Raw genomic sequence first — 113,874 nt, forward strand, 5'->3', positions numbered from 1 at the left:
GCCGCCGCCGAACTCAACAGCCGCCCACGCAAGACGCTCGGCTGGGAAACCCCAGCCGAGCGTCTGTCTAAACTTCTCGCCACCACACGTCAGTGATCACGTGTTGCGACGATCCCTGGAATTCGCCGGAGCAGGGGAGGGGCCCGAAACCGTGATCCACACACCCTCAGGGAGCGAGTGGGGAGATCCGACGCAGAGGGATTCACCCTGTGCGCAGTCCGCAGCAAGCCATGAGCCAGATTGACGGTTCGCGGCGTGCGCCGATTCCTTGGGCCAAGGCGGCGATCTCCTGGAGGGATCGGCGACTGACGGGAGTCGACCGACCAAGGTTCAGCTCCGCTCCCCCCTGAAGGCGTCGAGGATGCGTTCCGCGGCTAGTGTGGCCGTTAGCTCACCGTTCCTGACCTGCTGTTCCAGGGCAGGGGCGAGGGACCGGACCGCCGGATCGGAGTGCAGGCGGCCCAGCAGTTCGTCGCGGACCATGGTCCAGGTCCAGTCGACCTGCTGGTCGCGGCGCCGGGCGGCGAGGCGGCCGGTGGAGTCCAGCAGAGTGCGGTGCTGCTCCAGCCGCTCCCAGACGGTGTCCAGGCCGGTCGACTCCCGTGCGCTGCAACTGAGCACGGGCGGCGTCCAGAAGGCGTCCTTGCCGTGCATCAGCCGCAGCGCACCTGTCAGTTCACGCGCCGCCGCGCGGGCGTCGCGTTCGTGTGGACCGTCCGCCTTGTTGACGGCGATCACGTCGGCCAGTTCCAGGACGCCCTTCTTGATGCCCTGCAACTGGTCTCCGGTGCGGGCCAGGGTGAGCAGAAGGAAGGAGTCGACCATGTTCGCGACGGCTGTCTCGGACTGGCCGACGCCGACCGTCTCCACCAGTACCACGTCGTAGCCGGCGGCTTCCATCACCACGATCGACTCGCGGGTGGCCTTGGCGACACCGCCGAGCGTGCCGGCGCTGGGGGAGGGCCGGACGAAGGCCGCCGGGTCGACGGCCAGGCGCTCCATCCGGGTCTTGTCGCCGAGGATCGAGCCGCCGGTCCGGGTGGAGGACGGGTCGACGGCGAGCACGGCCACCCGGTGCCCGAGCCCGGTCAGCAGTGTGCCGAAGGCGTCGATGAACGTCGACTTGCCCACGCCCGGTACTCCACTGATCCCGATCCGCCGGGAGTTCCCGCTGTGCGGCAGCAGCTCGGTCAGCAACTCCTGGGCAAGTGCCCGGTGCTGGGGGCGGGTGGACTCGACGAGGGTGATCGCGCGGGCGACGACCGCCCGCTTACCGTCGAGGACGCCCTTGACGTACGCGTCGAGGTCGATGGCCATGGACTCACGGCCTCACAGGTCGCCGTGTCCGAGATCGGCCGCCAGCCGCGAAACCAGGTCGTGGGCGGCGTCCGGGATCACCGTGCCGGGCGGGAACACGGCCGCCGCGCCCATCTCCAGCAGCGTCGGCACGTCCTGCGGCGGGATCACTCCGCCGACCACGATCATGATGTCCGCGCGCCCCTCCTCGGCGAGTTGTTCGCGCAGCGCCGGTACGAGGGTGAGGTGCCCGGCGGCCAGCGACGACACCCCGACGATGTGCACGTCCGCCTCGACGGCCTGGCGGGCCACCTCGGCCGGGGTCTGGAACAGCGGGCCGACGTCCACGTCGAAGCCGAGGTCGGCGAAGGCGGTGGCGATCACCTTCTGCCCGCGGTCGTGGCCGTCCTGGCCCATCTTGGCGACCAGGATGCGCGGTCGGCGGCCCTCGGCCTCGGCGAAGGCGTCGACGAGACCACGGGTGCGGTCCACGGACGGGGACTCACCTGCTTCGTTGCGGTACACACCCGAGATGGTACGGATCTGGCCCGCGTGCCGTCCGTACACCTTCTCCAGGGCGTATGAGATCTCCCCGACGGTCGCCTTCGCCCGGGCCGCGCGCACCGCCAGCTCCAGCAGGTTCCCCTCACCGCCCGCCGCCCGGGTCAGGGCGTCCAGCGCGTCCTGGCAGGCGGTCTCGTCCCGCTCCTCGCGCAGCCGCCGCAACTTGGCGATCTGCTGGGCGCGCACCGAGGAGTTGTCGACCTTGAGCACCTCGATCTGCTCGTCGGAGTCCACCCGGTACTTGTTCACGCCGATCACCGGCTGCCGCCCGGAGTCGATGCGGGCCTGGGTGCGGGCCGCGGCCTCCTCGACCCGCAGCTTGGGGATGCCCGCGTCGATGGCCTGCGCCATGCCGCCCGCCCGCTCGACCTCCTGGATGTGCTGCCAGGCCCGGCGGGCAAGGTCGTACGTCAGCCGTTCCACGTACGCGCTGCCGCCCCACGGGTCGATCACGCGCGTCGTGCCGGACTCCTGCTGGATCAGCAACTGGGTGTTGCGGGCGATGCGGGCGGAGAAGTCGGTGGGCAGCGCGAGCGCCTCGTCGAGGGCGTTGGTGTGCAGCGACTGGGTGTGGCCCTGGGTCGCCGCCATCGCCTCCACGCAGGTGCGCGTGACGTTGTTGAACACGTCCTGCGCGGTCAGCGACCAGCCCGAGGTCTGCGAATGAGTGCGCAGGGACAGCGACTTGGTGTTCTTCGGCTCGAACTGCTTGACCAGCTTGGCCCACAGCAGCCGGGCCGCGCGCAACTTGGCCACCTCCATGAAGAAGTTCATGCCGATCGCCCAGAAGAACGACAGCCGGGGCGCGAACGCGTCGACGTCCAGGCCCGCGTCCCGCCCGGCCCGGATGTACTCCACGCCGTCGGCGAGGGTGTAGGCCAGCTCCAGGTCGGCCGTGGCGCCCGCCTCCTGGATGTGGTAGCCGGAAATGGAGATGGAGTTGTAGCGGGGCATCCGCTGCGAGGTGAACGCGAAGATGTCGGAGATGATCCGCATCGACGGCTTCGGCGGATAGATGTAGGTGTTGCGGACCATGAACTCCTTGAGGATGTCGTTCTGGATGGTCCCGGCCAACTTCTCGGCTGGTACGCCCTGTTCCTCCGCCGCCACGATGTACAGCGCGAGCACCGGCAGCACCGCGCCGTTCATCGTCATCGACACCGTCATCCGGTCCAGCGGGATGCCGTCGAACAGCTGCCGCATGTCGTAGATCGAGTCGATCGCCACGCCCGCCATGCCGACGTCACCGGTCACCCGCGGGTGGTCGCTGTCGTAACCGCGGTGGGTGGGCAGGTCGAAGGCGACCGACAGGCCCTTCTGACCCGCCGCCAGGTTGCGCCGGTAGAAGGCGTTGGACTCCTCGGCGGTGGAGAAGCCCGCGTACTGGCGGATCGTCCAGGGCTGGTTGACGTACATCGTCGGGTACGGGCCGCGCAGGTAGGGCGCGATGCCCGGGTAGGTGCCCAGGAAGTCCAGCCCCTCCAGGTCCTGCCCGGTGTAGAGCGGCTTGACCGTGATGCCCTCGGGCGTCTCCCAGAGCAGGTCGGCGCCGTCGGCCGCCCTCTTCACGGACGTACGCCACTCGTCGGGACCGCCGTCGGCGGCCGGGGTCCCCAGCTCGATCGCCGAGAAGTCGGGGATGGACATCAGGACACTCCCATGCGGTCGAGCGTGGCGGAGAGTACGGCGATAGCGTCGCAGCCGGTGAAGACGTAGGTGTCGACCCCCGCGTACGTTGCGGGACGGCCCGCGAGGAACACGTGCCGCGCGCCCGCCGCCCGCAGCGTCTGTGCGGTGGCCTCGGCCTGTTCCTCGTACACCGCGTCACTGGAGCACAGGCAGACCTCCCGCGCCCCGCTCTCCTCCAACGTGCCCTCGGTGACGGGCTCGATGCCGCCCGCCTGGAAGAGGTTGGCGGCGAAGGCGAGCCGCGCGGTGTGCGCGGCGGCCGGGCCCAGAGCGGTCAGATGGACGCGGGGCCGGGCGCCGGTCGCGGCCAGATGGGCGTCGGAACGGGCGCGCAGCGCCTCGAACGCCTCGTCCCGCCGCACCCGGGGCAGGCCCCCGGACGGCGGCTCGGGCGCGGGCGTGCGGACGACCGGCTTCTCGGCCAGGTGCGGGAACTCGCTGACTCCGGTGACCGGTTCACGCCGTTTGGCGAGCTTCGCGCTGCGCACGGACCAGGTGTCGGCCAGCCGATCGCGCACCATGCCGGAGCGCAGGGCAGCCGCCTGCCCGCCCGTCCGCTCGATCTCCTGGAAGAACTCCCAAGCCGCGTGCGCGATTTCGTCCGTCAACTTCTCCACGTACCAGGAGCCGCCCGCCGGGTCTATCACCCGGGACAGGTGCGACTCCTCGATGAGGATGGTGGAGGTGTTGCGGGCGATGCGGCGCGCGAACGCGTCCGGCAGACCCAGCGCGTGGTCGAAGGGCAGCACCGTCACGGCGTCGGCGCCCCCCACCCCGGCGGCCAGTGTCGCGACCGTGGTGCGCAGCATGTTCACCCACGGGTCGCGGCGCGTCATCATCACCGGCGAGGTCACGGCGTGCTGGAGCTGCGCGCCCGCCTGCGGTGCCCCGCAAGCCTCGGCCACCCGAGCCCACAGCCGGCGCGCCGCGCGCAGTTTGGCGACGGTCAGGAACTGGTCGGCGGTCGCGGCGTACCGGAACTCCAGTTGGGCACAAGCCTGCTCGACGCTCAGCCCCGCCCCGGTCAGCCCGCGCAGATAGGCGACACCCGTCGCCAGAGAGCAGCCCAGCTCCTGCGCCGCCGAACCCCCTGCCTCGTGGTACGGCAGCACGTCCACGGTCAGCGCCCGCAGCCCCGGATACCGCGCGGCGCACAGCTGGGCCAGCTCGGCCACGGGCGCGAAGTCGTACGACCGCCCGGTGCGGGCCTCGTGGCCCAGCGGGTCGGCGCCCAGGTTGCCGCGCGCCGCGTCCGCCGCGACGCCCCGTTCCTCGTACAGCCGCAGCAACCGCCGCGCGGCCGGCTCGACTTCGACACCCGCGTCCAGGACGACGGGCGCCAGGTCGAGGTAGACGCCGTCGAGGGCGCGGTCGAGCGACGGGACGGGGATGGCAGCGGACTCGCCGACGGCCAGCCACAGGGAGGTGACGCCGTTCTCCAGGTCGGCCAGGACCGAGCCGGCGTCAGCGACCGTGTGCTGCTGGCGCACGTCCCAGCCGCCGGCCGTGTTGCCCTCGGCCCGGCCGCCGCGCACGAAGGGAGCGAAGCCGGGCAGGCCGGGGTCGGGCGCGGTGTCGCGCGCGGTGTACAGAGGCAGGGTGCGCAGCCCGTCCTCCAGCGCGGTGGACAGGGCGTGCTCCGCCTCGGCGTCCGAGACTTCCTTGCCCGACTTGCGTAGAACACCCGCTACCAGGTGCTGCCACTGCTCATGTGTCGCGTCAGGGAAATCGGCTGCCAGGGAGAGCCCGTCGTCAGGCAGGACCGTCATGCCCGGATGCTAGGGCAGGTCGACAGACGAGCGGCAGGGGGCGCGGTTGTGACCTTGTTCTCGTCTCAAGCGTGAGACGTGCACCGCGCACATGCCGGGATATGGCGCCCGGCCCTCACCACGGAGCGGCCGACGCGTCCGCGAGCGCTGGATGGCGCGGCGCGAGAAGGACGACCTGCGCACGCTCGTCGGAGGGATTGCCGGGAGACGGGAAGACGGTCTGACGCCAGCCCTGACAGCGGAAGAAGACCAGCGTGGCCCGGTCGCCCGGATCGGCGGCCACCCAGGCCCGGTCGTCCAGCGCGGGCAGCAGCAGGACGTCCAGCAGCCTCGTGCGGACACCCCTGCCCCGGGCCACGGGCGCAACCGTCAGGTCCGTGATCTGCATCGCGTCCGCCGGCCACTGGTGCGGGAGCCAGGCGTCCGGCGCGGGATGCGCAGGAACGGGGTCCGTCGACCGCACGGCCGTACCGAAGCCGCACAGCCGACTGCCGATGCGCGCCGTCACAGCCAGGAAGCCCGGTTTGCGGGCGTCCTGGGCGAGCCGGTCGCGCATGCCACCGATTTGCTGTTCGACGCGCTGCGGGGAGTGGCCCTGCGATGACAGACGCCGCAGATGCACGAACTCCTCGACGATCGTGAGCGCCGATTCACCGGGATAGACGGTGGTGGTGACGGCGTGGGTGACGTCCATGTTTCCTCCGGCGGGATGGTCGCCCATGGCGCTGTGCCGCGTCAATCGGACCCCATGTGTCCGCCTGGCGCGGCAGCGTGTCAACGAGGCGCGGGAACGGGCGTTCTTCCGGTGCACGCCGGGGAACTCGGGCGACGCGCGCTCCGGCGCCGTCCTCGCCGCCGACCTGGGCCTGCCCGACATCGGACTGACCACCTCCACCGAGATCGCCGCCCGCGCCCAGCAGACCACCCGCGTCACCGATCTGCCCGTCCTCATCGACGCCGACACCGGCTTCGGCGAGCCGATGAACGCCGCCCGTACCGTCCAGCTGATGGAGGACGCGGGCCTGGCCGGTCTCCACTTGGAGGACCAGGTCAACCCCAAGCGCTGCGGCCACCTCGACGACAAGTCGGTCGTACCCCGCGAGGAGATGGCCCGTCGTATCCGGGCCGCCGTCGACGCCCGCCGCGACCCGGACTTCCTGCTGATGGCCCGCACCGACACCCGCGCCGTCGAGGGCCTCGGCGCGGCGATCGACCGGGCGAAGGCTTACGTCGACACCGCGAGGAGGCCCTCGAAGTCACGTGCGGGCACGGCGACCATGCGCACGCCGTCCACCAAGACCTGCTGCGGTTCGTGCTTCACCGGCTGGCCGCCTTCGTGCCACTGTCGCGGCTGCACCGCTGGTAGACGGCGGGGGCCGGGACGCGCGAGGCGCCCCGGCCCTTCAGGGGCGTCCGGGTCAGGACGGGTGCAGCTCAGCGCGAACCGTGCGGGCCGCTGCGACCAGATTCTCCAAGGAGGCACGGGTCTCCGGCCAACCGCGGGTCTTCAGGCCGCAGTCGGGATTGACCCACAGGCGTTCGGCGGGGATGGCCTTCAGGCCGGTGCGCAGCAGATCGGCCGCCTCCACGGCGCTCGGCACGCGCGGTGAGTGGATGTCGTACACGCCGGGTCCGGCCTCACGCGGGTAGCCGTGGGCGGCCAGTTCGCAGGCCACCTGCATGTGGGAGCGGGCGGCTTCCATGCTGATGACGTCGGCGTCGAGGTCGTCGATGGCCTGGATGATGTCGCCGAACTCGACGTAGCACATGTGGGTGTGGATCTGGGTGTCCGGGCGCACCCCGCTGGTCGTGAGCCGGAACGCCTCCGTGGCCCAGGCCAGGTAGGCGGGGCGGTCGGCGGCGCGCAGCGGCAGGGTCTCGCGCAGCGCGGGCTCGTCCACCTGGATGACCGAAGTGCCGGCCGACTCAAGGCCGTTGACCTCGTCCCGCAGGGCGAGGGCGACCTGGCGGGCGGTCTCGGCCCGGGGCTGGTCGTCGCGGACGAAGGACCAGGCGAGCATGGTGACCGGACCGGTCAGCATGCCCTTGACGGGCCGGTCGGTGAGTGACTGGGCGTACGTCGTCCAGCGCACCGTCATCGGCTCCGGCCGTGAGATGTCGCCCGCGAGGATCGGCGGGCGGACGTAGCGGGTGCCGTAGGACTGCACCCAGCCGTGCTGGGTGGCGAGGTAGCCGGTGAGCCGCTCGGCGAAGTACTGCACCATGTCGTTGCGTTCGGCCTCGCCGTGCACCAACACGTCCAGGCCGGTCTTCTCCTGGAAGGAGACCACGTCCTGGATCTCGGCCCTGATGCGTTCCTCGTAGCCGGCCGTGTCGATCCGGCCCGCCCGCAAGTCGGCGCGCGCGGTGCGCAGTTCGCCCGTCTGCGGGAAGGAGCCGACCGTGGTGGTCGGCAGCAGTGGCAGGTTGAGGTGGGCGCGCTGTGCGGCGGACCGCTGCGGGTACGGCTGGGAGCGGCGGGCATCGGCGTCCGTGACGGCGGAGGCGCGGGCCCGTACGGCGGGATCGTGGGTGATGGGAGAGCTGCTGCGGGAGGCCAGGTCGGTCCGGTTGGCGGCGAGTTCTGCGGCGATGGCGTCGGTGCCGTGGGTGAGGCCCTTGGCGAGGGTGACGACCTCGGCGGCCTTCTGGCGGGCGAAAGCGAGCCAGTGCAGGATCTGCGGCTCGATGTCCCGCTCGGCGGTCGCGTCGAGCGGGACGTGCAGCAGCGAGCAGGAGGCGGCCACGTCGACCCGGTCGGCCAGACTCAGCAGGGTGCCGAGCGTGGCCAGGGACTTCCCCAGGTCGTTGACCCAGATGTTGCGGCCGCTGACCACGCCTGCGACCAGGCGTTTGCCGGGCAGTCCGCCGACGGAGGCGAGTGCCTCCAGGTTGGCGGCCGCGGTCTCCGTGAAGTCCAGGGCGAGCCCGTCGACCGGGGCCTTGGCCAGTATCGGCAGGGCATCGCCGAGCCGGTCGAAGTAGGAGGCGACCAGCAGCTTGGGCCGGTCGGCGAGCGTGCCGAGGGTGCGGTAGGCGCGCCGGGCGGCGTTCAGTTCGGCCGGGGTGCGGTCCTGGACCAGTGCGGGCTCATCGAGCTGCACCCACTGGGCGCCCGCGGCCCGCAGGTCGGCGAGGACCTCGGCGTACACCGGCAGCAGCCGGTCCAGGAGCGTCAGCGGGTCGAAGTCGGCGGCCACGCCGGGCGCGGGCTTGGCCAGCAGGAGATAGGTGACGGGTCCGACGAGGACGGGCCGGGGCGTCAGGCCCAGGGCGAGGGCCTCCTTGAACTCCGTGACCTGCTTGGCCGAGTCGGCGGTGAACACCGTGTCCGGGCCCAACTCCGGGACGAGATAGTGGTAGTTGGTGTCGAACCACTTGGTCATCTCCAGCGGCGCCACGTCCTGGGTGCCGCGGGCCATCGGGAAGTAGCCGTCCAGGGCGCCCGCTTCGACGGCGGCGCGATGGCGTTCGGGGATCGCACCGACCATGACGGTGGTGTCCAGGACGTGGTCGTAGTAGGAGAAGTCGCCGGTCGGTACCTCGTGGATGCCGGTTCCGGCCAGCTCCTGCCAGTTCGTCCGGCGTAGTTCGGCTGCGGTGGCGCGGAGGTCGGCGGCGGTGACGCGGCCCTTCCAGTAGCCCTCGATGGCCTTCTTCAGCTCCCGGCCCAGCCCCTGACGGGGGTAGCCGTACACGGTGGCCCGTGCTGCCGCGGCTGCGGACTTGGTGGTCACGGAGATCTCCTTCGCGAGATGAATCCCATGAGATCCCGGAGACGGGACGAGAACGCGAAGGGGAGACGAACCGGACGGCACGACCTCGCGCGGCACAGCGCGGTCTTCCGTCTGGTGTGTACGCCGACCCGCCCTCGAGGCCACCGGGATGTCCGCACGCGAGGGTTCGCGCGCGGGCAGCGGGCAGGTCTTCGGACTCGCGGGCACGTCTCGTACGAGACACCTACTGGCCGTCGCTTCCCAGGCCCGGCTGGGCCCAGTGCGTATGACGGCGGTCGTTCCCGCTCACCGCTGCGGGGCAGTCCCGGATTCCCACCGGGTTCCCTCTTACGACGCTCCCGCCTGGCGGACGGGGCGAACCAGCTGCTGAGGTCAGCGTAGAGGGCCGGGCGTCGTATCGGTGGGTTTCGTCCACCATTCGGATGGTGAGGTGGGACACGCGGTCCGTGACCGCTGGACGCACTCAGGGCGGGAAGCGCCGCGGCCCAGCGCGCCGCGCCACCCCTTGGTCGCGCCCAGCGGATCGACCAGAACGCCAGCACGTTCGTTCCGTACCCGGTGAATGGTCAGCTGGCTGACCGAACCCGAGGTGCGACGAGATCAACCCTCCCATCGTTTCCCGTTGCCGTGGCCTGACGCACTGGCGGAACCGGGGGCGGAGCGGGCTTCGTCAGGTGGGCGATGGCGCCGTGGCGGCTGGGGGAATGGCCTTGAGGAGACGCGCGATCTCGGGGTCGCGGAGGCTGTAGCGGACGATGCGGCCGTCCTTGTCGGCCTGGACTGCGCCGGAGGCGCGGAGTAGCCGCAGTGCTTGGGAGACCGCGGTGTCGCGGATGCCGGTGGCGAGTGCCAGGTCGGAGACCGCGATGGGGCCGGCCTTGTGCACGGCGAGGAGTAGTGAGAGGCGGCCGGGGTCGGCGAGCAGGGCGAAACGCTCGGCCCAGGTGCGCACGTGCTGGGGGTCGCCGATCCCCTCGATCGCATGGCACACGGTGTGTTCGTCAATGGCGCGTTGATGCGCGCGGTCCGCAGGAACCAAGTGCATGCGCCCCATTCTCACCGCATTTCACCTTGGTAACCAAGACACCTGCGTACCTTCGCAGACTTGTAGCCACAGTGGCCGGACCTCTACCGTGGTCCCGCCGTGGTGCTCGGGAAGACCGGTGACAGCCCCTGACAGGGGCTGAAGTCCGGAGCGGCCCTCGCCACTGTGATCGGGGAGTGGGCATACCTCCGCCACCAGGCGGTTGCCACTGGAGGCCTTCGGGTCGCCGGGAAGGTCGGGTACGTCGGCGTTTGACCCGTCAGCCAGGAGACCGGCCACGGCACCGCACAAGTCCCCGTCCACGAGGTGCTGGAGAGGCTCCCTGAGATGACCCTGTCTGAAAACTCCCCCACATCCGCCGCAGAAGTGGTGATTCCAGCCACGCCGCTGATCCGCTGGGAGCGCAAGGACTGGATACGCACCGGCGGACTGCTGGCCGCGATAGCCGCACTGCACGTCGTCGCCTTCGCGATCCTGGTGACGATGGTCGCCCCGCACCACTACGCCGTCGGCAAGCAGGTCTTCGGCCTCGGCCTGGGCGTCACCGCCTACACCCTGGGCATGCGGCACGCCTTCGACGCCGACCACATAGCCGCCATCGACAACACCACCCGCAAGCTGATGGCCGACGGCAAGCGTCCCATCTCGGTGGGCTTCTGGTTCGCCCTCGGCCACTCCACCATCGTGATCGTCCTCGCCGGGGGCATCGCTGCCGGAGCGCGTTTCGCCACCACCTTGACCAACGACAACTCTGGCACCCGCCAGACCCTCGGCGTGGTCGGCACCAGCGTCTCGGGGGGCTTCCTCTACCTGATCGCCGCCCTCAACCTGCTCTCCCTGGCCGGGATCTACCGGGTCTTCAAGGCCATGCGGGCAGGCCAGTTCGACGAGCACGAACTGGAAAAGCACCTGGACTCCCGCGGCTTCATGAACCGCATCCTGGGACGGCTGACCAAGTCCATCACCCGCCCCGGCCAGATGTACCCCGTCGGCCTGCTGTTCGGCATCGGCTTCGACACCGCCACCGAGGTCGCCTTGATGGTGATGGCGGGCTCGGGTGCGGCCGCCGGACTGCCCTGGTACGCGATCCTGTGCCTGCCGCTGCTGTTCGCCGCCGGAATGAGCCTGTTCGACACCCTGGACGGCACCTTCATGAACTTCGCCTACCACTGGGCGTTCTCCAACCCGGTGCGCAAGGTCTACTACAACCTCACCATCACCGGCCTGTCCATCGCGGTCGCCTTCCTCATCGGCACCATCGAACTGGTCGGCGTGCTGCACGACCAGCTCAACCTGAACGACGCCGTCACCAACTGGATCTCCGGCATCGACCTGAACAACGTGGGCTTCATCATCGTCGGCCTGTTCGTGGTGGTCTGGGCCTGCGCCCTGGGCTACTGGCGACTGGCCAAGGTCGAACACCGCTGGAAGCCAAAGGCCGCGGAACCCAACTGATCCTGCGGTCCGGTCGCTCAGCGGACTTGCTCCGATGACGGGTGAAGGCTCGGCGTTGAGCGGCACAAGGTGAACCGTCGCTTGGCGCCTGGGCCTTGGGAGCCCGGCGCCAAGCGGTGGTTCGGAGCTCACCGGTGGGAGAACTCCGGTTGCCGCTTCTCCACGAAGGCCGCCATGCCCTCTTTTTGATCGGCTGTCGCGAACAGGGCGTGGAACAGGCGCCGTTCGAAACGCACGCCTTCCGTGAGCGAGGTCTCGAAGGCGCGATTGACGGCTTCCTTCGCCATCATGGCGACCGGTGCGGACATGCCTGCCACGGTCTTGGCGACCGCGAGGGCCTCGGTGAGCAGAGCGTCGGCGGGGACGATCCGGGAGACCAGGCCCGCCCGTTCCGCTTCCTCTCCGTCCATGGTGCGGCCGGTCAGGCACAGCTCCATGGCCTTGGCTTCGCCCACGGCGTGGGTGAGGCGCTGGGAGCCGCCGATGCCGGGGATGACGCCGAGTTTGATCTCGGGCTGGCCGAAGACCGCGGTGTCGGCAGCGAGCAGGATGTCGCACAGCATGGCGAGTTCGCATCCGCCGCCGAGCGCGTAACCGGCGACGGCTGCGACCGTGGGGGTACGTAGCTGACCCAGCCGGTCCCAGGCGGTGAACCAGTCGCTGGGATACATGTCCATATAGCCCTGCGGCTTCATCTCTTCGATGTCCGCCCCGGCGGCGAAGGCCTTCTCCGAGCCGGTGATGACGATGCAGCCGACGTCGGGGTCGCGGTCGAGCGCCTCCGTCGCCGCCACGATCTCGTTCATGACCTGGAGATTGAGCGCGTTGAGCGCCGCGGGCCGGTTGAGAGTGACGAGCGCGGTACGACCCTTGCGGCTGTGCCCGATGTCAGGCGAACAGCGAACCCCAACAAGAAACGATCTTGCCGGGATTAAACGCCAAGCTTAGCTTCGTCAGGGCGGAGTTCCAGGCCTGAGGATGACGGAGGTGTAGTGGTTGGCGAAGAAATATGCGTAGGACAGGCCTTCGTCGATATTGCCGAACTGGTCGCTCATCATGGTCATCAGCGCCGTAGTGCGGGTGCCGTCGCCGGCGTAGGCGGTGAACTGCTGGTTGGGTGGCATGCCAGTGGCGCCGATGTCGACTTCGTCGATGCCGGGGAGTGCCCGGATCAGGGCCGTGCCCCGGCCGGAGCTACCGAGGACGCGCAGGGCGAGGTTCTGCGTGCGCATGCCCAGACCTTGCCGGCCCAGGTTGAGTGTGCTGGTGGCAGGAGTGCTGCGCGCCACGTACACCAGCCCCATCGGCGACTGGCCGATGCGGAGGGTCGTGATCACCGACATCCTTTGCGTGTCGATGACGTCGACCGCGTCGGAGTTCTGCAGGGCGACGTAGACCCTGGTGTTGTCCGGGCTCGGCCAGATGCCGTGGGAACCGTAGCCGTGGTTGTGAATGACCTTCACCAGCGTGGGCGGCGCACCGTTGGGCGACCGGCGGTACACCAAGGTCTCGTTCAGTCCGCCCACGGTCTGATAGGCGTAGTCGACGCCGCCGACCGTGACGAAGTTGGGGTGGTTGGTGCGCGGCCCCGTGCGCAGCACCGCCTCCACACGGTAGGTGCGTGCATTGAGCACAGCGGTGGTCCGGCCGTTGGTGGGCATGCCGAGCCAGATCTCCCGGCCGTCGGGTGAGACAGCCTCGTCGGAGGACCCACCCGCCTGCTCGGGGATCGGCACGCGCCTGATGATCCGGCGGGAGGCCACGTCGATCACGTCCAGCACCAAGGCGCGCAGGTGGTTGACGTAGGCGAGTTTGCCGTCTGGGCTGAAGACCACCTTCGACGGCCCGTCCTCGGTGTGGATCCGGTCGACCTCCCTGCCGGCCCGCCAGTCGATCACCGAGACGTAGTCCTGGCCGCGCACCGCCACCCACAGCCGCGTGCCGTCGGGCGAGAAGAATCCCTCGTGCGGCGCCCGCCCGACGTACACGGTGCGCACTACTCGGTTGGTCGCGGTGTCAATGACATGGACGGCGTTGGTGGTCACGTCGATCACGTCGAGCCACTTCCCGTCCCGGGAAAAGCCCAGGCCGTGCACGTCGATCTGCCCGTCGTACATCGCCCCCAGCACGTCCGCGCCGGGGCTCAACCGCGGCTTGCCCAGAGCGATCGTGCCCAGCACCGTGTTCGTCGCCGGATTGATGACACTGACCGTGTTGGAGTCCTGGTCGGCGGTGTACACCCGATCGTTCCCCGAGATCGGCTGCGCCCCGGGCAGCGCCGGGGGTTCGATCGGCGTGCCATGCACTGGTTCAGAGAGCGGAACCGCTCTGTCCGTCTGCGAGGGGCCGTCGATTGACCCCACCGTGGGTCTCGGCACCGGACCGAGGTGGGAGGCCCACGGTTGCTGCGTTCTGGTTGTCGTGCAACCGGCGATCGACGCGTACACGACCGCCGCCACGATCGCGAGGGCCAAGCTGGGTTTCGCAGGCATGGCCACTCCTTGTGGTCAGGTCGCCGACCGCGGATAACCCGCGTAGAAAGCTGCCACCGGGCTCTTGGCTTGTGGGGTCTGTGCCGCGTGGCGTGAGAGGTTGCGGCAGGGGCTGGCCGCTGCGTTCGTCAAAGGCCGCTGGCGAGAGCGGCGCCTGTCATCGCGGCGCCGAGGTCACCTCCTCCGAACGCGTTCACATATTCCCGAACGCGTTACCGGTGACGCCGGTAGCCCGAATCGTCGTCGAGTCATCATGGAATCTAACGGACACTTTCGACGTGTTCACCTCGGCCGGAGGTTTCCACTCGGACGGCCCGTCTCGAACGGCGGAAAAGTGCACGGTCGTGCAGACTTCGTGCGGTGTCCGCCGAACGGGTTCACGCCGGTTCACGTCGGTTCACGGCGGGTCGACCTTAACTTAAGACCGGCGCCTCAGCCGTCGGTCGGGGCGATTCCCGTGGGGCATGAGCCGCCCCGCTCGCCGTCGGATGGGTCACTCAGCCTTGACGTCCGTGCCGCCGAGGGTGTGCTGCTATGTGGCCTGAGTCGCTTAAGTCACCCGTTGCCAGGAAGGTCTTCGCTCTTTTCAAGGACGAGCACGGCGTTGGGTGGGAGAGTCATACCGATGACTGTGACGGCCGCTCACGTCGTGCTGCCACCAAAAGATTCAGCGTCTTTACAGCTGGGCGCGCACGAACGGGCGATGGGCGAAGTCCGCTGAGCGTGCCGATGGCCTCCCCCGGTGCGCGCTGTGGTGATGTTGAGGTCGCCCGTTTCCTTCAGCTTCCCGCAGGGGGTTCCGTGCGGCCCCAGCGAGGGGCGAACACACAGGTCCGAGCCACAGTCGGGCCAGTCAAGCCGATTGTCGCGAAGACATTCCCGCTCGAGTCCGCGGCGGAGGCCCTGCAGCACCTCGTGGAGGGCCGCCGTTCGTTCGGGTGCTCCTCGAGATCTTACGCGAAATCACGCCCGCCCTGCCGGCGCCGTCGCGGCCGGGCATGTCATCAGATGGGAGCGGAAACATGAAGCAGACTCAAAAGACTCCGAAGACGTTTCTCGGCGTCGGTTACACAAGAGACCGAGCTGGGCTGCCGCTGGAGGCGGTGCGTGTTCCCGTCCCGCAGCCGACGGCCGACCAGGTTCTGATCCGCGTCGCCGCCTCGTCGCTCAACCCGCTGGAGTACAAGCTGGCCGACCTCAATTTCATGGGACGGACGCCCCCCGTCGTTCTCGGTCTTGACCTCGCGGGCGTGGTGGTCGCCGTGGGCCATGGTGTGAGTGGCGTAGCCGTCGGCGACGCGGTGGCGGCCATGGCCGATTTGAACGGTGATGGCGGCTGGGCCGCAACGGGCGGGAGCGGAAGCGAAGGCGGCTATGCCGTCGCCCGCCAATTCCTCACCGCCCGCAAGCCGCCATCCCTGAGCTTCCGCGATGCGGCGGCGCTTCCGATGGCCTTCCTGTCCGCTTTCGCGAGTCTTTTCCGGGCCGTCCAGGACGGTGACACGGTCTATATCCCGGGCGGTGGCGGCGGCGTCGGGCATCTCGCCGTGCAGATGGCGGCGCGTGCCCTGGGGGCCGGACTGGTCATCAGCAGCGGCAGTACGCCGCAATCGATCGAACTGGCCCGGCATTCCGGAGCCCAACACGTTTTCGACTACAAGCGCGACGACATCCCGGCCGAAATCGCGAAGCTGACAAGCAGCCGGGGCGTTGACCTCGTCTTCGACGCCACCTACAGCGAGCAGGGCTTTGTCGAGACCGCGAAGACCGTCCGGCGGGGCGGCAGTTGGATCGTGCTCGGCGTCGGCCCCGGCAAGACGACACGCTTGGTCGATACGCACAGCCCGGTGGATGCCATCCTGGCCGAGCGCGGCGCCCAGCATGTCAACGTCAATTTGCTGCGCTACTTCTCTGAACCCGCCACGCTCGACAGCGAGGCGCTTGCCCTTCTCCAACGCGGGATGGCTCTGGCGATGGAGTGGGCGACGCAGGGACTTGTGGTCCCGCACGTCAGCCAGACCATCGACAGCACCGTTGAGGCGATCAATGCAGGACTGCAGTCGCTTAAGGCGGGCCGTGGCACACTAGGCAAGGTGGCGGTGATCGTGGATCGCGACCTGGCCGCAGCGAAGTGACGGGCAGACGCCTGTTCTCCCACGATGATGCGCGCAGGCGAGCGACGAGTTCGGTGGCGTGCGCACGCACACCATCCCCGAAGCCTTGGCGATATCGATCGCGGCGACCCGCTCGCCCCGCTCGGTGGCCTGCTCGCTCACCTCCGCCGTGCCCGCCTTGATGTCTTGCTGTCCAATGTGGGTCAACCTCCCGTAGCGCGCTTCTCGGAAACGGCCCGACGGATGACGACCGCCGGGCCGTTGTCGTGCCGGGCCTAGCGCAGCGTCTCCGCTACACGGTCACGCAGCCGCTCATCGCTGAGGCTCGGCGTCTCCCGCCACGCAGCGTCCGTGACCTCCTCCGTCTGCAACTCGGCCACATCCGCGTCCGTGCGGGACAGGAACCGAAAGTCGATGTGCTGGTGATCCGCCTCGCCCTTGGCCCGGTCGGCGGGGATCGGGTGCCCATCGATGTGCACGGGCCGACCACCCGCCGCGGAGACGAGCGGCGACGGGGATGCCGGTCTCCTCCGTCAACTCCCGCAGCGCCGCGCCCAGCAGCGTGGCGTCATCGGCCTCCAGGTGGCCGCCCGGCAGTAGCCACTTGTCCAGCAATAACGAGGGCCGTCACCCGGTCGCTGTAGTACTCCCGGCCGCGCACGGGTAATTCACCAGCCAGCCGCAGCGTGGCTTTCACCGATCGCTCCAACTCCAAGGCGACCGCCGCCGGCAGGCCAGTGAGCGTATCGAGGCCCTGGAGGCGGCCGGCTGCACGAAGATCTTCGCAGGAGAAGATCAGCACCCGGGTCAAGCACCGCCCCGAGATGGCGGCCGCGCTCAAGCTCGCGCACGACATCAAGGAGACCGCGCCGGACCAGGTGGTCATCCTGCCGTGCACGAGATGAAGCGCCTGGCCCGCAACGCGGCCGAGCTCATGCAGCTCTCCGCCGACCTGGGAGAAGACCGGCATCCTGCTCGAACTCCTCACCGCCCGCCGGGCCCCCAGGAAGGTATGGAAAGGACGGGCGGGACGACGCCCAGGGTCCGGCCGGACCGCCGCCGAGCGGCTGGACGTTCACCTACACGGATGCGCTCGGGAAGAGCGCGACGTGCAACTGCACGCCGGACAGTCCTGGTTCGGCCCACCACGGCTGCACACCGGGATCCAGCTCAGGGCCCTTGTCATCGCCTGCTCTGGGTGGTTTGGGCGCGGTGACGCTGCTGCTGTCGGCCGCGTACCGGCGGCTCGGCCCCCGTGTCGACTGATCTGCTGAGCTTGCCCCCGTCTGGCCTCACGGCCGGGCGGGGACGTTCTGCTGCGTCTATGTGGGCCGCACCCGCGTGTGGGTGACCTGCGGCCACGTTCGGGTGTGCGGCTGGTCGCCGTACGAGTGTGATCGCTCTTCGCTGGTGGCGTCGTGCCGCCGTTGCCGGTCTTCTACCGCAGCCGCCTGAAGTTGGCTCCGGTGGTGCTTGGCTGCATCCGGGGCGGCGCAATAGCTGATCAACGCGGCTGCGACCTGCGGGCGACGATAGCCGGTCGGCTTTCTGACGTGCTGCCGAGCTGTCGGCAGTTATCGGCCTTGGCCATTGGGTGCCCTTCCCCGTCGGCAGCTGGCCCGGGGAAGGGCACTCCTCGATACACCGGCCCTCGCGCCTGCTACGGAGCGGTCCCCGTGTCTGTTGGAGCAGCCCCGGACTGTGTTGAGGCAGCAGCCCCGGACTCACAGCCGCATGCGGCGGCCTGTTCGGGAGTAAGCCCTAGTACTCCCGCGGCTGCTGACGCGGCCCCAGGTGAGATGGTGGGCTGCGTGGTTTGCGGCGCACCGAACTCTGTCAGTGGAGACGCTAGAGGGCTTCCAGGAATCTTTCCGAGCGGAGACGCTAGAGGGTTTCCAGGAACGTTTGTCAGCTGTGAATAAGGTCCACTCTGCTGCGGCCTAGAAACACTTTCAGGCCCGGTCGCCGGCGGGGTGGTCGTTGCCGAGGGTGCGGTCGACTGTGCGCCGCCCTGCTGCGGAGCTGTCGCGGGCGCGGTAGTCGTTGCCGAGGGCGTGGTCGACTGTGTGCTGCCCTGCTGCGGAGCTGTCGCCGGCGCAGTAGTCGTTGCTGAGGGCCCGGAAGTAACTACGGCATGCGTTATTCCGTAGAGTCCGATATTTCCCAAAGATTTTGCTTCGTTGTAACCGAAACCGTACCCCTCGGCCTGACCACGGTACTTCCCAAGGTCGTATTGGGTCATATGCCCCGAGGGGGCTGGAACGGGCGTGTAGGACTTCCCGCTGTAATAGTCGGTCTTGCCTTGCTGTGCTCCAAGGTGGTAGCCATCAGCGAAGCCGCCGTTGTAGTCGTTGGGATTGGATTGGCCTCCTTGTCCGACGTAGTCGTGGATGGCCGGGGTTGCTACCAGTGCCTGCACTTGGGGCGGGGGAGCCTTTGCCAGCGCTGGGCTGACGCCGCCGAAGAGGGTGCCGGTCGCCAGCGCGGCGACTATGGCGGCACCGGCCGCTCGCTTGCGTTGCTTGGCGGACTTGCTGGACATTTCAACTTTTCCTTAACATTTCGACTCTCTTTTAATTGAGGCTACGGCGGGGTGTTGGTATCGCGAGGGGGTCGAACGGCCCATGGCGCGTGAGCCTGTCGGGCACCACATCTGCAGCGGGTTCACCCATGCCCTGTCCATCCGTGACAGCAGTACTAGATCGCCTGTGACGGCGCCCTGACGGGCTCCGCTATTCGATCGTTTGTACGATTACGGCATGGCTGAGGAGGGCATTTACGCGGGCGCCGGGCCGTGGGCGCGCGTGCAGCTGCCTCGCGGCCAGAACCTGCGGGTGGCCGTGACCGGGCGCCGCCGGGTGAAAGGCGGCTGATGGTACGAGTATCTCTACTTCGATCACCTTGTGAGGCACGTGAGTTGGTGCTGGCTTTCGGGCTGAACATGGCTGGTATCAGTGATGTCCGGGCGGCATTGGCGTCGTTGGCCAGCTCGTGAGATTTCATGCCGAGCGGGCGGTCTTCCCGCGGGATGGTGCTGTTTCGTGGGTCGTAGTTGATGAGGGCTTTCAACTGCATCCGGGAGCCACGGCATTCTTGGCTGCGGTGCAGGGACGGGGCGGGTCGGCGAACACGGAGCGCGTGTACGCGGGCCGGGTTGCTCTCTATCTGATGTGGTGTTCAGAGCGGGGGGTGGATTGGACCCGGTCGGGATTTGAGAACCTGCTCCGGTTTCGGGAGCGGCCAGTCAGAGAGCCGGTGGTGACGCGCGCCAGTCGGCCGCGTTTCCGCAAGCCGACTTTGCGCATCGAGCCGCCCTGCCCCAGACGACCCGCAAGGAGTACCTCGCCGCGAACCTAGAGACCTGGCGCGTCCTGAACGGCGACGCCCTGCCCTTCGACGAGCCCGCCGCCCGCCGCTTCCTCGAAGCCTCCTACAACCGAACCCGCGACCTCGCCGCCGCTGACCACCACGACGTGGCCGCACGACAGATGACCGACGACCGCCTGGCCCCGCTGTCCTCGATCAAGGCCCCAACCCTGGTCATCCACGGCACAGAAGACCCACTGCGCCCGCTGCCGCACGGCCAGGCGCTCGCTGAGCAGATCTCGCACGCCCGCCTGAAGGTGATTCCCGGCATGGGACACTCACTGCTCTCCCCTGGACTGCCCCGACGGATCGGGGAGATCATCCTCGAGCACACGGCGTCACCGTGAGCACCTCAGCGCCTCGCAAGAGCGTGTTACAAACTCTCAGGGGAGATGAAGCCCCTGGAGCGCACCACCGGTCTTCAAGCTTCAGCTCGAAGCGGCCTGGTACGCACCGAACTGCGCGGTGACCGCACGCTGCTGAGCGGGACAGCGCTCACCGTCATCGACGCCGAACTGCTCACTCCGGCGCCGTAAGTCAGCTGGTCCGGCTGACTGGTTACAACAAAACCGTTCCCGTGGCCCCCGGTGGCGGGCCGGTGGGCAAGGGGAATCCGAGGCGTCACCCCTGTCGGCTTGCTCTCTCCAGCCCGTCGAGGATCAGGTCGAGCCCGAATGCGAACTCGTCGCCGTAGTCGTAGCCGGGGTGCAGCACCTGCTCGGTCACCAGCTCGGCCATGTGCGGGTACTGGTCGGCGGGGGCCTGCGCCAGGATGGCCTGCGCCAGCTCCGTGGCCGAGCCGGGAGTGTCGAACGGCAGGCTGCGCTCCTGCAGGGCGAACCCGTAGATGTAGCTGTCGAGGACCGAGTACGCGTGCGCGGCCAGTGCAACGGAGAAACCCGCCTTGCGAAGGCACCCGAGGACGGCGTCGTGATGGCGCAGCGTCGCCGGACCGGGTGAGCTCCGCGACTCCATCAGGCCGATCGCCCATCGGTGGCGGGACAGGATCCGGCGAACCTCGACCGCCCGTTGCCGCATCGCTGTCTTCCAGTCGTCCTGAGGGGATGGCAGGTCGATCTCGCCGAAGATCAGGTCGACCATGCCGTCGAGGAGATCTTCCTTGTTGGCCACGTGCGTGTAGAGCGACATCGCCTCGACCCCGACCGCCTCGCCCAGCTTGCGCATGGTGAGCGCCTCGAGCCCGTTCTCGTCGGCCAGGGCGACAGCCGCGTGCAGCACTTTCTGGCGGCTGAGTGGGATGCGGGGCACTCGGTCGCGCGCGGGCCGCGGGGGCATCTGGGTCCTCCTGTCGTCGACCTTGACAACCTTACAGAGTAAGGATCAACCTTACGACGTAAGGACATCAGACTCTGGAGCGTCGCAATGCAGCGCAAGCAGTTCGACAGCCCAACCCAGTCGGCGACTCTGGCCGCCGCGGGGACGACGATGAAGTCGATCGTCCAGGACCGGTACGGGCCGGCGCCCGAGGACGTACTGCGGCTCGCGGAGATCGACACGCCCACGATTCGGCCAGACGAGGTCCTGGTCAGAGTGCACGCGGCCAGCGTGGACCGGGGTACATGGCATGTGATGGCCGGCCTGCCCTATCCCATCCGGATGGCAGGGTTCGGTCTGCGCAGACCCAAGAGCTCCAACCCGGGCCGCGCTCTCGCTGGAACGGTCCACACCGTCGGCGCCGGTGTGACCGGCTTCAAGCCGGGTGACAAGGTGTTCGGCATCGGCAGCGGCTCGTTCGCCGAGTACGCGCACGTGCGACCCGACAAGCTCTCCCTCAAGCCGGCAAACCTCTCCTTCGGCGAGGCGGCCGCCGTGCCCGTTTCCGGGATCACCGCCCTGCAGGCGGTGCGCGACCACGGGCGAGTCCGGGCCGGACAGAAGGTGCTGATCGTCGGCGCATCCGGGGGCGTGGGTACCTTCGCCGTACAGATCGCCAAGGCATACGGAGCCGAAGTGACTGCCGTGAGCAGTACCTCGAAGCTCGACCTGGTCCGCGCCCTCGGTGCCGACCATGTCATCGACTACACGCGAGCGGACATCGCTGAAGGTCAGGGCTGCTACGACGTCATCCTCGATATCGGGGGCAACCGCCGACTGTCACATCTCCGCCGGGCCCTGACCCCGACGGGGCGACTCGTCATCGTCGGAGGCGAGACCGACGGACGGTGGCTCGGCGGCATCGACCGTCAGCTCCGGGCTCATGCGCTGTCTCCGTTCGTCGGCCAGAACCTCGGCACCTTCGTCGCTTCGGAGAACTCCGCAGACCTGACGGCCATCCGCGAGCTCATCGAGTCCGGCAAGGTCACACCCGCGATCGACCGGACCTACCCGCTCATCGAAGTCGCCGCAGCCATCCGTCACCTGCTGGACGGACGGACCCGCGGCAAGGTCGTGATCACCATCTAGCTTGATCTTTAACCTCGAGTCTCGAACGATGCGTCGAACTTGATCACTCGCGTGGGTAACTGCCGTACACCCAGGCGGCCTTCGTCTGACCATGTGCTCCGACCAAGGAACGCACATCACCAGCACGAAGACCGTGGGATGAGTCTGCAGCCCACCGAGGTGGCACCTTCGCGTGCGCCCGTCCGGCGGCGGTCCACGATCGCCGCGGGGGTCGTCGCCGTCGGCATCGTCGGCATGGCGGGCGCCGTGGCCGCCGCAGTCATGGCATCCGGGCACGACGGCCAGAAGGGCACAACCGATTCCCCCGCCTCCCAACGGCCCACCTCGGAGTCGACCGCGCCCGCCACACCGTCGCCAACGAACGGAATCGACACCGGCGCCTGGTACGCGATCACCAACACCAACAGCGGCCAGTGCGTCGACGCCACCAACGCGGGCACCAGCAACGGCACCACCGTTCAGCAGTGGTCCTGCGGCAACGCCCAGGCCAACCAGGCGTGGAAGTTCATCCCTACCAGCGACGGCTACCACGCGGTCATCAACCGCAACGCACCCTCGCTCGCCTTGGACGTCGCCGGTGGGCCGAGCGCGACCGCGAACGGCACACCGATTCAACTCCGGACCTACGGTGGCGTCATCAACCAGCTGTGGAAGCCGGTGCCGCTCGGAGATGGGAAGTGCGAGTTCATCGCCAAGAACAGTGGCTCGTGTCCGGACGTGACCAACCAGTCCACATCCAATGGCACGCAACTCCAACAGTGGCAGTGCACAACCAACGACGGCGCCCAGACCTTCACGCTCAACCAGCGGTTCTGATCGCGTCCTTGGGCAGCGGTCCGCGTACCGCTGCCCATAGTGCGAGGTCAGCCGGAGCCCGTGTACTTCGTGCTGATCCGCTCCGCGAGTTCCTGGCTTTGCTGTAACGCGTCGTCGACGCTCATCCTTCCGGCGATTGCCGCGCTGATCCGTTGGGAAACCTCGTCACCCAGGCCGGAGAACTCCGGTATGTCGACGAATTGAACCCCGGTGGTCGGCCGCGGCTGAATGCCGGCGAAGTCGGGATTCACCGTGTTGATGGCGTTCAGGGTGGCGTTCGCGAATGCCGCGGCCACTTGGGCGTACTGAGAATTCCGATACGTGGAACCGCGTTTTCCTGCGGGGACCCTGGACCAACCCAGTGTGTTGCCAACGAGGTTCTCGTAGCCCTTGCTGGAGGCCCATGAGATGAACTTCCATGCGTCGTCCCGGCGTTGACTCGCCTTCTCCACGGCCCAGGCCCAGGTGTAGATCCATCCCGAGTCGGTCGTGTCCTCGACCGGAGCGGGTGCGTAGCCGATGTCTCCCTTGACTGGGGAATCCGACTGCTCCAGCGTTCCCGCGGCCGCGGTGGAGTCGTACCACATGGCCGTTCTGCCATGCTCCATGTCGTTCAGGCACTCGGAGTAGCCGGCCTGCGCGGCTTTGGCTTCGCCATGCTGGCGGACCAGGTCGACATAGAAGCGCGTTGCCTGTTTGAACGGGTCGCTGGTCAGCTCCGCATTCCAGTCCGCGGCGAACCAGGTGCCGCCAAAGGTGTTCACCACCGTCGTCAACGGTGCGATCACCTCGCCCCAACCCGGCTGCCCGCGCAGACAGATGCCCTTCATGCCAGGCGCCGCGCCGTCCAACCGGGCCGCCATGCTGGCGACTTGGGCCCATGTCGGATGGGCCGGCATCGCAAGGTTCTTGGCGGCCAGGAGGTCCTTGCGGTACATCAGGAAGGACGACTCACCGTAGAAGGGTTCCGCGTAGACCTGGCGGGAAACGGTCAGGGACTCTTCCATGGGCGCGAGGATGTCGTTCTGGTCGAAGGACCTGTCATCCGCGGCGTAGCCGGTGAGTGGAGCGAGCCAACCCGCCTTGGCGTAGATGGGTACTTCGTAGTTGCTGAGGGAGGCAACGTCGTAACGGCCGGACTGGCGGGAGAAGTCCTTGTTGCCTTCGTCTCGTAAGTGATCCTCGGGCAGCACCGTGAAGTTGACTTTGATACCGGTGGCCTTGGTGAAGTAGGTCGCGGTCAGTCTCTCCAGGTCGAGCATCTGCGGGTTGTCGACCATCAGGACGTTGACGGTGTGGGGAGGCCGGTGGCTGCGGTCGCCCTGCGCCCCACTGCACGCGGTGCTCGACAGGATGGTCGCGCATGCGACGGCAGTCGCGCTGACGGACATATGGTGGCCGGACGGACTGAACGACATTGTTCGTCTCCTGTGGGATGAGTGAACTGGCACGTTGCGGCCCTGCCGTGACGGGGAATACCCGCGCGCCGACCGGCTACGCCCAACCGCGGCCAGCTGAGCCACCGCAGGGGCGAGCGCCGACGTCTGCCATGCCCCAGCACCACCACAACCAGGGCCACTGCGACGAGGAGCGGTTCGCCACGGTGATGCTTCTCGATGACGAGGACATCGCCCGCAGAGGCATGACGCTGACGCTCGCGGCGTCCCAGAACATCCGAGTCGTGGCCGAATCCCGCGCGAGCCGGGCACCGCTGGTGCCGCAATCCGGGCGCCTCGCCCGAACTCACCCAGTCCGTCGCTGTGGAGGCGGTTCCGGTACCGGTGGACAAAGCGATGTGGTCACGCCGTATCACCGTGCAGACCTCCGAGAATCCAGGGTGGTGCGGCCCTGACAGGGGCACCTTCGACAGACCGCCCCGTGCCACGTTCCCCGCTATGGGGTTGACGAGGGACGGGGCGGCCTGCGCCGGTCTGCCCGCCCCAATCGGGCAGACCCTCACCGTCCCTCTGAGGGGGGAGAGACGGAGCTGTGCGGTCGGCCGTCCGCGCAGCGGGGCCGACGGTTGAGCAAGGTTCGGCGACGGGCTGTTGTCCTGTCTCCCGTCACGGATTGCGACGCAATGCGCTCGCGTCCTTGACGGCGGCCCGTAAGTTCCCTACGTCGGTGATGAGTTGACGGTCAGCGGGGGAGAACAGCCAGTGCGGTCCTGGCCGTCTGACACGGTGCGTCGACGGCACGACCAAGTGATGCGTCACACCGAGTGGACGGGTTTCGGGGACATCCCACGCGGTGGCCGCACCCTTGCTCACGAACCAATAGAGGGCGGACCCGCACGGGTCCTCGATGACGGCGCCGCTGTGTCTCCCGAGAATTCTCAGCACGTCCATGCCGATGGTGCGCGGCACGCGGATGGCGTCCCAGTCGACTCCGGCGGGCACCAACCGGCAGTCGGCCACGGTAGGCAGGGTCAACGATCTGGATCTGTGACAGTGCATGCGGCTCGGACTCCTCGTCGTCGTCCTCGGTGGACTCGTTCGACACGTCGAGCAGGCGTCTTGTCACAGCGTGAACGCTCGCGGGATCCGGCACAGCCTCAATGGGGGTGGCTTTCCGGGCAGTCGGCCCGCACGAAGGGGCTCCCGGGCGGTCGGCTGCCCCGTCACGAGGCCGGCACGACCTCGGTCACCCGATCGTGCGCACCAAGCCGTCCCAGGCGCCGCGCCGATAGCCATTCGCAACGCCGTCCGGCGCGCGGATTCTGTGGTGAGCGAGCTGCCCACGTGCTCAACGGCAGCGAGCACCAGGCACATCACAGCACATCTCTGAGAGGATCCCATGTTGGCCTCACGCACCTACGTCACCGCCGTCACCGCGGCTGTCCTGCTCACCGGGACCACCGGCACGGCGCTGGCCGCCCCGGCGCACGGCGGTGGCCGGGCGAGCCACCTTGCCGCCGCTCCCAGCGCTGCCGCCCCCTTCAGCGACGGCAGCTTCGAGAACCCCAGGCTGGCACCGAACTCGATGCGGACCTTCACGACGGGGCAGTCCATAGGCCCGTGGAAGGTCACCCAGGCGACGGTCGATCTGGTCGACGGGCACTGGCAGGCGGCTGACGGACAGCAGACCGTGGACCTCAACGGCACCGAGCAGGACCTCCCCAACACCCACCCGGGGGCCGTGTCGCAGACCTTCGCCACGACCCCGGGGGCCACGTACACGGTGACGTACGCGCTCGCCGGAAACCACGAACGAGGACCGGCCGTGAAAACGGGCAAGGTCCTCGTCGACGGGCAGGACTTCCAGGACTTCTCCTTCGACACCACCGGAAAGTCCGCCACGGACATGGGCTGGGTGAAGCGGCAGGTGACCTTCGAGGCCACCGGCAGTTCGACGACCCTGACGTTCGCCAGTACCACCGCCCACACCCCGAGCGGACCGGTCATCGACGACGTCACGGTCCACCGCTGCAAGCCCTCGTGCTGCTGCTGCGGCTGATGACGGCCAACGTGGCCGCTGCCTGACACCACCCCTTGCTCAGGCTCTCGACGTTGACAGTGGCCCGCCCGAGCGCGGGCCACTGTCAACGCAGTCGGCGGGGCTCGTCCAGCTCCACCGTCAACGGAGAAACAGATGGAACTACAGACCGCACCGGTATTGATCACTTTCGGGCTGTTCATGTTCGTGATGATCGGGATCGGTGTCCATCAGGAGACCGAGACTTTCGCCGACTTCGCCCTGGGCGGCCGTCGGCTCAACCCAGTGGTGGCGGCCCTGTCCGCGGAAGCAAGTGACATGTCCGGCTGGCTGTTCCTGGGCCTGCCCGGAGCCGTGTACGCCGGGGGGATCGGCGCTACCTGGATCGCGGTCGGCCTTGCCATCGGAACGTACCTGAACTGGCGGCTGGTCGCCCCCCGTCTGCGCACCTACACGGAACTGGCGAACAACGCGGTGACGCTCTCCGCGTACCTGGAAGAACGCTTCGAAGACCACGGAAGGACGTTGCGCACCATCTCGGCAACGGTCACCGTCGTGTTCTTCACCGTCTACGTGGCGAGCGGCTTCGTCGCCGGCGGCCTGCTGCTCAACCAGATATTCGACGTGGGATTCGGGTTCGGGGTCACCGTCTTCGCCGTCGTGATGGTCACCTACTCCGTGCTGGGCGGCTTTCGCGCCGTGAGCGCATCGCATCTGCTACAGGGCACGTTGATGCTTCTCGGGGCGTTCGCCGCTCCCGTGATCGGTGTCTGGCGGCTCGGGGGCCCGGGCGCGCTGCACCGCTCGCTGGCCCACGGGTCTCCGGCACTGCTCGACCTGGGGGCGCAGGCCAGCTTCGCCAACGGCCAATGGGATGCCGGCAAGCCGCTCGACGCCACCGCGGTGATCTCCATGCTCGCCTGGGGGCTCGGCTACTTCGGACAGCCGCACATCCTGGCCCGCTTCATGGCCATCCAGAACCCACGCGACATTCCCAAAGCCCGGCGCATCAGCGCGGGTTGGGTGGTCCTCGCGCTGGCCGGCACCAGCCTGGCGGGACTCCTGGGCACCGTCCTGATCCACCAGCCGCTCACCGATCCCGAGACGGTGTTCATCGCGCTGTCCACGCAGTTGGCCAACCCTTGGCTGGCGGGTGTCCTGCTGGTGGCCGTGCTCGCCGCGATCAAGTCCACCGCCGACAGCCAGTTGCTGGTCACGGCGACATCCATCACCGAGGACTTCTTCCACGCATACGTACACCGACGCGCATCGGACGCGGCGTTGTTGTGGGTGGCACGTGCGGGCGTGATCGGGGTTGCGGCGGTCGCCTACCTGATCGCGTTGAGCGGCGGCGCCGTGTTGGACATCGTCTCCTATGCCTGGGCGGGTTTCGGCGCCGCCTTCGGGCCGGTGCTCCTGCTGTCGCTGTACTGGCCCCGGATGACGAAGGCCGGAGCGACAGCGGGCATCGTGACGGGTGCGCTCACCGTGCTCCTGTGGGGCCAGATCGATCCGCTCCTCGGCCCGTTCCGGACCGGTGTGTACGCGATGGTGCCGGGGGTGGTCGCCGCCACTGCCGCCGCGTTGTGCTTCGGCGCCTTCGCCGGCCGCCCTCCGCAGCAGCGGTATTGGGGCGACATGGGGCATTCAGTGGCGAAGCACCGCAGGCGCGACCATGCCTGAGTAGCCGTCAGAAGATTCTTGTACTTCTTCCGTCATAGTCCGGCACCGGATCCCACTGTGTAGACGTGGACACGAACGGTGAAGCACTGCGACGAGCGATGACGGTTGTCGATGCGCAAGGGGCCGAGACGCCCATACCCGGAAATGACAGCACCGGTGGCCCGAGGGGGTACCGCGGTACCGACCCGCGACGGGCCGAGGATTCAACGGTCGACGTAGCGGAAGGGCTGTTGGGAATCGCCTCGCGTTTGGTCCAGGACGCCCAGGGGGGCGCGGACACCGCGCGGTTCGAACAGGTGGCAAGCAGCATTGGTTCGGTCACCACGGACTGGTTGCGGCGGGCGCTTCGCACCGCCTGGGCCGGCAGGTCTCAGGGAGCGGACACGCCAGAGGTGGAAGTCCTCCGTGTCTGGGTCCGCGCGTTCCTCACGCTGCTCGATGCCGACCAGGAACCGGCCAGGCAGGAACCCAAGGCCGCTCTGGACGCCGTACCCTTCCTCCCGACCAGTTGGCAGCATTTGGCCCAGCCGACATCCATGCATCTCACCCAGCACCAACCCAAAGTGTCGACCTGGTGTTTCGGCGGATTCCGGATGGCCGTCGGCGACCGGCTGATCGACTGGACGAAGGTACGCCCGCGCGCCCGCGCCGCGCTACGACTGCTCGCCGTGCGCGCCGGGCAGCCAGTACACCGGGAGACCTTGATCGAGGCGCTCTGGCCCGACACGCCCGCCGAGTCGGCCACGGCCAACCTGCAGGTGGCCATCTCCAGCCTGCGCAGCCTGCTGGAACCGGACCGGGAGCGACGCAAGCCACGGCTGGTGGTCCGCGACGGCGACGCATACCTGCTCAACCTTCCTGCCGACGCCTACCTCGATACTCTCGCGTTCCAGACCTCGTTGGCCTACGCACGGCGGGCGAGGTCCGCCGGGGACACCGCCATGACCCTGCAAGGCCTGCGGAACGCGCTCGCCGTATATCGCGGAGAACTGCTCCCCGAGGACGGACCGGCCGAATGGCTGCAACAGGACCGGGAGATGTACCGGTACCAGGCGGCCAAAGCCGCCGCTGAACTCGCGGCCACGGAACTTGAGGTCGGTAACCCGCAGGAGGCGGTGACCGCGGCCGAGATGTGCCTGGCCGTCGACCCCTGCCATGACCAGGGTTGGCACCTGCTGATCAAGGCCTACGGACGCATCGGCGCCCCCGCCGCGGCGGAGCGGGCTCGGCGCCGCTACACCGACATGCTCGCCTCACTCGGCATCGGCACCGACCAGCCGGTCATAGCGTCACCGAAGGCTCCATCTCCCGCTGCACACCGGGGAGTTGTGGCGAAGCGCTAGGTGGTTGGTTCGATGCCTCCGGCGGTGTCCACGGACACCGCCGGCACCGTCGGCGTGCTACGCCGGCACGACCCTGACGGCGTCGATCGTCGGCCCGCATCTGCTGTTCGGGTCGGTGGTGCTGGTGAAGCGCACCGTGCTCCGGGCACCTGTCGCGGTGAACGGTACGGTCTCCGGCCGCCAGCCCATGTTGGTCGCGGAGCGTCCCGTGGTGTCGAAGGTGAAGTCCCTTGTGGTCTGGGCGGCTTGTACCGCCATGTGCTTGACCGCTGGCGCGCATGTGAAGTTACCGGCGAAGTAGAAACTGACGATGTACTGCTGACCGGCGGTGGTGTTGAAGGTCTGGGCGAGCGCCCCGTTGATGGGAGCGGGAGGGTCGCCGTTCAGGTCGATCGACTGCTGGCCGTCGGCGGCCTGATAGGCGTCCGAACGCGTGATGTTCACCGAGCCCTGAGTCACCTGCCATGGGCCGATGAACTGGCCGGCACGGTAGAGGACCACGGGGGCGTTCGCCGCCGGCGCCTCGAAATCGCCGTCGGACACCAGTGGAGTGGGGTTGGGGGACTTGGACGCAGGCGCCGAGGGGCTCACGCCGGTCTGCGACGGCCTGGAGCTTTCCCTCGGGGCGCCCGGCGACGGGTTCGCATGCGGCCACCCCGGACCAGTGCTCGGCCGAGGCTCCAGGGGCCCACGCGGCGTCGTGCTGGGCGACACCGGCGACCGTGACGTGGGCACGGATGGCGATACGGGCCTGCGGCCCTCGGCGTGGGGGCGTGGGGCAGATCCCTCCGGCGGTAACACGGAAACGGCCACCGCGACCAGGAACAGACCAGATGCCACCGAGACGCCCATGGCACTGCCGGCCACCCTGGCCCCTTTGCCGCTTGCCAACCTCCACCAGGCCCAACCTCCGTCGTGTGGCTGGGGTGTTGGCCCTGCGCCGTCTGGCGATCCATGTGACGGCTCGGTGTCGACCAGCGAGGCGAAGTAGCCGGCGAACGCCGGGCCCAGGACCAGCGGGGCCAGAATGCCGCGCAGACCGTCGGAGACCTCGCGAAGTTCCAGCAGCAGTCCGGTACAGCGCTCGCATTGGGTGAGATGCTCCTCGACTCGGTCGCGATGCTGCTCCGCCAGGGAACCACGCAGGTAAGCGGCGAGTTTCGAGGCGCACTTGCGGCACTCGCGCTCCATGTCCAGCTCGGACAGATGCGCTTGCAGGTACTCCTTGCGCAGCCCTTCGCGAGCGCGACAGGCAAGTGCGGCAACGGCGTTGGCGGACAGTCCCAGTCGTGGCGCGACCTGGGCCGGGCTCTCCTCTTCCACCTCCGTGTGCCATAACACGGTCTGCCAGCGTTCGGGCAGCGCGGCGAAGGCCCGCCCGACGAGTGACGCCTCCAGATCGGCCAGCACCGGATCCTCGAAGGGGACCGCGGAGGCGTAGTCCTCCGGTTCCGGCGTCGGCGTGGACCGCCTTCCGCGCACCGCCGCGTTGGTGGCGATCCGTCGTACAACTGTCAGCAGATACGGCCGGAATGCCTGATTGGGTCCGCCACCGGCACGGATCGCGCCGAGTACCTGGGTGAACCCCTCGGAGGCTATGTCCTCCGCGTCCGCCGGACTGGGCGCGTAGAGGCGGGCCAGACAACAGGCTGGTCCGAGGTGCCGCTCGTAGAGAAGTCCGAAGGCGGCGTCGTCCCCCTTCCGGGCACGTTGGACGAGCTCCTCATCGGGCTGTTCCGCTGGTGCGCCGTCCCGCTGGCTCCCAAGCCCCTCGGGCCTCGGCCTGCCTGCCATCGCCCCCACTCCTCTGAACCCGCCATAGGTTCTGGCCGGTGGACGCTCGGGTCCCAACGACCTCGATGGCCTCCGAGGGAAGGAACACTAGCCGCCTCGCGCATCGACGTTCGCCGGTTCGGAGAATCGTGCTCACAACGATTGTCGTACGCCCGTCAGATCAGGCCATGACGCATGGCGTAGGCGACGGCATGGCAGCGGTTGCGGAGTTGATAGCGGTTCTGGATGTCGTGCAGGACCTGCTTGACCGTGCGCGGTGAGTAGGCCACCTTGGCCGCGATCTCGGCGGTGTCGAACCCCTCGGCGACCAGCCGCAGCACCTCGACCTCCCGGTCAGTGAGGTCGTTGAAGTTCAGCCCGCGCGGTCCCAGGACCTGCCGTTGCACACGGCCGACCCGACCGAGCAGTCCTCCCAACAGATCCGGCGGTACCGCCCCTTCTCCCGCCGCGGCCGACTTGACCACGGTGACCAGCCGTTCAGGGGTGGCCTCCCCGCGCCGAACCACCCCGACCACACCGGCCTCCGCCACCGACACGAGGTCGGACTCATCGATCTGCGCGGTGACGAGTACCAGCCGAGCCGCGCTCGCCTGAGCCACGGATCGCAGGACCCGCAGGCTGTCGTCGGACACCGCGCCAGTGACCACCAAGGCGACCTTCGCCTGGTCCAACTCCGCATCAGCCAGTACCTCCACCTCCGGCCGGGGCCTGAGCGCCCCGGCCACACCGACCTGCGAGATGGGATCGTCCGCGCGAACGCAGACGGGAATGCGCTCCATCCGTGCTCCTCCCCAGCGCATTGACACCAACGAGGACATGGCGTCTCGCGAACAACTCTGCGGACCGCGCTGTGCGTGGACTGAACATGGACCTAACGCCCGTGCGCGTTCCCACGACGAGCGCTCAGGGCGGCCCCCGGGGCGGCCGAGTCGCGCGGAAGTGCGCCCGTTCGTCGGTTGCCGCCGGGCGCGCGCTCCCAGCGTCGCCGTGTGACCGTCCTCGACCGGCCTGGTCCACCGACCGAGGCGCGGTCCCGCCACGTCACATCGGATCCACAGCCAGGCCACCGAGGCGTTCCCCGTTGACGATCAGTTCGGCTCGCAGCATGCCGTCCCGCACGCCGTAGGCACGGGAGTTGACGGCAGGCGCTACCACTGCTTGGTCTGAGGGCCTGATGGCCCGGCCCTCAGACCTGCCGCGTACAGAAGGTCAGTCCTCGCCCAGGTATGCCTTGCGAACGGATTCGTCGTGCAGGAGATCCTGCCCGGTGCCGGACAGTACGATCCTGCCGACCTCCATGACGTGGCCGTGGTCGGCGAGGGCGAGCGCGGCTTGGGCGTTCTGCTCGACGAGCAGGATCGTGGTGCCCTGTGCCTTGAGTTCGGCGACGGTGTCCATGATCTTCTGCATCATGATCGGGGACAGGCCCATGGACGGCTCGTCGAGCATCAGCAGTTCGGGCCGTGACATCAGTGCGCGTCCCATCGCCAGCATCTGCTGCTCCCCGCCCGACAGGGTGCCCGCGGCTTGCTTTCGCCGCTCCCCGAGGATGGGAAAGCGCTCGTAGGCGTGCTGGACGTCCTTTTCGATGCCTTCGTGATCCTTGCGCAGGTAGGCGCCGAGGCGCAGGTTGTCCTCGATCGTCATCCTGGGGAAGATGTGCCGCCCCTCGGGGGAGTGGGCCAGCCCCAGTTCCACGATCTTGTGTGCGGGGACCTTGTCGAGTGGCTTGCCCTTGAACCTGATGTGGCCGCCGACCGGTTTCAAAAGTCCGCTCAGCGTGCGCAGCGTTGTTGTCTTGCCTGCACCGTTGATGCCGATGAGGGTGACCACTTGGCCTGCCTCGACGCTGAACGAGATGCCTTTGACGGCTTCGATCCTGCCGTAGGCGACCCGCAGGTCCTCGACTTCGAGAAGAGCGGTCACCGGTCTTCCTCCTCGCTGGTGGCTCCGTCGGCGGCGGCTTCGGCGGCCTGGACTTCGGCGACTTCCTCGCTGCCCGGTGCGCCGTCGTAGGGGGTGCCGAGGTAGGCGGAGATGACGCGCTCATCGCTCTGCACGACTGCCGGGGTGCCCTCGACGAGTTTCTCGCCTTGGACGAGGCAGGCGACGCGGTCGCACAGGCTGAAGATGAAGCGCATGTCGTGTTCGATGACGAGGACGGCGATGCCCTGGTCGCGGATGGCGAAGACCAACTCCTGGGTGGCTCTGGTCTCCTGGGGGTTCATGCCCGCCGTGGGCTCGTCGAGCAGCAGCACGCCGGGGTCGCCGGCGAGGGCTCGGGCGATCTCCAACTTGCGCTGCTCGCCGTAGGGAAGGTTGCGGCTGAGCCGGTCGGCCTTGGCGGCGAGGCCGACGAAGTCCAGGATCTCCATGGCCCGCGTCCGCGCTTCCGCTTCGGCGCGCCGGTAGCCGGGGCCGCGCAGGAGGGCGGAGATGAGGCCTTCCTTGGTGCGGGTGTGGCGGCCGACGAGGACGTTCTCCAGGACCGTCATGTTGCTGAAGAGCCGGATGTTCTGGAAGGTGCGCGAGATTCCGGCCTGGGTGACCTTGTAGGGCTTGGGCGGCAGGACGGTGCCCTTGTAGGTGACTTGGCCTTCGGTGGGGACGTACAGGCCGGTCAGGCAGTTGAAAAAGGTGGTCTTGCCGGCGCCGTTGGGTCCGATGAGTCCGACGATCTCGCCGCTGCCGACGGTGAGGTCGACGTTGCGTACGGCGGTGAGACCGCCGAAGCGCATGATCACGCCTTTGGCTTCCAGGAGCGTGGTGCTCGCGGCGGGCTCCGGCGCCGTGCTGTTTTCGGTGAGTGTGGTGGTCATCGCTTTCACGCCTTCGCCTTCGTGAGGCCGGCTTCTTCGGTGGTCTGAAGGATGGGCTGTTCGGCTTCGTGGAACTCCAGTTGACGTCGGCGGCTGGCGATGAGGCCTTCCGGCCGGAAGCGCATCAACAGGATCAGGGCGACACCGAAGGCGAGGAGTTGGTAGTCGTTGAGGAACTGGAGTTTGGCCGGGATGAGGTAGAGCAGGGCCGCGCCGACGAGCGGACCGCTGACCGTCCCCATGCCGCCGAGGACGACGGCGGCGAGCAGGAAGGCGGAGTTGGGCGGCACCGAGCCGGCGAACTGGTACGGATCGGGCACCACGCTGAAGGCCATGTGCGCCTGGACCATTCCGGCCAGTCCGGCGAGTCCGGCGCCGAGGGCGAACGCGAGGAGCTTGAAGCGGAAGCCGTTGATACCCATCGCGAGAGCGGCGGTCTCGTCCTCCCGGATGGCGATCCAAGCACGGCCGATGCGGGAGTCGCTGGCACGGGTGAAGACGAGCACCACGATCGCCGTGAACAGCAGCATCAGAAGGAAGTAGTTGGAGAAGCGGCCGAGGGTGAAGCCGCCGAGCGAGTGCGACTTGCCGAGGTCGATCCCGAAGACGGAGATGTCGGGGATGTTGGGAATGCCGTTGGGGCCGCCGGTGACGTTCGGGCCGGTGACGCCGTCGAAGTTGGAGACGGCGATCCGGAAGATCTCTCCGAAGCCGAGGGTCACGATGGCGAGGTAGTCCCCGCGCAACCGGAGGGTCGGGGCGCCGATGAGCAGGCCGAAGACCATGGACGCCACGGCACCGGTGAGGGCGGCCGCCCACCAGGGGAACACGATGTGGAGGGAGGAGGTGGCGGCGCCGGACACCAGCGCCGCGGTGTAGGCGCCGACGCCGAGGAAGGCGACATAGCCGAGGTCGAGAAGGCCGGCGAGGCCGACGACGATGTTGAGGCCCAGGGCGACGGTGGCGAAGATCAGTACGTTGACGCCGATGCTGGTGTACTGGTCGCTGCTCTGGGTGAAGGGGAAGGCGGCTGCCGCGGCGAACGCGCCGATGGCGGTGACGGAGCGGTGCCGTGCGGTGATGGCGGACAACTGGTCGGTCAGGCCCGCGGAGTACAGGGCCCAGGCACCGAAGACAACGGTGATCAGGAAGCCGACGAACAACTCGCCGTAGCCGGTGTCGATGCCGTAGGTGAACAGGCCGAGGCCGACGGCGAGCACGGCGGCGATGATCAGGATCTCGGCGTAGGCGGGCAGCGGCCGGGTCGGCTTGATGCTCGGGTGGTTTTTGATGTGCCGCCACAGGGCGCTGCCGCGGCTCGTAGCGCTGCCGGGCTCACCCTCGATAGGCAGGCCGAGCGCCCCTGCTACCGGTACGAGGGCCGCGATACCGGCGATCCATCCGCCGACCGTGAGGTTGACCAGGCCGCCGAGTTCGACGCTGATCGCGCCGAGGGTGAACCAGGTGACGGCGAGGCCACCGACGGCCAGCAGCAGTTCGGCGGAGCTGCTGCCCGCTGGGTTGAGCCGGCGCAGTCCACGGATGCCGTGGCCTGCGAGGCCGAAGACGGCGGTGAGTACACCGGCGGCGAAGGTGAGCCACTGCAGGCCGCCGGGGTAGCCGTCGACGGTGAGGTCGCCGGGGAAGGCGGAGGTCCAGGTCCAGGACAGGAAGGCGGAGGCGGCGGTGAGGGCGCCGCCGATGATGATGAGGGCCCGCGCGGTGGTGATGGGAATGGGCAGGATGGCTCGGTGAACCGCGGACCGTGTGGTCTCTGTGGTGGTGGTCATGGTGATCACGCCCTGTCCGCGACGCGCTCGCCGAGCAGGCCCTGAGGCCGCAACAGCAGTACGAGGATGAGGAGGACGAAGGCTCAGACGTCCTGCCAGGCGCCTCCGCCGAAGTGGCTCATGCCGGGGATGTGCTGGATGTAGGTGGCGGCCAGGGATTCGGCGACACCGAGAACGAGACCGCCGAGCATGGCGCCGTAGATGTTGCCGATGCCGCCAAGGACGGCGGCGGTGAAGGCCTTCAGACCCGCGATGAAGCCCATGCGGAAGTCCACTTGGCCGTAGCGCAGGCCATGGGAGACTCCGGCGATGGCGGCGAATGCCGCACCGATGGCGAACGCGATGACGATGATGCGTTCGGTGTCGATGCCCATCAGCCTCGCGGTGTCCGGATCCTGGGCGGTTGCCTGCATGGCGCGGCCGGTGCGGGTGCGCATGACGAAGGTGGCCAGGAAGACCATCGACAGGGGAGCGGCGACGATCAGGAAGATGTCCGCAGGCTGGATCGTGACGGCTCCGAGGTGGAAGCCGCTTCCGCCGAACTGCGGGAAGAGCCGCTCCTTCTTGGCGCCCGGGTAGAAGGCCCAGACGAGTTGCTGGAGCGTCAGTGAGACGCCGATGGCGGTGATGAGGGGCGCTAGGCGAGGCGCGTTGCGCAGCGGCCGGTAGGCGAACCGCTCGGTGATCACCGCGACCGCGATGGAGACGATCATTCCGCCGATGATCATCAGCGGCAGGGCTATCCACAGGCTGGTGCCGTTGGGGAGTATGTACGTGTAGATGGTGAGGGCCCCGAAGGCCCCGGTCATGAAGATCTCGCCGTGGGCGAAGTTGATGAGTTTGATGATGCCGTAGACCATCGTGTAACCGACGGCGATCAGCCCGTACATCGAGCCGAGCAACAGGCCGTTCACCAACTGTTGCGGCAGTTCGTGCACCGCAGGGCCTCCGTGTCGTTTCGTTCCCGGATCTCGGGATCATGAGGCTTGGTTGTGGTTGTGCCCCCGATACGAGCGTGCGGAGGAACTGACCGTTCAGCTCCTCCGCACGGTCGCGTGCAAATCTGGTGGCCGAGCGGGGTCAGCCGTTGAAGGTGCCCGACTTCACCGCCGCCCACTGACCGTTCTTGACGGCGTACACGGTGAGTTGCTTGTTGGTGGCATCGCCGTACTGGTCGAAGGCGACCTGGCCGGTCACTCCGTCGAAGGAGACCTTCGACATGGCGGCCTCCACCGCGGCGCGCGGGTTGGACGGCAGCTTGCCGCCGTTGCCGCTGACCACGGCCTTGACGGCTTCGATGATCGCCCAGGCACTGTCGTAGGAGTAGCCGCCGTAGGCCGCGTAGGGGTCCGAGTAGCCGGCTGCCTTGTAGTCGGCGACGAACTTCTTCGCCGAGTCGAGGGTCTCCACGGGTTGGCCGACCGAGGTGGCCAGGTCGCCGTTGGCCTGCGAGCCGGCCAGCTTGATGTAGGTCGGGTCGTAGATGCCGTCGCCGCCCATCAGCGGGATGTTGGCGCCGCCGCTCTTGAGCTGGGCGCTGAGCGGACCGGCCTCCGGGTACTGGCCGCCGTAGTAGACGATGTCGGCGCCCGAGGACTTGATGCGGGCGACGATGCTGGAGAAGTCCTTCTGCCCGCCGCTGACGTGGTCCTGGCCGACGACTGCGCCGCCGAGCTTGGTGAACTCGGTCTTGAAAGTTCCGACGAGGCCGACGCCGTAGGTCAGCTTGTCGTCGACGAGGAAGACCTTCTTCTTGCCTGCTGTGTTGTAGGCGTAGTCGGCGGCGAACGGGCCCTGGATGGCGTCGGTGGTCGCGGTGCGGAAGTACGACTTGAACTGTCGGACCTTCTTGCCCGTGGGCCAGTCGGCCCCCTGGGTGAGGCTCGGGTTGGTGTTGGCGGGGGAGACCTCGGTGAGGTTCGCCTCGTCGAACACCTTCTGCATGGACTGGGCGACGCTGGAGTTGAGCGGGCCTACGGCGCCGACGACACTGCTGTCGGCCACGAGCTTGGTGGCGTTCTGCTGGCCCGAGGAGGGCTGCGCCTGGTCGTCGAGGGCTTCGATCTTGAAGGTGACGCCGGGAACCTCGTTGTTCTTGTTGGCGTTCTTGGTCGCGAGGTCGACGGAGTTCTTGATGCCCTGGCCCAGGGCGGACAGCGGGCCGGTGAGCGGAGCGTCGACTCCGATGACCACGGTGGTGTTGCCGTTGGCACTGCTACCGCCTCCGCCGTTTCGCGATCCGCAGGCGGTGAGGGTGAGGGCCCCGGTGGTGAGCACGGAGGTCAGTATCAGCAAGGAACGGTGTCGCACGATCAGTCCTTTCCCCTGGCACGGCCGTCTCTGATGAGACACCGAGTCGCGCGCTTCGACCGGCATGGGCTCGGAATCGGGGGGCGCGGTAACTGGCGGTGAATCTAAGCCGCGGGTTCAAGGTCCGGCAGAGGCGGATGCATACTGTGATTGTCTCGTTATGACGAGATGAAAATCAGACATTGTCCGCGCATCTTTGTGGCGGTATGTCCGCCTTGATTGGCATCTGCACTGCAAGAACACGCAGGTCAATCAACGATGCGTAAGGCTTTGCAGTCATGTCTGGAAATGCGCGCCCAAGTGTGTTGGGCGGGGTCTGGTAGCGATGGTGCTCGGAATGGAGCCCCATCTGTGCACAGCCCGGGTGTTGCGCAGCGTCACGTCGAGTGTGGTGCTGGTGGATCACTGCCCGATGTGCCAACGAGGTTCCCCTGGGCGAGGCGTCAGGACTCGTTGCCGACAGACGCGTTGAGCGTCAGCACGGCGAGGTAGCGGCGGTGGACGTCCTCGCGGTCGGCTTGTTCCGGTACCGATTCGGTGCTCACCCGCTCGATCATCTCGGCCTGGGAGACGAGGACTTGGCGCTGTTCGGGGGATGTGGTCTCCGTCATGATCTCGGCGAGAGCGTCGAGTTGCCGGATCAGGATGGCCGGCATGCCACGACCTGCCTGCCGGATCTTCTCGAACGCGCGCTGGACGAGTCGCTCGTAGCCGACTGGTACGGCCATTACCCGGATGTAGCCGGCCTCATCGCGGTGGACCGGGTTGGGCTGCCACCGGGCCGCGATCCGGCACAGGCCTTCCCCGAGCCAGTCGATGCAGGTCAGGGCCGTGAAGGTGTCATTCACCGCGGGGGAGAGCGCACGGATGGCGATCTCGACCAACTGGTCGACCGCGAAGGCGATGTCCTGGGTGAGGGTCCGGGCGGGGCCCGTGATGTGCGCCTGGGCGAAGGTGCGCGCCACCTCGGGCGCCGCCTCGGGTGGCCAGACGGTGGCCAGCTGGTGTCCCTGGACCAGGAAGTGTCCGGGACGGTTTTCCAGACGGATGACTGCCTGGAGTTCGGTGGCGATGTGCACCAGTGTCCTGTGCCGGACGAACTGCAGATAGCCGCTGGCCGGTGCCAGCACCGGGCCGCCGCAGTCGTCCAACCGGGCGTGCAGCTCTGCGGCGGACGGCCCGCGTTCGACCCCGCCCGCCCACTCGGGTTCTCCCGCGCCGGTTTCGATCGCCTCGGACAGATCGGCGGCGATGCTCGCGATCACGTGCGGCAGCTGGATGGAGGTGGTGATGTGATGGATGAAGTAGATCAGCACCGCCAGGTCGGTCAGCACCAGTGCCATGCAGACCGTGATGGACAGGTGTGGCACGAAGTCGCCGTGCGGGCCCGGGCTGATGGCGACGAGGGCGAGGATCGCGTACACGAACGTGGCGACGAAGGTCCCCAGCGTCAGCTGGGTGGTGCGGTCGCGGATGAAGGTGCGCAGCATCCGCGGTCCGAACTGGGTGGAGGCCAGCGTCAGGGTCACGATCATGATTGAGAACACCACGCCGACGACGGTGATCAGGGCCGCCGCGATCGCGGCGAGGATCTGCCGAGCGGCGTCCGCTGTGCCGCTGATGACCCACGAGGGCAGCTCCAGTGAGCCCCGGTACGCCGCCCAGTCCAGCGCCCAGGTACCGAGGAAGAGTCCGGTCGCGAGGGCGACCTCCACAGTGGGCACCAGCCACAGGTTCGTCCGCAGCGCCTCCCTGCGCCACTGTGACTCGATGTGGACCCGGCGTATCACGTTGCCCACCACCAGCGGCTGATCAGGCTTTCGGGCTCACCCATTCCACTTTACGTGTCGGCGCGGGGCGCAGTCGCGGTCACCCTGGACCACGGTGGTAACCACGGAGTGTCACTCCTGCCCTTCGATGATCGTCCGGACCGATCGGATGGCCGCGCGTGGTCTCGGCAGCCTTGGTGGAGAGCCTCCGACCGGCCTGGCCCTCGTCGGCGCCATGGTTCTCGTTTCCGCCGTCCTCGTGCTGATCGACAGAGGAGTGGAAGGCGCGTTGCCTGCGGATTCGGTGGGCCTGGAGGTCTGTGACTGTGGTCGCAGCGGACGGTCCGGTGATATCCGGAGGCGATGGTTGCGTGGGGTGTGGTCGGCCTCGAAGTACGCATAACGGCACCGGGCGGCGTGGTCAGCTCGCGCAGCAGCGCGATGACGGTGGACAGGCGTGTCGCGGGATCGTCCCGGACGCCGTGTGCCTGAAGGTCAGGACCAGCGCCGCGCCGCTGGATCCGTCCGCTGAGGGCGGCAATCATGGACGTGGTGCCCGCATTCTCCTCCGGGAGCGAGGCCAGAGCCGACACGAACTCGCTGTGCGTCTTGATACTCGGTCAGGCCCCAGCGGGGACGGCGATCGGGTGCTGGTCATGAACGTCTGCGCCGGCGATCCGATCGACGACGGCCCGGATGGCCGCGTGTACGTCCTGGGCAGCGATGAACAGTGCCATGGTGTCGAGTTGAGTGCCGTTGTGAGTGATGAGCACCCTGTCCTCCCCGATGCCGTAGCCGAATCCTCCTCCGCCGCCGAGGGCGGTGGCATCCAGGTGCTCCAGCGCGTTGCGTACCCGGGTCACCGGCGCGACCTGCCTGTCGAAGTTGGCCATGGCCTGGCGCAAGGGGCCAGCGGGCAGTGCGCTCCCGCGCATTGGTTCGCACACCCTCTGCGGCCGCCGCAGCGAGAGCAGGAAGAAGTCGACATCGCTCAGGCCGCAGGTGATGTCCGCACGGGGCACGAATGTCAGCCCGGTACGAATGGGAGGCTCGGCAGAACGCGACGATGCGTTCGCACTGTTGCCCACGATGTTGTTGGCGCTGGGCAAGGCGGTGGTCCCGACCACTATGCCCATGTCGGTGTCCAGGTCTCGGCGTCAGAGTGGTCGAACTGCCCGGAGCAGAGGTGGTCGCGGAGCGCGACAAGTGTCGGGTGCGGGTTGGCGCGGTGCCATACCAGTGAGTGCGGGTAGACCGGTGCCGGGTCGCGCACGGAGATCCGCCGCAGGCCGTGGTCGGCGGGCCAGACGAGGCGTGTCTGCTCGCCGACGAAGGTCGCCAGTGACCGGGAGCCGGCGATGGTGTCCAGCAGGGGCTCGGTGCCGAAGTCGGGGCCGGTGATCTCGATGGTGAGCCCGAACGCGGCGGCGAGGGCATCGTAGTAGGCGGCCCACTCGGTTCCCGGAACGATGCCGGGCATCCAGATCCGGTGCCCGACAAGCTCGGTGGGCGTGACCGCGCGGGCGGCGGCGAGTTCGTGGGCCGGTCCAGTGAGAAGCTGGACGGGCTCGTCGAAGGCCCGGGCGACCCCGATGTCGTCGGGGAGCTGCCGGCCGGGCATGGTGACGGCGCGGAAGGACGCGTCGATCGTGCCGGAGCGGATAGCGTCGATGGCCGCGTCGGCGTCGAAGAGGGTCACGACATCAAGTTCGACCTCGGGGTGCGCGCGATGGAAGTCGCCCAGCAGCGCAGCCGGGGCGAGTCGTCGGCCGATCACGTCGACGCGCAGCGCGCGGCGGCCGGGACGAACGGAGGCGACTGCCCGCTCTTCGGCCCGTAGGAGGTCGCGGGCGTGGGGCAGGAACGCCTGCCCGTCGATGGTGAGCTTCGCTCCGCGCGCGGTCCGGGTGAACAGCCGCACGCCGAGGATCTTCTCCAGCGTGGCGATGCGTTTGGAGACGGCCTGCTGGGTGATCGACAATTCGGCGGCAGCGTCTTGGAACCGCCCCGCGTCCGCGGCGGCCACGAAGGTGCGCACAGCTGCGAGATCCACGCCGACCAGGGTATCGACACAACGAATGGTTGTGCTTGCATGGCGGATCGGTTGTTTGATCTCGCCATCTACAACTCGCTTTGATGCCGATGGTCAGCGTGTGGTTGTTCAGATCGGCGAGAGGTGCGTTGGGTATGACGGGTAGGCGGGCGCTGGGGCGGCGGTTCGGGTGGCTGTGGGCGGCGTATGCCGTCAGCTCATACGGCACATGGCTCGGGTTCGGTGCGTTCTCCTTGATCGCGATCCGCGTGCTGCACTCCGGGCCGACCCAGGTGGCGGCGCTGTCTGCCGCGGGGCGGGCAGTGGGGGCCGTGGTGGCGGTGCCGCTCGGTCCGTGGGTGGAGTTCCGCCGTAAGCGGTCGGTCATGGTGGCGATGGACCTGACCCGGTTCGCGGCGTTGATGAGCGTCCCCGCCGCGTTCGCGCTCGGCTGGCTCAGCTTCGCCCAGCTCCTCGTCGTCTCCGTCGTCGTCGCCGCGGCCAACATCGCCTTCAACGCGGCCAGCGGTGCGTATCTGAAGGCGCTGGTGCCGCCGGAGGACCTGCTCGTCGCGAACGGCCGGTTCGAGTCCACGGCGTGGACCTCGTCTGTGGTCGGACCACCGCTCGGCGGGGCCGCGATCGGGCTGCTCGGCCCGATGACGACCGTGCTGGCCGATGCGGTCAGCTACCTGCTCTCGGCGCTCGGCATCCGCGCCATCGGCGGGACGGAACCGCGCCCCGCGCGGACCGGTGCACCGCGGCTGCGGGCAGGCGATCTGCTCGAAGGATGGCGCCACATCCTCACCCACCCCGCGCTGCGCCCGCTGTTCTTCAACACGATCGTGGTCAACGGCCTGATCATGGCCTCCGAGCCGCTGCTCGCCGTACTCCTGCTGGGCCGCCTAGGGTTCGCACCCTGGCAGTACGGTCTCGTGTTCGCGGCCCCTTGCGTCGGTGGTCTCGTCGGCTCACGCCTGGCGCGCCGACTCGTGGCGCGGTTCGGGCAGCACAAGGTGATGCTCACCGCCGGGGTGCTGCGTGCGTGCTGGCCTGTCGGATTGGCGTTCGTCCGGCCCGGTGTCCCCGGGATCGTACTCATCATCGCGGTCCAACTCGGCCTGGTGACCTGCTGCGGTGTGTTCAGCCCAGTGCTGGCCACCTACCGGCTCGACCACACCGACCCCGACCGGGTCGCCCGCACCCTGTCCGCGTGGTCGGTCAGCAGCAGCGCCACCATCGCGGCCCTGACCGCCGTGTGGGGTTTGCTCGCCGCCATCACCAGCCCCCGCACCGCGATCGCGGTCGCAGGAGTCCTCCTCCTAACCACCCCGCTGCTGCTCCCGCGCCGCGAGAACGCGCCCCAGAACACAAGGGAACAGGCCGCGAGCCTCACATGACACGCCGCAGCTCGACACTGTTCCCTGAAGTCCGGCCTCGGGGATCAATGGAACCGTGGTTGGCGCTGAGATTGATCTTGGTCGTCCAGCGCAGGGGCGGCACACCGCGTCGGGTTTCCCCGGAGGATCGTTGGTCGCTGGCGAGGGCCCGGCTACCGTCCGCCGAGTGCCGGATGGCCGCGCTCTCGACGACGTTCGAGCCAGCCTTGCCGACCGACGAGCCAGCCTTGCCGACGTTCGAGCCAGCCTTGCCGAAGAGGGTGAAGAACCTCTCGTTCCGCGGCTGTATCCGTAGGCCCATGGGAAATCCTCCTGGCCCGCCGGCATCGCCGTACGCGGCGCATCACCGCTTCGGGAGGAGCTTGTCCGTCCACAGCGGACCACAAAAAACAAAGGCAAGGAGGTTGCCCACTCCTTGCCACTCTCAACATATAGCGCACCGGGGGCCTTGCGGCAAGACCCGGCTCGTGCTGCAGAATCTCCAGCCGAAGCCAGAGCCTGCGGAAATCATGGATTCGCGAAGTACATGTGATTTTGACGGTGTATGGGTCTCACGGGACGCGATCCGTCGGTGGGACTCGCGGTGCGGTTGCGGGCACTCGGCGCGGAGGTGCGGGTGCGCGCGCCGCCGGACTGCGCGGAGCAGCTGGCGAAACGCAACTTTGTTGAATGGGGGGTCTGATGATTGACGTGATCATTGCCGGCGGTGGGCCGACCGGCATGATGCTGGCCAGCGAGTTGCGGCTGCACGGCGTGCATGTGCTCGTGCTGGAGAAGGAGGCGGAGCCGCCCAGGTATGTCCGCGCGCTCGGCCTGCACGCGCGCAGCATCGAGGTGCTGGACCAGCGCGGTCTGCTGGAGCGGTTCCTCGCGCACGGCCAGCGGTACCCGGTCGGCGGTTTCTTCGCCGGCATCAGTAAGCCGTCACCTGACCGGCTGGACACCGCACATGGGTATGTCCTCGGCATCCCGCAGACCATCACCGACCGCCTGCTGGCTGAGCGCGCCACCGAGCTTGGCGCCGAGATCCGGCGCGGCTGCGCACTCGTCGGGCTCAGCCAGGACGACCACGGGGTGACCGCCGAGCTGGCCGACGGCACGCGGCTGCGCTCGCGCTACCTCGTCGGCTGCGACGGCGGCCGCAGCATGGTGCGCAAGTTGCTCGGCGTCGGCTTCCCGGGTGAGCCCTCCAGGGTCGAGACATTGCTGGGCGAGATGGAGGTGGCCGTTTCGCCGGAGACGCTGGCCGCCGTGGTGGCCGAGGTCCGCAAGACCCAGTTGCGGTTCGGCGCCGGGCCTTTCGGAGACGGGGTGTACCGCGTCGTCGTGCCCGCCGAGGGGGTGGCAGAGGACCGCACGGTCCCGCCAACTCTTGAGGAGTTCAAGCAGCAGCTGCGGGTGATCGCCGGCACCGACTTCGGCGTGCACTCACCGCGCTGGCTGTCCCGCTTCGGCGACGCCACCCGGCAGGCCGAGCGCTACCGGGTCGGCCGGGTGCTGCTGGCCGGCGATGCGGCGCACATCCACCCGCCGACCGGCGGGCAGGGCCTCAACCTCGGCGTCCAGGACGCGTTCAACCTCGGCTGGAAACTTGCCGCCGAGGTCGGCGGACGGGCACCGGAGGGGCTGTTGGACAGCTACCACGCCGAACGGCATCCGGTGGCCGCCGACGTGCTGGACAACACCCGCGCACAGATGGAGCTGTTGTCTACTGAGCCGGGTCCCCGGGCAGTGCGCCGGCTGGTGTCGGAACTGGCGGACTTCGAGGAGGTGAACCGGTACCTGATCGAAAAGATCACCGCGATCAGGGTCCGCTACGACTTCGGCGAGGGCCATGAACTGCTCGGCCGGCGGATGCGCGACGTGGGGCTGAAGCGGGGTCGCCTCTACGAGCTGATGCACGGCGGCCGCGGGCTGCTGCTCGACCAGACCGGCCGGCTTTCGGTGGCGGGCTGGGCAGATCGAGTCGACCACGTCGTAGACGTCAGCGAGGAACTGGACGTGCCCGCGGTGCTGCTGCGGCCGGACGGCCACGTGGCGTGGGTCGGTGAAGACCAGCAGGATCTGCTCAGCCGGCTGCCAAAGTGGTTCGGCGCCGGCGTCAGCTGAGCGCGCAGTTGTGGCTCGGGAGGTCCTGCCTTGGAACGGTGCTTCTGCTGGGCGTGAACCGTCCGGCATCCTGGCCGCTGTTCGCCGTCGCCACGACGGTGGCCGGGCTCGGCTGCGGCGTCTGCTCACCCGGCCTCAACGGCACCGCCCTCGCCGCGATCGCCGCCGAGTACGCCGGACTCGGCTCCGGCATCCTCAACACCGCCCGCCAGATCGGTATGGCCGTGGGTGTCGCCCTCCTCGGATCGTTCCTGGCGCTGCCCGACGGGCGCACCGGAATGCGCCTCGGGGCGGCTGCGGTGGCCGCGTGCTTCGCGGTGAGGACGGCGTTGACGCTGCGATATGTGGGGCGTGCCGGCGAGTAACCGGGCACCGGCGGCCGTGCCTCGCTCTGCCGTCACGTCATCGCAGGCAGCGCGATCCGCAGCCGTACCCCCGGCGCCAGGGGTTCGGCGGTCACCGTGCCGCCGTGGCTCTCCGCGATCTGCCGCACGATCGAGAGCCCCAGACCGGAACCGGGCATGGCCCGCGCGGCGGGCGAGCGGTAGAAGCGGTCGAAGACGTACGGCAGGTCGGCCTCAGGGATCCCCGGTCCCTCGTCGGCCACCGAGACCGTCCCACGCGACTCCACCCGCACCACCACCCGGCCACCGGCCGGGCTCCACTTGACCGCGTTGTCGACCAGGTTGCCGATCGCCCGTTCCACCGCGTCGGGATCGACGTGCACCAGGCACTCCTCAAGTTCGGTGCGGAACTCTACGCGCGCGGTGCGCCTCGTGGCCCGTTCCACCACCTGCTCGGCCAGCAGGTCGAGCCGGGCGTCCTGGGTGTGCAGCCGGGCCTGGCCGTAACGGGCCAGGTCCACCAGGTCGTTGACCAGTCCGGCGAGCTCCCCGGCCTGCCGGCGGGCGTCGGAGACCAGCACCGGCGCCTCCGGATCGGCCAGTCCCGCGCCGTCCGCCAGCAGTTCCAGGTTGGTGGTCAGGCTGGTCAGCGGGGTACGCAACTCGTGCGAGGCGTCGGCCACCAGGCGACGCTGGGTGGTTACCGAGTCGTCCAGGGCCGACATCATCGTGGCGAACGCCCCCGCGAGCCGGGCGATCTCGTCCCGGCCGCGTGCCTCGACCACCGTGCTCAGGTCTCCGGTCGCGGTGACGTGTTCGACGGACTCGGTCAGCCGCCGGACCGGGCCCAGCACGCGGCCCGCGGCGAGCCGCGCCCCCGCCGCGGCCAGCAGCATCCCACCCACCACGATCCCGGCCAGCAGTATCCGCAACTGCCTCAGGGTGTCGCCCACTTCGGACTCGGGGACGGCGGCGCGAACCACCACCCCGGCGTACTGCGCGAGCGGTGCGGTGTACACGCGGTAGCGCACGCCGTCGTACGCCGCGTCGCTGAAGTACGCCGCATGGCGGCCGTCGGCCACCTCGGTGTCGGTCTGGGAGACCGCCAGGAAGCCGTCAGTGGGCCCGACCGAGACCGGCGGCAGCAGGAACTGCAAGCTCGTTCCGCCCACTTGGATCACCTTGGCGGGGATGGCCGGAACCGCGGTGCCCACGCCGGCGGCCGGGAGCGGACTGGTGGGGACCGCGGCCCGGCCGCCTTCGACGGCGGTCTTGCCGGTGGCGAAGGCGCCGAGCAGTTTGGGTGCCTGGTTGGCGGCGGCGACCAGCGCGGCGTCGTGCTGGGAGGTCAACTGCGCGCCCAGCACCGGGTAGATCACCAACGACGCGAGCAGCAACACAGCGAGGACCACCGCCCCGCCGGCCAATGCCACCCGGTTACGCAGGCTCATGGTTCTTCCCGCAGCACATAGCCGAGCCCCCGGACCGTCTGGATCACCCGGGGCTCACCGCCCCCCTCCAGTTTGGCACGCAGATAACTCATGTACACCCACAAGGAGTTGGACGACGGCCCGAAGTCGAAGCCCCAGACGGAGTCGAATATCAGGGTCCTGCTGAGCACCCGGCGCGGGTTGCGCAAGAACAGCTCCAGCAAGGCGTATTCCGTGCGGGTGAGGTCCAGGACGCGGTCACCGCGGCGCGCCCGGCACGCAGCGGTGTCCAGTTCGATGTCGGCGAAGGCGAGGAGTTCCCGGTCGGCTCCGCTGCGCCGCAGCAGCGCCCGGAGCCTGGCCCGCAGTTCGTCCAGGGCGAACGGCTTGACGAGGTAGTCGTCTGCTCCCGCGTCGAGCCCGGCGACCCGGTCCTCCACCAGGTCGCGGGCGGTCAACATGAGGATCGGCGTGCGGTCGCCGCGCCCACGCAACCGACGGCAGACTTCAAGACCGTTGGGGGCCGGCATCAGGATGTCGAGCACGATCGCGTCGTGCCGCACGCGGTTCAGTTGCTCCAGGGCCGAGTTGCCGTCTGCGGCCTTGGAGACCTCGAAGCCGTCCCTGCCGAGGGCGTGGGCCAGCGAACGCCGGACGTCCTCATCATCATCGACTACCAGTACGCGCATAGATGAACGTTCTCTCACCAACATGAGAGCCGTTCTCATGGAACGGCTGGAACGGCTGGAGCGACGGGACGGGCTGCAACGGCCGGAACAACTGGAACGACTGCAACGGCCGGAACGCCGGGAACAGCCGAAACGCTGGGAACGCCGAGAGCACCAAGAACGCGCGGAACACAGGGGTATGGAACGTGCCGGGTCCGTGCGCAGCACGGACCCGGCACTGGTTCGGCGTCAGCCGCGGCCGCGCACCGCGCCCGGCAGCGGGACCATCTGACCGGGCCGGGTGACGACGACGGAGCCGCCGCCCTGGCCGTGACCACCGACAGCGCACCACACGGTGGTGCTCCTGTCGCCGTTGGTCGCCTTGATCGGGGTCACTGTCTTGCCCGGCTTGGCGCCCTTGATCGGTCCGCTGACGGGCGTTCCCTTGATCGGGATCACTGTCTTCCCCGGCTTGGCACCCTCGACCGGCCCGCTAACCGGCGTTCCCTTGATCGGGTTCACTGTCTTGCCGGGCTTGGCGCCCTTGATCGGTCCGCTGACGGGCGTTCCCTTGATCGGGTTCACTGTCTTGCCGGGCTTGGCGCCCTTGATCGGTCCGCTGACGGGCGTTCCCTTGATCGGGTTCACTGTCTTGCCGGGCTTGGCGCCCTTGATCGGCCCGCTGACCGGCGTTCCCTTGATCGGGATCACCGTCTTCCCCGGCTTGGCACCCTGGACCGGCCCGCTAACCGGCCCGCAGGGCAGAACGCCCTTCCCCGGCGCCGCGGTGACGGTCCGGGCGTGAGCCGGCGTCGCCGCCATCGCCATCGTGGTCCCGGCAACCCCCGTCGCCAATGCGAGGGCCGAGCCCACCGCCATACGCATCGTGAAACGCATGCGCATTCTCCTTCGGTCTGTGAGTCGTATGGCGCCGCCGAACGATCCTTTCGGCGCCTGGCCCTCACAAAACCGCGTCAACCTCATGAGAACTCTCGCGCAACCTTACGATCGCCTTAGTGATCAAACCCCCGAGGCCCCCGAGGCGGAGATGCGCCCGCACGTGTCAGTCGGCTCGCACAATGGTCGCGAGTACGTCGTTGAACGCCTCGGTCGAGGTGGGGTGGGTGTGGACGGCGTCGTGCCGAAGGCGGGTGCTGAGGGGGCCGTAGCGTGCGTAGTAGGTGATCTCGGTCGGGTCGGTGATGCTGCGGCGCAGTGGTCGAACACCTGGCGGCCCGCGTCACGAGCGCGCTCATCCTCTACAGCACCAATGTCGTGCTCTCCATCGTGACACCTGAAGCCGGAGGAACCTGGAGCCGATACGGGCGCGATGGCTTCGCCCGTGATCCGCCCGACAGTGCCTATGCTTCCGCCGTGAACGTCACCACACATGGCATACGGATCAGACCAGGCAGCCTGGCCGACGCACCGGCCATTCTGGACATGCTCGACTCCGCGGTGGCCTGGATGAACGGTCGCGGCAACACCGAGCAGTGGGGCACGACACCGTATTCGCAGAAGCCCGGCGGGGTGGCGCGGGTCGAGCGGTACACGACCGAAAACGCCCCGTACATCGCGGAGTTGGACGGAAAGCCTGTCGGAGCCCTGGTATTGGACTCCGGGCCAAGCCCGCAGATGCCGATCGCGCCGGTCGAGGAACCCGAGCGGTACGTCCGGCTGCTGGTCTCCGACCGACGGTACGCCGGGCTGGGCATCGGGGCGGCGCTGCTGGCCCATGCCGCCGAGGAGACTCGCCGGGCCGGTGTGGAACTGCTGCGGGTCGACTGCTGGGCGGGCGGCGGGGGCGAACTGGTCGCGTTCTACGAGCGCAACGGCTTCAACCCCACCGACCGCTTTCTGTCCGGGGACTGGCCGGGGCAGGCGCTGGCCCGGCGGGTCGGCTGACGGCGCGGGCGGGGCATCCGATCGCCGAACCGCCTCAACGCGCTCTTCGACGTCCGGTCTGGGCAGAGGCGCAGTGGGCGAGTCTCGGGGCAGGCACCCGCGCACCTTTGTCAGGTAGCCGCACAACGCATCCATCTCCGTGGGGCCCGCCGGATCCGACCGCGACTCCAGCGGCGAGTACGGCACCCCCTCACGGATCGTTGCGCATGGTCTTCCCGTAACAGCAGACCCATCACCCGGTCCCGCTCCCAGTCGCCCAGCCGGTGAAGGTCGTCCTGGCCCGCGAGTTGATCCATGAATGACGGGCGGGCTCGCAATCGCGCCTCGTGGCCCCGTCCATCAGGCTTGATCGGGTGCAGACGTCCGGCCGGTCGCTGTGCCCACCACTGCCTGGAGAAGCGCGCCACCACAACGCAGGTACCAGCCTTCGGTGATGAGGCCGAAGGCCGGCGCCTTCGTCTTGAGCCGCGCGCCGAGTGTGGGGCGACTTGCGGCGGCTACGTCAGGGTCACGCTCCGATGTAGGTGTAGGCGCCGCCTGAGGCGGTTCCTCCTGGTGTGGTGACGACCACGTTCACCGTGGTGCTGGCGGTGCCTGCCGGGGTGGTGCCGGTGATGAGGATGCCGGTGTTGGAGGTGATGTTGGCTGTCGCCGTGCCGAACGTGACTGTGGCACCTGCCAGGTTCGTACCGCCGATGGTGAAGGGGGTGCCTCCGACGGAGGGCCCGCTGACCGGCTGGATCGTCACGGTTACGACCGGCGCCGCGGATAGATAGGTGAGGGTTCCGGCTGAGGCGGTTCCTCCTGGTGTGGTGACGGTCACGTTCACGGTGGTGCTGGCGGTGCCTGCCGGGATGGTGCCGGTGATGAGGGTGCCGGTGTTGGAGGTGATGGTGGCTGTCGTCGTGCCGAAGGTGACGGTGGCGCCTGTGAGGTTTGTGCCGGCGATGGTGAAGGTGCCGCCGCCTGCCGCCAGGCTGGTCGTGGGTTGCACGGTAACGGTTACGACTGGCGCTGCGGGCAGGTAGGTGAGGGTTCCGGCTGAGGTGGTTCCTCCTGGTGTGGTGACGGTCACGTTCACGGTGGTGCTGGCGGTGCCTGCTGGGATGGTGCCGGTGATGAGGGTGTCGGTGTTGGCGGTGATGGTGGCTGTCGTTGTGCCGAAGGTGACGGTGGCGCCTGTGAGGTTCGTGCCGACGATGGTGAAGGTGCCGCCGCCTGCCGCCAGGCTGGTCGTGGGTTGCACGGTAACGGTTACGACTGGCGCTGCGGGCAGGTAGGTGAGGGTTCCGGCTGAGGCGGTTCCTCCTGGTGTGGTGACGGTCACGTTCACCGTGGTGCTGGCGGTGCCTGCTGGGATGGTGCCGGTGATGAGGGTGTCGGTGTTGGCGGTGATGGTGGCTGTCGTCGTGCCGAAGGTGACGGTGGCGCCTGTGAGGTTCGTGCCGACGATGGTGAAGGTGCCGCCGCCTGCCGCCAGGCTGGTCGTGGGTTGCACGGTAACGGTCACGACCGGCGCCGCGGGCAGGTAGGTGAAGCCGCCCAGTACCGTCACGCTGCCGCCTGCGGTGGTGACGACGACCGGTACGTTGCCAGTGGCGTGTGCCGGCGTGAGGCCGATGATCTGGGTGGGGCTGATGGACAGGACGGTGGCTGATGTCCCACCGAAGGTCACCGTGCCCCCGGTGAGGTTGGTTCCGCTGATCACGAACGGGGTGCTGCCGGTGGTCGGGCCCGAGGCGGGCGTAATGCTGGTCGCTGTGGGCGGGGGTGCGCCGATGTAGGTGTAGGGCACCGTATTGCTGGTGCCGCTCGGGGTAGTGACCGTCACCTGTACGGTTCCGGTTCCGGTTCCGGGCGGTGCGATGACCTGCAATGTGAAACCCAGGAAGTCGCCGCCGACGATGGTCGCATGGCTGGTGCCGAAGAGAACCTGGGTTGCACCGTTGAGGCCCAGACCGACGAGGGTGACGAGGTTGCCTCCGGCGGCGGGGCCGAAGTTGGGCGCGTCGGCGACCAACACGGGTCCGAAAGGCCACGGCAGCGTTAGGCCTGGAAGGCCCAGGCCCGGAGCGCTCACTTGTGGGGCGGGGGCAGTCATGCTTGTTCCTCCTTGCCAGATGGCGTTGATAGCGGTCCGGCACCGGCCTTCGCGGCGCGCCCGCGAGCGTGATGGCATGCCACGGCGGACAGGTCCAGGGGGCGGCCGGGCCGGTATGCCGGGTGATTGCGAGTGGCCCGGCAGCTTGGACCGATGCCCATGGGCCCGTGGCCGCGACATCCGTGGGCGCTCGCATACGTGACGCTGGCCAGGGGCCCGCGCCATCAGTTGCCTGCTGCCCTCAAGGCGTCAGGCGACTGGCGGCATCCATGCCTTATCCAGGAGGCTGGTACGCGGATGCGGGGGCGCGACCAATGGCCCCCATGCACGGCTCATGAGGGCGGCGGAAACGGGCGGGCCGACTGCTGAGCTCCCCGGAAAGGATGGGCGGCCCACCGGTTCAGATGTATCCATTAACCCGATGGAGTGGCCATGCGTCTACCCCCTTTGACGTGCCGTCACCCAAACGGCTCAGCGGGCCGGCGGGCTGGCGCGGTGGCCGCACCGGCTCGCCGGGGGCGCGGTGGCTGAGCCGGTCCGTGTGCGCAGGCTGACGGACCAGGAAGCGCAGCGGCTGCAGCAGATCGTGTGCCGCGGCATCACGAGTTCGGTGCGCTACTGACGCGCGATGATGCGGCTGGCCTCGGCCGGCGGGAACAGGGTGCCGGTGATCGCCCAGCTGGTCCAGGCCGACGAGGACACCGTCAGGGACCTCATCCACCGGTTCAAAGAGATCGGCCCGGCCTGCCCGGACCCCCGGCGGACGGGAGGCCGTCCCCGCCTGCTCAGCAGCCCGGCCATACCCAGGGCCGGGACCACGCTTGCGTAGGTCAGTGGGTGCGGCCAACTGCGAGGTACCGAGTGGCCAACCAGCGCGCAGTCACACTTCGGCTGAGACTGCGCGCCGCGGTTGGCCACCTCACGTTCGGGGGCGTGGAAAGAGCGAACTGCTGGTGTCGCTTCCCAGTTACCGCTGCGCTCGGGCGCGCGAGGGTCCGCCTGCTGGCGCGGCCACGGTCGGTACGAGTCGGTGTGGCAACCGGCGGGTCACGGGCAGGACGGCGGCGCCGAGGGCGAATCCGTAGCAGGCCACCACGCCGTGCCCGTTGTCCTGGGCCAGCCACATCGCGAGCCCGGCGGCGGGCACACTCACCGTCTGCCTGTCCGGCTCAACTCTGTGGCCCCTGCCCACGGTTGCCGCAGGGGGACGCCGTGTCAGTTGTCAGGTGTGAGCAGTGATCGGGACACCGTCGCGGCATGCGAGCCGCAGCCGCACTATCGCGCCGTCCCCGTGGCACGCCGTAGCCGCCGTCCCGCGCGACGGGCGATGGATCACAGCAGGCGATCTCGGCGATCGGCGGGTAGAGTCGCCCCATGGACCCTGCCGTGTAGGGGGAGTGGCCATCGACGCCGTGTGACCCACCATGTGGCAGGTGGCCCGAGTCGCCGCCGCGTGACACGAGGAGTCTGCGATGTCCTCTGCAGTGCGTCGCGATACCGCCCGGTCTGCGGTGGAGAAGAACACCCTCGACTACGACGTGGCGATCGTCGGCTACGGGCCCGTGGGGCAGTTGGCGGCGATACTGCTGGGCGACAGAGGCTGGCGGGTTGGCGTTGTCGAGCGCCATCCGGAACCCTACAAGCTGCCTCGAGCCGTGCACTTCGACGACGAGGTTGCCCGGATTCTCGCCGCCGCCGGGCTCGTCGAACAAATCGGCGCGATCAGCGTTCCCGCGCCCGACTACGAGTGGCGCAACGCCGACGGCCAGACCCTGCTGCGCTTCGACCGGCAGCGGCCGGGCGCGTCGGGGTGGCCCCAGTCCAACAACTTCCATCAGCCCGATCTGGAACAGGTGTTGGACGCCAGGGTCCGTGAGCTGGCCCAGGTGGACGTGCGCCGTGGACACGAGGCGACCGAGCTGCTCGACCTCGGCGATCACGCCGAGGTGACCGTCCGTGACCCTTCCGGCGAGCAGTACGCGCTGCGCGCCGCGTACGTCATCGGATGCGACGGCGCCAACAGCCTCGTGCGCGATCGGATGCGGACATCCGTCACCGACTTGGGGTTCTGCTACGACTGGCTGATCGTGGACGTCACTCCGCACCAGGCCTGGCCACCAGTGAACCTGCAGATCTGCGACCCGGCCCGGCCCACCACGGTCGTCTCCGGCGGGCCCGGTCGGCGCCGCTGGGAATTCATGCGTATGCCCGGTGAGACCATCGACGACCTCAACCGCCCGGAAACCGCCTGGCGGTTGCTGGCCTCCTGGAACATCACCCCCGACAACGCCACCTTCGAACGCCACGCCGTCTACACCTTCCAGGCCCGCTGGGCCGACCGCTGGCGTGACGGCCGACTGCTGCTGGCCGGGGACGCCGCCCATCTGATGCCCCCGTTCGCCGGCCAGGGCATGTGCTCCGGCCTGCGGGACGCGGCGAACCTCGCCTGGAAGATCGACCTCGTCCTGGGTGGAACGGCCCACCCCGATCTGTTGGACACCTACACCAGCGAACGCTGCGCGCATGTACAGCACGCCATCGGCCTGTCCATAGCGCTCGGCAAGATCATCTGCGCCACGGATCCCGAGATCGTCGCCGCCCGCGACCAAGCGATGCTGGACGCCGGTGCCCGTCCCGAGAGCGCGCTTCCGAAGATCCCGCCACCCGTCCTCGGCCCCGGTCTGCTTCACCGCGGCCCCGACGGATGGCCCGCGCGTCCGGCCGGACATCTTGCCGCTCAGGGACGGGCCCGCGCACCGGACGGGCGCACCGGACTGCTCGACGACCTCGTCGGCACCGGCTTCCGCATCGCGGCCATGGCCGACCCCCGCCCTTGCCTGTCCGCCCACCAGCTCGACTTCCTGGCCTCAATAGGCGCCCGCCTGGTCCGTATCGTCCCCGCCGACCAGCTCAGACCCGAGGCCGCGCAGGAGGATGGACTGCACACGATCGGCGACGTCGACACCTTCCTGCTGCCCCATCTGAAGGAAGTCGATCACGCCGCGGCCATCGTCCGTCCGGACTTCTACCTCTACGGCGCCGCGGACACTCTCACCGAACTGCCCGCGCTCGTCGACGAACTGCGCAGCGACCTCACCCGACCGACCTTGTAGTTACGGCGGTACGCAAAGCCGAGCTCAGCCAAAACCCTGGTCCCCTGAATCGGTGTCGGCGACAGCGCGGTCAGCCTTCTGCCGTGCTCAGGTGCTGAGCGCGGACTCGCGTCCGCCGCCGGGGTGCTACTTGTGCTGGCCGTTCTTCGAGCCGTTCTTCTGGTCGATGCCCAGCGCCTGTTCGGCCGTCGTCCAGTCGTGCGCGATCGCCTGCTGAGCGGCGGCCAGGGTGACCTGGTTCTTGCAGATGGCGCTGTGCAGCCGGGCCTCGACCCGGTCCTTGTCGTTGTTGGGGCCGGAACCCGGGGTGTGCCCGGGCGACGGCGGTTCCACCCACAGGTTGCGGGCATCGTTCGGGTCGCCGCCGAGTTCCAGGCTGACCAGGTGGTCGTACTCCGCGTCGTGCAGGGACTGCGTGTATCCGTAGGACTTGGCGTTGGCGTCCTTCTCGCGGCTGGTGATGTTCAGCGGCGGGCGGATGTCGGAGGTGTAGCCGGACCGGCAGATGGTCGAGGCCAGCGTCGCCTGGGTGACCTTGGGGTTGAGCGCGCCCGGGGTGCAGGACGGATCGGGAAGCGGCTGATTCTGCTCGTACCGGTAGTGGCAGGACCCCGCGGGGGGCTGTTGCTGCACCCGGTAGGCGGGTTGCGGGCCGGGACCCGTCGGGAGCGAGCCGCCGGACGGCCCCGAGGATGAGCCACCGGCAGGGGCGGACGCGGGCGGCACGGCGCCCTTGTTGCCGTTGTCCTGATGGCCTGTTGAGCCCTTCGAGCTGGAACAGGACGTGATCAGTAGCGCCGATGCCACGATCAGCAGGGCGCAGCGGGTGGTGTTGGGCACGGTGACTCTTCCCTCCGGGCCGGGCAGATCGGACCGCTCCAAGAATGCCCGGGTGCGGTTGGCCGGAACCGGCTGGTGCGACGCCGCGCCCCCGTACCGGCAACGCCGGGCAATCGTACGCCGGAGCCGCCCCCGCGTCAGGGGCGGGGGCGGCCCAAGAGCCCTGACGTAGGTCAGGTGGATCGATCTGACGTAAGGTCAGGTGGATGGGTCAGCTCAGTCCGAGCTGGGCCAGTGCGGTGGTCCAGTCGGTCGCGATGGCGCTGCGCGCGTCGTCAAGGTTGACCGTGCCGTTGCAGACCGCCCGCTTGAGCTTGTTCTCGACCTGGTCCTTGTTGCCCGCTGTACCGCTGCCGTAACGCGGTTCGGGCCAAAGGTTGTTGGGGTCCTTGGGTGCGCCGCCGAGTTCCAGCGGTACGAGGTGGTCTTCCTCGTAGTCCGCGGTGTTGGTGTCGCTGTACCCGTACTCCGCGATCTGCTTGACCTTCAGGGCGTTGGTGTACGAGGCGGGCGGACGGACCGTGGAGGTCCAACCCGACACGCAGATCGTGGAGTTGATGGTGGACTGCGTGACGTCGGGGTTGTACGCGCCCGGGGTGCAGGACGGGTCGGGCAGTGGCAGGTTCGACTGTGAGCACGAGGTCGCGGCGTGCGCGGCGCCGGTGCCGGTGATCAGCCCTGCGGTGGCCAGCGCCACGGAGCAGGCGGCTACCGTGAGTTGGCGCGGTATTCGCCACGTGAGAGGCGGTCGGGACATGTGGGGTCTCCCGAGGTGGTTATGAACTCGACGGGGTGCCGAGTAGGTGCGTACATGACACAACGCCGGTCGCTACGCGGGTAGACATGTGGTGTGAATTCCGGGCGACGGGAATGTGTGCGGGTGTCAACAGCGCATGTTCAGCCTGTGATGGGGTGCCCGGATGACGAGGACCTACGGAGTACCGCGCCCTGACCGCGTCGCCTACCTCGACCAGGCCGCCGCCACCGCACCCGCCCGCGCCTACAAGGCCCGGCTGCTGACCGAACTGGAGCTGCGTTCCGGCCACACCGTGCTGGACGTGGGCTGCGGCCCGGGCACGGACCTGGCGGCGATGGCGGCGGCGGTGGCGCCCGGCGGCAGGGTGATCGGCGTCGACCACGCCGACGACATGGTGCGGGAGGCGCGGCAGCGGCTGGCCGGTACACCCGGCGTCGAGGTGCGCGAGGGCGACGCCCACGACCTGCCGCTGGACACGTCGAGCGTGGACCGGGCCCGCGTCGACCGGGTGCTGATGCATGTCACCGACCCGGCCGAGGTGCTGGCCGAGCTACGCCGAGTGGTGCGGCCCGGGGGTCTGGTGGGGCTCGCGGAGCCGGACTGGGACACCCTGGTGGTGGACCCCGGCGATCCGGAGACGGTGCGGGCCTTCAACCGCTTCGTCACCGGGAACCAGGTCCGCAACGCCACCATCGGGCGGCAGCTGGCCCGGCTGGGCGCCGCGGCGGGGTTCACGGTGCGCGACGTGACCGGGACCGCGCCCGTCTTCCGGGATCTCCCCGTCGCGGACCAGGTGCTGGGGCTGAGCCGGAACGCGGAACGCGCGGTGCGCGCCGGATACCTCGACCGCCGGGCGGCGGACCGCTGGATCGCCGCTCTCACCGAAGGACCGCTCCTGGCCACCTTCACCGTGTTCACAGTGGTGCTCGAACGCCCGTCCTGACGCCGTGGCGATGCCGCACGTCGTCCGACTGCCGCGGGGCGTGATCCGCACCCCGTGACGGACGGCCCTTGATCGGGCATACTCCAACCGCCACAAGCCGCTGATCAGCCAGGACCGTGACCCGGTGGGAGATCATCGGTTTTGGGTAATCCATCGCGGCGACGTCGGCCACCCCCCTGCGTCCGCCGCCGACCCGCCCGACAGGGAGGAGCGCCGCCATGCCATACGACGGCCCGCAGCCGGTCGAACGACAACTGCCTACCGAGGAGGCCCGCGATCTTCTCGGACTCACCCGCGAGCTCGCCGCGCGGGAGATCCGGCCCAGGGCCGCCGAGGAGGAGGACGCGGGATGCTTCCCGCGGGACACCTTCGCCACCATCGGCGCCGCCGGTCTGCTCGGCCTGCCGTACCCGGACGAGTACGGCGGCGGTGAGCAGCCGTACGAGGTGTATCTGCAGGTACTCGAAGAGCTCGCGATGGCCCGGCTCACCGTGGGCCTGGGCACCAGCGTGCACACCCTGGCGTGCCATGCCGTCGCCGAGTTCGGCACCAAGGAGCAGCGCGCCGAGCACCTTCCGGCGATGCTCGGCGGTTCACTCCTCGGCGCGTACTGCCTCTCGGAGCCGGCGTCCGGCTCCGACGCCGCGAGCCTGCGTACGCGTGCGGTACGCGACGGCGGCGACTGGGTGATCAACGGTACGAAGGCGTGGATCACCCACGGCGGGATGGCCGACTTCTACACCGTGCTGGCTCGCACCGGAGTCGAGGGGCCGCGTGGCATCACCGCCTTCCTCGTTCCCGGCGACGCGGAGGGGCTGAGCGCCGCCGCGCCGGAGCGGAAGATGGGGCTGAAGGGATCGCCCACCGCCCAGGTGCACTTCGACGGGGTGCGGGTGTCCGACGCCCGTCGCATCGGTGAGGAGGGCCAGGGCTTCACCATCGCCCTGTCCGCGCTCGACTCCGGCCGCCTCGGCATCGCGGCGTGTGCCATCGGCGTCGCACAGGCGGCACTTGACGAGGCGTTGGCGTTCACCGCGGAACGCCAGCAGTTCGGCCGTCCGCTGGCGGACTTCCAGGGCCTGCGGTTCATGCTCGCCGACATGGCGACCGGCATCGAGGCGGGCCGGGCACTGTACTTGGCCGCCGCCCGGCTGCGGGACTCCGGCCAGCCCTTCAGCAAGCAGGCCGCGATGGCCAAGCTGCACTGCACGGACACCGCGATGCGGGTCACCACCGACGCCGTCCAACTTCTCGGCGGATACGGCTACACGGCCGACTTCCCGACCGAGCGCTACATGCGCGAGGCCAAGGTGCTGCAGATCGTGGAGGGCACCAACCAGATCCAACGCATGGTGATCGCCCGCCATTTGGCAGGTCCCGAAACCCACTAGCCGCCCTTCCGGCGGACCTTGACCGATCAGCACCGCCGCTACGCCGGCCGTCCAAGGCCCCACAGGGGCCAGGCCCTCGCAGAGGCCCAGGGCCCGCCGGACCCAGGGGGCGGCAGCCCTCAGGTGCAGAGGCCCAGGGGCCCGCCGGACCCGGGGGGCTTGCGGTGCCCCGGACCCGCAGGGGTCCAGGGGGCGGCAGCCCCCGGGCCGGGGGCCTGGGGGCCCGCAGGGCCCCCAGGGGCAACTCCCTTACCGCCAGGGGCTGCCAAGCCCTTGGCGGTTCGCATGGGAGAACGGCTGGGTGCGCCAGTCGAGCCCCTCGGGCAGCGTGAGCAGCGACGCCACGTCCTGCTCATCCGTGCCGTCCTCGCTGACCGGTGCCGCGTCCTCGACGGCACTGCCGGAACCCGCACACACCGTCAGCCCGAAGGGATTCCACGGGGTCGCGCACAGGGCGTGCTCCGGCAGCACGTCCTCGTCCGCGAGCAAGGCGATGGGACGGCCGCACTCCGGGCAGTGCACCCGGAAGATCCCGTAGACCTCGTCGTCCACATCCCCGGACGCCTCCACGGCGTCCCACTCCGCACCGTCGCCGTCGACGCTGTCCGTGACGTCGTCGGCGAAGTCCTCGTCGAGCACCGGTTGCCGCTTGCCTGCGCGCATGGTGGATCTCCCCCTGTGACACCCTCTGGTGGGAAGGCCGGACTCGTGGCCACGACCTGAGCTGAGCATTTCCCGTCACGTCCGGCCGATAATCGCAACACTCGCGCCGAGCGGGGGCACAGGCTGTGGCGTTTATCACACGAGAGGGCGCACGGGGCGCATGCGTTCCGCTCGTTGTGCCGGAGCGGCGCGGTGGCAGTAGGTTGATCCGTCGTGGAGGAGTTGGACCGACGGATCGTGGAATTGCTCGTCGCCGATGGGCGGATGAGCTACACCGACCTGGGCAAGGCCACTGGCCTGTCCACGTCGGCGGTGCACCAGCGGGTGCGGCGGCTGGAACAGCGCGGAGTGATCCGCGGCTATGCGGCGATCGTCGACCCGGAAGGGGTAGGCCTGCCGCTGACCGCGTTCATCTCTGTGGCGCCGTTCGACCCCAGTGCGCCCGACGACATCGCGGACCGGCTCGCCGATGTTCCCGAGATCGAGGCCTGCCACAGCGTCGCGGGCGAGGAGAACTACATACTCAAGGTGCGCGTCGCCACGCCCGGCGCCCTGGAGCACCTGCTGGCCCGCATCCGCAGTCTGGCCGGAGTGTCGACCCGTACCACCGTGGTGCTGTCCACTCCGTACGAGGCGCGCCCGCCGCATCTGTGACCACCCTGGCGCAGGCGCGCGGAGCACAGGCGCCAGACTGGTGACCATGAACGAGCGCACCCCGGGCACCGTGCTGCTGCGCGGCGGCACCGTGTACAGCCCCGCCGACCCCTTCGCCACCGCCATGGTCGTGGACGGCGGCACCGTCGCCTGGATCGGTTCCGAAGGCGCGGCCGACGGCTTCGCCGACTCGGTGGACGAGGTCGTACGGCTGGACGGCGCACTCGTCACCCCGGCGTTCACCGACGCGCATGTGCACACCACGGCCACCGGTCTGGCGCTGACCGGCCTCGACCTGTCCGCCGCCCGCGACCTGGACGACGCCCTCGCCCGGGTCACCGCGTACGCCGCCGCGCACCCCGGACATCGGGTACTGCTCGGGCACGGCTGGGACGCGTCCCGCTGGCCCGAGTCGCGCACCCCGACCCGCGCTGAACTCGACGCCGCCACCGGCGGGCGGCCGCTGTATCTGACCCGCGCGGACATGCACTCCGCCGTGGTGACCACCGCGATGCTCGACCTGGTTCCCGGGGTCGAGGCGTTGCCGGGCCACCACCCCGAGGGGCCGCTGACCCGCGACGCCCACCACGCGGTACGCCGCGCCGCGCAGGACGCCATCGCGCCCGGGCAGCGCCGTGACGCCCAGCACGCAGCACTGCGCCACGCCGCCTCCCTCGGCATCGGTTCGCTGCACGAGTGCGCCGGGCCGCAGATCAGTGGCGAGGACGACCTGACCGCTCTCTTGCGGCTGGCCGCCGAGCAGCCCGGTCCGCGGGTCCTGGCCTACTGGGCGGAGGCCGCGGTGCCCGGCGCGGACGGCGTGCTCGACCGGGTGCGGGACCTCGGCGCGCTCGGCGCGGCAGGCGACCTGTTCGCCGACGGGGCGCTGGGCTCGCATACCGCGTGCCTGCACCAGCCGTACGCGGACGCCGACCACACCGGCAGCGCCTATCTCACCGCGGGTCAGATCGCCTGGCATGTGGGCGCCTGCACCGAGGCCGGGCTGCAGGCCGGGTTCCACGCCATCGGGGATGCCGCCATCACCGCCGTGATCGCGGGTGTGAGGGCCGCCGCCGAACGCCTCGGCATCGACCGGGTACGCGCGGCCCGGCACCGCGTCGAGCACGCCGAGATGCTGGACCCGGACGCCATCGCGGCCTTCGCCGACCTCGGCCTTGTCGCCTCCGTGCAGCCCGCCTTCGACGCGACCTGGGGCGGTACGGACGGTATGTACGCCGCCCGGCTGGGCACCGAGCGGGCTCGCACCCTCAATCCGTACGCGGCGATGCTCAAGGCCGGGGTGCCGCTGGCGCTCGGCTCCGACAGTCCGGTCACCCCGCTCGACCCCTGGGGAACCGTGCGCGCCGCCGCCTTCCACCGCACCCTCCAGCACCGCGTCTCGGTCCGCGCCGCCTTCACCGCGCATACCCGCGGCGGGTGGCGCGCCGTCCGCCGTGATGACGCCGGCGTACTGGTACCGGGCGCCCCGGCCGACTACGCGGTCTGGCGGGCCGGTGAGCTGGTGGTCCAGGCCCCCGACGAGCGGGTCGCGAACTGGTCGACCGACCCTCGCTCCGGCACTCCTGGCCTGCCCGATCTCACCCCGGGCGAGCCGCTGCCGCGCTGTGTGCGGACGGTTGTCGGCGGACTGACGATCTTCGAGGGTCCGAACGAGTGACGCCCCTCGCGGCCGTACCGCCGAACGATGCCCCCTCGGCCTGTCGCGTCCCGGCCGACGGTCCCGCACTGACCTGCTGATTTGCCGAATTGCCGCAGGTCACACGGGTGTTGACAGGCTGCGGTCGCGGGCGAGTAGGTTCGGCCGAGTCCACCAGGACGACCGACCGGGATCCTCCGTGTCTTCCGTCTACCGCCGCTGGGCCATGGGGTGGCGCGCCGCATGGGCGCACCGCCGCTGGGAGCCAGGTCCAGCGCCCGCGGCACGGAACGCGGCCTGTCAGGGCCCCTCTCCGCTCGCGGGCGGGCCAGGGGGGAAGGGTGCCGCCCGGGCGGCAGGTGTGACCCGGGTGGGGCCCGGACGTTCAGTAGACAACGGCTCTCGGTCGATCCGCAGCCAGCGGTTCCCAGGTCGGCCCGAAGGGCGTTCCGGTCCCCATCCGCAGTCCACCGCACCCCGCCGCCCGGCGCTCGGCCGTGTTGTGAAGAGCGCTGCTCGCGGCCCGCACGGAAACGCGGAGCGGAACGTTCCACTTGTCGCGGAAAGGGTCGGCAAAACCTGCCGTGCCCAAGGCTTTGCGTACCTGCGGCGACGGCGGGTGCCCAGTCGTTGTACGGTCACTGCACGACCATCGCGACTCAGCGTCCCCGGAAGCACTCCCGCTTCCCCTAGCCGCGGACGTCGCCCGTACGCAGAAGAGGAATGGCCGCGACCGTGCCACCGCGACCCGACACCGCCACCGCTCAAACCGTGGATGGTGCCATTGGCGTGCCCGAGCGGGCCCGCCCGGTGGAGCCGGAGCACCGGCCAGGACGACTGCGGCGGCTGGCCCGGGCGGGCCGCGCGGACTGGCGGCGCAGCGCCCTCGCGGCCGCCAGTGGTCTGGCGCTCACCGCCGCCTTCCCGCCCTACGGCCTGTGGCCGCTGTCGATCGCCGCGGTGGCCGCGCTCGCGCTGCTCACCCATCGCCGTACCGCACGGCAGGCGGCATGGACCGGTTTCGCCTTCGGGCTGCCGTTCTTCGTCTGGCTGCTGCAGTGGCTGCATGTGGTCGGCTGGGACGCGGTCATCGGGCTGTCCATCATCGAGGCGGTCTTCTTCGTCCCGCTCGGCGCCGCGCTGGCGCTGACCTCGCGGCTGCCCGGCTGGCCGCTGTGGGGCGGCTGCCTGTGGGTCGCCGAGGAACTGGTCAGGGACCGGCTGCCGTTCGGCGGCTTTCCGTGGGGGCGGCTGGCGTTCGCCAACTCCGCCTCGCCGTTCACCCCGCTCGCCGCGCTCGGTGGCGCTCCGCTGGTCAGCTTCGGCGTCGCGCTGACCGGTGGACTGGTGGCGGCGGCCGTACTCGCCGGGTGGCGCTCACGCGGCCGGGGCAGGCAGGCGCTCATCGGGCTCGGCGCCGCCGTGCTCGCCGCCGCCGTGGCGGCCTGCGGCTACGCGGTGCCCGTGCCGACCAAGGCCGACGGCCAGCTGAAGGTCGCCGTGGTCCAGGGCAACGTCGCCCAGCCGGGCATGCACTTCCTCGGCCGCCCGATGATGATCCTCAACAACCATGTCGACGCCACGCTGCAACTCGCCCGTGACATCAAGGCGGGCCGCGTCGCCAGGCCGGACCTGGTGATCTGGCCGGAGAACTCCTCCGACCTCGACCCGTTCACCTACCCGCAGGCGTACGACGCGATCACCCGCGCGGTGCGGACGATCGGTGTGCCGGTGCTCGTCGGTGCCCTGGTCGACGGGCCGGACGCCGACCATGTGCAGAACGAGGGCATCCTGTGGTCCCCGGTGACCGGTCCCGGCGCCTCGTACACCAAGCAGCACCCGGTGCCGTTCGGTGAGTACGTACCGTTCCGCAAGGAGCTCACCAAGGTCATCCACCGCCTGGACGAGATCCAGCGCGACTTCTACCCGGGCAATCACACCGGTGTGATGACGATGGGCGGCGCCCGGCTCGGTGATGTGATCTGCTTCGAGGTCGCCTATGACGGGATCGTCCGCGACACCGTGAACGCGGGGGCCCGCGCCATCGTCGTACAGACCAACAACGCCACTTACGGGCGAACCGGTCAACCCGAGCAGCAGCTCGCCATGTACCAGCTGCGGGCCGTCGAGCACGGCCGGGCGGTGGTCGCGGCCGCAACCAGCGGTATCAGTGCGCTAGTTGAACCCGACGGCACCGTCAAGCGGCAGAGCAAGGAATTCACCCGGGAGGTGCTCAATGTGCACCTGCCGCTACGCGATGGAACCACCGTTGCCGACAAGATCGGCGCGGTACCTGAGTGGACTCTCGCTATGGTGGGCGTCCTGTCCTGCGCGGTCGCGATCTGGCTCGGCCGGCGGGGACGTATGGAGGATAAGGGGAAGTAGTGAACAACGGCGACGGCGTCACCCAAGGCGGCGCCCAGGGGCGGCAGTTCGGTCCGCTCGGCAAGGTTCTGGTCATCATCCCGACCTATAACGAAGCCGAGAACATCAAGCCGATCGTCGCCCGGGTGCGGGACTCCGTACCCGAGGCGCACCTGTTGATCGCTGATGACAACAGCCCGGACGGCACCGGCAAGATCGCCGATGAGCTCGCCTCCGAGGACGACCAGGTCAAGGTGCTGCACCGCAAGGGCAAGGAAGGGCTCGGTGCCGCCTACCTCGCGGGCTTCCACTGGGGCATCGAGGAAGGCTACGGCGTCCTGGTGGAAATGGACGCCGACGGCTCGCACCAGCCGGAGGAACTGCCCCGGCTGCTGACCGCGCTGCAGAACGCCGACCTGGTGCTGGGCTCCCGCTGGGTGCCGGGCGGCCGGGTGGTCAACTGGCCCAAGTCCCGCGAGTTCCTCTCACGTGGCGGAAGCACCTATTCGCGCCTCATGCTGGGTGTCCCGATCCGCGACGTGACCGGCGGGTACCGGGCCTTCCGCAAGGAGACCCTGGAGGGCCTGGGCATGGACGAGGTGGCCTCGGCGGGCTACTGCTTCCAGGTCGACATGGCCTGGCGCGCGGTCCAGAAGGGCTTCCACGTCGTCGAGGTGCCGATCACCTTCGTCGAGCGCGAGCGCGGCGACAGCAAGATGAGCCGCAACATCGTCGTGGAGGCGCTGTGGCGGGTCACCCGGGGGGGCTACTATCCCCCCCACACCCGCGGGGGGGGGCTTTTGTCGCCGCCCCGCCCCCCGCGCCCCGGCCGGGTGGCGGTGGGGGGGGGGCAAGCCCCCTCCCGCGGCCACGGCGGCAACCACGGCGACGGGGACCGGCGGAACCGTCCCCGCGCGCCTGGCGGCCGCCGACCGCCGTACATCCCAGGGAGCGGCCCGACGGCCGAGATCCGCACCGCCGGAAGCATTTCGGCGGCGCCAGGCACAATGGGTGTTATGACCTTCGGCGCACCTGACCCGTCCCGTCCACCGCAGCCCGCCCGCTCCCGTGTCCGGACCATCGCCCTGCTCGGGGTGGCGGTGTGGGCGGTACTGGAGATCTGGCTGCTCACCGTGGTGGCCGGGGCGATCGGTGGCGGCATGGTGCTGCTCCTGCTGCTCGCCGGATTCCTGGTCGGCGGTTACGCGGTCAAGCGGGCCGGGCGGCGCGCCTGGCAGAGCCTGACCGCTTCGTTCCAGGCCGGTGGCCCGGCGTCGAGCGCGGACGGCGCCGGAACGGAGATGCTCGGCGGCCTGCTGATCATGGTGCCGGGCTTCATATCGGATGCGGCCGGGCTGCTGTGCCTGTTCCCGCCCACCCGCAAGGCGCTGGGCGCGGCGGCGGTCAGGCTGCTGGGACGGTCCGGTCGACCCGCCCCCGGTTCCTTCGGCGAGACCTTCCAGCAGGCGCGCAGCGCGGGGGAGCAGATGCGGATGCGCTGGCCGGACGGCAAGGTCGTCCAGGGCGAGGTGATCCGGGACGGTGCCCAGGACGGCGGCTCGCCGGACTCCGGGCCGCGCGGCCCGCAGGACGCGCCCCGTCCGCCGCTGGCCCCCTGAGCGCGGCGGAAACCTGACGCAGACGGATACGACCCGGGCGGCGGCACAGATTGATGTGCCGCCGCCCGGGTCGTATTCGGTGTTAAGCCTGGTCAGGCGGACTTGCGGTTGTCGCGCGGATGCACCGCGATGTTCATGCCGCCGGATCGAAGGACCGCCAGCCGCTCGGCCAGCACCTCTTCGAGCTCCTCACGGGTACGGCGCTCCATGAGCATGTCCCAGTGTGTGCGCGCGGGCTTGGTCTTCTTCTCTTCGGGGCCCTCTCCATCCACCAAAAGCGCTTGGGCACCGCAAGCACGGCACTCCCACTCCGGAGGAATCTCGGCCTCCATAGAGAACGGCATCTCAAATCGATGTCCGTTCTGACATGCGTACTCCACCGTCTGGCGCGGGGCCAGATCGATGCCGCGGTCGGTCTCGTAGCTGGTCGCCCCGAGTCGCGTGCCGCGGAGAGCTCGCTCACTCATGAATCGTGCCTCCCGGGCTTGTCGCCCACAGGACAGGTGTCGCTGTCGTCGTCATCCGGTCAACGTCCGGTCGGCGGTGAAGATTCCCGATTCGGACATGCGCCCACCCGTCACCCACCGCCACCCTCAAGGGAGGCGCTACGCGCCGCACAGTTGCCTCTGCGTCACCCACCGCCACCCTCAAGGGAGGCGCTACGCGCCGCACAGTTGCCTCTGCGTCACCCACCGCCACCCTCAAGGGAGGCGCTACGCGCCGCACAGATGCTCTCTCCGTCACCTACCGCCCCCCGCAACGGAGGCGCTAGGCGCCGTAGAGACGTCCTCTTCGTCGCCCATCGCCGCCCTCGCCGGAGGCGCTACGCGCCGCAGCACCGCCTGTTCGTGCCGCCCTTTGTTGTACCCGCCGCCGCCCGTTTTGTCACATCTGACAGGAGATATCACCCGTCGTCTTTGTATCGTTAGCGCGCAGTAACGGTCCATCCGGCTGGTCAACCGCGTACACTACCCCCCTTCTGCCTCAAGGGCTAAATCAGGCCAGGCTCCGAACGGCCCACCGCGGCCACCGCACGCTCCACCGGAACCCGTACGAGCAGGGCGAATCCGACAGCGAAGAACACCACGAGCGAGATGATCGCGTACCGGTAGTCCCCGGTCAGCTGGTAGGCGAGACCGAACAGCAAGGGCCCCAGCCAGCTCGTGCCGCGGTCGCTCACCTGGTACACGGCGAAGTACTCCGCTTCCTTGCCCACCGGCACCAGGTGCGAGAACAGCGATCGGGACAGCGCCTGACTGCCGCCCATCACCATGCCGATCGCGGCCGCCAGCACGAAGAACCAGGCCGGGCGGCCGGGTGGCAGGAAGAAGCCCGCGGAGACGGTCGCCGTCCACGCGACCAACGACCCCAGCAGCGTCCGCTTCGCCCCGTACCGCCGGGCCAGTCGGCCCAGGAGCAGTGCCCCCGCCACCGCCAGCACCTGCACCAGGAGCACCGCCGCGATCAAGGTGGTCTGGCTCAGTCCCAGTTGCTGTGACCCGTACAGCGAGGCCTGCGAAATCACCGTCTGGACACCGTCGTTGTAGACCAGGTAGGCCACCAGGAAGCTCAACGTCAGCGGGTAGTGGCGCAACTCGCGCGCGGTGGCGACCAGTTGCCGCCAGCCCTGGCCGATCGACGCCGAGCCGTCCGTGCCCACCAGCGGTCGGTCCCGCAGCCGCAGCAGCGGCACGATCGCGAACACCGCCCACCACAACCCGGCCGAGGCCATGCAGATCCGTACCGCCGCGCCCTTCGAGACGCCGAAGGAGTCATGGTTGAGGAACAGCGCCAGATTCGCCACCAGCACCAGCGACCCGGCCACATAGCCCGCGGCCCAGCCGCGCGAAGACACCGTGTCGCGTTCCTCGGGCTCGGCGATCTGCGGCAGGAAGGCGTTGTAGACCACCACCGAGGAGCCGTAGCTCACATTGGCCACGATCAGCAGCGCGCCGCCCAGCAGATAGCGATCGCCGTTCAGGAAGAACAGACCCGTCGTCGCCGCCGCGCCCAGGTACGCGAACAGTGCCAGCACCGGCTTCTTGCGCCCGGTACGGTCCGCCACGGCCGCCGCCAGCGGCATCACCAGCACCGACAGCAACACGGACGCCGACACCGCGTACGAGAAGAAGGATCCCGCGCGCACCGGGATGCCCAGCGGATGCACATAGCCGTGGGCATCGGCCGCGGCCCTGGCGACCTCGGTCAGATACGGCCCGAGGAACACGGTCAGCACACTGGTGGAGAAGACCGTGATGGCGAAGTCGTAAACGTACCAACCCCGTTGCTCGCGCCGCCGTTCCTCGGGCGTACGGTCGGTGGGCGGCGGCTGGCCGCTCCCGCCGCCCGCCGCCGTCCCGATGGAGCCCTGTGTCCCGTGCCCGCCCACGCCGTCCCCTCGTCGTCCCCCGTGGTCCTCGACCCCGTGGTCCCAGCCGTTGTCCCAGACCGCGGGACTCAGCTCTGCGGCCAAGCCCCCCGCTCGGCCAGTACGGCGCGCAGCGTCTCGATCTGGTCGGTCATGATGCCATCCACACCGAGGTCGAGGAGCATGCCCATCCGCTCCCGGTCGTTCACGGTCCACACATGCACCTGGAGACCCCGGCGGTGGGCGGCGCGCAGGAACCTCCGGTCCACGATCCGCAGGCCCGCATGGTGCTCGGGTACCTGGACGCAGACGGCGGCCTCGACAGCGGCGGAGGCCGGGAACCGCCCGGTGTAGCTCTGCAGCCGCAGCGCCGCGACGCCTCTGGTGCCCAGCGAGGTCGCCAGCCGCGGACCGGCGAGCGCACGTACCCGGTCCACCCTGGCCTGGGAGAACGAGCCCACGCAGACCCGGTCCCATGCGTTGGCCCGGTCTATGGCTGCGACCAGCGGGTGCACCGCCGCCGAGGTCTTGACGTCCACGTTGAACCGGGCCTCGGGAAAGGCGTCGAGCAGTTCCTCGAACAGCGGGACCGGTTCCTGACCCGCCACCCGGGCGGCGCGGACCTCGCGCCACGGCAGTTCCGCGATGGCGCCGCGAGCGTCGGTCACCCGGTCGAGCGTCGCGTCATGGAAGGCGACGAGCCGGCCGTCGGCGGTGGCGTGTACATCGGTCTCCAGATAGCGGTAGCCGAGGGCGACCGCGCGCCCGAAGGCGGTCAGGGTGTTCTCCAGGCCGTCCGCCGCCCCGCCCCGATGGGCGAAGGCAAGCGGTCCCGGCTGGTCGAGGAAGGGATGACGGGACACCCCCGCAGTATGGCGGGCTAGACGCCGGCCGGAGCCGACGACCCCGCAGCGGCGGTGGCCACCGTCCGCGAGCCCGGCCCGGGGAGGGCGAAGACCCTGAGGAACACCTGGGCGAGCGGGCCGATGGCCAGCGCGTACGCGACCGTGCCGGCGCCCACCGAACCACCGAGCAGGAATCCCGTGACCAGCACCGCGACTTCGATCGCGGTGCGCACCAGGCGTATCGAACGTCCGGTGCGCCGGTGCAGCCCGGTCATCAGCCCGTCGCGCGGTCCCGGGCCGAGGCGGGCCGAGATGTAAAGCCCGGTCGCGACGGCGTTGAGGACGATCGCGGTGGCGAGCAGCGGCACCCGCACCGCCATGGAGTGCAGTACCGGGACCACGCGCAGTGTCGCGTCCAACGAGAGCCCGATGAGCAGGACGTTGGAGACCGTGCCGAGACCGGGCCGTTGCCGCAGCGGCCACCACAGCAGCAGCACCAGCGCACCGGCGATGATCGACACGGTGCCGATGCTCAGTCCGGTGCGCCGTGTGACGCCCTGATGGAGGACGTCCCACGGGTCGAGGCCGAGCCCGGCCCGGACGAGCAGAGCGTCGCTCGCGCCGTACAGCACGAGTCCCCCATAAAGGTGGACAAGACGGCGGCAGACGCGCGATCCCCTTGGCGGAAGGGGCCCTGGAAGGCGAAGACGGGGAAAGCGCGGACGGGAAACTGGCAAAGCGGACACCCCCCTGGTGAAGTGGCTGGCTCCGTGTCACTCTGAAGTACGGCCATGGTCCAATTCCACGGCCAATCCAGGGAAGGTGGACTGGTTCTGATGGCGCAGTGGACTGCCGCGGTGAGCGCCGCCCATCTGGCACGGCTACTGGCTCCGCACGGTGAACGCGGCGAACGGGCCGGGCGAGGCGACGGCCGCCGGGTTCCGGCATACCGCGGGCTCGCGGAGGGCGTTCGACTCCTGGTGCTCGAAGGCCGGGTGCCGGTCGCCGCACGGCTGCCCGCTGAGCGGGAACTGGCGGTGGCGCTCGGCGTCAGCCGCACCACGGTGGCCGCCGCGTACGAGGCGCTGCGTGTCGACGGATTCGTCAAGTCCCGTCGGGGAGCGGGGAGTTGGACCGCCGTACCGGACGGCCGCCCGGTGCCCGCCGGAGGCCTGGAGCCGCTGCCGCCGGAGGCCGCCGCATCGGTGATCGACCTCGGCTGCGCGGCACTTCCGGCGCCGGAACCATGGCTCACCCGTGGCATCGAGGGCGCGCTCGCCGAACTGCCCGCCTACGCCGCCACCCACGGCGACTACCCGGCCGGACTTCCGTCGCTGCGGGAGGCGATCGCCGACCGCTACACCGAGCGCGGTGTACCCACCATGCCCGAGCAGATCATGGTGACCACCGGCGCCATGGGAGCGGTCGCCGCCGCCGCCCGGCTGTTCGCCGGGCGCGGGGAGCGGATCGCGGTCGAGGCCCCCAGCTATGCCAACGTGCTGCAACTGTTCCGTGAGAACGGCGCCCGCCTGGTCCCGGTGGCGATGGCGGACGGGCTGGCGGGCTGGGACCTTGGCGCATGGCGCCGGGTGATGCGCGATGTCGCGCCGCGCATGGCGTATGTGATCCCTGACTTCCACAACCCCACGGGAGCGCTGGTCAGCGATGACCAGCGCCGCGAACTGGTCGAGACGGCCCGTGCCGCGGGCGTCGCCGTGGTCGCCGACGAGACGATGGCGGAACTCTCCATCGACCCCGAGGGCGGTATGCCGCGGCCACTCGCCGCGTACGACCGGGGTGGCGGCACCGTGGTGACGGTCGGCTCGGCGAGTAAGGCGTTCTGGGCGGGCATGCGCATCGGCTGGGTACGGGCGGCACCCGAGCTGGTGCGCCGTATGGCGGCCGCCCGTGCCTATCTGGACCTGGGCTCGCCGGTGGTCGAACAGCTCGCGGTGGTGTGGCTGATGCGCGGCGAGGGCTGGACGGAGGCGGTGGCGCTGCGCCGCGCACTGGCCCGTGCCAACCGCGACGCGTTGGTCGACGCACTGCGCAGGCACGCGCCCGACTGGGAGTTCGAGGTCCCGGCGGGCGGTCTGACCATGTGGGTCCGTACCGGCGATGTGTCCGGCTCCCGGCTTGCCGTGACGGGGGAGCAGTACGGGGTGCGGGTGCCGTCCGGCCCGCGCTTCGGGGTGGACGGCGCGTTCGAGGGGTACATCCGTCTGCCGTTCTCGGCTTCCGCCTCGGTCGCGGATGAGGCGGTGTCCCGTCTGGCCGCTGCCGCGGAGGCGGTGCGGTCCGGGGGGCCGATCGACTTGCAGTCGGCGGGGTCTTTGGTGGCGTAGGCCTGCCCGGCGGGGTCGCGGGTTGGGGGTTGCGATTGGTTCGGCATCGCCGGGCAACAAATGTCCGGCGCAGCCGTCGGACCGGCAACTACCCGCCCCGTTCGGGGGACTTGACCATCGAGACCGGCTGCGGGGCCGTGGTGGGAAGCAGCGCCAGGACCGCCTGCCGGTGGAAGTCCGCGGTGTCCTCGTCGTACGGGTCCGGGGTGGCCGGTACCTGGAGGCGGTGGACGGGGCCGTCGCCGAGCCGGGCGTAGCCGCGGCCCGGTGGGGTGTGGGCCGCGGGCGTGGTGTGCGGGAGCGTGCCCAGTACAGCCCGGGTCTGCGCCGCGGTCATGGCCCCGAGCACCACCCGGGCACGGGTGTGCTGCGGTACGGCCGGGCCCAGCGCGTCCAGGCACTCGGCCTGCTCGCCGATAGCCACCGCGACGCCCGCCGCGCGACCGTGCCGTAGCGGCACCTCCAGCAGGTGCTGCGGATCCGAACGCCCCTCCGCGTGGGCGAGTTGGGACAGTCCTGTTGGCCGGTCAACGATGATCCACAGCGGCCGACGGGTGTCCTGCGGCGCGGGCCGCCCTGCCTGCCGGGCCCGGCTGACGGCGATCAGCCGCCGCTCGGTCTCGTGCGCCGCCCACTCCAGTGTGGCGAGTGCGCCCGCCAGTCCGCTCTCCACCGCGAGTACCCCCGGCCGTCCGGACAGGAACAGGTACTCGCCGGTGCCGCCGCCGTCGATGGCGAGCAGGTCCCCGTGGTACAGGGCCTGCAGGGCGATCGAGCGCAGCAGCGTCGTGGTGCCGCTGCCGGGGCGGCCGATCGCCAGCAGGTGCGGTTCGGTCGAGCGCGGCCCGGTGCGCCAGGCCACCGGTGGCGCGTCCCGCACCGTGTCGCCCACCCGGACCGGGATGGTGCGCTGGACGGTGGCCGCGTCGGTGAAGCCGAGGATCGTCTCACCGGGCGCGGTGACGAACCGCTGGGCGGTGATGGTGGTGGGGAGCGGCGGCAGCGCGGTGAGGGTGAGGTGGTTCTCCTCCTCGTTCCAGTCGAACCGGTACTCGCGCCCGCGCCCGGCCTTCGCGTGCAGCAACTGCTCGATGCGCGTCCGGGCTTCGGGCTCGCCGTCGGTGAAGTACGCCGGGTAGCGCAGCCGCAGCGAGACCAGCCGCCCGTGCTCGAAGTCGTACGAGACGAAGGCGTGCCGCCAGTCGCCCTCGTGCCGGTACAGCGGACGCGGGTCACCCTCGGCCGACAGATACGGCACCAGGGCCTCGTACACGCTGCGCAGCCTGATGGTCTCGGCCGCGCCGGGCCCGTCCGGCCTGCCTGCGCGGTCCCGTCCGGCCCAGGCGGCGGAGCCCATCAGGCTGACGCCCACCAGGATCGGCCCGAGGGGCAGCAGTGCGAGGAGGAAGAGCGCGGTGGCGGTGATGAACAGGGTGGTGTTGCGGCGGTCCTTGGGCGCGGTACGCCACCAGCGGTGCAGCCAGGCCGCCTGGCGCCGCAGCCCGCGGGTGATGGTGATGACGGGGTGCAGGACGTCCGTGGCGCTGTCGGCGGCGAACCGTGCGAGTTCGCGGCCGCGGTGCAGGGCGGGCCGGTTGCTCAGAATGCCGGGGAGAGGGCGCCGGGCCACGTGGACTCCAAAGCGGCTGGAAGTGGGATGCGGTGAGCGGGCCCGGAGCGGGGCAGAACCGCTCCGGGCCCGGCGGGAGGCGTGGCCGTCCGTGTGGTCCGGCTAGATCTTGATCCCTCCAATGAGGCTGGCGAGGCTCGCCCCGCCGGCCTTGATGCTCGGCGCGATGGCGGAACTCGCGAGATAGAAGCCGAAGAGTGCGCAGACGAGGGCGTGGGACACCTTCAGGCCGTCCTTGCGGAAGAACAGGAAGACGATGACACCGAGCAGTAGCACGCCCGACATGGTCAGGATCATGGGGTTTCTCCAGTGGGGTGGGGACGGTCACCATGAGTTCTTCCAGGATTACAAAAAGTAATAAGCGATTAAAGATGCCGTTCGGGTGAATTATTTGTTTTTTCACCGCTATGGCCCACTCCGTGGAAGGCCGCACATCGCGAGCATTACCGGGTTCACGGTGGACCATGTACCGGCTGGGTATCGCAACAGAAAAGCCGCCCATCCGGGTGAACCAGCCATCGAAGGTGCGGTCATGGCTCCTCGCGCAGTGACGTCCCGCCCCGGTTCACCGCGAGCTGCTGCGCCGCCGCCGTGAGTGGTTCGAGTGGGTACGGGAATCCGTCACCGCGCTGTGGTGGGTGCCACCGGGCACCGGCCGTCCGTCGCCGAGGCCGAGGAGCGCCTGCCGCACCTGCGGGCCAACGGGCCGTCCCCGTACGTCTTCTCGCTGCGCGAGCCGCACCCGGCCCGGCCCCCGGCGCGGCCCGGGCCGCGCTGGGCGCCGCGGCGTGTGCGACGGGGTGACGATACATAGGGTGAAGCGGCACGGAATTCCGCACGCGGACCTCCGTACCCGTGACAAGCGACCCAGGAGCCGGTACAGATGACGCAACCCACACCTGAGAACGGGACCGAGCCCGCGCACGACCCCGAGGTCATCCAACTCGCGGCCAAGGTCTTCGACCTCGCCCGACAGGGCGCCACCGACACCCTGGCCGCCTATGTGGACGCGGGCGTTCCGGCGAACCTCTCCAACGACAGGGGCGACACCCTGGTGATGCTCGCCGCCTACCACGGCCACCCGAAGACCGTCGCCGCGCTGCTCGCCCGGGGCGCCGACCCCGACCGCTCCAACGACCGGGGCCAGACGCCGCTGGCGGGAGCGGTCTTCAAGGGCGAGGAGGAGGTGGTCCGGGAACTGTTCGACGCGGGCGCCGATCCGACCGCGGGCACTCCGTCCGCCATCGAGACCGCCCGGATGTTCGGCAAGAGCGATCTCGTCGCGCTGTTCGAAGGACGATGACCGCTGCCTTCCGCCGCGCACGGAGATCCCCGGGCGCGGCGGGGCGCGGGTCGGCGTCCGATGCGGAAACCGCGTGTCAGACGCGGAACGCGACGGTCACCGGAGCGTGGTCCGACCAACGCAGCGTGTAGTCCGTGGCCCGCTCCACCACCGCGGACTCGGCCCGGGCCGCGATACCCGGGGTGGCGACCACGTAGTCGATCCGCCAGCCGGCGTCGTTGTCGAACGCCTTTCCGCGGTAGGACCACCACGAGTAGGGGCCCGTGGCGTCCGGATGCAGCGAGCGCACCACGTCCACGTACCCCGCCTCGTCGAAGACCCGGGACAGCCAGGCCCGCTCCTCCGGAAGGAAGCCGGAGTTCTTGGTGTTCGACTTCCAGTTCTTCAGATCCGCCTCGCGGTGCGCGATGTTCCAGTCACCGCACACCAGCACCTCGCGCCCCTCGACGGCGGCGCGGGCCAGTAGCTCGACCAGGTAGGCGAGGAACTCCTTCATGAAGCGTTCCTTCTCCGCCTGCCGCTCGGTGCCCACCTCGCCCGACGGCAGATAGAGGCTGGCCACCGTCACGCCCGGCAGATCGACCTCGACATAGCGGCCCGAGGCGTCGAACTCGTCGGAGCCGAAGCCCACCCGCACTCGTTCCGGCTCCTGCCGTGAGTACACCGAGACGCCCGCGCGCCCCTTCGCCGAGGACGGTGCGTGTACCGTGTGCCAGCCCGCCGGCTCACGTACCTCCTCGGGCAGCTGAGCCGGTTCCGCGCGCACCTCCTGCAGGCACACCACATCGGCGCCGGTCGCCTCCAGCCAGAGCACGAAGCCCTTCTTCGCTGCGGCGCGCAGCCCGTTGACGTTCACGGTGGTCACGGTGAACAAAAGACGCTCCTGAGTCGCGGACAACGCCGCGACAGCCTACTCGACCGCCGATTCGGCACCCGTACCATGCCCAGGTGGACATACGAGTGGAGATACGCACCGTGCGCTACGACCACCCGGACGCGGTGGCCTTGACCGAGCGGGTGCAGCAGGAGTATGTGCAGCGCTACGGCGAGCCGGACGCGACGCCGATGGACCCGGCGCAGTTCGACCCGCCGGGCGGGCTGTTCCTGATCTGCTATCTCGACGGCCAACCGGTGGCGACCGGCGGCTGGCGTGCCCAGGATGCCGCGCCCGAGGGCCATGCGGACGGTGACGCGGAGCTCAAGCGCATGTACGTGGTTCCGGAAGCCCGCGGCCGTGGACTGGCGCGCCGGGTGCTGGCCGAGCTGGAGGCCAGTGCGAGCGCCGCGGGACGCCTGCGGATGGTGCTGGAGACCGGTGAGCTGCAGCCCGAGGCGATCTCCCTGTACAGCTCGTGCGGCTACACGCCGGTGACCAAGTTCGGTGTGTACCGAGACTCACCACTGAGCGTGCACCTGGGGCGTTCGCTGACGGTCGCAGATGATGGCGTACGGGCCTTGCCGCGGCGGTCCGAGGCCCGTTAGCGTCCGGTCGCACCATGACCTTCGCCATCGCGCCGATGACGGCCGAGCACGTTCCCGAGTCCGCCGCACTCCTCGACCGCTGGTACGCCAGGGCCCGTAGACCGCGCGCGCTGCCCGCCGGTGGCCAGGCCGAAAGTCCTTACACGTACGAGGAGTTGGTGGCCAAGCTGCTGGCCGGGCCGGGAACCGAGGCGGTGGCGGCCCGCGGCAGCCGGGGCAGGCTCAGCGGCTATCTCGTCGTCTCCCCGGACGAGCCGGGCTCCGGCGACCGGCTGGACGAACACAGCCATCCGCGCTCGGCGCTCGTCGCCCACGGCGGGCATGCGCTGCACCCGGGCCGGGAGCCCGAGGTGCTGCGCGAGATGTACGCGGCGGTGGCCGAGCGGTTCGTGGCGCGCGGCCGACTGGTCCATCATGTCGATCTTCCGGCCGATGACAGCGTGGCGATGGCCTGGTTCCGGCTCGGGTTCGGTCTGGAGCGGATACGCGGGCTGATGCCGGTCAAGGCCAGCGGCCGTCAGCCGCGCGGGGTGGACGGGCTGGCCATCCGCCGCGCGAGCCCGGCCGATCTGGGACCGGTAGGGCGGATGGCGGCGGAGTCGGCCGGGTACCGGCAGCACGCGGCGATCTTCCAGCCGCAGCCGCAGGAGGTCCTCCAGCAGCTGCGCACCCGGTACACCGAGGCGCTCGCCGACCCGCACAGCGCGGCCTGGCTCGCGGTGCGGCGCGGCGAGGAGGCCGGGATGGTGGTGCTCACTCCGGTGCCGCCCGGCCCCTTCACCCCGGAGTCGGCGGTGGAGCTGGTCGAGGCGTACGTCGAGCCGAACGCCCGCGGCGAAGGGGTGAGCCGGGTCCTGCTGGCCACCGCGCTGGCCTGGGCGTACGACCGCGGGTACCGCCACATCACGGCGAACTGGCCCACCGGTTCGCCACTGGCGGCGGGGCACTGGCCGGCCCTCGGCTTCACCCCGGTCTCCTACCGGCTGTGCCGGGTGATCGATTCCCGTCTGTCGCAGGGCACTTGATCAGGCTTCGAAGCGCGCCATGGTGAAGTCCGTCACCGGGCGGAAGCCAAGGCGCTGGTAGAGCGCGTTGCTGGTGGGGTTCGCCAGATCGGCGAAGAGCAGCACCTCGCGCGCCCGCCTCCAGCGCCTGGCGGCAGACCAGCGCGGTCACCTGGGACGCGTACCCGCGACCGCGCAGTGCCTCGGGCGTGAACACCGGGGCGATCCGCACCGTGCCGGCCACCAGCCGGGTGGCGCCGGCAAGCGACACCGGCTGTTCGCCGTCCGCCCATAGCGACGCTCCGCCGTAGGCGAGCGGGTCGTCCACGGCGCGGCCCGCGTGGTACGGCCGTGGCCCCCCGATCACCTGAGCGAACCGGGTCCACCAGTCGACCAGCAGCTCGCGGTCGTCGGAGCCGGCCACTCGGCCGCGCTGCCCGGCCGCCGGTGCCGGCGGCGCCAACTCGCCCAACCGGTAGAGGCGTTCGCTGCGCGAGGCCTTCGGGCGGGCGCCCGTCGTCCGCTGCCAGGCGGCGCCGAAGGCCACCGAGGGGGTCGGACCACTGACGCCAGGCAGGGCCGGATCCGCGGCCGGGTGGATGTCAGCAAGCGGTTGCGCGGCGTCCGCGGGAAAGCCGGTCAGCAGCAGGTTGTAGGGCGGTGTACGCAGGTAAGCGGCGGTGACCGCGCCGTCCCTTCCGGTCCACCAACCGAACTCCGGTCTCCGGTCGCCGGAGGCGCCCGGCCCCTGAATCCGCAGCCGGGCGGTGACCGTCAGAAACACCGCGTGCTCGACGGGCCTTGAGCGCGGGAAGTCTCGTGCCGTCGCGTCATACGTCGTCAAATCATGTGTCGTTGTCCAACCCATGGTGCACGTGTCGGATACAGGGAGTTATCCGCAGCCGATTTTCCGGGCGTCCCCGGGGTATAGCCCCCGGGCCCCGGCCCAAACCGCAGGCCAGCCACCGAACCGAAGCGGCGTCAGCGAGGGAAGCCTCGGTAAACGGCCGCATCTGAGAGTTGTCGCACAGTCATCTGCACGGGCCTCTGCAAGTGCATCGCGCTATCATTCCGGCCGGTGAGAACCGCACGTCCCAGGAGGTATCTGTGCGCCGCACATACAACGGCATGGCAGCTAGTGAACTCCATGGGGCTGTCTGGCAGAAAAGCCGGCACAGCAACTCCCAAGGGACCTGCGTGGAGTTGGCCCGGCTGCCCGACGGCGATGTGGCGGTGCGCAACTCCCGTTTTCCCGAGGGGCCCGCGCTGATATACACGCGCGCGGAGATCGAGGCGTTGCTTCTCGGCGTGAAGGACGGGGAGTTCGACCACCTGGTCCAGGGCACCCAGTAGAATCCCGCATTCCGCGGAAGCGGAGCCCGGCGGGAGGGCGAAGCGGAAGCGGAGCCAATCAATTCGGCGGTGCGGGGAAGAGGGCCCAGACGACCTTTCCCGCACCGGTGAGGGGATGCCATCCCCAGGTTTCACAGCACGACGAGACCAGGTGCAGCCCCCGGCCCGACTCCGCCACGAAGTCGGGGGTCCTGGGCACCGGGCCCTGGCTGCTGGGATCGCGTACCGAACACACCACCCGCGAGGACCAGCGAGCCAGGCTCAGCCGGACCACGGGGGGCGGTGAAGTCTGCGCGGCCGTCGGGTGCGGCCCCGTGTCCGTCCCGACGCCGTGCCGCAGCGCGTTGGTGACGAGTTCCGAAGCCACCAGCGCGACGTTGTCGAACAGCTCGCACAGCCCCCACCGTTGCAGGGTGGAGATCGTGAAGTGCCGTGCCTCCCGGACCGATTCGTAGGCGGCGGCCAGCTCGCAGGCCGACGACGCCAGTCTCTCGGACGGGAGCACCACGTCCCACAAGGGCGCGAGCGCCACCGAGCCCTCACTCCTCATGTCCGACACCTCGGGCTGTCGTGGGCCTGGTCGACAAGTGCACGGTTCACATCGTCCCCAACCCGCGGGCAGGATGCAAGAGCGAATGCACGTGCAGCTGCAGAGTTGGCATATGCACGCGCAGACTCACGTGCACCGTTCGGTCACGGGGTGGCGGGAAGCGGAGTCCGCCGCGCCCCGGAGGTGACACACTTCGCCTGTTCCATGGATGGAGGGGCCAATCAGATGACGACAGATCAGCCGGGAAGCGGGTCGGTGGTCCGCCGGATACTTCTCGGCTCCCAGCTGCGCCGATTGCGGGAGTCGAAGGGCGTCACCCGCGAGGACGCCGGGTACTCGATCCGTGCGTCCGAGTCCAAGATCAGTCGCATGGAACTGGGGCGGGTGAGCTTCAAGGAGCGCGATGTCGCGGACCTGCTCACGCTCTACGGGGTCACCGAACAGTCCGACCGCGACGCACTGCTGGCGCTGGCCCGGGAGGCCAACGTCGCGGGCTGGTGGCACTCCTACGGTGATGTGCTGCCCGGTTGGTTCCAGACATATGTGGGCCTGGAGGAGTCCGCGTCGCACATCCTGACCTTTGAAGTGCAGTTCATCCACGGCTTGTTGCAAACCGACGAGTACGCCCGCGCGGTCGTGCGGCTCGGGCAGCCCAACGCCTCGGAGGACGAGGTCGAACGCCGTGTCGACCTGCGGATGCGCCGGCAGAAGATCCTCTCCGGTGATCGCTCGCCGCACCTGGTGGTGGTGCAGGACGAGGCCGCGCTGCGCAGGCCGTTCGGCGGGTCCGAGGTGATGCGCGGGCAGATGCGGCGGCTGCTGGAGCTGTCCGACCACCCCGATGTCTCGCTGCACGTGGTGCCGTTCGAGTTCGGCGGCCATGCGGCGGAGTGCGGAGCATTCACCATGCTGCGTTTCCCGGAGAGCGATCTGCCGGACGTGGTGTACCTGGAGCAGTTGACCAGCGCGCTGTACCTCGACAAGCGCGACGAGGTGGCGCAGTATGCCCGGCTGATGGACCGGTTGCGGACCGAGGGACTGACCCAGGCGGGCACCCGCGATCTGCTGCGGACCATTCTCCGCAAAGCCTGATACGCCGACAGTGATCCGCAACCGACTTGTGCGGTAAGTAGTATGAGGCCGCATCAGGTTTCGAAGTTGTGTCCACCGGGCCCGCGTGAAAGGGATGGCATGTCCTATTCTTCCGAGTTGGCGCTCCAGTACATTGACGGGCAGTGGAAACCCGGTAGCGGCTCCTGGGAGATCATCGATTTCAACCCGTACAACGGGGAGAAGATCGCGTCCATTACCGTCGCCACCGTGGACGAGGTCGACCAGGCCTACCGTGCCGCCGAGCGCGCGCAAAAGGAGTGGGCACAGGTCAATCCGTACGCCCGCAGACTGGTCTTCGAGCGGGCGCTGCGCGTTGTCGAGGACCGTGAGCGCGAGATCACCGAAATCATCATCGAGGAGCTCGGCGGCACCCATGTCAAAGCCGGTTTCGAACTCGCGCTGACCAAGGACATGTTCCGCGAGGCGATGCAGCTCTCGCTGCGCCCCGAGGGACGGATCCTGCCGTCACCGGTGGACGGCAAGGAAAACCGGCTCTACCGGCTGCCGGTCGGGGTCATCGGGGTCATCAGCCCGTTCAACTTCCCGCTGTTCCTGTCGCTGAAGTCCGTCGCCCCGGCCCTGGCGCTGGGCAACGGCGTGGTGCTCAAGCCGCACCAGAACACCCCGATCGTCGGAGGCACGCTGATCGCCAGGATCCTGGAGGAGGCGGGGCTCCCGGCGGGTCTGCTCAACGTCGTGATCACCGACATCGCGGAGATCGGTGACGCGCTCATCGAGCACCCGGTGCCGAAGGTCATCTCCTTCACCGGATCGGACAAGGTCGGCCGGCATGTCGCCCAGGTCGCGGCGGGCCACTTCAAGCGCACCGTGCTGGAGCTCGGCGGGAACAGCGCGCTCATCGTGCTGGACGACGCGGATCTCGACTACGCCGTGGACGCCGCGGTCTTCAGCCGCTTCGCCCACCAGGGCCAGGTGTGCATGGCGGCCAACCGGGTGCTGGTGGACCGCAAGGTGGAGAAGGAGTTCACCGAGCGGTTCGTCGCCAAGATCCGCAGCCTGCGAGTCGGCGACCCCCAGGACCCGACGACGCACATCGGCCCGCTGATCAACCCCAACCAGGCCGATGCCATCGAGGCACAGATCACCCAGGCGATCGACGACGGCGCCACGGCGCTGCTGCGCGGCCGCACCGAGGGCACGCTGATGGAGCCCTCGGTGCTGACCGGGGTGCCAGAGGACGCGCCCATCCTGTCGACGGAGATCTTCGGCCCGGTGGTGCTGGTCATCCCGTTCGACGGTGAGGACGAGGCGGTGCGGATCGCCAACGACACGCCCTTCGGGCTCAGCGGCGCCGTGCACACCGGTGATGTCGAGCGTGGCGTCCGGGTGGCGCAGCGGATCGACACCGGAATGATCCACATCAACGACGGGACCATCGCCGACGAGCCGATCGTGGCCTTCGGCGGGGAGAAGGCCTCCGGCGTGGGACGTCTGGGGGGTGAGTCGACCATCGAGGCGTTCACCACGCTCAAGTGGATCTCCGTCCAGCACGGGCGAAGTGCCTTCCCGTTCTGAGGCCGATTCCCGCGAGGTTCAGTGATGGAAGCCCGGCTGCTGCTCGGCGCCGGACAGATGGCGGCGCCGGATGTCGGTGAGCGCTGCCTTCAGGTCGTCGAGCAGCAGTTCCGCCAGGTCGCGGCTGACCCCGTGCCGTACCACCACGCGCTGTACCGCGACGTCCGACCGGTCGGCGGGCAGCGGATAGGTCGGCACCTGCCAGCCGCGCAGCCGCAGCCGCTCGGACAGGTCGTACAGCGTCCAGTCGTCGCTGTCCGGGCGCGGCTGCCGGGTGAGCGTCCAGCACACCGCCGGCAGGCCCGATCTGCCGTCGTGCAGCACGCTGAACGGGCCCAACTCGGCGATGGCGTCGGCGAGTCGGGCCGCGACCTTCGCGCAGGCCTCCTGTACGGCGGTGAAGCCGTCGCGGCCGAGCCGGACCAGGTTGTAGTACTGGGCGATCACCTCGCCGCCGGGTCGGCTGAAGTTGAGGGCGAAGGTCGGCATGTCGCCGCCGAGGTAGTCGACATGGAAGACCAGCTCCTCGGGAAGATAGGCCGCCTCGCGCCAGATCGCCCAGCCGACGCCGAGCGGCGACAGGCCGAACTTGTGCCCCGAGGCGTTGATGGACTTCACCCGCTCCAACCGGAAGTCCCACTCCAGGTCGGGCTGCAGGAAGGGGGCGACGAAGCCGCCGCTTGCCGCGTCCACGTGTACCGGGATGTCGAAGCCGGTGCGCTGCTGCAACTCGTCCAGGGCGCCGGCGATCTCAGCGACCGGTTCGTACTCGCCGTTGAAGGTCACGCCCAGGGTGGCCACCACGCCGATGGTGTTCTCGTCGCAGTAGTCGGCGAGTTGCTCCGGCCGCATGGTGAGGCTGTCCGGCAGCAGCGGGATCTGCCGCAGTTCCACGTCGAAGTAGCGGCCGAACTTCTCCCAGCACACCTGGACCGGGCCGCACACCAGGTTCGGCCGCTCGGTGGACTGCCCGGCGGCGCGGCGCCGGGCGCGCCACCGGCGCTGCATCGCCAGGCCTGCCAGCATGGCCGCCTCGCTGGAGCCAGTGGTGGAGCAGCCCACCGCCGAGGAGCCGTCCGGTGCGTGCCACAGGTCCGCCAGGATGTGCACGCACCGCGACTCGATCTCCGCCGTCTGCGGGTACTCGTCCTTGTCGATCAGGTTCTTGTCCAGGGCCTCGGCCATGATGGTCTGCACCTCGGGCTCGGCCCAGGTGGTGCAGAACGTCGCGAGGTTCTGCCGGGAGTTGCCGTCCAGCAGGAGTTCGTCGTGGACCAGTTGGTACGCCGCCCGCGCGGGCATGGTCCCCTCGGGGATGCGGTAGCGGGGGAGCGGTTCGAACGATCCGGGCAGTGCGTACAGGTCGTCGGGCGCGTATTGCCGCGCTTGGTCGACGCGGTGCAGTGGCATGGCACAACCTCCTGACGGTGGAATCCATCCTGCCCGGGGCGGGTGGAAGTCATCCGCGCGCAATGCCGGGTGTGGACCCTTCTGGGCCGTTCGGGGGCGGGGGCGCGCGACCTCTTGACATGTCCGCGGTGGCGCCGCACCGGGGCCGCCCCGCCAACTGGGCATCATTTAGCGGAAGTTCATATTCCGCGCCGGTTTCCGCTGCCCCGCGGATACCGCGGTCGGCGGCGGAGACCGGCAAGCTCAGATCTTCCTCAAGGAATCATGAACAACATTTGCCGCCGAAGGCCCCGGGGTACCTTCAGAATGGGTCACTGAATTTCCCAGGACTTCACTCAAATAGCCCCTGCCAAGGAGACCTTGACGGCATGCACGACGTTCTTCGGGAAGCGGTCCGCGTCACCGACACCGTAAAGGTGTCGATTTCCGCGGATCTGCGTGCGCACCCAGGCCTCGGAGACGTCACCCCGGATTCCGACCCGCGCGCCTACGCCGAGACCGGCGCCAAGCACCTGCGGAATCATCTGCCCGCCGCCGTACTGGAACAGTTGACCGCATGGCGGCGGGACCCGGCGCCCTGGCTGACGGTGTCGAATCTGCCGGAAGCGGAGGAATGGATTCCGACTCCGGACAAGGGATTCTGCGATGAATCCACCCTCATCGTCCCGAACCTGGTCCACTTCGGCGTGCTCCACCTGCTGGGGCTGATTCCGGTCGCCTACCGCTGGGAAAACGACGGCCGACTGATCCGGAACGTCGCACCACGCCCCGACTCGGGCCGTGCACTCACCTCCTGGGGCTACTCCGCGCCACTCGACTGGCACACCGACGACTCGGTCCTGGACCACACGGAGACCGCGGAGTCGTCGATAGCGATCCCGCAGTACCTCTCCTTCTACGGCATGCGCAACGAAGAGGAGGTCCCCACCGATCTGCTCCCGCTCAGCGAGGTGCTCTCCACCCTGCCGCAGTGGGTCATCGACGACCTGCGGCTGCCCGAATTCCTGGTGACCGCTCCCGAGTCCTATGCGTCGGGCTCCGATGACGGTCCGCTGGCGCGCGAGGGCGTCCCCGTGCTGTGGACACTGCCGGACGGACAGGACGCAGTACGGTACGGGCCGGACAGGATCACCGGCCTCACGCTGCGCGCCACCCGGGCGCTGACCCAATTCGAACGGCGGTTGGGCGAGTTGGACGGCACCGCGGTGCTGATCGGCGCCGGGGACTTCCACATCTTCGACAACCGCCGAGTGCTGCATCGCCGAGTCCCGTTCCAGCCTGCCGCACAGGGGACGGCACGCTGGCTGCGGCGTTGTTACGCGCAGACCCGCGGGGGACACTGACGCGGTGTGGTGCCGGGCGGCCGTCGGCGCGGGTGCCGACGGCCGCCTTCCATCGTTCGCCGGGCAGCGACCGTGAGAAGGCGGCCGGGCCCGGCCGCCGCGGAGGTCGGGCCCGAGTGCGCTCCGCCAGACAGGTCCCATCCGCTGAATCCCGCGGAATACCGCACCGAATGTGCCGTGCGAAGTGGCCCGCACGTGGATACCGTGACGTGTGGTGGTGACCTGTGACCGGACCGACAGCACGATGTCCGGCCGGATGACACCTGGAGGGCCATGAGCGGCGGTGATCAACGGACCCGGCCCGGCCTGCTGCAACGTGTGGCGAAGCGCGTGCCCGCCTGGTTCGGCGGGTTCCTCGGGCTGCTCGGCACCGCCTGCGCGCTCGCCGCGCTGGTCAGTCCGCTGCGCTGGCTGCTCTCCCCGGTGCTGGAACTGATCGACGACTGGATCGTCCCGGCCTCACCCAACCTCGCCTACGCGGTCTTCCTGCTGCTGCTCGCCGGGGCGCTGCTCGCCCGCAAGCGGGCCGCGTGGTGGGTGGTCACCTTCTACACCGGTCTGGTGCTGGTCGCCGAGATCCTCACCATCGACCTGGTCAGTCCGGTGGAGGCCGCCGTCTCCCTGCTCATCACCAGCCTGATCATGACCGCGCTGCTGCTGTCCAGGTCGCAGTTCGCGGCGCGGGTGCGGCGCGGCGCCTTCTGGCGGGCCCTGGGCGTACTGGCGCTGGGCCTCGCCGTCGCGGTGCTGCTCGGCTGGGGGCTCGTCGAGCTCTTCCACGGCGGACTGCCCGCCGACCAACGGCTGCCCTGGGCCGCGAACCGGGTCTTCGGCGGACTGATCAGCGGCCGCCGCTTCCCCCGGCACCCGCCGATGGCGGTGAGCTTCCTGCTCGGCCTGTTCGGCGCCCTGGCACTGCTCAACGCGGCGGCCGTGCTGTTCCGTTCGCAGCGGGCGCTGGCCGCGCTGCACGGTGACGAGGAGGCACGTATCCGCGCGCTGCTCGCCCGACACGGCGCACACGACTCCCTCGGCTACTTCGCCACCCGCCGTGACAAGGCCGTGGTCTTCGCGCCCAGCGGCGACGCCGCCGTCACCTACCGGGTGGAGGCGGGCGTCTGCCTGGCGAGCTCGGACCCGGTGGGGGACCGCGGGGCGTGGGACGCGGCCATCGAGGCATGGCTGGACCTGGCCCGTAAGTACGCCTGGGTCCCGGCCGTCATGGGCGCCAGCGAGGAAGGCGCCAAGGCCTACGCACGGGCCGGGCTCAGCGCACTGCAACTCGGCGACGAGGCGGTGTTGGAGACCGCCCGCTTCGACCTGGCCGGACGCGACATGCGGGTCACCCGGCAGGCGGTGAACAGGGTCCGCCGCACCGGGATGACCTGCCGGATCCGCCGCCACGGCGACCTGGCGCCGGAGGAGATGGAGCGGGTCATCGCCCTGGCCGACGCCTGGCGGGACACCGAGGTCGAGCGCGGCTTCTCGATGGCGCTCGGCCGACTCGGCGACCCGGCGGACGATGACTGCCTGCTCGCCGAGGCGGTAGACCCCGAGGGGCAGACCATGGCGCTGCTGTCCTTCGCGCCCTGGGGGCCGGACGGCATCTCGCTGGACGTCATGCGCCGGGACCGCGGCGCACCCAACGGAGTCATGGAGTTCCTGGTCGCCGAGATCGCCGAGCGGGCGCCGCGGCTCGGCATCAAACGGGTGTCGCTGAACTTCGCGGTGTTCCGGGCGGTCTTCGAGGAGGGTGCGCGGATCGGCGCGGGCCCGGTGCTGCGACTGTGGCGCAGGATGCTGCTGTTCTTCTCCAAGTGGTGGCAGCTGGAGGCGTTGTACCGGTCGAACGTGAAGTACAAGCCGGACTGGTATCCGCGCTTCCTGTGCTTCGCCGAAGGCCGGCAGGTGGCCCGGATCGGCCTGGCGGCGGGCATCGCCGAGGGGTTCGTGGACTTCCCGCGCCTCGGCATGCGCTGGCACAAGGGGGTACGGCCGCCGGTCAGCGCCGCGCCGCTGCCGCCGCTCACCGAGCTGGTGCCCACCGAGCCGGACGAGACGGCCGCCCTGGCCGCCGACGACCTGGCGGCGCTGCCCGAACAGGTACGGGTGCGCCGCCACAAGCTGGACCGCCTGGTCGAGGACGGCGTCGAGCCGTACCCGGTGGATGCCGCCAGGACCCATACGCTCGCCGAGATCCGGGCCGCCCACCCGGGCCTGGTGCCCGGATCCCGTACCGGAGAGCGGGTGGTCGTCACCGGTCGGCTCATGATGCGGCGCGACTTCGGCGGAGTGGTGTTCGCGGTACTGCGGGACTGGTCGGCGGATCTGCAAGTCGCCTTCGCCCGCGCCGACTTGGGGCCCGGCGAGCTGGCGCGCTTCACCACCCGCACCGACCTCGGCGACCACATCGAGGTCGAGGGTGAGATCGGCACCAGTGAGAAGGGCGAGCTGTCCGTCTTCGCCACCTCCTGGCGGCTCACCGCAAAGTGCCTGCGCCCGCTGCCGGACAAGCGCCGCGGTCTGACCGACCCCGAGGCCCGAGTGCGCCAGCGCTACGTGGACCTGGTCATCCGCCCCGAAGCCCGCGAGGTCGTACGGGCCCGCAGCGCCGCCGTCCAGGCGCTGCGCCAGGGTCTGCTGGACCGGGGCTTCCTGGAGGTGGAGACCCCGATGCTGCAGCAGATCCACGGCGGCGCCAACGCCCGTCCGTTCACCACCCACATCAACGCCTACGGCCTCGACCTGTATCTGCGGATCGCACCCGAGCTCTACCTCAAGCGGCTGTGCGTGGGCGGCGTGGAGAAGGTCTTCGAGCTGGGCCGCACCTTCCGCAACGAGGGCACCTCGTACAAGCACAACCCCGAATTCACCATGCTGGAGGCCTATCAGGCGTTCGCCGACTACAACGTGATGCTGGACCTCACCCGGGAACTGGTGCAGGCCGCCGCCACCGCGGCCAACGGCGCGCAGATCGCCCGTAGGACCGATGCGGACGGCACGGTGGCCGAGTACGACATCTCCGGCGACTGGCCGGTCAAGACGGTGTACGGGGCGATCTCCGAGGCGCTCGGCGAGGAGATCGGACCGGACACCGGCACCATCGAGCTGATGCGGCTGTGCGACCGGGCCGGGGTGCCGTACGCACCGGGCATGGGCCGCGGCGATCTGGTGCTGGAGATGTACGAGCGGCTGGTCGAGGAGCGCACCACGCTGCCGACCTTCTACAAGGACTTCCCGACCGAGGTCTCCCCGCTCACCCGCCAGCACCGGAGCGACCCGAGGCTCGCCGAGCGCTGGGACCTGGTCGCCTTCGGTACCGAACTGGGCACCGCCTACTCGGAGTTGATCAACCCGGTGGAGCAGCGCAAGCGGCTCACCGAGCAGTCACTGCGGGCGGCCGGCGGTGACCTGGAGGCGATGGAGGTCGATGACGACTTCCTGACCGCGCTGGAGTACGGCATGCCGCCGACCGGCGGCCTGGGCATCGGGGTTGACCGGCTGGTGATGTTCCTGACCGGTCTGACGATCCGGGAGACCCTGCCCTTCCCGCTGGTACGGCGCCGCTGACCGCGACCCCGCGGGAGGATCTATCCCAGGGCGACGGCGCTCTCGTACAGGTCCTGGACCCGTTCGCCGAACACGCTGCTGTAGGACACGTCGGGGGTCGTGCCGCCGTTCCGGTAGCCGCCGATCACCCCGACCACGGAGCCGCCGCCCGCCGGGTTCGGGTCGGCGAGCCATGGGCTGCCGCTGGTGCCGGAGGTGAACCCGGGGCAGAAGACGCGCAGTTGGTCCACCCCGCGTCGCTGCGCGGGCTGCGCCGTGCCTTCGCAGGAGATCGCGTCATTGGCGTTCCGCGGATAGCCGACCAGACGGATCGGACCGCGGTCATGGCCGGTGCTCAGCCGGTTGCCGCCCACCACGTCCTGGATGTTGCGGCCGTCCAGCGGTTCGACGACGAGGAAGGCGACATCGGCCGAGGAGTCGGTGGAGTTGGCCCACTCGGGCGCCACCAGGGTGGTGCGCACCCGCCACAGACCGGCCGGACTGCGGCCGTCCCGATATCCGGGCGCGAAGCCGAGTCCGGTGCGGTAGCCGCTGCCCGCGCCGCCGTGCACGCAGTGCGCCGCCGTGATGACCAGATCGCGGTGCGGGCTGTCGACCACGCTGCCGGTGCAGTAGTGGTGCGGTTGGCCGGCGAGGGAGAAGACCGCGCCCACCCGGTAGTCGGGCGGGAAGGTGGCGGTGGGTGCGGGGGTGGCCGCCCGCAGCGTCGCCACCCGGCCGACCGGCGACGGGGTGCGGCTGGGGGCCGGGCCCGGACGGTGCTTCGCGCCCGGGCGCTGTGCGGTGTGCGCTGCGGTGCGTTTCGCTGCGGGTCTGTCGGCGGGGCTGAGGGCGGCGGATGACAGGACGGCCGCGGCCAGGCAGGCGAGTACGACGCCTCCCGCGCGCGCAGCCGCAGCTGTGCCGATCCGCTCCACCGCTGGCCCTCCCGTGACCTCTGGTTAAGGCAGATGATCCGACGGGATGCGGTGCGGTCGGCACCTGACACTCCACGGGTCACCCATACGGCGTCGCTCGCCCTGGCGTTCGGGGCAATCGCCCACCTGCCCCGCCCTGACCGCCCCCTCGGGCACCGGTGACGCGGTACTACCGACGGGCTAGGCCTCCGCGCGCGCCGCCTGAGGCTGTGGCCAGGGTGTGAGGGGTACGCCAACGCATCCCGGGCAGAAGCGGGGCGCAAGGAGCCGCGCCGGTGAGCACACCGGCGCAGACCCGCAAGGTGCTGGAGGACGTCATGAAGCAGCACACCGCACGGCAGTCCCTGGCCACCGTGCACCGTCCGGACCTGAGGGACCCCGCCCCGCGGCCCGATCCGGTGCCGCCCACGCCGACGCCGCCACCCGGTCCAGGGCCCAGGCCGGGCCCGGTCCCGCCCGGACCCGCGCCCGATCCCATCCCGGCACCCCCGCCCGAGCCCGTGCCGGGCCCGGCGCCGGAACCGGTCCCGCCCGCCCCGCCGCCCGGCCCCGCGCCTGGGCCGGCGCCCAGCCCGGTGCCCGATCCCGGGCCGCTGCGGTAGCCGCCGCCGTTGCCCGGCGCGCAGGGACTCGGTCCCGGCACCGCGGATCATGTCGCTCTGGTGCTGCTCGCCGCGGCGTCCGGGGCGGTGGACGCGTTGGCGTTCACCGTCCTCGGCCATGTCTTCGCCGGAGTGATGACTGGCAATCTGGCGCTGCTCGGCATCGCCTTCGCCTCGGGGCACCCGATCGATCTGACGGCGCCGCTGGTCGCGCTGGCCGGGTTCGTCGCGGGCATCTGGGCCACCGCGCTGACCTGCCGCGGCTGCGCCGCCGACACCCGGCCGGGGTGGCCGACCCGGGCGCTGCTCTGCCTCGCGGCCGAGACCGGGCTGCTGACCGTACACGCGTCCATCTGGGCGGGCAGCGGAGGCGTGCCGGGCAGGACGCTGCGCGAAGTGCTGCTCTGCGTGGCCGCCGTGGCGATGGGCGGGCAGTCCGCCGCGATGCTTGTGGCGGGTCGCGTCGCACGGCCCTCCACCTACTTCACCGGCAGCCTCGCCACCTACGTCGCCCGCAACGCCGGTGTGCTGAGCGGCGCGAGCGACCGGTGGGTGCCGGTACGGCTCGCGGCACTGGTGGCGGGCGCGGCCGTGGCCGCCGTGCTGCACCGGTGGGCTCCGGCCTGGGCGGCCGTTCCCCCGCCCGTACTGGTCCTGGCGGCGGTCCTGATCACGACGTACCGCCACACCCGGCCGCGCCCGGCTGCGATCCCGCTCCACAAGGGGTAAATGCATACGTAGTGGGCACATGATCAGAGGCACCGTCCCGGTCCGAGGAGGAACCGCCATGGCCATCGCAACCGTCAACCCGTCGACCGGGGAGACCCTGAAGACCTTCGAGGCCCACGGCCCGGACGAGATCGAGCAACGCCTGGCCCGAGCGGCGGCCGCCTTCCGCGACTACCGCACCACCGACCTGGACACCCGGGCCGAACTGGTACGCGCCGCCGCCGACTTGCTGGGGCGGGAGCAGGACGAGATCGCCAGGACCATGACCACCGAGATGGGCAAGACCCTGGTCGCCGCCCGCGCCGAAGCCGCCAAGTGCGCCAAGGCACTGCGCTGGTACGCGCAGCACGGCGAACGGCTGCTCGCCGACGAACACCCCTCCGCCGCCGACATCCAGGACTCCGGTGCCCGTACCGCGTACGTCCGCTATCGGCCGCTCGGTGTGGTGCTCGCCGTCATGCCGTGGAACTTCCCGCTGTGGCAGGTGATCCGCTTCGCGGCGCCCGCCTTGATGGCGGGCAACGTCGGGCTGCTCAAGCACGCCTCCAACGTCCCCCAGACCGCGCTGTACCTGGGCGACCTCTTCCATCGTGCGGGCTTCCCCGAAGGGTGCTTCCAGACCCTGCTGGTCGGCTCGGACGCCATCGAGAAGATCCTGCGCGACCCCCGGATCGCCGCCGCCACGCTCACCGGAAGCGAGCCCGCGGGGCGGTCGGTGGCCGCGATCGCCGGTGACGAGGTCAAGAAGACCGTGCTGGAGCTCGGCGGCAGTGACCCGTACGTCGTGATGCCGTCCGCCGACATCGCCCGCGCCGCCAGCACCGCGGTCACCGCCCGGGTGCAGAACAACGGGCAGTCCTGTATCGCCGCCAAGCGCTTCATCGTGCACACCGACGTGTACGACGAGTTCGCCGAGCGGTTCACCGCGGCCATGGCGGCGCTGACCGTCGGCGACCCGATGCTGGAGACCACCGACGTCGGCCCGCTGTCCAGCGAACGCGGCCGCGCCGACCTGGAACAACTCGTGGACGACGCCACCGCGCAGGGCGCCACCGTACTGTGCGGCGGACGGCGCCCGCCGGGCCGCGGCACGGGCTGGTTCTACGAGCCGACCGTGCTCACCGGAATCACCCCGACCATGCGCATCCACCGGGAGGAGGCCTTCGGACCGGTGGCCACCCTGTACCGGGTGGATGACCTGGACGCGGCCGTGGAACTGGCCAACGACGTGCCGTTCGGCCTCAGTTCCAATGTTTGGACCAGCGACGAGGCAGAACAGCGGCGTTTCGAACGGGACATGGAGGCGGGCGGCGTCTACTTCAACGGCATGACCGCTTCACATCCCGCCATGCCGTTCGGCGGAGTGAAGCGTTCGGGGTACGGGCGCGAACTGTCAGGGCACGGGATGCACGAGTTCTGCAACATCACCACGGTCTGGTACGGCGTCTGACGTGGCGGCCGAAACCAGCAGACGCACCGTGCGCGCCGGTCGCCGCGCCCATCGACCGGTCGGAGCTGAAGGACCCGGAACCGCACGGCCGCCGCCGGACGCCGGCGAGCATCACCGAGCGCCTCACGGACGACCCCTGGCAGCATGTGCTACGCCGGGGCCGCTCCCCGAGCGCGGCACGCGACGGCTTCGCGGGGCCCCCGGGGGGGCAGCAGACGGACCCTCAGTCCGCGTGGTGCTCCGGCGGCGTGATGTTCCAGGCCGTCATGACCGGGCGGCCGTGCTCCATGCCGATACGGCTGACCGTGGCCGTGTCCAGCCGGAACCGCGCCCCGCCGGACACCGGAAGGCCAAGCCGCCGGGCGGTGAGCACACGCAGGAAATGGGCGTGCGCCACCAGTGCCACGTCCCCGCCCTCCCCGCTGTCCTCCGCGTCCCTCAACGCCGCCTCGACGGCCTTGAGCACCCGGTCGGCGCGCTCGCCGACCTGCGTGGGCGACTCACCGGGATGGTCGACGGGGCCCGGAGCCACTCCGTCGGTCCACAGGTCCCAACCGGGGCGGGTCCGGTGGATCTCCTCGGTGGTGATGCCCTCGTAGCCGCCGTAGTCCCATTCCCGCATGTCGGGCTCGATGACCGGACCGCCGAGACCGGCGAGTTCGGCGGTGCGCAGCGCGCGTGCCATCGGGCTGCTGAACGTGACGGCGATCCGGCGGGCGGCCAGCAGCGGCGCGAGCGAACGGGCCTGCTCCTCACCCCGGGCGGTCAGCGGCAGGTCCGTCCAGCTGGTGTGCTTCAGGTCCCGGCTCCACTCGGTCTCGCCATGCCGGATGAGGATCAGCTCGCCCATATGCGTCCTTCTTACGTCGTGGCTTCGGTGCGTCTTCGGCCTTCGTCTTCCCGTACCGGCCATCTTCGTCGATCATCAGGGGTGGCCGGTCACCCGGGTGGACGGGGACACAGGCAGGAGGCCGCCGATGGCCGGAGGATGAGGCCACGGCACCGTACGAACTACGCAGACCGGGAGGCCGGAACGTGACCACCGAGACCCAGGAGTACGACGTCGTCGTGCTCGGCGCGGGACCCACCGGGGAGAACCTCGCGGATCGTGCCCGCGCCGCAGGACTGACCGTCGCCCTCGTGGAGAGCGAACTGGTCGGTGGCGAGTGCTCGTACTGGGCGTGCATGCCGAGCAAGGCCCTGCTGCGACCGCCGACCGCGCTCGCCGACGCACGCCGGTCGCCGGGCGCCCGTGAGGCCGCGACTGGGTCGCTCGACGTGACGGCGGTGCTGGAGCACCGCGACAAGTACGCCTCGTACTGGAAGGACGACGGGCAGGTCGCCTGGGTGGACAGTGCGGGCATCGACCTGGTCCGCGGTCATGGGCGGCTCGACGGGGTGCGGCGGGTCGTGGTCGAGACCCCGGGCGGCGAGCTACGGACGCTCACCGCCCGGCACGCGGTCGCCGTGTGCACCGGAAGCCGGGCGGCGCTGCCCGACCTGCCGGGGCTGGCCGAGGCCCGTCCCTGGACCAGCCGGGAGGCGACCAGCGGGCAGGAGGTGCCCGGTCGGCTGGCGGTGGTCGGCGGCGGCGTGGTGGCAACGGAGATGGCCACGGCCTGGCAGGCCCTCGGCTCGCGGGTGACCCTGCTGGTACGCGGTACGGGACTGCTGCCCCGCATGGAGCCGTTCGCCGGTGAACTGGTGGCGGAGGGGCTCGCGGAGGCCGGGGTGGAGATCCGCACCGGGACGAACGTCGCGAGCGTACGACGGCCGGATCCCTCCGGTCCGGTGACCGTCGTGCTGGCGGATTGCGGTGAACTCGTCGTGGACGAGGTGCTGTTCGCCACCGGGCGCGCGCCGCGCACCGACGATCTCGGCCTGGAGACGGTGGGGCTGCGGCCGGGGCAGTGGCTGCCGGTTGACGACACCTGCCGGGTCACCGATGTGCCGGACGGCTGGCTGTACGCGGCGGGCGATGTCAACCACCGTGCGCTGCTGACCCATCAGGGCAAGTACCAGGGGCGGATCGCGGGCGCGGTGATCGGCGCGCGGGCGGGCGGCCTGCCGGTGGACACCGCTCCCTGGGGCCGCCATGTGGCCACCGCCGACACCGCCGCGGTACCGCAGGTGGTCTTCACCGATCCGGAGGCCGCCGCGGTCGGAGTCACCGCCGAACAGGCCGAGCGTGCGGGCCACCGGATCCGCACCGTGGACTACGACCTGAGCCAGGTCGCCGGCGCGGGGCTCTACGCGGACGGCTACCGGGGCCGGGCGCGCATGGTCGTCGACCTCGACCGGGGGCTGCTGCTCGGTGTGACGTTCGTCGGATACGGCGTCGGCGAACTGCTGCACTCCGCCACGGTCGCGGTGGCCGGCGAGGTTCCCGTCGACCGCCTCTGGCACGCGGTGCCCTCCTACCCGACGATCAGCGAGGTGTGGCTGCGGTTGCTGGAGGCGTACCGCGAGTAGGCCATGCCCGTACGGTTCCCGGCAGTTCGCCGACTCACGGCTGGGCATCCCAACTCCCATGCCCCGCAAGGGACAACAGCTGCCGTGCCGTACGTACGGCGGGTAGCATGGGGGTGCGGAGCCCACCCCGGCGTCAGCGTGACCGGGCCCTGGGCCGAACAGGGGGAGAAGGGTGCGTGCCCGATGAATCTCGGGCTCCTGTCCGCGGCGGCAGCTGTTGTCTACGCTGTTACGGTTTCGCTGCTCGCCATCACCGCGACCTTCGCGCGACGCGCCGTACGGCGCCGTGAGGCGCGGGCCACCTTGGTACTACTCGTCCCACGACGGCACGCCGACTGCCCGGCTGGCGTTCACCGCGCCAGCCGGGCAGACCGGGGACTTGACGTGCGGGCAGCCGCCGCCGACTTCAGCCCCTCGGCCAGGTCGGAAGCGCCGGACGCCGCCAGGTCGCGTTGGTGACCGCCGCGAACGACGCATACCACGCGAGCACCGCGGTGACCAGACCGAACCAGCCACCCACCTTGGTGATCCCGGTGGACTGCGCGAACTCTCCCACGGCCAGCAGGATGAAGGTCAGCGAGAGGAAGACGAAGACACCGAGCACCGCCCCGCTCGTCTTCAGCGCCGCCACCGTCATGTACACCGTGAAGATGGCCCAGGCCAGCAGGAACAGGCCGGTCGCCTGGTGCGCGTCGGCCGGGGGCAGATGCGGTGCGATGGACCTGACGTATCCGGCGAAGGACAGCCAGAAGGCGCCGAAGGAGCTGAACGCCGTCGCGCCGAAGGTGTTGCCTTTGCGGAACTCCCACATTCCGGCGAGGAGTTGGCCGAGGCCGCCGTAGAAGAGGGCCAGCGGCAGGACGACGGCGGACAGGCTCGCGTCGACCAGATTGGCGTTGAAGCAGCTGAGGACGAAGGTCGTGCTGGCGAACGCGGCCAGCCCGAGTGGGCCGGGATCGGCGATCGAGTCGCCCGTGAGCTGCCGCGGTTCATCGAGCTGCGCGGTGGAGCTTGGGTTGGCTTCGGCCATGGTCGTACTCCTTGCTCTCAAATGGCCGGGCATGCCGGGATGCCGCGGATGCGAGGGTTTGGCCCTGCGTACCAGATACGTGCGCCGACGACCGGAAGACTCGCCTCCAGACTTCCCGGGAACTGGCCAGTTCACCCCTCCCGGTAGCCGGAGAACCGCACTTGGTGGTGATCGAACGCATACACCCGGCGCACAGCTGCCGCCGTGCGCTGCGGTGGCGGATTCCGGCCGGTAACGACGTGGCATTGGCGGGGAGTTGGCGTACCGCTGATCGTGGGGAGCGGACGGGCTCGGCCAACTGTTCTGCCCACCGGACTGGTTGCGCTGGGACGCCGCGTTGCGATCCTGTGCCCCGCCCCTCGCGAAGGACCCGAACGTGCCCCGACCGCCCGATGAGCCGTCGCCGGCGGGCGATCTGCGACGGGTCGCCGCGGTCGGCCCGTTCTTCGGCCTACGGACCGAGGCGTCCGCGGACGGGCCGGGCGGTGAGGGATATCGGCCGCTTGCCGACTGCCACGGTCCGCGCGATCCGGCGGCGCCGCTTGCGGGGCGGGTGACCGCGGTGGCCGAGCGGCTGGGTACCGAAGAGCGGAGGGTGGCGGGGGCGCTGGTCTTCCAGGGGCTGGCCGCCCGGTTGTGGTCGATCGCGCTCGGCTCGGCCGTGCTGTGCGGCCGGATGCCATCGCTGGCCCCGGAGCGGGTGTGGTGGCATCCGGACCGGATGGCACCGGATGACCTGTGGCTGCCGGAGCCGGTGGCGCCCCCGGTAGCGGATCCCGAGTCGGCGGGGCAGTCGGAGGCGGCGGTGGATGACGGCCGCCTGGCGCCGTTGCACGGGGCGATCCGCTCGCTCTGCCATGTCTCGCAGCGGCTGCTGTGCGGGAAGGCGGGCTCGGCACTGGCCGGGTCGCTGCGCCTGCCGCACGGCTGGTGCCGTACCCACGGCCGTCCCGACCCGGCCCACCGAGCCCTGGAGCTGGCGGAACGGCTGCTCATCCGTCGGCCGCTGCACGGCACCGGGACGGTGCGGGCGGCGTCCGGCGATCCGGACCCCGCCTTCACACGCCGCGGCTGCTGCCTGTACTACCGGGTGCCCGGGGGCGGGGCCGTGCGGCGACTGCGTGCCCCCGCGGCGGGGATAGCGCCGGCTCAGGCCCCGCTCGGCACCGAGGGGGCGGACAGCCCGGCCAGCAGCCGGTCCAGTACCAGTCCGGCCTCCTGGCGGGCCCGCTCATGGTCCTCCGCGCGGGCGATGTAGAGGCTGGCCTCGGAGATCAGCGCGGCGAGCATCCGGGTCAGCGGTGCGAGCGGGAGTTCCTCGATCTGGTTGTCCCGGATGGCCTCGGTGAGCGCCTCGGCCAGCAGCAGATAGCCGTGCTCCTCGACCAGCGCGTCCCAGGCGCTGTGTCCCAGCACCGCGGGCCCCTCGATCAGCACGATCCGCTGGAAGTCGGGGTCCGTACAGGCGTCGAGGAAGGACTGGAAGCCGGTGCGCAGCAACTGCCAGGCGTCTCCGGGCTCCCGTTCGGCCCTGCGGGTCTCCTGTTCGACCAGCCGCTCGGCCATCTCCTGGGCGCACTCGGCCATCACCGCGCGGAACAGGTCTGCCTTGTCCCGGAAGTGGTGGTAGAGCGCGCCTCGGGTGACCCGCGCCGCGCCGACGATGTCCTCGGTTCCGGTGGCGGCGTAGCCGCGCTCGGCGAACAGCCTTCTGGCCGCCTCCACCAGGGCGCGCCGGGTGTCGCTGACGTGTTCCGCACGGCGGCTGCCGCGGCCGGCGGAAAATCGGGGGCCTTTCATACGTACATCCTGTTCCATACAGACTGTATGTTGGAAGGGGGCCGGGCTCCTGGATCGCCGGTCCCGGCTCAGGGTCAGCAGTAGAGGCTCGGGAACGGAGACATGGATCATGGCACTCCCGCTCAACCTCACCGTCAAGATGGGCAGTTACCTGGTCAGGCAGAAGCTGCGGCGGCGTGAGAAGTTCCCGCTCATCGTGGAGGTGGAACCGCTTTTCGCCTGCAACCTGAAGTGCAACGGCTGCGGCAAGATCCAGCACCCGGCGGGTGTGCTCAAGCAGCGCATGCCGGTCGCCCAGGTGATCGGCGCGGTGGAGGAGTGCGGCGCGCCCATGGTCTCGCTGGCCGGTGGTGAGCCGCTGATGCATCCGCATATCGATCTGATGACCCGCGAGCTGATCAAACGCGGCAAGTTCGTGGTGTTGTGCACCAACGCCGTGCTGCTCCCCAAGCACCTCCACAAGTTCACCCCGCACCGCGATTTCGCGTGGATGGTGCACATCGACGGCCTGCGCGAGCGGCATGACGAGTCGGTGAGCAAGGAGGGCGTGTTCGACCAGGCCATCGAGGCGATCCGGCAGGCCAAGGCGGCCGGATTCGCGGTCTACACCAACTCCACGTTCTTCAACAACGACAGCCCGCAGGACATCATCGAGGTGCTCGACTACCTCAATGACGACCTGAAAGTCGACCGGATGGAGATCTCGCCCGGCTACGCCTACGAGAAGGCACCCGACCAGAACCGTTTCCTCGGCGTCGAGCAGACGCGGCAACTGTTCAGGAAGGCGTTCGCCGACGGCAGGCGCCGCAAGTGGCGGCTCAACCACTCGGAGCTGTACCTGGACTTCCTGGAGGGCCGCACCGACTTCGAGTGCACGCCGTGGGCGATCCCCTCGTACTCGCTGTTCGGCTGGCAGAAGCCCTGCTACCTGATGTCGGACGGCTACGCGGCGACGTACCAGGAACTGCTGGACACCACCGACTGGGACAGGTACGGCCGTGGCAAGGACCCGCGGTGCGACAACTGCATGGCGCACTGCGGATACGAGCCCACCGCGGTACTGGCCACCATGGGCTCGCTCAAGGAGTCGCTGCGGGCGATCACCGCGGGCTGACCCGCTAGGCGGCGAGCAGATCGCCGAAGCCCTCGCTGGCGAGGCGTTCGAGTTCGTCGAGAGCTTGCCGGGCGCGATCACAGGCCGCAGGGTCGCGCCCGGCGAGGCCGCTGGCGAGGAACTCCTCCTCGTCGAGCCGCAGCACCGTGCACCGATCGGCGGACAGCCACAGGTCCAGGTCCAGGTCCTCGACGACAACCGAACCCGTCGCCACCCGTGCGGGCCGGGCGACATCGCAGTACCAGCCCTTCAGCGCACCCGACGCGGTGCGCACCTCCTTGACCGAGTACCAGCGGTCCCGCCAGTAGTGCTCGGTGAAGACATCGCCGCGTTCGAACGCCACGTACCCGAAGTCCCGGACCGCCGGTCCGGCCCATGGCGCACGCACCACCAGATGCGTACCGTCGTCGGACATCACCACCGCGGGATAGCGGACATCCGGGCGCGGATGCTTGACCAGCCGCACCGTCACCTCGCTGCCCGGCGTGAGCGGTACGGACGGTACGGGCGTGCCGGAGCTGTCCTCGGCGGTCATCGGTTCCTCACTTCGACGCGGTGCGCGGATGGCCCCGAGCCTCGCGCAGTGCACGGGCGATGACCACCGAATTTCCGGCCGCGGGAGGTCCGGCGCGGGCGCCAGGGGGCGGGACACGGAGGAGGGGCCCGCCGTACAGCGGGCCCCTCACTCGTCCGACACACCGCGGTGGTTACTTGTTCTCGGGCTTGTCCCTGAGGTCCTGCGTCTTGTTGGGCAGGTCCTCTTCGGTCTGCGCGGCGCTCTCCCGGGCCTTGCCGGCGCGCTGGGCTTCGCGCTGCGCCCTGGCCTTCTCCGCCATTTCCTTGGCCTTGCGCTTGAAGTCGTCCGTCACGCCCATGTCCGCACCTCCTGTGGATCTCTGGGTGCTCCCCAGGCTGGCACGAGGCGCGCGAGTGTGCATGTCGGGCGATCCGTGCGCCCGACCGCCGTCGCGGGGCAACCCGCCGGTTATCCGCCACAGGCCCGCGACCTCGTAGTAGACCCCGTTCACCACCTGGAGCAGCAGCAGCGTGGCGGGCCACAGTGCGGCACCCAGCGCGGGCACGGTGTCGACCGGCAGCGTGTACGCCATGACCACGCGTACGGCGGCGTCGGCCAGCATCGCCACCGCCCAGATGACGGTCGAGACCCGCCAGATGCGGCGGAAGGCGGGCTCCCGCTCCCACAGCACGTCCCAGGAGGTCCCATCGGAGCGGAACCGGCCCTCAAGCAGCGGGCGCGCACCGTGGAAGAGCAGTGGTTGACGGGCCCACGCCGAGGCCAGGAACCACAGACCGGCGACAGCCGACACCCAGCCGTCCTTGGCCAGCATGAACCGGGTGCTCCCGGAGATCAGGGACGCCGCGAGGCCGAGCAGCATGATCGCCGCGATGAAGACGGCCATGCCGTCGAGCCTGCGATCGCGCAGCAACTGCAGGGCCGCGCTGGCCGCAGGAGCGATGGCCGCCGCCACCAGCGCCGGGTGGATGCCCACGTCGGCGGCGCGCAGCCCGTAGTACAGGAGCAGCGGAAGCCCGATGTCGGCCAGCAGGGTCATGGCGGTCCGCCGGCCGCTCGGCCGGGAGGCCGGTGTGGTCATGGCTCCTGCCGGGTGGCGAGCGCGACCATGGTGGTGATCTCACGGACGCACTCCTCGACGCTCAGACACGGCGGCTGCCACATCCGTACGATCGCCGCGTCGATCGCCGACTTGATGGTGAGCGCCATCAGCTCGGTGTCGAACGCCCGGAACTCCCCGCGATCCTGCCCTTCGCGCAGGATCGGCCCCAGGGCGCCGACGTTGGCGCGCGCCGAAGCGGCCATGCCGTAGCGCAGCGAACCGTCCGTTCCGCGGGCGTTCATGGAGATCTCGTACAGCGCCCGCACCTGCGCCGGACAGCGCGCGATCCAGTGCAACTGCGCCTCGATCCGGGCGTGCAGCGCACCGGCGGAGGTCGTCTGCGATGCCACCTGTTCGGCGATCATCCGGTCCGCGCCGATGGCGATCTCGGCGACGATCTGGTCCATCAGCTCGTCTTTGGTGCCGAAGTGGTAGGAGATCAGTCGAGTGCTGGAGATGCCCGCCCGCTCGGCGATCCGGGCGAACGACGCCTGGGCGTAACCGAGTTCGGCGATGGTCTCGATCGCCGCCGTCACGATCTGCGTCCGCCGGGCGGCCGCGGCGGGTGAATGCTGTGCTGGTGCCGGTGTGTCCCCGGCGTCCCCCCTGGTTACTCGCATGAGTAACTAATTCCTCGGCCGAGTAATGCTCAAACGTGCGGCGTTGTCAGGGCTGCGTTGCCTCGGCGGTGTCGTCGTCCAGGTGTTTGAGCGCCGCACGGGCCGCGATGCGGTCGGTGTCGAGAGTCGACCAGAAGGGGTGCACCGTCACCGCGTGCGCCAGTTGCCGTTGCCGGACCCACAGGGCGTCCACCGTGCGTCGCTCCTCGTCGGTCCAGGCGCGGGTCGCCAGGTGTTCGACACCGTCCTCGTCGACGTGCGCCTCGGTGCCCGCCGGGTGTGGCGGCAGCTGGGCGTGCAGGGCGGTGAGCTCGTTGCGCACGGCGTGGAGCTCGCGTTGCAGGGCGCGCAGGTCGTCGGGGAAGGAAAAGGATGCCACCCTTGAATAGTACCTCTGTTCGATTACCGTTCGCCGTAAGGTCATGGCATGGCTTCAGGCGAGGGGACCGTACGGGTCGACAGCTGGATCTGGTCGGTACGGCTCACCAAGACGCGTTCGCTGGCCGCCTCGGCGTGTAAGGGTGGACACGTCCGCGTCAACGGCGAACGCGTCAAGCCCGCCCACGCGGTGCGGCTCGGCGACGAGGTGCGGCTGCATCACGCCGGTCGGGAGAGGATCGTCGTCGTCACGCGTGTTGTGCGAAAGCGCGTCGGAGCGCCCGTCGCCGCGGAGTGCTTCATCGATAACAGCCCCCCGCCACCGCCGCGCGAGGATGTCGCCGCGGTCGCCCAGCGCGACCGCGGGACCGGCCGTCCGACGAAGCGCGATCGCCGCGATATGGAACGCCTGCGCGGCCGCCCGGCGCCGTAACGCGACTGCCCCGACGCCGCTATCGGCGTCGGGGCGGCGCGAGTCGGCCACCATGTGGGCGGCCAAACGATTTACCCGGCGGGGTTCGCTGGACGAGCGTCAGCGGACCGTCACGTTGAACACGGCCGAGGCGGTGCTGCCGTTGACGATGCGCAGGTCGTTCTTGCCCTTCAGGCCGAGCTTGACGCCCAGCGAGTAGCTGCCGCTCCGTGAGATGGGTGCGGAGGCGGGCAGTGTCACCCACTTGCCGTGCTGCTTCTGCTGCAGGGTCACATTGCTGCCCGCCTTGAGGCCGGTCGTCTTGCCGGTGACCCGGAACAGCTGCCACGCGCGGACCGACGACACCGACGGCTTCGCGGTGATGCTGGCCTTGGTCGCGGCGGCCTGCTGTGTGACGGCGGCCGAGGGGGCGGTGTGCGCGGCCGGGGTGGCCGCCATGGCGGTGCCCGCCAGGGCGACGGAGGCCGCGCCGATGGCGCCGACCGCGGCGATGCGCAGGGAGTGCCGCTTGGTAGCGATCATGGATATGTTCCTTTCAGTGTGGAACATCAGTCTTTGCGTCAAAGGCGAGGAATTCGCCATTGGTGTGGTCTCACCTGAAAAGACGTTCCATCACACGAATGCGTTGTAGGCGCATTGTCACCGTCTTGCAACAGCCGCACCGGGCGCCGCCCAGTGGGTGGGTATCGAACTGGCGTGAGGCGGCGTCCCGTCCGGGTGAACGCCCGCGGCGCGCTGTGACCGCCTGCCGAAAACGGGCGTTGTCCGTATATGACGACGGTGACAACGCACTGGGGGCTTCTCGGCGGCCTCTCCGCGCGGCACGTGGACTCGCGCCGCGAAGAATCGATTCCGCGTCACGCTGGCGCGCTGATCTCCGAGGTGCCGATCTATGAGGCGCTGGCGCGGGGCTGGGTTCGCGCCGGGCGCAGCGTGCCGGGCCAGCACGACAGGGAGTGGGCGGCGTTGGCGGAGCAGCCGCCATGGCCCAGCGGTATCCGGCGGCGCGCGCTGGTGCCACTGGTCGGACGGCGTAACTACGCGGTGCCGCCCAGGCGTTGACATCCTTCCTCGGCCTGCCGTGTCCCTTCCACCGGCGCCCCACCGTCCCGTCCGCGCACAACGGCACGTCGGTAAGGCTCGGACAACTCTTCGTACCCTGCGGTCAAGTGGGCTTGGACGTCGCCCCGGAGGCGTGACGCTTGCGCGAACGCGGCGTTGGTGCGGGGCGGAGGTCACCCCTGTGTTGGACGATGCCCGGCAGTGGCATCGGCGAGGCTGTCGCGGAGGCCTCCCGTAGTCGGGCTTCGTCGAGGCCCTGGCACTTCATGGCGAGGGTGGTCCGGTGGAAGTCGAGTCAACTCCCCGGCGTGGTGCGCTCATCGGGGTTGAGTGGCGGGATGGGTCGTTCGGGTGTCGACATCATGGTCGCCATCCTGTCACCGGGGTCTGACAGTGCCGCGGCAACGTGCTGCGGCCTGTGCCCAACCAGTCTATGGCGGCGAGGTACTTGGCGATCGTTGGTGATGGTGCTTCAATGCCCGGCAATACGTTAGGAAACTTTCCTAACGGAGCCGATGGAAACGGAGAGACACGTGCGCCATCACCCCGCAGGACGATCCCGTAAGCACCTCACGCTACTTGTCTCGGCCGGTGTGCTCGTCGCGGGAGCCATCCCACTGGCCGTGGCCGCCGCCGGGAACGCGACCGAGCCGGTCCCGGCCGCGAGCCACAGTGTCACCCAGAAGGCGTCAGGGGCAGGTCTGGACGATCCCCGCAAGAAGGAGATCGCGATGGAGCTGGTCTCCAGCGCGGAGAACTCCACGCTGGACTGGAAGGCCCAGTACAAGTACATCGAGGACATAGGCGACGGCCGTGGCTACACGGCCGGCATCATCGGATTCTGTTCGGGCACCGGCGACATGTTGGACCTGGTCAACGCGTACACCCGGACGAAGCCGGGCAACATCCTCGCCAAGTACCTGCCCGCGCTGCGCAAGGTCAACGGGACGGCCTCGCACGCGGGCCTGGACCCGAACTTCACCAGTGACTGGAAGAAGGCCGCCGCCGATCCGGTCTTCCAGCAGGCCCAGAACGCCGAGCGCGACCGCGTCTACTTCAACCCCGCGGTGTCCCAGGCGAAATCCGACGGCCTGGGCACGCTCGGCCAGTTCATCTACTACGACGCGATCGTGATGCACGGCCCCGGCAACGACAAGTACAGCTTCGGCTGGATCCGGGCGACCGCGATGCGGAAGGCGAAGACGCCCGCGCAGGGCGGTGACGAGACCGCGTACCTCAACGCCTACCTCGACGCCCGCAAGGTCGCCATGAAGTCGGAGGAGGCGCACAGCGACACCAGCCGCGTGGACACCGAGCAGCGGGTCTTCGTCAGGAACGGCAACCTGGACCTGAACCCGCCGCTGCACTGGAAGGTGTACGGCGACAGCTACAGCATCGACCACTAGCGCCGGACCGGCAGATCCCCGCCCGGTTCCGCCGGCCGCGTGCGCCGCACCGCGATCGCCGCGGCGGCGTCGTCCAACGGCCCGGCGACGTACGCCCGCAGGTCGTCCGTGATGTGGCTCAGCAACTGCTCCGGTTCGCACTTCGTCCAGCCGGTGACACGGGAGGCGAGCGGATAGAAGACGCCGTCGCGGTTCCTGGCCCCGGTCACGCCGTCGGTGTACAGGAGCAGCAGATCGCCTTGCACGAAGGCGAAGGTGACCACGTCGTACTCCGCCGCGGACAGGTCTCCAAGCCCCAACGGCGGTGCGGGGTACGGCACGTTGAGCGGGGGCACCCGCCCGTCGGGTAGCAGCGGCGGCGTCGGGTGCCCGCAACTGATCACAAGGACCTCCGGCCGGTCGTCGGGGATGTCGAGCAGGGCGGCGGTGACGAAGCGCTCCCCGACCTCCTGCTCGGCTTCCCCGCCCGCGCCGCCGGTTTCCGCGAGTTCGGCCAGCGCCCAGCAGACACTGCCCTCCAGATGGGCCATCAGCTCGGGAAGCGGTGCCTGGCGGTGTGCCGCCGCGCGAAACGCCCCCGGCAGCAGTGCGGTGTCATTGATCGACGCCAGGCCCTTGCCCCGGACGTCTCCGATGATCAGCCGGTACTGCTGCTGGTGCGGGCGACCGCGTACAGATCACTCCCGATGTGCGACTCCGCCTCGGCGGCGCGATGGCGCGAGGCGATCCGCAGCGGCCCGAGCTGGGTGGGCAGCGGGCGCAGCACCACGCGGTGGGTGGCCTCGGAGACCGAGTGAGCGCCGTGGGCCGGGGCCCGCGAAGGAGGCCGTGAGCGCGGGGGCGACGACCAGCAGCGGTCCGAGATGGATGTCGGGCGGTGACAGGATGTCGGCAGCGGCGATCACGGCCATCAGCGCCACCGGGACCGTGACCAGCGCTGGGCCCGGCTGCCAGGAGCTCCACAACGCGGCCAAGCGGTACCGGAAGCGCATGAGTCCTGCTGACACCCCCTGACCGGCACCGCACACGTCCGCACCCCTTGTCCGCCGCGGCCCACGCCCCCGGTGGTCGAGAACCGCGGGGCGGGACTCAGTGCCGCCCGGCAGGTCAAACCTGGTCAGCCGCGATGCCCGCCTATCGCGTGAATCTACTCGGCGTGTCCGCCTAGCCCACGCTTCTCGTGGACAGGCTGGATCGCGGGGCGAGCAGGGCCACCTCGCGGCCAGGGGGACGCGAGGGCCCGCTCGCCGGGGGAGTGGCGCGGAAACCGTTCCGCGTCTGGGGACGGCGGTGAGGGGGCGGGGCCCATGTTCGCGTGGGACGAGATGGGGCGGCGCGGTGCGATGACGGGCGGGGGCGTGCGGTGGGTGGCACCGTGCTCGCCCCACCGGTGGGGCGTCGGCCGCCTGGTCGCGGTTGCCGTAGGACTGCTGCTCGGGGGAGCGCTGGTCGTGGCGGGCGGCGGGGTCGGGTACGCGATGAGCTGGCCGGGGGCGCCCGGATCAGGGACCGGGGGAGCCGCGATGTCCGGCTGGGGTGTCCGCCCTCCGCCAGTTCCAGGGCTGCCGGGCTTCGGACGATCCGCCTTCCGGCACTCCTGGTCGCCGACCGCGCCGGGCCTGGGCCGTCCGCTGCGCTGCCCGCACGGTCTGGGCCGCGCGATGGCGCTGCCCGCACTGGGCCCGAGGGCATGTGAGTCGTCCGTGCGGGCCGCCGCCTGTGGCCCGCTGCGCTCGGTCGATGTCTCGGGCAGCATCGCCACCGTACGCAACTCGGACAGCGCGCCGGTACTGCGGCGGCTCACCGGGATGGCTGACCGCAGCTGCGGTGTGCCCGAACAGCGGATGCCGGATCCGCCGAGTCAGGATCAGCCTAGGCAGGATCCGCCGAGGCGGGATCCGCCTGCCGCGCAACCATCAAATCCGCCCAGCCCACCGCCGGTCTCCGGGCCGCCGCCCGGTATCGCTCACGCCGCGCCGTCCCCGAGGGTGGTCGTGCCTCATCCGGTGGTGTTCCCGCGGCGCGCGCCGCGGGCCGCGGTGGCGGCACCGGCGGGGTTGTCCACCGCCGGAGCGCTCTTCCTCGTTCTGCTTCCGGCCGTGGTGGCCGGGGTCGCGGCGGGTGCCCGTTCCGCCTCGCGGGCTCGGTGACCAGGTCCACGGTGGCGCCGCCGCCCGCCGCGCCGCCGGATCCGGTGCCACGGCAGCCGCACAAGGACGGCTGCGTGGCGAACAGTTGGGGAGGTTCGTTTGTTCGCTCTGCTCAGCATCCTGGGCATCGTCCTCGGCGGTGGCCTGGTCGCGGTCGCCTGTGTCGTGGTCAAGCACCGCGTCTTCCCGCCCAAACCCGATGAGGAGCCGCGTGAGGCCGTTGCCGAGTACATCTCCATGATGATCGGCGTGATCTACGCGCTGGTCCTCGGGCTCGCGCTGGTATCGGTGTGGGACACCCACTCCAGCGCGGAGGCGCATGTGCAGGCCGAGGCGGGCGCCCTGCACCAGGTCTATCTGCTCGCCGACGCGCTGCCGCCCGCCGCGGAACAGCAGGCCAGGGCGACCGCCCGCTCCTACGCGCACGAGGTGACCAGCGGCGAATGGGTCGAGATGACCCGGCGCCAGCCGCTCAGCCCCTCGGGCTGGCAGCTCCTCGACCGGCTCCGGGACACCTACGAGACGGCGCAACCCACCGGCGCCGCCCAGCAGAACGCCGGACAGGAGGCGATGGCCCAGTTGTCGGTGCTGGACGAGGCACGCCGTGGACGGGAGTCGGACGCACAGAGTCGGCTGTCGAACGTGTTGTGGGCCGGACTGTTCATCGGCGGCGGACTGACCGTGGGCTTCATGTTCCTGTTCGGGGTCCAGCGCCGGGCCAGCCATCTGGTGATGGTGATGGGCCTGACCTGCTTCATCGTCTTTCTGATCGTGCTCATCCACCAGCTCGACATACCGTTCGGCGGTGCGCTCGGCGTCGACGCGGAGGCCTTCACCCGGTACTTCCCGAGCTAGCGGTGCTTGCTGATCACGGAGAACAGCCCGCCCTCGGCGTCGCGCAGTCCGGCGACCCGGCCGTAGGCGGAGTCCTGCGGCTCGCCGGTGATCTCGCCGCCCAGCTTCACGGCCCGCTCAACCGTGGCGTCGACATCGGCCACCGAGAAGTACACATGCCAGCGGGGGCGGACCCGGGGGTCCATGGCCGCCTCCATACCGCCACCGCGTAGGGCCGCCACGCTGTGCCCGTCCACCCGCAGCACCACCCGGTCGTGCTCGTAGCGCACCTCGTAGCGCTCGGGGTCCTCCTGGTCCCAGCCGAACACCTGGCCGTAGAAGAGAGCCGAGTCGAAGGCGTCCCGGGTGCGCAGCTCGATCCACACGGGGGATCCGATCGGCTGCTCCCGAGTGCGGGAGCTGCGTTTCCCCTCCCAGACGCCGAAGGAGGCGCCCGCCGGGTCGGAGGCCAGTGCCAGCCGCCCGGCGTCGAACTCCAGCGGGCCGACGGCCACGGTGCCGCCGCGCTCCCTGATCGAGGCGGCGGTGGCGTTGGCGTCCTCGGTGCCGAAGTACGTGGTCCAGGTGACGGCGAGCTCCCAGCGCTTGGCCACCTCACCGATTCCGGCGACCTCCCAGCCGTCGGAGTACACCCGCAGATACGGCCCCCACCGCTCCGGCCCGGGCTCGAAGCGCCAGCCGAGCAGTGGTCCGTAGAAGCCGGTGGCCGCACCCAGGTCGCGGGCCATGAGGCCGACCCAGCAGGGAGCGCCGTACACGCAGCCTTTCCGCATTACGGACACGTCTGATCTCCCGTCCGCGGGGCAGCAACACCTGTCCGGCCCTCGCGGACCTCACTCAGCTTATGCCGGGCGATGCGATGTCGCTCGTTGTCCGGAGGGACGGGTTCAGGGCCGCTGCGCCGGTGTCTGCTCGTAGGTCCTGACCGGGTCGGTGACGGCGACCGGTGCCGTGATCTCGCTGATCCGCGCCATCAGGTCCGGCTCCAGCCGGACGCCCGAAGCCTTGGCGTTCTCCCCGACCTGTGCCGGGCGGGAGGCGCCAACGATCGCGGCCGACACATTCGGGTTCTGCAGCACCCAGGCGACCGCGAGCTGGGCGAGGGTGAGCCCGGCCTCGGCGGCGAGCGGGCGCAGCAGCTGCACCCGCTCCAGCACCTCGTCGCGCAGGAACCGGCTGATGACGTCCGCGCCGCCCTTGTCGTCCGTGGCACGCGAGCCGTCCGGCGGCGGCTGCCCCGGCTGGTACTTCCCGGTGAGCACCCCTTGGGCGATCGGCGACCAGACGATCTGGCCGATGCCGAGTTCCGCGCACGCCGGGACCACCTCGGCCTCGATGACCCGCCACAGCATGGAGTACTGCGGCTGGCTGGAGACCAGCGGGACGCGCAGTTCGCGGGCGAGCGCATGTGCGTGGCGGATCTGGGCGGCGGTCCACTCCGACACACCGATGTAGTGCGCCTTACCGGCGTGGACGATGTCCGCGCAGGCCTCCATCGTCTCCTCGAGCGGGGTGAACCGGTCGAAGCGGTGCGCCTGGTAGAGGTCGACGTACTCCGTCTGCAGCCTACGCAGCGAGTTGTCGATGGACTCCATGAGGTGCTTGCGGGACAGGCCACGGTCGTTCGGGCCGGGACCGGTGGGCCAGTAGACCTTGGTGAAGATCTCCAGTCCTTCGCGCCGCTCGCCCTTCAGCGCGCGGCCCAGGACGGATTCCGCGCGAGTGTCCGCATAGACGTCCGCGGTGTCGAAGGTGGTGATACCGGCGTCGAGGGCCGCGTGCACGCAGTCGGTCGCGGTGTCCTCCTCGACCTGGGAACCATGGGTGAGCCAGTTGCCGTAGGCGATCTCGCTGATGAGCATGCCGCCTCGGCCGAGATGACGGTGTTCCACGAAGGTTCAATCTAGTTGGACCGCCCATCAGAAGGCGAGCAGGCGCACAATGCCGTCATGACGCCTTCGCAGCGCCCGCCGCTGGACGGGCGGGCAGCGCTGCTCTGGCGCGTCGTCTCACCCGGATCCGACGTCGCCGGCATGACCCAGCGGCGGTCGGAGCCACCGCTGTCGGCCCTGGCTGTCGTGCCGTCAGACCTCCGCCCCGAACGGCATTTCCTGGACCGAGCCGTCGATGAGGACGACCAACTTGCCGACCGCGCGGTTGTGTTCCATGTCATCGTGGGCCTGCCGGATCTCGTCCAGCGCATAGACGCGTGGTTCGCCGAGGCTGAGTTCCCCGGCCGCGATCCTGTCCAGGCACGCCTGCAGTACGTCCGCGGGCAGGTCCGAGCTCTCGCCCCCGTACGCGGTCAGCCGCACCCCCTTGGGCAGGTAGCCGACGGGGTAGAAGTCCGGCACGATCCACTCGTTGGAGAGCATCCCGGTGAAGCACACCGTTCCGTGGACACGGGTGGCGGCCAGGGTGTCCGGCAGCGTCGGTGTGCCGACGAGTTCCAGGGCCGCGTCCACACCGCCCGGCACCAGGGACCGCACCTGTTCGGCGATCCGGCCGTCGTCGACCACGACATGGTCCACCCCGTGCCGGAGCAGCGACTCCGTGCGCTCGGGGCGGCGCGTCGTGGCGAGTACGGTCGCCCCGACATCCTTGGCCAGCGCCGCCGCAGCGAGCCCCACGGAGGACGTGCCGCCCCGGATGAGCAGGGTCTGCCCCGCCCGCAGATCCAGACCGGTGGCCAGCGACCCGTACGCGGTCTGCAGCGACTCCGGTACCGCGCCGATGACATGCCAGGGCAGCTCCGAACGGAACGGGATCACCGACGAGCGCGGCACCACGGTGTACTCGGCATAGCCGCCGTCGAAGGTCCGCCCCATTCCACCCATCATGGCGACCACCTGCTGGCCGGGCGCCAGGCCGCCGTCCGGCGCTTGGTCCACGACGCCAACGCATTCGATGCCCAGCACCCTGGGGAACGTGACACCTTCCGCGAGACCGAGCCGGGTGTGCAACTCCGAACGGTTGAGGCCGAACGCGCGCACCGCGATCCTCACCCAACCCGGTCCGGGCTCGGGAAGCGGCAGGTTCGTCACCCTCAGGTTCTCCACACCGCCGGGCTGGCTGAGCACCACCGCGCGCATGGTCTCGGACATGCCACCCCCGTACCACCAGTCGTCCTCACCCAAACGTTCGGCACAAGGCGGCACCACCGTGCTGACCCGGCGAGTATTCCCCCCAGGAGGAGCCATGGAGACCGTGCGGAAGCCCGTCGAGCTGGACGTCCCGGTCGACGGCGGTACCCTGCACGCGCTGCGGTTCGGTGCCGGGCCGCGACTGGCCCTCGCCGCGCACGGCATCACCGCGTCCGCCATGGCCTTCCGCGCCGTCGCTCGCCAACTGCCCGAGCAGTGGAGCCTGATAGCCCTGGACCTGCGCGGCCGGGGCGGCAGCGCGGACCTGCCGGGACCGTACGGCCTCGACCGGCACGCCCGTGATCTGCACCGGGCGGCCGAACACCTCGGCACCACGGGCCCGTTGACGCTCACCGGCCACTCCATGGGCGCGTACGTCGCGCTGCACGCCGCGGCCGAACGCCCGGAACTGTTCGACCGGCTGCTGCTGGTGGACGGCGGGCTGCCGCTGCCGGTTCCGCCGGGCGCGGATCCGGACCGGGTGATGGACGAGTCGCTGGGCCCGGTGGTCGCCCGCCTCAGCCGGACCTTCGGGAGCGCCGCGGCGTATGTCGACTTCTTCCGCGCCCACCCCGCCCTGGGACCGTACTGGAACGAGGACATCGAGGCGTACGTCCGCGCCGACCTCACCGGCCCCGACGGTGCGCTGCGCTCCCGGGTCAGGGAGGACGCGGTACGCGCGGACGGCCGGGACCTGCTGGCCTCGGCGCCCTCGCTCGCCGCGGACCTCGAACGGCTGCCGGTTCCCGCGTTGTTGGTGTACGCGCCGTTGGGCATGTTCGACCAGGCGCCGGGGCTGCTGCCGGTCGAGTTGGTGGCACGGTGGCGCGACCGTGTCCCGTCGCTGCGCACCGAACTGCTGCCGGACAGCAACCACTACACCATTGTGCTGGGCGATCAGGCGCGGCTGGTCGCACGGCGGCTCACCGAGGGGTGGTGACCGCCCGCAAGCCGGTGGCGGGACGGTGACTCGCCCTCGTAACGGTGACAATGAAGGCGTCCTGGGCCCCGGTCCACTACCACTGGCGGCATGACCACTTTCCGATGCGGAACCGGGGCGGGCGCCACGTGACCGGCGGCGAGCCGACGCGGTTGGTCGACGAGGTCACCGCGGGTCCGAGCGGCGCGATGACCCGTGAGGGCGTCACTCTCACCGGCGTCCTGACCGTCGTCACCACGGCACTTCCCGCCAAGCGCGCCCAGGTGACCGTACGGGAGGTCGGCGCGGCGGAGTGGCACACGCTCGCGGGCAGTCCGTTCCCCGTACCGCCAGAGGGCATTGAGGCGCTGCACACCATCGTGGTCGCCGCCATCGGCGCCGGATCACGGCCGCCGGGCTGACGTTCCCGCCGACCGGGCGGCCGTGTTCGGCCTGACCGGGTCAGTCGTCGAGGACCATGGCCTCGACGCAGGCGGCGATGGTGAGCAGTAGTGCGTCGTCCTGGCCGGGGATGATGGTGACACCGTAGTGCTCGCTCAGCAGCGACCACTTGCGGTCGATGTGCGCGACCTCCTGCTGGCCATAGGTGATGGCGTACTGGTGGTCGGTGATGTTGCCGGTGACGTGGAGTTCCGCACCGTTCTCGAAGGTGACGGTGAACTTGTACACCAGCGGCGAGAACAGGGCCTTGTGCACGGTGGCGATGCGCTGCTCGCCGCGGTGTATGTAGCGGATGTCGCGCAGCGTGACGATCTTCTCGGAGATGCGGTACAGCTCGTTGCCGTGCGCGTCCTGCAGGGCGATGGCGCCGCTGAAACTGAACAGCTTGTCGTCGACCTGGAAGACCTTCTGGCCGGCCGAGTTCTTGATCCAGAAGTCATGGGTGGGCGAGAAGAACTTCTCGTCGATCTCGTACGTCACACCGTTGTGGACCGGCTCGTGACCGCTCAGCAGCCGCTGGCTGAGGTCCTGAAGGAAGTTGTCGTGCTGCGGCCCGTGGCCGCTCTGCTGCTGGTTGCCGAGCAGTTGCTGGGCGATCCCCAGAAAGTTGCCGAGTCCGTCGGACACCGAATGTCTCCTCAAGCAGGCGGGGGAGGCCGGGCGTTGTGAGACCGGCCGCGCCAGATCCGCACCAGGCCCCCGAGTACATGGCGTCGGCGATGATACGGACGTCGGCTGTGCGCTCGTCGACCGGGTGGCAGGCGTCGGCGCAGGTCGGTCCCCTGATCATCCAGCCTGCTCGGCGAGGGTGTTCCAGAACATCAGCTCGTACGCCTGCAACAGCCGTCCGTGGCGGTGTGCCAGCGGCGTGATCCGTCCGGCGTCGAGACCGGCCTGTACCGCGGCCAGTGCCTGCTGTTCGAGCTGCGGCGCGGGTTCGGCGAAGAAGTCGAAGAAGCCGCACGCCTCGTCGCTGAATCCGTACCGCTCGCGCAGCGCCCGGCCCACGGTTCGGCAGTAGCCGCCCCACGCGGCGAAGTTGGCGGTCAGCGCGACGATGACGTCGACGGGCTCGGCACCCAGCGCCAGCCAGGCCGCGTATGCCGGATATGCCTGGCAGCCCGCATTCGGCTCGTAGCCGTCCACGGACTCGTCGTCCAGACCGAGGGCGTCGGCGAGTGGGTCGAGCTTGTCCAGGGCGAGGTTCTCGCCGTGCGCCAGGCTGGTGAAGTAGGTGGCGGCGGCCGGATCGGATGCCGAACGATCCGCCAGATGCAGGAAGCTGCGGCGGTCGCTGGAGATGAGGTGGCGCTGCTCCATCGCGAACGCCGCCAGAACCTCGACCGGCGCCTGTCCGGAGGCGATGCGCGGGACGAGCCGATTGGCGCCGGTATCCGGGGCCAGTTCGCGGACGGCGTCGGCCAGGACGTCCTGTGCGGTACGTGTCATGTTCGATCCCTCCTGCCGGGTGGGTGCGCGGTGGTCAGGCGCCGAGCGCGCCGAGCAGAGTGCCTGCCGTGTAGGTTACGGCCATCGCCACGGCGCCGCCCGCCGCGTTGCGCAGTACGGCCGGACGGACCGGAGCGCTGCCGAGTCGGGCGCTGGCCCAACCGCACAGTACGAGCGCGCCCAGGACCGCGACCACCGTGACGGCCAGCCGCACCGACGCCGGTGGCAGGACGATCGCCAGCAGCGGAAGCAGCGCACCGCAGGTGAACGCGGCGAAGCTGGCCCAGGCGGCGTGCCAGGGGTTGGTCAACTCCTCCGGATCGATACCGAGTTCCACCCGTGCGTGCGCGGCGAGGGCGTCGCGTTCGGTGAGTTGCCTCGCCACCTCGCGGGCGAGTTCGGGGCTGATGCCGCGGCCCGCCAACAGGTCGGTGAGCTCGTCGAGTTCGGCCTGTGGAGCGGCGGCCAGCTCCTCGCGCTCCTGGGCGAGCGCGGCCTTCTCGGAGTCGCGCTGGGTGCTCACCGACACGTACTCGCCCGCCGCCATCGACAGCGAGCCCGCCAGCAGCCCGGCCAGACCTGCCGTCAGCAGGGTCTCGCGGGACGTGGTCGCCCCGGCGACGCCGACCACGAGTCCAGCGGTGGACACCACGCCGTCGTTGACGCCGAGGACGGCCGCACGCAGCCAGTTGAGCCGGGCACCGAGGCCGCCGGTGTGCGGCTCGTGGTGCGAGGGGTCGTCACTGCCTGGCGAATTGTCCTTGTTCACTCCGCGAGCATCTCACCCAGCGGTCGCCGGGACGCGGTTTTCCCGCCCGGGCTGGCGGTGGCAGCTCGGGAGGTCGGGCCTGAGCCGTGGTGAACCTAGAGGTGTAGTGTCCTGGTTATGCGGATGGGTGAAGGGGTCGAGTGGGGGCTGCACTGCTGTCTGACGCTCGCTTGGCTCGGCGGACAGGAACCGGTGCCGACGGCCAAGCTCGCGGCGCGCTTCGAACTGCCTCAGGCGTATCTGAACAAGCGGCTGCAGGCACTGGTCCGGGCGGGCATCCTCACCTCCACGCCCGGCATCCGCGGTGGGTTCCGGCTGGGCAGGCCCCCGGAGAAGATCACGCTGATGGATGTCGTCGTCGCCATCGAAGGCCCTGACGACGCCTTCCGCTGTACCGAGATCCGCCAGCGCGGCGACGGTGCGGACATCCCGCTGCGGGAGTTCCGCACGCCATGCGGGGTCGCCACAGCCATGCGACGGGCCGAACTGGCCTGGCGGCGGGAGCTCGCCGCCCAGACGCTCGCCGACATCATGGCCGCGTCGCCACCGGTGGCGGCGGAACGGGCCCGACGATGGTACGAGCGCGTAAGCGGCTGAGCGCCGCTTTCGCGGTGGCGCCCGTGCGGCGACGCCGCGTCTGGTGGGGAGGGCGGCGCCGCGGCTGCGGTGTTCGGCGGCTGCTGCGCCGCGTGCACGCTGTCGAGCCAGGGGCGGCCGAGGGATCTTTATCGGGTTGCGGTGAGGCTTGCTTACCGCCGGGCTGCGCCGTGGGGGGTGCTCGCGGTTGCGGCAGAGGAAGACTGTGCTGTCGTGGCGGGGGTTCGGCGTGATGGCGGCTGTTCGCCGGGGCGGCCGGGGGTTCCTTGCCGGGGTGCGGTGGGGCTTGGTACCGCCGGGCTGCGCCGTGGGGGGTGCTCGCGGTTGC

97 protein-coding genes, 8 pseudogenes and 2 riboswitches are annotated in these 113,874 nt (G+C 69.8%); of the genes and pseudogenes, 47 read left to right on the plus strand and 58 right to left on the minus strand.

Translation table 11 applies throughout. The annotated features are described in order from the left end of the window. Nucleotides 1–330: 330 nt before the first annotated feature. From meaB to P2L57_RS02840, 4 genes are all read right to left on the minus strand, one after another. Nucleotides 331–1,317: a methylmalonyl Co-A mutase-associated GTPase MeaB gene (gene meaB, locus P2L57_RS02825; protein WP_275807678.1), complete on the minus strand. Its 987-nt coding sequence runs from the start codon at nt 1,315–1,317 to the stop codon at nt 331–333. Between the two features lie 12 nt (nt 1,318–1,329). Beyond that, nucleotides 1,330–3,507 (minus strand): methylmalonyl-CoA mutase, encoded by a 2,178-nt coding sequence (gene scpA / locus P2L57_RS02830; RefSeq protein ID WP_275807681.1) that lies wholly within the window; start codon nt 3,505–3,507, stop codon nt 1,330–1,332. Beyond that, entirely contained in the window at nt 3,507–5,318 is a 1,812-nt protein-coding gene (locus P2L57_RS02835) for a methylmalonyl-CoA mutase family protein (RefSeq protein ID WP_275807684.1), read from the minus strand. Before P2L57_RS02835 ends, scpA begins: the two co-directional genes overlap by 1 nt. Nucleotides 5,319–5,433: 115 nt before the next feature. Beyond that, nucleotides 5,434–6,012 (minus strand): hypothetical protein, encoded by a 579-nt coding sequence (locus P2L57_RS02840; RefSeq protein ID WP_275807687.1) that lies wholly within the window; start codon nt 6,010–6,012, stop codon nt 5,434–5,436. A 25-nt stretch (nt 6,013–6,037) separates the two neighbouring features. On the opposite strand from P2L57_RS02840, the gene P2L57_RS02845 reads away from it, so the two are divergent. After that, entirely contained in the window at nt 6,038–6,928 is an 891-nt protein-coding gene (locus tag P2L57_RS02845; RefSeq protein WP_275807690.1) for an isocitrate lyase/phosphoenolpyruvate mutase family protein, read from the plus strand. On the opposite strand, the pseudogene metE reads toward P2L57_RS02845, so the two are convergent. Both metE and P2L57_RS02855 read right to left on the minus strand, forming a co-directional pair. After that, a pseudogene (metE, locus tag P2L57_RS02850) lies at nt 6,809–9,262 on the minus strand (5-methyltetrahydropteroyltriglutamate--homocysteine S-methyltransferase); the annotation flags it as partial. The gene P2L57_RS02845 and the pseudogene metE overlap by 120 nt on opposite strands. Beyond that, a riboswitch (cobalamin riboswitch) is annotated at nt 9,221–9,434 on the minus strand. Its footprint overlaps the pseudogene before it by 42 nt. Before the next feature lie 291 nt (nt 9,435–9,725). Then, complete coding sequence (locus tag P2L57_RS02855) at nt 9,726–10,100, minus strand: ArsR/SmtB family transcription factor (protein ID WP_275807693.1); 375 nt, start codon at nt 10,098–10,100, stop codon at nt 9,726–9,728. A gap of 83 nt (nt 10,101–10,183) precedes the next feature. Beyond that, nucleotides 10,184–10,394: riboswitch (cobalamin riboswitch) on the plus strand. 33 nt (nt 10,395–10,427) lie between these two features. Here P2L57_RS02855 and nicT point away from each other — a divergent pair. Beyond that, nucleotides 10,428–11,555, plus strand: a complete 1,128-nt coding sequence (gene nicT / locus P2L57_RS02860; protein WP_275807696.1) for a Nickel transporter NicT — start codon at nt 10,428–10,430, stop codon at nt 11,553–11,555. Between the two features lie 128 nt (nt 11,556–11,683). Here the strand turns inward: nicT and P2L57_RS02865 are convergent, their stop codons facing one another. Continuing rightward, nucleotides 11,684–12,442 carry an enoyl-CoA hydratase gene (locus P2L57_RS02865; protein WP_275809122.1) on the minus strand — a complete coding sequence of 253 codons (759 nt, stop codon included), beginning with the start codon at nt 12,440–12,442 and terminating at the stop codon, nt 11,684–11,686. A gap of 66 nt (nt 12,443–12,508) precedes the next feature. Beyond that, a complete protein-coding gene (locus P2L57_RS02870) occupies nt 12,509–13,795 on the minus strand; it encodes a hypothetical protein (RefSeq protein WP_275807699.1) in 1,287 nt (428 codons plus the stop codon). 1,274 nt (nt 13,796–15,069) lie between these two features. Between P2L57_RS02870 and P2L57_RS02875 the strand changes: the two genes are divergently transcribed. Continuing rightward, complete coding sequence (locus P2L57_RS02875) at nt 15,070–16,182, plus strand: quinone oxidoreductase family protein (protein ID WP_275807701.1); 1,113 nt, start codon at nt 15,070–15,072, stop codon at nt 16,180–16,182. A 254-nt stretch (nt 16,183–16,436) separates the two neighbouring features. On the opposite strand, the gene P2L57_RS40100 is transcribed toward P2L57_RS02875, so the two are convergent. After that, complete coding sequence (locus tag P2L57_RS40100) at nt 16,437–16,640, minus strand: NUDIX hydrolase (protein WP_275809230.1); 204 nt, start codon at nt 16,638–16,640, stop codon at nt 16,437–16,439. Nucleotides 16,641–16,729: 89 nt separating this feature from the next. Beyond that, the gene (locus P2L57_RS02890) at nt 16,730–17,131 is read right to left on the minus strand and encodes a hypothetical protein (protein ID WP_275809233.1); all 402 of its coding nucleotides are present in this window, start codon (nt 17,129–17,131) and stop codon (nt 16,730–16,732) included. Between the two features lie 2,503 nt (nt 17,132–19,634). Here P2L57_RS02890 and P2L57_RS40530 point away from each other — a divergent pair. Both P2L57_RS40530 and P2L57_RS02900 read left to right on the plus strand, forming a co-directional pair. After that, on the plus strand, nt 19,635–19,874 hold the full coding sequence (locus P2L57_RS40530; protein WP_344183936.1) for an alpha/beta fold hydrolase: 240 nt from the start codon (nt 19,635–19,637) through the stop codon (nt 19,872–19,874). Between the two features lie 66 nt (nt 19,875–19,940). Next, nucleotides 19,941–20,063: pseudogene (locus P2L57_RS02900) on the plus strand (oxidoreductase); the annotation flags it as partial. 85 nt (nt 20,064–20,148) lie between these two features. Here P2L57_RS02900 and P2L57_RS02905 read toward each other — a convergent pair. Continuing rightward, nucleotides 20,149–20,823 (minus strand): TetR/AcrR family transcriptional regulator, encoded by a 675-nt coding sequence (locus P2L57_RS02905; protein WP_275807704.1) that lies wholly within the window; start codon nt 20,821–20,823, stop codon nt 20,149–20,151. A gap of 87 nt (nt 20,824–20,910) precedes the next feature. On the opposite strand from P2L57_RS02905, the gene P2L57_RS02910 reads away from it, so the two are divergent. Both P2L57_RS02910 and P2L57_RS02915 read left to right on the plus strand, forming a co-directional pair. After that, a complete protein-coding gene (locus tag P2L57_RS02910) occupies nt 20,911–21,951 on the plus strand; it encodes an NAD(P)-dependent alcohol dehydrogenase (protein WP_308292425.1) in 1,041 nt (346 codons plus the stop codon). Nucleotides 21,952–22,089: 138 nt separating this feature from the next. Then, nucleotides 22,090–22,767 carry an RICIN domain-containing protein gene (locus tag P2L57_RS02915; protein WP_275807707.1) on the plus strand — a complete coding sequence of 226 codons (678 nt, stop codon included), beginning with the start codon at nt 22,090–22,092 and terminating at the stop codon, nt 22,765–22,767. A gap of 47 nt (nt 22,768–22,814) precedes the next feature. Here P2L57_RS02915 and P2L57_RS02920 read toward each other — a convergent pair whose 3' ends face one another. Both P2L57_RS02920 and P2L57_RS02925 read right to left on the minus strand, forming a co-directional pair. Next, entirely contained in the window at nt 22,815–24,158 is a 1,344-nt protein-coding gene (locus P2L57_RS02920) for an ABC transporter substrate-binding protein (RefSeq protein ID WP_275807710.1), read from the minus strand. Nucleotides 24,159–24,830: 672 nt separating this feature from the next. Continuing rightward, the gene (locus P2L57_RS02925; protein WP_275807712.1) at nt 24,831–25,199 is read right to left on the minus strand and encodes a hypothetical protein; all 369 of its coding nucleotides are present in this window, start codon (nt 25,197–25,199) and stop codon (nt 24,831–24,833) included. 364 nt (nt 25,200–25,563) lie between these two features. On the opposite strand from P2L57_RS02925, the gene P2L57_RS02930 reads away from it, so the two are divergent. From P2L57_RS02930 to P2L57_RS02940, 3 genes are all read left to right on the plus strand, one after another. Continuing rightward, nucleotides 25,564–26,223, plus strand: coding sequence for a choice-of-anchor C family protein (locus P2L57_RS02930; RefSeq protein WP_275807716.1), 660 nt, complete (start codon nt 25,564–25,566; stop codon nt 26,221–26,223). Between the two features lie 135 nt (nt 26,224–26,358). Next, complete coding sequence (putP, locus tag P2L57_RS02935; protein WP_275807719.1) at nt 26,359–27,885, plus strand: sodium/proline symporter PutP; 1,527 nt, start codon at nt 26,359–26,361, stop codon at nt 27,883–27,885. Between the two features lie 392 nt (nt 27,886–28,277). Next, nucleotides 28,278–29,228, plus strand: coding sequence for an AfsR/SARP family transcriptional regulator (locus P2L57_RS02940; RefSeq protein WP_275807723.1), 951 nt, complete (start codon nt 28,278–28,280; stop codon nt 29,226–29,228). Between the two features lie 57 nt (nt 29,229–29,285). Here P2L57_RS02940 and P2L57_RS02945 read toward each other — a convergent pair whose 3' ends face one another. From P2L57_RS02945 to P2L57_RS02990, 10 genes and pseudogenes are all read right to left on the minus strand, one after another. Further along, the gene (locus tag P2L57_RS02945; RefSeq protein WP_275807726.1) at nt 29,286–31,022 is read right to left on the minus strand and encodes a choice-of-anchor C family protein; all 1,737 of its coding nucleotides are present in this window, start codon (nt 31,020–31,022) and stop codon (nt 29,286–29,288) included. Between the two features lie 155 nt (nt 31,023–31,177). Continuing rightward, nucleotides 31,178–31,801, minus strand: a complete 624-nt coding sequence (locus tag P2L57_RS02950) for a helix-turn-helix transcriptional regulator (RefSeq protein ID WP_275807730.1) — start codon at nt 31,799–31,801, stop codon at nt 31,178–31,180. A gap of 430 nt (nt 31,802–32,231) precedes the next feature. Next, nucleotides 32,232–32,948 (minus strand): ABC transporter ATP-binding protein, encoded by a 717-nt coding sequence (locus P2L57_RS02955; protein WP_275807734.1) that lies wholly within the window; start codon nt 32,946–32,948, stop codon nt 32,232–32,234. Next, nucleotides 32,945–33,841, minus strand: a complete 897-nt coding sequence (locus P2L57_RS02960; RefSeq protein ID WP_275807736.1) for an ABC transporter ATP-binding protein — start codon at nt 33,839–33,841, stop codon at nt 32,945–32,947. Before P2L57_RS02960 ends, P2L57_RS02955 begins: the two co-directional genes overlap by 4 nt. A gap of 5 nt (nt 33,842–33,846) precedes the next feature. Continuing rightward, entirely contained in the window at nt 33,847–35,631 is a 1,785-nt protein-coding gene (locus P2L57_RS02965; RefSeq protein WP_275807739.1) for a branched-chain amino acid ABC transporter permease, read from the minus strand. A 5-nt stretch (nt 35,632–35,636) separates the two neighbouring features. Beyond that, nucleotides 35,637–36,569: pseudogene (locus tag P2L57_RS02970) on the minus strand (branched-chain amino acid ABC transporter permease). A 142-nt stretch (nt 36,570–36,711) separates the two neighbouring features. Beyond that, on the minus strand, nt 36,712–37,941 hold the full coding sequence (locus P2L57_RS02975; RefSeq protein WP_275807742.1) for a branched-chain amino acid ABC transporter substrate-binding protein: 1,230 nt from the start codon (nt 37,939–37,941) through the stop codon (nt 36,712–36,714). A 443-nt stretch (nt 37,942–38,384) separates the two neighbouring features. Then, the gene (locus P2L57_RS02980; protein ID WP_275807745.1) at nt 38,385–39,731 is read right to left on the minus strand and encodes a DUF2254 domain-containing protein; all 1,347 of its coding nucleotides are present in this window, start codon (nt 39,729–39,731) and stop codon (nt 38,385–38,387) included. 599 nt (nt 39,732–40,330) lie between these two features. Then, the gene (locus P2L57_RS02985) at nt 40,331–40,732 is read right to left on the minus strand and encodes a hypothetical protein (RefSeq protein WP_275807747.1); all 402 of its coding nucleotides are present in this window, start codon (nt 40,730–40,732) and stop codon (nt 40,331–40,333) included. A gap of 104 nt (nt 40,733–40,836) precedes the next feature. Then, nucleotides 40,837–41,763 carry a LysR family transcriptional regulator gene (locus P2L57_RS02990; protein WP_275807749.1) on the minus strand — a complete coding sequence of 309 codons (927 nt, stop codon included), beginning with the start codon at nt 41,761–41,763 and terminating at the stop codon, nt 40,837–40,839. Nucleotides 41,764–41,897: 134 nt separating this feature from the next. Between P2L57_RS02990 and P2L57_RS02995 the strand changes: the two genes are divergently transcribed. Further along, nucleotides 41,898–43,142 carry an MFS transporter gene (locus tag P2L57_RS02995; RefSeq protein WP_275807751.1) on the plus strand — a complete coding sequence of 415 codons (1,245 nt, stop codon included), beginning with the start codon at nt 41,898–41,900 and terminating at the stop codon, nt 43,140–43,142. Here the strand turns inward: P2L57_RS02995 and P2L57_RS03000 are convergent. Next, nucleotides 43,135–43,443, minus strand: coding sequence for a hypothetical protein (locus P2L57_RS03000; protein ID WP_275807753.1), 309 nt, complete (start codon nt 43,441–43,443; stop codon nt 43,135–43,137). The genes P2L57_RS02995 and P2L57_RS03000 overlap by 8 nt on opposite strands. 380 nt (nt 43,444–43,823) lie before the next feature. Between P2L57_RS03000 and rox the strand changes: the two genes are divergently transcribed. Together rox and P2L57_RS03010 are read left to right on the plus strand one after the other, a co-directional pair. Beyond that, on the plus strand, nt 43,824–45,251 hold the full coding sequence (gene rox, locus P2L57_RS03005; protein ID WP_275807756.1) for a rifampin monooxygenase: 1,428 nt from the start codon (nt 43,824–43,826) through the stop codon (nt 45,249–45,251). A 53-nt stretch (nt 45,252–45,304) separates the two neighbouring features. Further along, a complete protein-coding gene (locus P2L57_RS03010; RefSeq protein ID WP_275807758.1) occupies nt 45,305–45,616 on the plus strand; it encodes a hypothetical protein in 312 nt (103 codons plus the stop codon). Between the two features lie 32 nt (nt 45,617–45,648). Here the strand turns inward: P2L57_RS03010 and P2L57_RS03015 are convergent, their stop codons facing one another. The 3 genes from P2L57_RS03015 to P2L57_RS03025 form a co-directional block, all read right to left on the minus strand. Next, nucleotides 45,649–47,046 (minus strand): HAMP domain-containing sensor histidine kinase, encoded by a 1,398-nt coding sequence (locus P2L57_RS03015; protein ID WP_275807760.1) that lies wholly within the window; start codon nt 47,044–47,046, stop codon nt 45,649–45,651. Beyond that, nucleotides 47,043–47,738, minus strand: a complete 696-nt coding sequence (locus tag P2L57_RS03020) for a response regulator transcription factor (RefSeq protein WP_425574824.1) — start codon at nt 47,736–47,738, stop codon at nt 47,043–47,045. The genes P2L57_RS03015 and P2L57_RS03020 overlap by 4 nt, the downstream gene beginning before the upstream one ends. A 204-nt stretch (nt 47,739–47,942) precedes the next feature. Further along, nucleotides 47,943–48,590, minus strand: coding sequence for a hypothetical protein (locus P2L57_RS03025; RefSeq protein ID WP_275807766.1), 648 nt, complete (start codon nt 48,588–48,590; stop codon nt 47,943–47,945). Between the two features lie 477 nt (nt 48,591–49,067). On the opposite strand from P2L57_RS03025, the gene P2L57_RS03030 reads away from it, so the two are divergent. Beyond that, nucleotides 49,068–49,598, plus strand: a complete 531-nt coding sequence (locus tag P2L57_RS03030; RefSeq protein WP_275809131.1) for a GNAT family N-acetyltransferase — start codon at nt 49,068–49,070, stop codon at nt 49,596–49,598. Nucleotides 49,599–50,106: 508 nt separating this feature from the next. On the opposite strand, the gene P2L57_RS03035 is transcribed toward P2L57_RS03030, so the two are convergent. After that, on the minus strand, nt 50,107–51,699 hold the full coding sequence (locus P2L57_RS03035) for an IPT/TIG domain-containing protein (protein ID WP_275807769.1): 1,593 nt from the start codon (nt 51,697–51,699) through the stop codon (nt 50,107–50,109). A 523-nt stretch (nt 51,700–52,222) separates the two neighbouring features. On the opposite strand from P2L57_RS03035, the pseudogene P2L57_RS03040 reads away from it, so the two are divergent. Continuing rightward, nucleotides 52,223–52,489, plus strand: a pseudogene (locus P2L57_RS03040) (helix-turn-helix domain-containing protein); the annotation flags it as partial. Nucleotides 52,490–52,666: 177 nt separating this feature from the next. Here the strand turns inward: P2L57_RS03040 and P2L57_RS03045 are convergent. Next, entirely contained in the window at nt 52,667–52,852 is a 186-nt protein-coding gene (locus tag P2L57_RS03045; RefSeq protein WP_275807772.1) for a hypothetical protein, read from the minus strand. A 319-nt stretch (nt 52,853–53,171) separates the two neighbouring features. Here P2L57_RS03045 and mhpA point away from each other — a divergent pair, with 319 nt between their 5' ends. After that, complete coding sequence (gene mhpA / locus P2L57_RS03050) at nt 53,172–54,812, plus strand: bifunctional 3-(3-hydroxy-phenyl)propionate/3-hydroxycinnamic acid hydroxylase MhpA (protein ID WP_275807775.1); 1,641 nt, start codon at nt 53,172–53,174, stop codon at nt 54,810–54,812. Between the two features lie 126 nt (nt 54,813–54,938). On the opposite strand, the gene P2L57_RS03055 is transcribed toward mhpA, so the two are convergent. Both P2L57_RS03055 and P2L57_RS03060 read right to left on the minus strand, forming a co-directional pair. Beyond that, complete coding sequence (locus P2L57_RS03055) at nt 54,939–55,652, minus strand: hypothetical protein (RefSeq protein WP_275807778.1); 714 nt, start codon at nt 55,650–55,652, stop codon at nt 54,939–54,941. A gap of 211 nt (nt 55,653–55,863) precedes the next feature. Further along, complete coding sequence (locus P2L57_RS03060; protein ID WP_275807782.1) at nt 55,864–56,409, minus strand: hypothetical protein; 546 nt, start codon at nt 56,407–56,409, stop codon at nt 55,864–55,866. A gap of 163 nt (nt 56,410–56,572) precedes the next feature. Here P2L57_RS03060 and P2L57_RS03065 point away from each other — a divergent pair, with 163 nt between their 5' ends. Together P2L57_RS03065 and P2L57_RS03070 are read left to right on the plus strand one after the other, a co-directional pair. Continuing rightward, nucleotides 56,573–57,352 (plus strand): methyltransferase domain-containing protein, encoded by a 780-nt coding sequence (locus P2L57_RS03065; RefSeq protein WP_275807785.1) that lies wholly within the window; start codon nt 56,573–56,575, stop codon nt 57,350–57,352. A 218-nt stretch (nt 57,353–57,570) separates the two neighbouring features. Continuing rightward, nucleotides 57,571–58,743 carry an acyl-CoA dehydrogenase family protein gene (locus tag P2L57_RS03070; RefSeq protein ID WP_275807788.1) on the plus strand — a complete coding sequence of 391 codons (1,173 nt, stop codon included), beginning with the start codon at nt 57,571–57,573 and terminating at the stop codon, nt 58,741–58,743. A gap of 249 nt (nt 58,744–58,992) precedes the next feature. Here the strand turns inward: P2L57_RS03070 and P2L57_RS03075 are convergent, their stop codons facing one another. Further along, nucleotides 58,993–59,406, minus strand: coding sequence for a hypothetical protein (locus P2L57_RS03075; protein WP_275807791.1), 414 nt, complete (start codon nt 59,404–59,406; stop codon nt 58,993–58,995). A 213-nt stretch (nt 59,407–59,619) separates the two neighbouring features. Between P2L57_RS03075 and P2L57_RS03080 the strand changes: the two genes are divergently transcribed. The 5 genes and pseudogenes from P2L57_RS03080 to fxsA form a co-directional block, all read left to right on the plus strand. Then, nucleotides 59,620–60,060, plus strand: coding sequence for an Lrp/AsnC family transcriptional regulator (locus P2L57_RS03080; protein WP_275807794.1), 441 nt, complete (start codon nt 59,620–59,622; stop codon nt 60,058–60,060). A 46-nt stretch (nt 60,061–60,106) separates the two neighbouring features. Next, the gene (locus tag P2L57_RS03085) at nt 60,107–61,738 is read left to right on the plus strand and encodes an amidohydrolase (RefSeq protein ID WP_275807796.1); all 1,632 of its coding nucleotides are present in this window, start codon (nt 60,107–60,109) and stop codon (nt 61,736–61,738) included. A gap of 714 nt (nt 61,739–62,452) precedes the next feature. Then, complete coding sequence (gene lnt / locus P2L57_RS03090; protein ID WP_372515586.1) at nt 62,453–64,102, plus strand: apolipoprotein N-acyltransferase; 1,650 nt, start codon at nt 62,453–62,455, stop codon at nt 64,100–64,102. Beyond that, nucleotides 64,102–64,848: pseudogene (locus P2L57_RS03095) on the plus strand (polyprenol monophosphomannose synthase); the annotation flags it as partial. The gene lnt and the pseudogene P2L57_RS03095, both read left to right, overlap by 1 nt. Nucleotides 64,849–65,109: 261 nt before the next feature. Continuing rightward, nucleotides 65,110–65,700, plus strand: a pseudogene (gene fxsA, locus P2L57_RS03100) (FxsA family membrane protein); the annotation flags it as partial. Nucleotides 65,701–65,792: 92 nt separating this feature from the next. On the opposite strand, the gene P2L57_RS03105 reads toward fxsA, so the two are convergent. From P2L57_RS03105 to yczE, 4 genes are all read right to left on the minus strand, one after another. Further along, the gene (locus P2L57_RS03105; RefSeq protein WP_255925068.1) at nt 65,793–66,167 is read right to left on the minus strand and encodes an RNA polymerase-binding protein RbpA; all 375 of its coding nucleotides are present in this window, start codon (nt 66,165–66,167) and stop codon (nt 65,793–65,795) included. A gap of 524 nt (nt 66,168–66,691) precedes the next feature. Continuing rightward, a complete protein-coding gene (locus P2L57_RS03110) occupies nt 66,692–68,062 on the minus strand; it encodes an MFS transporter (RefSeq protein ID WP_275809140.1) in 1,371 nt (456 codons plus the stop codon). Nucleotides 68,063–68,157: 95 nt separating this feature from the next. Next, a complete protein-coding gene (locus tag P2L57_RS03115) occupies nt 68,158–68,931 on the minus strand; it encodes a glycerophosphodiester phosphodiesterase family protein (protein ID WP_275807803.1) in 774 nt (257 codons plus the stop codon). 17 nt (nt 68,932–68,948) lie between these two features. Continuing rightward, on the minus strand, nt 68,949–69,545 hold the full coding sequence (gene yczE / locus P2L57_RS03120) for a membrane protein YczE (RefSeq protein ID WP_372515587.1): 597 nt from the start codon (nt 69,543–69,545) through the stop codon (nt 68,949–68,951). A 204-nt stretch (nt 69,546–69,749) separates the two neighbouring features. Between yczE and yczR the strand changes: the two genes are divergently transcribed. After that, nucleotides 69,750–71,258 (plus strand): MocR-like transcription factor YczR, encoded by a 1,509-nt coding sequence (gene yczR, locus P2L57_RS03125; RefSeq protein ID WP_275807808.1) that lies wholly within the window; start codon nt 69,750–69,752, stop codon nt 71,256–71,258. An 88-nt stretch (nt 71,259–71,346) separates the two neighbouring features. Here the strand turns inward: yczR and P2L57_RS03130 are convergent, their stop codons facing one another. Beyond that, nucleotides 71,347–72,888 carry a P-loop NTPase family protein gene (locus P2L57_RS03130; RefSeq protein WP_275807811.1) on the minus strand — a complete coding sequence of 514 codons (1,542 nt, stop codon included), beginning with the start codon at nt 72,886–72,888 and terminating at the stop codon, nt 71,347–71,349. Between the two features lie 102 nt (nt 72,889–72,990). Next, a complete protein-coding gene (locus P2L57_RS03135) occupies nt 72,991–73,185 on the minus strand; it encodes a hypothetical protein (RefSeq protein WP_269854797.1) in 195 nt (64 codons plus the stop codon). A gap of 269 nt (nt 73,186–73,454) precedes the next feature. On the opposite strand from P2L57_RS03135, the pseudogene P2L57_RS03140 reads away from it, so the two are divergent. Continuing rightward, nucleotides 73,455–73,702: pseudogene (locus P2L57_RS03140) on the plus strand (DUF3291 domain-containing protein); the annotation flags it as partial. A gap of 69 nt (nt 73,703–73,771) precedes the next feature. After that, the gene (locus P2L57_RS03145) at nt 73,772–74,191 is read left to right on the plus strand and encodes an ankyrin repeat domain-containing protein (protein ID WP_275807819.1); all 420 of its coding nucleotides are present in this window, start codon (nt 73,772–73,774) and stop codon (nt 74,189–74,191) included. A 76-nt stretch (nt 74,192–74,267) separates the two neighbouring features. On the opposite strand, the gene P2L57_RS03150 is transcribed toward P2L57_RS03145, so the two are convergent. Next, nucleotides 74,268–75,065 (minus strand): exodeoxyribonuclease III, encoded by a 798-nt coding sequence (locus P2L57_RS03150; protein ID WP_275807822.1) that lies wholly within the window; start codon nt 75,063–75,065, stop codon nt 74,268–74,270. 86 nt (nt 75,066–75,151) lie between these two features. Between P2L57_RS03150 and P2L57_RS03155 the strand changes: the two genes are divergently transcribed. Together P2L57_RS03155 and P2L57_RS03160 are read left to right on the plus strand one after the other, a co-directional pair. Next, entirely contained in the window at nt 75,152–75,673 is a 522-nt protein-coding gene (locus tag P2L57_RS03155) for a GNAT family N-acetyltransferase (protein WP_275809143.1), read from the plus strand. 14 nt (nt 75,674–75,687) lie between these two features. Next, nucleotides 75,688–76,698: a GNAT family N-acetyltransferase gene (locus tag P2L57_RS03160; RefSeq protein WP_275807825.1), complete on the plus strand. Its 1,011-nt coding sequence runs from the start codon at nt 75,688–75,690 to the stop codon at nt 76,696–76,698. Here the strand turns inward: P2L57_RS03160 and P2L57_RS03165 are convergent. Beyond that, on the minus strand, nt 76,637–77,521 hold the full coding sequence (locus P2L57_RS03165; protein WP_308292426.1) for a GNAT family N-acetyltransferase: 885 nt from the start codon (nt 77,519–77,521) through the stop codon (nt 76,637–76,639). The genes P2L57_RS03160 and P2L57_RS03165 overlap by 62 nt on opposite strands. Nucleotides 77,522–77,805: 284 nt before the next feature. Here P2L57_RS03165 and P2L57_RS03170 point away from each other — a divergent pair, with 284 nt between their 5' ends. Then, complete coding sequence (locus tag P2L57_RS03170; protein ID WP_275809146.1) at nt 77,806–78,030, plus strand: DUF397 domain-containing protein; 225 nt, start codon at nt 77,806–77,808, stop codon at nt 78,028–78,030. A gap of 58 nt (nt 78,031–78,088) precedes the next feature. On the opposite strand, the gene P2L57_RS03175 is transcribed toward P2L57_RS03170, so the two are convergent. Then, complete coding sequence (locus tag P2L57_RS03175; protein ID WP_275807828.1) at nt 78,089–78,580, minus strand: ATP-binding protein; 492 nt, start codon at nt 78,578–78,580, stop codon at nt 78,089–78,091. A gap of 225 nt (nt 78,581–78,805) precedes the next feature. Here P2L57_RS03175 and P2L57_RS03180 point away from each other — a divergent pair, with 225 nt between their 5' ends. After that, entirely contained in the window at nt 78,806–79,672 is an 867-nt protein-coding gene (locus tag P2L57_RS03180) for a Sco1979 family transcriptional regulator (protein WP_275807831.1), read from the plus strand. A 99-nt stretch (nt 79,673–79,771) separates the two neighbouring features. After that, nucleotides 79,772–81,229: an aldehyde dehydrogenase family protein gene (locus P2L57_RS03185; protein WP_275807833.1), complete on the plus strand. Its 1,458-nt coding sequence runs from the start codon at nt 79,772–79,774 to the stop codon at nt 81,227–81,229. An 18-nt stretch (nt 81,230–81,247) separates the two neighbouring features. On the opposite strand, the gene gad is transcribed toward P2L57_RS03185, so the two are convergent. After that, nucleotides 81,248–82,639, minus strand: a complete 1,392-nt coding sequence (gad, locus tag P2L57_RS03190; protein ID WP_275807836.1) for a glutamate decarboxylase — start codon at nt 82,637–82,639, stop codon at nt 81,248–81,250. Between the two features lie 368 nt (nt 82,640–83,007). On the opposite strand from gad, the gene P2L57_RS03195 reads away from it, so the two are divergent. Both P2L57_RS03195 and lysX read left to right on the plus strand, forming a co-directional pair. Then, nucleotides 83,008–83,982, plus strand: a complete 975-nt coding sequence (locus P2L57_RS03195; RefSeq protein WP_275807839.1) for a TauD/TfdA family dioxygenase — start codon at nt 83,008–83,010, stop codon at nt 83,980–83,982. Nucleotides 83,983–84,255: 273 nt separating this feature from the next. Continuing rightward, entirely contained in the window at nt 84,256–87,552 is a 3,297-nt protein-coding gene (gene lysX / locus P2L57_RS03200) for a bifunctional lysylphosphatidylglycerol synthetase/lysine--tRNA ligase LysX (protein ID WP_275807842.1), read from the plus strand. A 20-nt stretch (nt 87,553–87,572) separates the two neighbouring features. Here the strand turns inward: lysX and P2L57_RS03205 are convergent, their stop codons facing one another. After that, complete coding sequence (locus P2L57_RS03205) at nt 87,573–88,469, minus strand: trypsin-like serine peptidase (RefSeq protein ID WP_275807846.1); 897 nt, start codon at nt 88,467–88,469, stop codon at nt 87,573–87,575. Nucleotides 88,470–88,744: 275 nt separating this feature from the next. Here P2L57_RS03205 and P2L57_RS03210 point away from each other — a divergent pair, with 275 nt between their 5' ends. From P2L57_RS03210 to P2L57_RS03220, 3 genes are read left to right on the plus strand one after another with little or no spacing between them, the layout of a single operon-like run. After that, a complete protein-coding gene (locus P2L57_RS03210) occupies nt 88,745–89,071 on the plus strand; it encodes a hypothetical protein (RefSeq protein ID WP_275807849.1) in 327 nt (108 codons plus the stop codon). 9 nt (nt 89,072–89,080) lie between these two features. Next, nucleotides 89,081–89,800: a YoaK family protein gene (locus P2L57_RS03215; protein WP_275807851.1), complete on the plus strand. Its 720-nt coding sequence runs from the start codon at nt 89,081–89,083 to the stop codon at nt 89,798–89,800. Nucleotides 89,801–89,858: 58 nt separating this feature from the next. Continuing rightward, nucleotides 89,859–91,250 carry an NADP-dependent succinic semialdehyde dehydrogenase gene (locus P2L57_RS03220; protein WP_275807854.1) on the plus strand — a complete coding sequence of 464 codons (1,392 nt, stop codon included), beginning with the start codon at nt 89,859–89,861 and terminating at the stop codon, nt 91,248–91,250. A 223-nt stretch (nt 91,251–91,473) separates the two neighbouring features. Here the strand turns inward: P2L57_RS03220 and P2L57_RS03225 are convergent, their stop codons facing one another. After that, nucleotides 91,474–92,100 carry a histidine phosphatase family protein gene (locus tag P2L57_RS03225; RefSeq protein ID WP_275807857.1) on the minus strand — a complete coding sequence of 209 codons (627 nt, stop codon included), beginning with the start codon at nt 92,098–92,100 and terminating at the stop codon, nt 91,474–91,476. Nucleotides 92,101–92,285: 185 nt separating this feature from the next. Here P2L57_RS03225 and P2L57_RS03230 point away from each other — a divergent pair, with 185 nt between their 5' ends. Beyond that, nucleotides 92,286–93,722, plus strand: a complete 1,437-nt coding sequence (locus P2L57_RS03230) for a dihydrolipoyl dehydrogenase family protein (RefSeq protein ID WP_275807860.1) — start codon at nt 92,286–92,288, stop codon at nt 93,720–93,722. A gap of 406 nt (nt 93,723–94,128) precedes the next feature. Here P2L57_RS03230 and P2L57_RS03235 read toward each other — a convergent pair whose 3' ends face one another. After that, nucleotides 94,129–94,752 carry an acetate uptake transporter gene (locus P2L57_RS03235; protein WP_275807863.1) on the minus strand — a complete coding sequence of 208 codons (624 nt, stop codon included), beginning with the start codon at nt 94,750–94,752 and terminating at the stop codon, nt 94,129–94,131. A gap of 376 nt (nt 94,753–95,128) precedes the next feature. Here P2L57_RS03235 and P2L57_RS03240 point away from each other — a divergent pair, with 376 nt between their 5' ends. Further along, nucleotides 95,129–96,010, plus strand: a complete 882-nt coding sequence (locus P2L57_RS03240) for a (2Fe-2S)-binding protein (RefSeq protein ID WP_275807866.1) — start codon at nt 95,129–95,131, stop codon at nt 96,008–96,010. On the opposite strand, the gene P2L57_RS03245 is transcribed toward P2L57_RS03240, so the two are convergent. Beyond that, nucleotides 95,902–96,552, minus strand: coding sequence for a TetR/AcrR family transcriptional regulator (locus P2L57_RS03245; RefSeq protein ID WP_275807869.1), 651 nt, complete (start codon nt 96,550–96,552; stop codon nt 95,902–95,904). The two genes, P2L57_RS03240 and P2L57_RS03245, sit on opposite strands and share 109 nt — an antisense overlap. A gap of 109 nt (nt 96,553–96,661) precedes the next feature. Between P2L57_RS03245 and hpnH the strand changes: the two genes are divergently transcribed. Further along, nucleotides 96,662–97,666 (plus strand): adenosyl-hopene transferase HpnH, encoded by a 1,005-nt coding sequence (gene hpnH / locus P2L57_RS03250; protein WP_275807872.1) that lies wholly within the window; start codon nt 96,662–96,664, stop codon nt 97,664–97,666. A gap of 4 nt (nt 97,667–97,670) precedes the next feature. Here hpnH and P2L57_RS03255 read toward each other — a convergent pair whose 3' ends face one another. The 4 genes from P2L57_RS03255 to P2L57_RS03270 all read right to left on the minus strand — a co-directional run bounded on the left by P2L57_RS03255 (nt 97,671) and on the right by P2L57_RS03270 (nt 100,302). Beyond that, entirely contained in the window at nt 97,671–98,201 is a 531-nt protein-coding gene (locus tag P2L57_RS03255) for a ribonuclease FAU-1 family protein (RefSeq protein WP_275807876.1), read from the minus strand. Nucleotides 98,202–98,373: 172 nt separating this feature from the next. After that, nucleotides 98,374–99,282, minus strand: a complete 909-nt coding sequence (locus P2L57_RS03260; protein WP_275807879.1) for a VC0807 family protein — start codon at nt 99,280–99,282, stop codon at nt 98,374–98,376. After that, nucleotides 99,279–99,923 carry a TetR/AcrR family transcriptional regulator gene (locus tag P2L57_RS03265; RefSeq protein WP_275807882.1) on the minus strand — a complete coding sequence of 215 codons (645 nt, stop codon included), beginning with the start codon at nt 99,921–99,923 and terminating at the stop codon, nt 99,279–99,281. Before P2L57_RS03265 ends, P2L57_RS03260 begins: the two co-directional genes overlap by 4 nt. A gap of 46 nt (nt 99,924–99,969) precedes the next feature. Then, nucleotides 99,970–100,302, minus strand: a complete 333-nt coding sequence (locus tag P2L57_RS03270) for a DUF8825 domain-containing protein (protein WP_275807885.1) — start codon at nt 100,300–100,302, stop codon at nt 99,970–99,972. A 48-nt stretch (nt 100,303–100,350) separates the two neighbouring features. Here P2L57_RS03270 and P2L57_RS03275 point away from each other — a divergent pair, with 48 nt between their 5' ends. Next, on the plus strand, nt 100,351–100,734 hold the full coding sequence (locus tag P2L57_RS03275; RefSeq protein WP_275807888.1) for an RNA-binding S4 domain-containing protein: 384 nt from the start codon (nt 100,351–100,353) through the stop codon (nt 100,732–100,734). Between the two features lie 99 nt (nt 100,735–100,833). Here P2L57_RS03275 and P2L57_RS03280 read toward each other — a convergent pair whose 3' ends face one another. Next, complete coding sequence (locus P2L57_RS03280) at nt 100,834–101,256, minus strand: hypothetical protein (protein ID WP_275807891.1); 423 nt, start codon at nt 101,254–101,256, stop codon at nt 100,834–100,836. Nucleotides 101,257–101,505: 249 nt separating this feature from the next. Between P2L57_RS03280 and P2L57_RS03285 the strand changes: the two genes are divergently transcribed. Next, complete coding sequence (locus tag P2L57_RS03285) at nt 101,506–101,796, plus strand: hypothetical protein (protein ID WP_275807894.1); 291 nt, start codon at nt 101,506–101,508, stop codon at nt 101,794–101,796. Between the two features lie 533 nt (nt 101,797–102,329). Continuing rightward, complete coding sequence (locus P2L57_RS03290; RefSeq protein ID WP_275807898.1) at nt 102,330–103,202, plus strand: chitosanase; 873 nt, start codon at nt 102,330–102,332, stop codon at nt 103,200–103,202. Here P2L57_RS03290 and P2L57_RS03295 read toward each other — a convergent pair. Continuing rightward, nucleotides 103,199–104,194 (minus strand): annotated as a pseudogene (locus tag P2L57_RS03295) (PP2C family protein-serine/threonine phosphatase). The gene P2L57_RS03290 and the pseudogene P2L57_RS03295 sit on opposite strands and share 4 nt — an antisense overlap. Nucleotides 104,195–104,509: 315 nt before the next feature. Here P2L57_RS03295 and P2L57_RS03300 point away from each other — a divergent pair. Next, nucleotides 104,510–105,352 carry a hypothetical protein gene (locus P2L57_RS03300; RefSeq protein WP_275807900.1) on the plus strand — a complete coding sequence of 281 codons (843 nt, stop codon included), beginning with the start codon at nt 104,510–104,512 and terminating at the stop codon, nt 105,350–105,352. A 99-nt stretch (nt 105,353–105,451) separates the two neighbouring features. Continuing rightward, nucleotides 105,452–106,207 carry a bestrophin-like domain gene (locus P2L57_RS03305; RefSeq protein ID WP_275807903.1) on the plus strand — a complete coding sequence of 252 codons (756 nt, stop codon included), beginning with the start codon at nt 105,452–105,454 and terminating at the stop codon, nt 106,205–106,207. On the opposite strand, the gene P2L57_RS03310 is transcribed toward P2L57_RS03305, so the two are convergent. The 3 genes from P2L57_RS03310 to P2L57_RS03320 all read right to left on the minus strand — a co-directional run bounded on the left by P2L57_RS03310 (nt 106,204) and on the right by P2L57_RS03320 (nt 109,311). Beyond that, entirely contained in the window at nt 106,204–106,935 is a 732-nt protein-coding gene (locus P2L57_RS03310; protein WP_275807906.1) for a VOC family protein, read from the minus strand. The genes P2L57_RS03305 and P2L57_RS03310 overlap by 4 nt on opposite strands. A 159-nt stretch (nt 106,936–107,094) precedes the next feature. Next, complete coding sequence (locus P2L57_RS03315; RefSeq protein ID WP_275807909.1) at nt 107,095–108,099, minus strand: aldo/keto reductase family protein; 1,005 nt, start codon at nt 108,097–108,099, stop codon at nt 107,095–107,097. Nucleotides 108,100–108,291: 192 nt separating this feature from the next. Further along, entirely contained in the window at nt 108,292–109,311 is a 1,020-nt protein-coding gene (locus P2L57_RS03320; RefSeq protein ID WP_275807912.1) for a zinc-binding alcohol dehydrogenase family protein, read from the minus strand. A 94-nt stretch (nt 109,312–109,405) separates the two neighbouring features. Between P2L57_RS03320 and P2L57_RS03325 the strand changes: the two genes are divergently transcribed. Together P2L57_RS03325 and P2L57_RS03330 are read left to right on the plus strand one after the other, a co-directional pair. After that, complete coding sequence (locus P2L57_RS03325; RefSeq protein ID WP_275807915.1) at nt 109,406–110,290, plus strand: alpha/beta fold hydrolase; 885 nt, start codon at nt 109,406–109,408, stop codon at nt 110,288–110,290. 50 nt (nt 110,291–110,340) lie between these two features. Continuing rightward, nucleotides 110,341–110,691 (plus strand): hypothetical protein, encoded by a 351-nt coding sequence (locus P2L57_RS03330; protein WP_275809149.1) that lies wholly within the window; start codon nt 110,341–110,343, stop codon nt 110,689–110,691. A gap of 40 nt (nt 110,692–110,731) precedes the next feature. Here the strand turns inward: P2L57_RS03330 and P2L57_RS03335 are convergent, their stop codons facing one another. The 3 genes from P2L57_RS03335 to P2L57_RS03345 all read right to left on the minus strand — a co-directional run bounded on the left by P2L57_RS03335 (nt 110,732) and on the right by P2L57_RS03345 (nt 112,949). Next, nucleotides 110,732–111,358 carry an LURP-one-related/scramblase family protein gene (locus P2L57_RS03335; protein ID WP_275807918.1) on the minus strand — a complete coding sequence of 209 codons (627 nt, stop codon included), beginning with the start codon at nt 111,356–111,358 and terminating at the stop codon, nt 110,732–110,734. Between the two features lie 159 nt (nt 111,359–111,517). Then, entirely contained in the window at nt 111,518–112,180 is a 663-nt protein-coding gene (locus tag P2L57_RS03340) for a thiaminase II/PqqC family protein (protein WP_275807921.1), read from the minus strand. Nucleotides 112,181–112,214: 34 nt separating this feature from the next. Further along, nucleotides 112,215–112,949, minus strand: coding sequence for a VIT1/CCC1 transporter family protein (locus tag P2L57_RS03345; protein ID WP_275807925.1), 735 nt, complete (start codon nt 112,947–112,949; stop codon nt 112,215–112,217). A gap of 117 nt (nt 112,950–113,066) precedes the next feature. Between P2L57_RS03345 and P2L57_RS03350 the strand changes: the two genes are divergently transcribed. Further along, nucleotides 113,067–113,546 carry an RrF2 family transcriptional regulator gene (locus tag P2L57_RS03350; RefSeq protein WP_275807928.1) on the plus strand — a complete coding sequence of 160 codons (480 nt, stop codon included), beginning with the start codon at nt 113,067–113,069 and terminating at the stop codon, nt 113,544–113,546. The last annotated feature ends 328 nt before the right edge of the window (nt 113,547–113,874 follow it).

Source organism: Streptantibioticus ferralitis, assembly GCF_029223525.1.
Classification (GTDB): Bacteria; Actinomycetota; Actinomycetes; order Streptomycetales; family Streptomycetaceae; genus Streptantibioticus_A; species Streptantibioticus_A ferralitis.

Bases quoted from the DNA above. Each gene is read 5' to 3' on its own strand.
- meaB (WP_275807678.1), bottom strand. From the start codon at position 1,317: ATGGCCATCGACCTCGACGCGTACGTCAAGGGCGTCCTCGACGGTAAG.
- scpA (WP_275807681.1), bottom strand. From the start codon at position 3,507: ATGTCCATCCCCGACTTCTCGGCGATCGAGCTGGGGACCCCGGCCGCC.
- P2L57_RS02835 (WP_275807684.1), bottom strand. From the start codon at position 5,318: ATGACGGTCCTGCCTGACGACGGGCTCTCCCTGGCAGCCGATTTCCCT.
- P2L57_RS02840 (WP_275807687.1), bottom strand. From the start codon at position 6,012: ATGGACGTCACCCACGCCGTCACCACCACCGTCTATCCCGGTGAATCG.
- P2L57_RS02845 (WP_275807690.1), top strand. From the start codon at position 6,038: ATGGCGCTGTGCCGCGTCAATCGGACCCCATGTGTCCGCCTGGCGCGG.
- P2L57_RS02855 (WP_275807693.1), bottom strand. From the start codon at position 10,100: ATGCACTTGGTTCCTGCGGACCGCGCGCATCAACGCGCCATTGACGAA.
- nicT (WP_275807696.1), top strand. From the start codon at position 10,428: ATGACCCTGTCTGAAAACTCCCCCACATCCGCCGCAGAAGTGGTGATT.
- P2L57_RS02875 (WP_275807701.1), top strand. From the start codon at position 15,070: ATGAAGCAGACTCAAAAGACTCCGAAGACGTTTCTCGGCGTCGGTTAC.
- P2L57_RS02890 (WP_275809233.1), bottom strand. From the start codon at position 17,131: ATGCCGGTCTTCTCCCAGGTCGGCGGAGAGCTGCATGAGCTCGGCCGC.
- P2L57_RS02905 (WP_275807704.1), bottom strand. From the start codon at position 20,823: ATGCCCCCGCGGCCCGCGCGCGACCGAGTGCCCCGCATCCCACTCAGC.
- P2L57_RS02910 (WP_308292425.1), top strand. From the start codon at position 20,911: ATGCAGCGCAAGCAGTTCGACAGCCCAACCCAGTCGGCGACTCTGGCC.
- P2L57_RS02915 (WP_275807707.1), top strand. From the start codon at position 22,090: ATGAGTCTGCAGCCCACCGAGGTGGCACCTTCGCGTGCGCCCGTCCGG.
- P2L57_RS02920 (WP_275807710.1), bottom strand. From the start codon at position 24,158: ATGTCCGTCAGCGCGACTGCCGTCGCATGCGCGACCATCCTGTCGAGC.
- P2L57_RS02930 (WP_275807716.1), top strand. From the start codon at position 25,564: ATGTTGGCCTCACGCACCTACGTCACCGCCGTCACCGCGGCTGTCCTG.
- putP (WP_275807719.1), top strand. From the start codon at position 26,359: ATGGAACTACAGACCGCACCGGTATTGATCACTTTCGGGCTGTTCATG.
- P2L57_RS02945 (WP_275807726.1), bottom strand. From the start codon at position 31,022: ATGGCAGGCAGGCCGAGGCCCGAGGGGCTTGGGAGCCAGCGGGACGGC.
- P2L57_RS02950 (WP_275807730.1), bottom strand. From the start codon at position 31,801: ATGGAGCGCATTCCCGTCTGCGTTCGCGCGGACGATCCCATCTCGCAG.
- P2L57_RS02960 (WP_275807736.1), bottom strand. From the start codon at position 33,841: ATGACCACCACACTCACCGAAAACAGCACGGCGCCGGAGCCCGCCGCG.
- P2L57_RS02965 (WP_275807739.1), bottom strand. From the start codon at position 35,631: ATGACCACCACCACAGAGACCACACGGTCCGCGGTTCACCGAGCCATC.
- P2L57_RS02995 (WP_275807751.1), top strand. From the start codon at position 41,898: ATGACGGGTAGGCGGGCGCTGGGGCGGCGGTTCGGGTGGCTGTGGGCG.
- P2L57_RS03000 (WP_275807753.1), bottom strand. From the start codon at position 43,443: ATGGGCCTACGGATACAGCCGCGGAACGAGAGGTTCTTCACCCTCTTC.
- rox (WP_275807756.1), top strand. From the start codon at position 43,824: ATGATTGACGTGATCATTGCCGGCGGTGGGCCGACCGGCATGATGCTG.
- P2L57_RS03015 (WP_275807760.1), bottom strand. From the start codon at position 47,046: ATGAGCCTGCGTAACCGGGTGGCATTGGCCGGCGGGGCGGTGGTCCTC.
- P2L57_RS03020 (WP_425574824.1), bottom strand. From the start codon at position 47,738: ATGTTGGTGAGAGAACGTTCATCTATGCGCGTACTGGTAGTCGATGAT.
- P2L57_RS03025 (WP_275807766.1), bottom strand. From the start codon at position 48,590: ATGCGTTTCACGATGCGTATGGCGGTGGGCTCGGCCCTCGCATTGGCG.
- P2L57_RS03035 (WP_275807769.1), bottom strand. From the start codon at position 51,699: ATGACTGCCCCCGCCCCACAAGTGAGCGCTCCGGGCCTGGGCCTTCCA.
- mhpA (WP_275807775.1), top strand. From the start codon at position 53,172: ATGTCCTCTGCAGTGCGTCGCGATACCGCCCGGTCTGCGGTGGAGAAG.
- P2L57_RS03060 (WP_275807782.1), bottom strand. From the start codon at position 56,409: ATGTCCCGACCGCCTCTCACGTGGCGAATACCGCGCCAACTCACGGTA.
- P2L57_RS03065 (WP_275807785.1), top strand. From the start codon at position 56,573: ATGACGAGGACCTACGGAGTACCGCGCCCTGACCGCGTCGCCTACCTC.
- P2L57_RS03070 (WP_275807788.1), top strand. From the start codon at position 57,571: ATGCCATACGACGGCCCGCAGCCGGTCGAACGACAACTGCCTACCGAG.
- P2L57_RS03075 (WP_275807791.1), bottom strand. From the start codon at position 59,406: ATGCGCGCAGGCAAGCGGCAACCGGTGCTCGACGAGGACTTCGCCGAC.
- P2L57_RS03085 (WP_275807796.1), top strand. From the start codon at position 60,107: ATGAACGAGCGCACCCCGGGCACCGTGCTGCTGCGCGGCGGCACCGTG.
- P2L57_RS03105 (WP_255925068.1), bottom strand. From the start codon at position 66,167: ATGAGTGAGCGAGCTCTCCGCGGCACGCGACTCGGGGCGACCAGCTAC.
- yczR (WP_275807808.1), top strand. From the start codon at position 69,750: ATGGCGCAGTGGACTGCCGCGGTGAGCGCCGCCCATCTGGCACGGCTA.
- P2L57_RS03135 (WP_269854797.1), bottom strand. From the start codon at position 73,185: ATGATCCTGACCATGTCGGGCGTGCTACTGCTCGGTGTCATCGTCTTC.
- P2L57_RS03145 (WP_275807819.1), top strand. From the start codon at position 73,772: ATGACGCAACCCACACCTGAGAACGGGACCGAGCCCGCGCACGACCCC.
- P2L57_RS03160 (WP_275807825.1), top strand. From the start codon at position 75,688: ATGACCTTCGCCATCGCGCCGATGACGGCCGAGCACGTTCCCGAGTCC.
- P2L57_RS03170 (WP_275809146.1), top strand. From the start codon at position 77,806: ATGGCAGCTAGTGAACTCCATGGGGCTGTCTGGCAGAAAAGCCGGCAC.
- P2L57_RS03175 (WP_275807828.1), bottom strand. From the start codon at position 78,580: ATGAGGAGTGAGGGCTCGGTGGCGCTCGCGCCCTTGTGGGACGTGGTG.
- P2L57_RS03180 (WP_275807831.1), top strand. From the start codon at position 78,806: ATGACGACAGATCAGCCGGGAAGCGGGTCGGTGGTCCGCCGGATACTT.
- P2L57_RS03185 (WP_275807833.1), top strand. From the start codon at position 79,772: ATGTCCTATTCTTCCGAGTTGGCGCTCCAGTACATTGACGGGCAGTGG.
- gad (WP_275807836.1), bottom strand. From the start codon at position 82,639: ATGCCACTGCACCGCGTCGACCAAGCGCGGCAATACGCGCCCGACGAC.
- P2L57_RS03195 (WP_275807839.1), top strand. From the start codon at position 83,008: ATGCACGACGTTCTTCGGGAAGCGGTCCGCGTCACCGACACCGTAAAG.
- lysX (WP_275807842.1), top strand. From the start codon at position 84,256: ATGAGCGGCGGTGATCAACGGACCCGGCCCGGCCTGCTGCAACGTGTG.
- P2L57_RS03220 (WP_275807854.1), top strand. From the start codon at position 89,859: ATGGCCATCGCAACCGTCAACCCGTCGACCGGGGAGACCCTGAAGACC.
- P2L57_RS03225 (WP_275807857.1), bottom strand. From the start codon at position 92,100: ATGGGCGAGCTGATCCTCATCCGGCATGGCGAGACCGAGTGGAGCCGG.
- P2L57_RS03235 (WP_275807863.1), bottom strand. From the start codon at position 94,752: ATGGCCGAAGCCAACCCAAGCTCCACCGCGCAGCTCGATGAACCGCGG.
- P2L57_RS03245 (WP_275807869.1), bottom strand. From the start codon at position 96,552: ATGAAAGGCCCCCGATTTTCCGCCGGCCGCGGCAGCCGCCGTGCGGAA.
- hpnH (WP_275807872.1), top strand. From the start codon at position 96,662: ATGGCACTCCCGCTCAACCTCACCGTCAAGATGGGCAGTTACCTGGTC.
- P2L57_RS03255 (WP_275807876.1), bottom strand. From the start codon at position 98,201: ATGACCGCCGAGGACAGCTCCGGCACGCCCGTACCGTCCGTACCGCTC.
- P2L57_RS03260 (WP_275807879.1), bottom strand. From the start codon at position 99,282: ATGACCACACCGGCCTCCCGGCCGAGCGGCCGGCGGACCGCCATGACC.
- P2L57_RS03265 (WP_275807882.1), bottom strand. From the start codon at position 99,923: ATGCGAGTAACCAGGGGGGACGCCGGGGACACACCGGCACCAGCACAG.
- P2L57_RS03275 (WP_275807888.1), top strand. From the start codon at position 100,351: ATGGCTTCAGGCGAGGGGACCGTACGGGTCGACAGCTGGATCTGGTCG.
- P2L57_RS03280 (WP_275807891.1), bottom strand. From the start codon at position 101,256: ATGATCGCTACCAAGCGGCACTCCCTGCGCATCGCCGCGGTCGGCGCC.
- P2L57_RS03285 (WP_275807894.1), top strand. From the start codon at position 101,506: ATGACGACGGTGACAACGCACTGGGGGCTTCTCGGCGGCCTCTCCGCG.
- P2L57_RS03300 (WP_275807900.1), top strand. From the start codon at position 104,510: ATGTTCGCGTGGGACGAGATGGGGCGGCGCGGTGCGATGACGGGCGGG.
- P2L57_RS03310 (WP_275807906.1), bottom strand. From the start codon at position 106,935: ATGGCCCGCGACCTGGGTGCGGCCACCGGCTTCTACGGACCACTGCTC.
- P2L57_RS03320 (WP_275807912.1), bottom strand. From the start codon at position 109,311: ATGTCCGAGACCATGCGCGCGGTGGTGCTCAGCCAGCCCGGCGGTGTG.
- P2L57_RS03325 (WP_275807915.1), top strand. From the start codon at position 109,406: ATGGAGACCGTGCGGAAGCCCGTCGAGCTGGACGTCCCGGTCGACGGC.
- P2L57_RS03330 (WP_275809149.1), top strand. From the start codon at position 110,341: ATGAAGGCGTCCTGGGCCCCGGTCCACTACCACTGGCGGCATGACCAC.
- P2L57_RS03340 (WP_275807921.1), bottom strand. From the start codon at position 112,180: ATGACACGTACCGCACAGGACGTCCTGGCCGACGCCGTCCGCGAACTG.
- P2L57_RS03350 (WP_275807928.1), top strand. From the start codon at position 113,067: ATGCGGATGGGTGAAGGGGTCGAGTGGGGGCTGCACTGCTGTCTGACG.